Origin of the sequence: Gardnerella sp. DNF01141 (assembly GCF_049244255.1) — a bacterium.
Taxonomy (GTDB): Bacteria; Actinomycetota; Actinomycetes; order Actinomycetales; family Bifidobacteriaceae; genus Bifidobacterium; species Bifidobacterium vaginale_E.
Genome location: NZ_CP058391.1, coordinates 230,686 through 346,028 on the forward strand (window position 1 = coordinate 230,686; position 115,343 = coordinate 346,028).

Here is a 115,343-nt window from a genome sequence, read left to right on the forward strand (position 1 = left end):
AGAAGTAATGATGCTGTAATTCCGCTAGCCATCGCAACAGCGTGCCATTTTGCGTAATAGGTTGAGAAAATAGTAACAAGAGAGCAAAGCGACAAAGTTACAAACGGTATACGCAACCCAAGAGTTGCAAAATCAACGTGCAACTCCCACAACGCAAGAACCATAAAAACAGCCATTAATACAACGAAAACATCAATGCTAATAAGTAAGCATGCAACAATAGCCACAACCAAAACTGCTGCTGTTGCAATTGCTTGAGGCATATTGCGGCCAGTTCGGCGATTTATGTCTGTTAAAGTTTCATGGGTGCCGCGTTCTTCCTGATTAGTAGAAGTAGCATCTGCTTTTTTTGCAGCGCAGTCAGCTCGCTTTTGATTTAATTCGCTTACAAAATCATGCTGCTTTTGTTGACTCATACGACACCCATTCAGATTGATTACAAAAATCTAAGAAAAACTGTTGAAACTCAGACTTCCATAATTTCTTTTTGCTTACCATCAAGCAAAACATCCAAAGAATCAGTAATCTGCTTAGTTACTTTATCAAGTTCCTTAAGTAAACGATCGCCTTCATCTTCACCAAGATCACCATCTTTAACAGACTTATCAATAGATTCCTTGGCTTTACGACGAATATTTCGTACAGCTACTTTGCCTTCTTCTGCCTTGTTCTTAGCAAGTTTAACGTATTCCTTGCGACGTTCCTCAGTAAGTTCTGGCATAGTTACGCGAATAACATTGCCGTCGCGGTTAGGGCTAACTCCCAAATCTGAATCACGAATTGCTTTTTCAACAGCATTCGCTTGAGAAGCATCAAAAGGAGTAACAGAAAGAGTTCGTGGCTCTGGAACGCCAATAGAAGCTACAGCTTTAATCGGAGTTGGAGCACCATAATAGTCAACCATAATTCCATTTAATAAAGCAGGATTAGCACGACCAGTACGAATACCCATGAAATTTTCCTTAGTAGCTTCCACGGACTTATTCATCTGCTCTTTTGCTTGATCAATAATTGCTGACATGTGTTCTCCTTTGTAATATTTAAGCAAATGTTGGTTCTGCGTCAGACACTAATGTACCAATAGGTTCGCCAACAAGAGCACGAGTTACGTTACCTTCACCCTCTAAGCCGAACACTCGAATTTTTTGATTGTTATCTCTAGCCATAGAAAGTGCGGACGCATCCATGACAGCTAAACCATCAACAAGAGCACGCTGATAGTTCAATGTTACAAATTTTCGAGCAGAAGGATCTTTACGAGGATCCGCACTGTAAACTCCATCAACGCCATTTTTACCCATTAAAACTTCATCGCAATGGATTTCCAAAGAACGCTGAATAGAAACAGTATCTGTTGAGAAGTATGGCATACCGGCACCAGCACCAAAAATAACTACGCGACCCTTCTCAAGATGACGTATTGCTTTCAATGGAATATAAGGCTCTGCAACCTGTCCCATAGTAATAGCAGTTTGTACACGAGTTGCCTGCCCTGCCTGCTCAAGAAAATCTTGAAGAGCAAGACAATTCATAACCGTACCCAACATACCCATGTAATCACCACGGCTACGATCGATACCAGCCTGCTGCAACTCTGCTCCCCTAAAGAAATTACCTCCACCAACAACGATAGCCACTTGAACACCTTCAAGCACTGCAGTCATGATTTCCCCAGCAATCCTTCGAATAACATGAGTATCAATGCCAACAGCGCCGCCGCCAAATGCTTCGCCTGAAAGTTTCAATAAAACCCTACGGGACTTGCTTTCCTCCGCTTGTGCAATTGCCATACAGATTCCTCCAGTCATCACGGCGAATGCAAGTATATCTTTGCTATTTTATCTATAAAACGCGACACTTAACACACATTAAACTGTCAAATAAATAAAAAGGCTGCGCACAAAATGTACACAGCCCAATAGTTTAAGAATCAGAATAGATTCTTAGCATAAGCAATGCTTATTCAGCAGCGCCCTTACCAACCTCAAGACGAGCGAATGCCAAAGCGGTACCGCCGACTTCCTTGAACAAGTCGCCAACGCTCTTGGATGGATCCTTTACGTAAGCCTGCTCAAGAAGAACAGTTTCCTTGAAGAAGGCGTTCATACGACCTTCAACAATCTTTGGAACAATCTTCTCTGGCTTGCCTTCAGCCAAGGACTTCTCAGTTGCAACGCGACGCTCAGATTCCAAAACTTCTTCTGGAACGTCCTCGCGGCGAAGCCACTGAGCACCCATAGCAGAAATCTGCAAAGCTGCTTCGTGAGCAACCTTTGCGCCAGCTTCGTCAGTAGCAATCATGGAAACGATGCTTGGAGGCAATTCCACGGACTTCTTGTGAGCATAAATCTCAACGTGTGGACCGCTTACCTTAGCAACCTGACCAACCTTGACGTGCTCGCCAAACAAAGCTGCTGCTTCTTCAACAGATTCCTTAACAGTTGTGCCATCAGCTGGTGCTGCAAGTACTTCTTCAGCAGTAGAAGCATTAGCTTCAACAGCATGGTCAAGAACAGTGTTAGAGAATTCCACAAACTTAGGGGTCTTTGCCACGAAGTCAGTTTCGGAATTCAACTCAACTGCATAACCAGTTTCGCCTTCAGCAGACTTAACAACCTTAGAAGCGATGGTGCCTTCCTGAGCCTTACGGCCCTCGCGCTTACCAGCGGCCTGAATACCCTTTGCGCGGATGATTTCCTTAGCGCGGGCAACGTCGCCTTCAGCTTCAGTAAGAGCTTTTTTAACGTCCATCATGCCGGCGCCAGTTTCTTCACGCACCTGCTTAATCAACGCTGCAGTAATTGCTGCCATTTTGTTCTCCTCGTATCAATATGATTCTTAAAAGCTGCAAAAAGCAAATAATTAATTGGATTTTGCAGCTTTAATTTAAGAATCTGGTTGCAAATTAGCTTACTAGGCTTTTGCCTCAGTATTTTCTTCCTTAGCAGGCTTAGCTTCAGCTTCGCCTTCCTTGGTGAGCAATTCCTTTTCCCAAGCTGCCATTGGCTGAGCATCATTACCTTCGGACTTAGCGCCCTTACCAGCATGCTCAAGCAAACCTTCAGCTACAGCGTCAGCCATTAAGCTGGTCAACAACTCAACGCCACGAATAGCATCATCGTTAGCTGGAATTGGGTACTCAACAGCTTCAGGATCAGTGTTGGTATCAACGATTGCCACGACTGGAATACCAAGCTTATGAGCTTCTTCAACAGCCAAAGCTTCCTTGTTAATGTCAACAACGAACATGGCAGATGGAGTGCGGTTCATGTTGCGAATACCACCGAGCTGCTTGGAAAGCTTGTCCTTCTCGCGCTCGAGAAGCAAAAGTTCCTTCTTGGTCAAGCCGGATCCACGAACATCGCTGAAGTCCATTTCCTCAAGTTCCTTCAAACGCTTTACGCGAGTAGAAACGGTCTGGAAATTGGTCAACATACCGCCAAGCCAACGCTCGCAAACATAAGGCATGTTTACGCGAGTTGCCTGATTCTGTACAGCTTCCTGAGCCTGCTTCTTAGTGCCCACGAAGAGAACAGTGCCATTGTGGGCAACAGTCTGCTTGATGAAGTCATAAGCCTTGTCGATCATGTCGAGAGACTTGAACAAATTGATGATATGAATACCATTGCGCTGGGTAAGAATGAACTGCTTCATCTTTGGGTTCCAGCGACGAGTCTGATGACCGAAGTGCAAACCAGCCTTCAGCATTTCACTCATGGTAATCTGTGCCATATCTATATACCTTTCTTGTCGGTTCTTGCCTGGCCATGTCTGTTCGCATGCAACTTGGCTTAAACATACGTCTAAACACAAGCCGACCGACACGAACGGACGCGTACATGGCGCGTATTTGCGAGTCCTTGTAGACAATAAAAAGCGAGCATTCATATAACGCGACAATACTCATGCTCAAAATGGACGCGCAAAGCGAAATTATATCAGATACTAGATACGATATTTAATCAGCCAAAGTTAGGAACGCATATTGTTGCGAAGCTCACGCATAGCTTGCTTGCGAACGTCCTTTTCTAGCCTGTCTAAATAAATATGACCGTCCAAATGATCGCATTCATGCTGCAACATTCTGGCCATAAGACCATCGCCTTCAAGAACAACAGTTTTACCGTTTAAATCAATACCGCGAGCGCGAGCATGATTATATCGGCGAGTTTTATACCACAATCCTGGCACAGATAAGCAGCCTTCATCGTCGTATTGTTCTCCGCTTAAATCTTCAAGAACAGGATTTAGAATATAGCCAATACGTCCATCAATGTTGTAAGAGAACGCTCGTAAACTTACGCCAATTTGATTAGCTGACAATCCTGCACGACCTGGATCGTTCACAGTTTCCAACAAATCTTCAACCAAATGCTTAACAGCCGGCGTAATCTCACGAATCTCGTCACAAGGTGTTCTAAGAACAGGATCTGGAACAACACGAATTTTTCTAATTGCCACGCAAAAACTCCTTAATCAAGTGTAACTAATTACACATTATCTTCTATTGCAGATTAGTAATTAATTTCACTCGTTGTTGCGTACGTTATTATCGTTATTGTCTTGATCATCGCGAGACAAAACAGATGATTCCGAGGAAGCTTCTTCACCAAAATGCTTAAGATGAGTTGCAGCCTGATCAATTGCTTGACGGACTCGAGGAGTTACAACCTCTTGCGCTTGCTTAACTGTTTCTTGAGCCTGCTTAACAGTTTCGGTAGTTTTGTCGAGAATCTTAACAGTTGCAGGCAAAGGACGCGTGTTTGGCTTTGGAGCATACAATTGAGTTTCAATAATATCTGCGTAACGTGCAAGTATTTTTGGACGAACAATCTTCATACTTGGAGTCAAAGTTCCAGCATCCTGAGTGAACTCATCTTGCAAAATAACAAATTTACGAACAGATTCAGCCCTAGAAACAGTGCTATTTGCTTGATCAATAAACTGCTGAACAACAGAGCGAACAGCGTCATTGTTAGCAATTTCTTTCATAGATAAGTCAACATCCATGCTCTTATTCTTAAGCCATGAACGAACCATGTCTGGGTCAAGCTCAATCAATGCAGAAACGAATGGCTTTCCATCTCCAACCACTACTGCGTGAGAAACCAGTGGGCATTGCGCAATAATGCTTTCCATAGGAGCAGGACTTATATTCTTGCCTCCGGCAGTAATAATAATATCTTTCTTGCGACCAGTAATCGATAGGAAGCCTTCGTCATCAATTTCACCAAGATCGCCAGAATGAAGCCAGCCATCTTCGTCAATAACTTCTGCAGTAAGCTCAGGCTTATTGTAGTAACCCATGAAAACGTTAGGTCCTTTAATAAGCACTTCATCATCGTCAGCAAGTCGAATTGTGATTCCAGGACCTGGGCGACCAACTGAACCAACCTGATTTGCGTGTTCAAAATTAACTACGCAAGGAGCTGCAGTTTCAGTCATACCGTAACCTTGAATGAAGGTAATGCCGTCAAGACCGTTGAAGAAATGCGCTAAATCAGCATTAATTGGAGCACCACCGCAAGCAAGCCATGAAAGATTAGGGCCTAAAGCAGAGCGTATTGAAGAACCAACTGTGCGCATATACATAGCGTGATTCATGCGCGAAGCCAAAGAATGAGCTTTGCCATCAACGTTGTCACGAGACCACTGAATAAAATGTTTAACAGCTTTAGCAAAAATACGACCACGAATACCTGCACCAGCTTTTTGAGAAGCAGCATTGTAAACTTTCTCAAAAACTCGAGGAACACCTAATAAGTATGTTGGTTTAAAACTACGCAAGTCTGCAAGTAAATGTTTTGCGTTAGGAACATAACCAATTACACCATGCGCGCCAATAGCAACATATTGAATGTATCTAGCAAAGCAGTGCGCAAGAGGAAGGAACAGAAGTAAACGATTTGGTTTGCAAAGCATGTCGCTAAGAACATCGTATCCTGCAAAAACAATATGCGTAAAGTTACGGTGAGAAAGCATAGCTCCCTTTGGCTTTCCAGTAGAGCCAGAAGTGTAAACAATAGTAGACAAATCGTCTGCCTTAACAGCGCTAACACGCTGATTTAGCTCGTCTTCACTAATTGATTTACCAAAGTCAATAACTGCTTCCAAACCGCCTGCTTTGAAATTGAATACGGTTTTGAGAGTAATGCGCTTATAATCTTGGCGAACTCGCTCTAAGCATTGGGCATGAGAATCGTCACCAGCAAAAGCAATAACCGGCTTAACTTCGTTAATAATGTCTGCAGCTTGTAAAGCAGAATCCGTTTCGTAAATAGGGATGCTAACTGCACCAATGCAAGCGCATGCAAAGTCAACAACACCCCACTCGTAGCATGTAGCAGAATAAATAACAACTTTTGATCCATGCTGCACGCCAAGAGCAATTAAACCTTTAGCTACAGCCCTTACCTTGGAGAGCATTTCAGCAGCAGTAACATCATGCCACTGGCGAGTGTCGTCATCTTGCCACTGCGCAACAATACCTTGCGGATCGCGCATAGCACGGTTAGAAAGAAGCGAGTAAATGGTGTCACCGTCTTGAGTTGGGTGAATTACTTCTACAGAAAATTCTCGGAGCATATTATTAATTGTACTTGATTCCTATGCCGACACTACTGTAAGCCATACAAAAAATAGAGATTAATATTGTTATTAGCTAACAAAATATTTAAATAAACGAATTTTTACAAGCGCTTATACTAAAAACTTTCGCAATATGCTAAAAATACAGCGGTTTAGCACACAATTCGTGCACTAAACCGCATATTCTATATACAAAGTTATGCTGAAATAAACTTAACGAACATCCTGATGGAATGGGTTAAACGCAACATTGCAACGCTGGAAGCTCTTTACATCCACGTATCCGGTAGAAGACATTGTGCGACGCAAAGCACCAACAAAATTCGTTGTACCGTCAGCCTCGTGACTTGGACCAAATAGAATGTTTTCCAATGGAGCAACCGTTCCAACATTAGTGCGCATACCGCGTGGAAGTGTTAAATGACGAGCTTCAGCACCCCAATGAGTGCCACGGCCTGGAGCTTCCGTTGCGCGAGCTAATGGAGTTCCAAGCATAACGGCATCCGCTCCCATTGCAAGAGCTTTAATAAAGTTGCCAGAATTACCCATTCCGCCATCTGCAATAATTTGCACGTATCGACCACCGGACTCATCCATATAATCTCTACGAGCTTCAGCAACATCAGCAATAGCAGTAGCCATAGGTGCTTGTACTCCCAAAGTGTTCATAGTTGCAGACACAGCACCACCGCCGAATCCAACTAAAATACCTGCAGCTCCAGTGCGCATCAAATGCAAAGCAGAAGTGTAATCAGCGCAGCCTCCAACAATAACAGGCACATCAAGATCGTAAATAAACTTCTTTAAATCAAGAGGCTCGTGATCTGTGGAAACATGCTCAGCAGACACAGCAGTTCCGCGAATAACAAACAAGTCAACACCAGCTTCAAGAACAGTATTGTAAAGTTCCTGAGTTCGCTGAGGAGAAAGAGCGCCAGCAACAGTAACACCAGCGTCACGAATAGTATGCAAGCGCTTAGCAATTAATTCAGGCTTGATTGGTTCAGTGTAAATTTCCTGAATTCGACGCGTTGCAACCTCGCAAGGCAACTCGGATATTTCTTTTAACAAAGGCTCTGGATTCTCATAACGAGTCCATAATCCTTCCAAATCAAGAACTCCAAGACCGCCCATTTGACCAATAGCAATTGCAGTATCTGGGCTTGTAACTGAATCCATTGGAGCGGCAATAATTGGAATATCAAAGGTATAAGCATCTACCTGCCATGAAGTAGATACAGCCTTTGGGTCGCGCGAACGGCGCGAAGGAACAATAGCAATATCGTCAAGCGAATATGCAACTCTGGCGTTTTTGCCCAAACCAATTTCAATTTCCTGAGACATACTTATTAGGCTAGTGCCTTATGCTGACGAAGTTTTATCCGCAATGTTTTACAACTATTATCAGTAGCTTTTTGATGTTGAAAAATCTAATTTTTAATGGTTTTTATAAGCAAATTTGCATAACAATGCATACAAAATATTCATCCAAATCATACGACACACCGATAAAACCGTAATGTGTATAACTCAACACGCTTAAAATCGTTTATTTTCAAGGTAAATGACGAATATTTTGTAATTTATCCACATTTTTGCATTTTACACAGATAGACGAAAACTCGCGTTGTAAGCTTTTATCTAACTTGCTGATTTTGTAGGGATATGAGCTTAGCAAGTACTGAAATTTAAGGGCTCATAGAGCAGATGAGATACAGGAGAGAAAATGAAAATTAATATAGTTGATACATATGAAATGGATAACGATGACGAAAATGATGACGTGCTTAACAACAAGTCATCAAATAATAGCAACGATAACAATGAGCATCCGCCACATGTTGTTTTTAACGCTCGCACATCGTTACCAGTGTACGAAGGCGAACTGTCTATTGCCTTATCGCGCAAAAAACTGGAGTACCATATTGGCACATGCTATTTTGACGATCAAGATGAAAAAGATCTTGTTAAGATTGCATTAAGAACTTGCCAAATAGCTTGCATTGCTTCTGATATTTCCAGAGGAAGACCTACTTCTACAGCTATGAAACAATTGCTAACACCAAAGTGTGTTACAAAATTAAATAACATGTGGAAGCTAATGGATGATTACTTCCAATATAAGAATGATATGAAAACACGTTCAGCATTGTGTGCGATGCCGGCAGTGCCGAGTTTTGTTAATGGAATGCTAACGAATCCTCATCATTTTGAAGGCGTTGTTCATATTTCTGCAGGACCTGTAGAATACTGGGCTTCAATCGTTTTGGAGCACAAATACAATAAATGGATTTGTACATATGCAGATTTGGGCTAGCAAACGGTAATAAAGTTCACAAATGTTTCATAAGTATTTAATAAAAATTACAGAAAACTCCCCCTTGTAGATTAATATTTTGCGAATCAAGCGAGAATCTTCTACAAGGTGGAGTTTTTTGTTGATACAATTTATACACTATTTTCAACTATCACTATTGAAACCGCAATTTTTACGACAACTAGCTGCCAGCTGTTTCAGAATGTAAAGCGTCAAATATGGTTTTTGCTTTACTTTCACCAATGCCATTAACCTTTTGTAAATCTTCTAACGAAGCTTTCTTTAACTCTTTTAAAGATCCAAAGGAAGAAAGCAAACGTTTACGATACACTTCACCAATTCCAGGAATAGTGTCAAAAGCTGAATGCAAAGCACCTTTTCTTCTACGCTTACGATGGTAAGTAATAGCAAAACGATGAGATTCATCCCTTGCACGCTGCAACAAATACAATCCTTCTGAACTACGCTTCAAAATAATCGGATAATCTTCATCTGGAAGCCATACTTCTTCAAGTTTTTTAGCTAAACCACAAACAGTAATACCGCTAATACCCGCGTCCAGCATTGCGCGCTTAGCAGATTTAGCTTGCTCTTTTGCGCCATCAATAATAATAAGTTGCGGCTTGTAGGCAAAACGACGATTCTGATTAGAATCTGCAACAACAGTAGAGTTATTCAAATTTTCAGATTCAACATTCGAATCAGAATGCTTAAATCTTCTAAAAATTGTTTCATAAACTGCGCTTAAATCATCAAGTTTTCCAACACCATTTTCTCCGCGAATAACAAAATGACGATACTCGCTAGGACGCGCAATTCCATCTTCAAACACAACCATAGAAGCAACCTGATAACTACCGTCTACAGTATTTGAAATATCGTAGCATTCAATGCGCAAAGGAGATTCCTTCATGCCAAGAGCCTTAGAAATTTCGTTCATGGCTTCAGTTCTAATATCTATGCTGTTAATACGACTTGATTTTATGCGAGTTAACGCTTGAGAAGCGTTTTCGTTAGCACGCTCCATAAGAGCTCGCTTTTCTCCACGCTCCGCAACTCTAATACTTACTTTAGAGCCGCGCATATTACTAAGCCATGATTCAAGCTCTTCTTGACGATCTTCAGGAATTGAAATTGGAACTATTATTTCGCGCGGAACTGGAGATATAGGAGCTAGTAAATCTTCGCGCCCCGTAGTTTCTTGGCGCTCTCTACGCTCTCTAGTTGCTTGAGCTCGCAATATTACATCAGTTGCAGTAGCTTTTTGCGTATCACTAACAGCATCTCGAATCTTCTTAATACTTATAGAAGTATTCTTACCATTAAAAACATTATGTTCATATTCTGCATAAACATGCGTAATTAAATCCGCTAAAAGTTCACCATCAGTTATTTGCTCATTGCGCTCAACAGACCAATTGCGCTCGCCGCGAATCATTCCAGAACGAACAAAGAATGCGTGAATTGAAGCTTCAAGCTCATCGGTACAAAAACCGAATACGTCAGCTTCCACATCGTCGTCAAAAACAGCTGAATTTTGTTGTAAAACAGTGCTTAATACTGAAATTTCGTCACGCAATTTAGCAGCACGCTCAAATTCTAGCTCTTCGCTAGCTTGCTTCATTTCACGAGTTATTTGAGAAATATAAGATGAGCCTACGCTTCCAGTAAGAACCCCAACTAGGCGCTCAACTAAATAACGATGCTCATCCGGTTTAATATTTCCAACGCATGGAGCCGAACATTTACCAATCGAGGCGAGCAAACATGGTCTCCCTGTTCTATGAGCCTTATTAAAAACCGCAGACGAGCATGTTCTAACAGGAAAAGTTTTAATAAGCAAATCTAAGCTGTGACGCAATGGCCAAACTTTTGCATATGGTCCAAAATATCTAGCGTTTCTTGCGGAACGATTTCGAGTAATCCACACTCTAGGAAATGTTTCTCCTACAGATACCGCAACATAAGGGTAAGTTTTATCATCTCGAAAAACAACATTAAAACGCGGGTCGAAAGCTTTAATCCAAGTGTATTCAAGAGTAAGCGCCTCAAATTCTGTAGCAACAACAGTCCACTCCAAGCTCCTAGCTGCAAGTACCATTGATTGCGTGCGAGGATGCAATTGGTAAAGTGGCTGAAAATAATTTGCTAAACGATTTCGCAAATTTTTTGCTTTTCCAACATAAATTACTCGACCATCTGCATCACGCCACTTGTATACTCCAGGTTGCGCTGGAATATCTTTAGCCGCTGGACGGAACAAGTCTCGACTATCCCCCAATAATGGAGCTCCAAAAGCATTTACTTTTTCGCTAGCATTTTCTGAATTTTCTGAATTTTCTGAATTTTCGAGATAATGTTCATCTTCAAATGATTGCGTTTTTCGCCATTTTTCGTTCGCTTTCATTTGATCTAATTCTTGCAAGTTATCTGGTTTATGCAAATTCTTATTAAGATTATTATTCTGCATTTTCACCTCCTTTCAAGCACAAAATATGAACAATCATTTTAAGCTTTACGCACAATATGCGAATTTAATTTTACGAATTTAACATTGGTTTAAGGAATTTACCAGTCCAACTTGCCTCACATAGTGAAACAGTTTCAGGACTTCCTTCCGCAACAACTGTTCCGCCAGAATCTCCACCTTCAGGACCTAAATCAATAATCCAATCAGCAGACTTTACAACATCGAGATTATGCTCAATAACAATAACACTATTGCCTTTATCTACCAACGATTGCAAAACATTCAACAACTTTCTAACATCCTCAAAATGTAATCCAGTAGTAGGCTCGTCGAGAATATACACTGTTTTGCCAGTTGACCTTCGTTGCAATTCTGTAGCAAGTTTTACGCGCTGAGATTCTCCACCGGAAAGAGTCGGCGCGCTTTGGCCTAAACGAATATAACCTAATCCAACTTGAACCAAAGTATCCAAGTAGCGTGCAATAGACGGGTATGCTTTGAAAAATACTGCAGCTTCTGAAATTGGCATGTCAAGAACGTCAGAAACTGACTTTCCGTTATAAGTAACTTCCAATGTTTCACGATTGTAGCGTTTTCCGTGACAAACTTCGCATTCTACATACACATCTGGCAGGAAGTTCATCTCAATTTTTAAGGTGCCGTCACCATGGCAGGCTTCACAACGGCCACCTTTAACATTGAATGAGAATCTTCCAGGACCGTAGCCTCTAACTTTTGCTTCAGGAGTTTGAGCAAAAAGTGTGCGAATTTTATCCCACACGCCAGTGTAGGTTGCAGGATTAGAACGTGGGGTTCGACCAATAGGGTTTTGATCAACATGAACTACTTTATCGCAATATTCCAATCCTTCCACACGCTTGTGTTTTCCAGGAACTATGCGAGCGCCGTTTAGTTTGTTTGCAAGAACAGGGTACAAAATTGAGTTAATTAGTGTTGATTTTCCAGATCCCGATACTCCTGTGATGCAAGTAAATACTCCCAAAGGTATGTTAACGTCTATATTTTTAAGATTATGCTCCTGAGCTCCAATAACATGTAGCATTCGGTCTGGGTTAATTAAGCGACGATTTTTTGGCACTTCAATTATTCGTCTTCTTGAAATATAGTCGCCTGTAATCGAACGTTTTGCTTTCACAATATTTGCTGCAGGACCGGAGTACACTACTTCTCCGCCGTGTTCTCCTGCTTCTGGACCAATGTCAACTAACCAATCTGCTTCGCGAATTGTTTCTTCATCATGTTCTACAACAATAAGAGTGTTTCCTAGGTTTCTTAAATGATGCAATGTTGCAATCAGTCGCTCGTTATCTCGCTGATGAAGTCCAATAGATGGTTCGTCAAGCACGTACATAACTCCAACTAATCCTGAGCCTATTTGTGTAGCTAGGCGGATTCGTTGTGCTTCGCCGCCTGATAATGTTTTTGCAGCTCTTGAAAGAGTTAAGTAGTTTAATCCTACGTCGTTTAAGAAGCCAAGTCGTGCACGGATTTCTTTTAATACTTCTCCTGCAATAAGTGCTTTAGATCCTTCTAAATGCAGCTCATTAACCCATGCTAGGCTGCGCTCAACTGGCATATCACATATTTCAGATATTGAAGTATTTGCAACTGTAACTGCAAGAACTTCTGGACGTAAGCGTTTTCCATGGCATTTTTGGCATGGAACTTCGCGCATGTACGACTCGTAGTATTGGCGCATTTGATCCGAATCAGTTTCGTCATGCTTTCGCATAAGCGTTCGCACAACTCCTTCGAATCCTGTAGAATATTCGCGCTGCCTTCCCCACCTGTTTTTGTACGAGACTTTTACGCTAAAATCATGTCCGTACATTATTGCATGCTGTACGTCTTCTGGAAGATTTTTCCAAGGCGTATTCATACTAAAGCCCATGTCTTTAGAAAGACCTGAAAGTACGTGCTGATAATACATTCCTGCAGACTTATTCATTGCCCAAGGTTCAATAGCTCCTTGAGAAAGAGATTTGTCTGAATCTGGTATAACAAGCTCAGGGTCAATTTCAAGCTTGTAGCCAATTCCGGAACATTCTGAGCACGCTCCGTACGGTGCGTTAAACGAAAATGTTCTAGGTTCAATTTCTTCAAGATCTAGCTTGTGATTATTAGGGCAAGACCTGTGCTCGGAAAATGATTGGCGCCTGTTTGGAGAGTTTTCTGGCTCGTCAACAAAATCAGCAACCATAACACCTTTAGAAAGTTTTAATGCTGTTTCGATTGAGTCTGTTAAACGAACGCGAATGCCTTCTTTTATGACTATTCGATCAATTACTACTTCAATATTGTGTTTCTTTTGTTTTTCAAGAGTAATATCTTCAGAAAGTTCATGCATTTGACCGTCAATAATTGCTCGCGCGTAACCGTCTGAACGCAACAATTCAAGCGTATCTTTAAACTCTCCTTTTCTACCTCTAACAACAGGAGATAAAATTTGCAGACGCGTACGCTCTGGCTTAGAAAGCAAAGCGTCTGTCATTTGTTGAGGAGTTTGTGCACTTACCAACTCACCACACTCAGGGCAGTGAGGAACTCCAACCCTAGCAAACAGCAATCGTAAATAATCGTATATTTCAGTAATTGTTCCAACTGTAGAACGAGGGTTTCTATTAGTAGTTTTTTGGTCAATAGAAACCGCCGGACTTAACCCTTCAATAAAATCAACATCCGGCTTATCCATACGCCCCAAAAATTGGCGAGCGTATGCACTAAGCGACTCAACATAACGTCGTTGACCTTCTGCAAAAAGCGTGTCAAAAGCTAAAGAGGATTTACCAGATCCAGAAAGACCAGTAAAAACAACCATTCGATTTCGAGGAATAGACAAGCTCACGTTTTTAAGATTATGCTCGCGCGCTCCTTGAATAGTGATTTTCCATTCAGAAGGCACTTTAGACAAATCCGATATTATTTTTCCGTCATGCGAAGAAAACGTAGTGTTATCTAGTAATGCTTGCAAAGCATCAGACTGCTTACTTACTTGCTGATTCAAACGCATACCTCCACTTTTAACCCCATTAACACTCCCCAACTATTAACAAACCACTATACTATAAAATTACATTTAGAACAAGTGTTCGAAAAACTAAAGTATTTTGCTAACTTATAATCACATATTCGTTACTAGCACACGGTACAATAGTGAGTTTGGCAATACTTTACTTATTACACATAAAATAAAGCCTAATTTTTGGGGAACGGATTATAAACTATGCCTATTGACGCACAAGCATTAACCATTCAAATTGGTGCGCGCACGCTGTTAAACCCTACCGATTTTCACGTTACAAAGGGAGACAAAATCGGTTTAGTCGGTAGAAACGGCGCAGGCAAAACAACTCTTACTCGAGTAATTACTGGAGATATGCTTCCAGCAGGAGGATCCGTTAGAGTAAGCGGAGGCCTAGGATATTTGCCTCAGGATACTCACGCAGCAGACCCTGAGCAAAGCGTAATTGATCGCATTATGAGTGCTCGAGATATTTCTTCCATTGTGTCTAGGATTCGCAAAGCAGAAAAAGAAATGACCGATCCAGACCCGGACGTAATGACTAAAGCTATGAACCGCTACGACAAAGCTATGCAAGATTTTGAAAAAGCAGGCGGTTACGCAGTACAGTCTGAAGCAATTTCAATGGCAACAAGCTTGGGACTACCTCAAGAAGTTATGCAGCAGACTCTTGGCACTCTTTCCGGCGGACAGCGCAGACGCATCGAACTTGCGCGAATTCTGTTTTCTGACGCCGACACTCTTATTCTCGATGAGCCTACGAACCATTTGGACGCCGACTCAATTATTTGGTTGCGTAATTATTTGAAACGTTTCGAAGGCGGCTTCCTTGTTATTTCCCACTCAACGGAACTACTTGACGAAGTAGTAAACAAAGTTTGGCATTTGGATGCTCAACTCGCCCAAATAGACATGTATTCAATGGGTTGGAAAGCATACTTGCATCAGCGAGTAGTAGACGAGGAACGCCGCCGCCGCGAGCGCGAAGTCGCCGAAAAGAAGGCAGAACGCCTTATGAAGCAAGGTATTCGTCTGCACGCAAAAGCCACAAAAGCAGTAGCAGCTCAAAACATGATGCGCAGAGCAGAACGTTTACTTAGTGAAACCAGCGAAGCTCAAAGCCGCGAAAAAGTTGCAGACATTCGCTTCCCAGAACCATCCCCATGCGGTCGCACACCAATTATGGCAAAGGATATTTCTAAAGCATACGGTTCTAACATTGTTTTCGCTGGAATTAATCTTGCAATAGACAAAGGTTCTAGGGTTGTTATTTTGGGTTACAACGGTGCTGGAAAAACCACAACTTTGCGCATTCTAGCAGGAGAAGAAACGGCAGACACTGGAGAAGTTCAGTACGGTCACGGCTGCAAAATCGGCTATTTTGCCCAGGAACACGACACTTTGGATTTAGACGCTACAGTTCTTGAAAACCTTCAGCACGTTGCTCCAAACCTAGATGACACACAAGCACGTTCTATGCTTGGCAGCTTCCTGTTTTCTGGTGATGACGCAATGAAGCCGGCTAAAGTGCTTTCCGGCGGCGAAAAAACGCGTCTTGCGCTCGCAACACTTGTTACTTCGCAAGCTAACGTACTGCTTCTCGATGAGCCTACTAACAACTTGGATCCTGCGTCTCGTGACGAGATTTTAAAAGCTATATCTAAGTATGAGGGCGCAATTGTGCTAGTCACACACGACGAGGGTGCTGTTGAAGCTTTGCGCCCTGAGCGTGTTCTTCTTATGCCTGACGGCGACGAAGATTTGTGGAACGACGAATATCTTGACTTGGTTGCTGAAGAATAGTTAGAAAAATGCTCGAAACTTTGAAATAGAATGGTTATGTGGTGATTACAACGTCCATGCTTAAAAACTTGCCGCAAGATTCTAGCAATACTATTTCGCATACTAGCAGGCAAACTCACAGTCGCATTATGCGCTGCACATGGCGTTTTTTACACATTCCACTTCTTGTTTTGCTTATAATTACACTATTTGAATGTTCTATTGGAAACATTCCATTTTGGAGCAGTGTTACAGGAAGTACGGATAGCGCATCTGTTCACAATTCTTTAGGAAGCGGCGTTAAACGTCTTAAATCAGGCGGTCTTCTTATAACAGACCCTTCCGAAGCATACTTAGAGGTTATTTCAGATGGAAGCTCGCCTTATATTCGTCTTCAACCTTCTAGCATTAAAAATAAGCTTTATAAAAAGCAGCAAATTATAGACGATATTCACACGCGTGTTGAAGCTAATAAATATTTAAGCAAACCGCAAAGCACAAATCCTCGAGCGCTTAACGCTTCCCTACTTAGCATTCCTGAAGAAGTAGTTGATCAACCGTGCGTAGTTAGAGTATGGCTTCAACATCCAGCTGGAGCAATACTTGATGTTGAGGATGCTAGAGCTAATGTTAGAGCGCCTTTTAGCTGGTCTTGGGGACGCGTAAGCATACTAATTGTTTTTGCAATACTTATAGCTTTATGGAATCCTTGGTCTAAGCTTTGGAAAATTAAACTCAACACAAGTAGCATTTCTCAACGATTCTACTTATTCGCATCATGGATGCCTTTTATAATCATTGCACTTGCAACAATTATTTGGAATTTGCGCAATGCTACACCAATGCATTTTGATTCGCCTGGAAATTACGCTTACGATTTCGACCAGTATGCTCATACTGCTGACGCTCTTGCAAAAGGGCAGGTTCATCTTAATCTTCCTGTTCCTCACGAATTAACCACCTTGCCAAACCCGTATGATCCTATGGCTAGGAATAATCTTCTTAATCATTCAGTTCCTCACATGTACTGGGATTACGCATACTATAAGGGGCACTGGTATTCGTATTTTGGTATTCTTCCAGCAGTACTACTGTTTTTGCCTTACCGTCTTATTACAAGTATTTGGATTCCAGGCGGAGCAATGCTTCCAACTACTGTTGCAACATTCGTGTTTCTTATTGCTTTTCTTATTGCAGGATCTTTACTTGTTATTCGCATAATTGAGAATACTGTAAAAAATGCTTCTTTAGGAACCGTATCAATTTCTTTAGCACTGTTCTTTATTAGCGCAAACACGGTTTACTTGTGGTTTAGAACATCTTTCTATTCCGTTCCAATGGCAGCTTCACTATTTTTCACATCTTTAGGATTATGGTTTTATTTGGGCGCATTCGGTAATAGTAAAACTAATTCTTTTAGAAATATTGCTTTGGGATCGTTCTTTATAGCGCTTAACTTAGGTTGCAGACCTACTTTTGTGATAGCAGTCTTATTTGCAATTCCTGTGCTATACCCTATTTTGAAAAAATCGTTTAACGATTTTAGTAAAGATTGGAAGAAAGCTGAATATTGGAGAATTCCTTTGCTCTATGCTACAGCTTGGATTCTTCCAGCAGTAATTACTGCAATTCCATTTGGCGTGTATAATCTTTTGCGATTTGGTTCACCATTAAATTTTGGCAACGAGTATCAAATCACTATTACAGATATGACAACTATGCGTTTGCCATCGCAAAATATTCTGCCGTCTATTCTTAGCTATATTGCTCTACCTTTACGTTTAATTCCAACTTTCCCTTGGATTGGCATTCAGCCTGTTGCTTTTGACAGATGGCAGTATGCTGAGCCTATGATTGGCGGAATGTTCGTGCTTTCTCCTCTCGCATTAGTTTCGTCTTTTGCGGCTTTAGCTATGAGAAAACGCTGCTTGCACAAGATTTCGTGGAATATTTCTATAACTTCTTTAATAATTGGCGTATTTCTTATTGTTTTTGACAGTCTTAAAGCAGGAATTGGTTGGAGATATATTGCAGATTTCGCGTGGACTTTTGCAATTACTGCGGTAGTTGGCGTAACTTTACTTTTAGAGCATGCTGCTTCTGTTCAAAAAGACGATTGTTGGCAGAAAAAAACTATTTCATACAGCATACGTTTTGTTGTAATAACACTACTTTTTGTGTCGATTATTATTGCAGCACTCAGCTGGTTTGTTACGGGTCGTGAAGATAGCACACTTCGTTTTAACCCAGACTTATGGTATTTGGTTCGCTCCTGGCTTACGCTATTTTAATAAAAGTCTTTAGTAAAACTATTCTTCACAAAGAAGAGTATCAACAGTTTTTAAAAGTGATTTCAAACCTACAATAAACTGAGATTCTTCCGGAAGCAAAGAAAGAGCAAGATACCCATTTACTGGCATGTCAAAATAGTATCCGGGCTGCGAAACCAAATGATAATCTTGCATTAAGCGCAACGCTAACACATCGTCATCAATGCATGATGGCACGCGCAATAAAATATTCCAACCGCCTTCTGCACGCAAAGCACTAACACAACAATTAGGCCAGGATGCTAAAGTTTCACGAAGAGTTTTAAGATTTTTACTAACCCGGTTACGAACCTTTTGAGTCTGCGAAGAAGCATACTCTAACAACTCAGGTATACGCTTAGAAACCGTTGTTCCAATCGGCAAAAAGTCGTCTGCAATAACATCAAGCCTTTTTTGAGCTTCGTAAACATCATCTTTAGGACCTGAAACTTCAATCCACCCAACTTTTGCGTGAGGAGCTGCAAGCATTTTAGAAAAACCGTCCAAAGCAAACACGAGAGTAGATGATTCCCCAGCAAGCCTAGCGTTTGTTTCAAAAGGCTCAAGATAATAATCGTAAAAAACTTCGTCAGCAATTATTGCAACATCATTATCATGACATAATTGCAATAATTCTTTACGCTCCTCACTTTTTACATAAGAGCCGGTAGGATTATTCGGATTAATAAGCACAAGTGCTTTAATGCGCAAAGACTTATCTTCAAGCAGCTCTTTTACGCGAGGCAAATCAATAGTCCAAGAACCGTCGTAATGCAAAGGATACGGTATTGCGTTCACGCATTGCAAGCGCGCAATCGACTCAATAAGCGGGTACCCAGGAGTAGGACCAATAACAGCATCTCCCGCATCACAAAGAAGCATCATAAGCCATGCGTAAGCTTGAGATGTTGAAGAAAGTAAGTAAAGCTGATCCGGATTAAGCTTTGAAGGAGTAGAAGTATTAGTGCGATTATCGCGCTTATTAATAAAGTCTGCTAACAGTTTTCGAGATTCAATAGGTCCTCTAGGATTTGCAGCATAACTTTCAGATAAACATTTAGGTGCAAGAGAGTGAACAGTAGGATTAGAATCGTTTAATTTAGTAAGCTTTATGCCTCGAGCCACAGCTTTTCTCTGCGCTAAAATAATAGGATTTGGCTCGCTTACGTCTACTCTTGAAGAAAATCGCACGTAACAACCCTAACACCTGGTATAAAAAAGCTGGGCAACAGATTAAACCTGCACCCAGCTTAAAACAACAACAAATAAATTATTACTATTTATTAATATTTAGTCCTGTTGCTGATTCTTCTGCATTGCATAATAAGCTGCACCAATAATTCCAGCCTCATTATGCAAAGTTGCAACCACAATAGGAGTCTTAATATCAATATGTGGAAGGAATTTTTCACTTACGCGGCTAACTCCACCACCAACAACAAACAAATCAGGGTTGAAGTACTTTTCCATCAAACCATAGTACTTAGTTAAGCGCTTAGCCCACTTCTTGTAACCCATATCAAGCTTTTCACGAACGGAAGAAGCAGCATACTTTTCAGCATCTCCCTTACCTTTTTCAAGCTGAATATGACCAAGCTCAGTGTTTGGAATAAGTACGCCATTGTAAATCAAAGCTGTACCAATACCAGTTCCAAGCGTTGTAGCAATAACTAAGCCATCCTTATCTTTAGCGGCACCAAACTTCTGTTCAGCTAAACCAGCAGCGTCAGCATCGTTTACAACTGTTACTGGACGACCGCAAGCCTCACTAAAGACTTCAGTAACGTCAACACCAATCCAAGACTGGTCAAGATTTGCCATAAAATCAAGCTTCTTGCCTGGCTTAATCGGAGCAGGGAAAGCGATTCCAACAGGAACATCTGCAGGAACTTCAAAATGCTCAAGCTGCTGACGAACAATATCCGCAACCGCCTGAGGCGTAGAAACTGCAGGAGTGAGAATCTTATAACGAGGCTCTGCAAACTCGCCCTTTTCCAAATTCACTGGAGCAGCCTTAATTCCAGAACCACCAATATCGACGCCAAATGCTTGTGCAGTGTCAATCATCTCACTAACACTCCCCTCTGAATGTGTGCTGATAACAAGATATTCACAAATATTGTATCGTATATTTATTGCGACACGCTTGCTGATTGCTAACTTCTACTTCACTTCTGCTTTATTTTTACTTCAAAGAAGGCATAGGTTTCCACGTTCCGTCGTGCAAAATCTTCCTAGAAGCAAGCCAACCGGTAAATAATTTCCAAATACCAGAAAGAATATGCTCACGATCAACAGCCAACAGACGAATAATCTCTTTAGCAGCAGTTAAAGCAGTTCCAAGTGCAAACATAAACGGATGAAAATCACCATGAACCATAAAGTAGCGGGCCATAAACCCACGATTTCGCATAATATGGTAACGATTCATATCTGAAGTTGAGTTTAGCTGTCGAACTCCTGCAATATCCCAATTTGGAATATCGCGAGTGCGACGAAGAATAATATCCGGCACAACAATAGGATTCGTAACCTTACTAGCAAGATACCCGTAAGTAGTATCATCCCAGTAAATAAAGTAGCGAGAATCCGGAAAGCCTATCTTTTCAACAATATCTCGACGAATTAAACCACCCTCGAAACACATTGTGTTCATCACACGATAACCCGCATTACCAAAAGCTGAAGGCGCAATAGGATTCGGTATACCAAGAGGAACCAAAAAATCGTACTGCCAGTAGAAATTACCGCCGTCGTAATCTAAACGACTTCCTTGAACAACAGCATGACGCTTAGTCCAAGGAGCAAGACGCTCAATAGACTCAGGCACTGTTTCAACATCATCATCCATAACCCAGAACCACTTAGCACCAAGCTCATAAGCCTTCTTTACGCCAGCGCTAAAACCGCCGGCGCCACCAAGATTCTCATCCTGCGGAGCATAAACAACGTGAGAACAATTGCCCTCATCGTCTTTTTCTGCCTTACCCCAACGATTAGTTAAATCAGTTTCAAGACCAGAAACCATTTCGCGAGTTTTATCGCTGCACTCATTGTCAACAACAACAATTCGCCAAGGACACTCGTTCAAACATTCAAAAGAATGGAACAAATTATCCAAAAGTTCCTGACGCTTATAAGTGACCACAACAACAGCAAGCTTATCAATACTCTTACATACGCTATTGGCTTTGCTGTTAACAATTTTCTTTGTTCCCATATTGCTCATACTTGTATTCTCGCACCTACCCTCGCCACACAATTATTACAACAATGTTCTTAGCATGAGATACAAAAGAATAGTCAGTTTCAGGGAAGGTGAAAATCCTTACTGGCGGTAACAAAATACGTGTTTTATACCTTTTTGAAGCCCGCGAGCGGTGTAAAAGCTGCTGATTCGGTTAAATTCCGAAGCCAACGGTTACAGTCCGGATGAAAGAAACGGAGTCCCATCATGGGTATTTCTAATACAAATAATCATCAAACTTATGCAAAAAACTCTAGCTGGTCTAGCGAAAAAATCGCAAAATATGCTCTATTTGTGGCACTTTCAATGGCTGTGAGTTTCATAGAATTTCCACTAATTCCAGACTTTTCATTCCTAAAATACGATCCTTCAGGAATCGTGTGCCTCGTAGCAGGATTCGCATACGGGCCTTCAGCGGCAGCAATCGTAAGCATACTCGGCTTTGCACCACACTTATTTACCAATCCACTGGGCACAGTTATGGCAGTGCTAGTATCTTTAGGAGCTAGCGTTACAGCAGCAATCTTATACAAAAAAATGCATACCAAAAAAGGCGCAATCATTGCACTTTCGGCAGGCTCTATTGTTGCTATTGCGCTCGCAATAGCGGGAAATCTTGTTATTACTCCTCTTTACGCTCACATGACTGTTTCGCAAGTTGCGGCTCTTATTATTCCAGCACTGCTACCGTTTAATATTATTAAACTTGCGCTTCACGTTGTAGTAACAATGCTTGCTTATAAACCAGTTTCTAAACTACTTCACCACAGCAAGTAAATCTTCTAAACGGCATAAACTATGCAAAATACCAGCACAAGCAGTAGTATGAACAAAGCTCAAAATTGCGCAGTTGAAAACAATACTCTAGTAGAGTTGCGAAATATTTGCTTCAGCTACGATGATGGAAAAACTTGGACGCTTAATAATTTAAGTCTTACAATTAATCCTGGCGAGCGCGTAGCTATTGTGGGCAAAAACGGTTCTGGTAAATCAACTTTGGCAAAAATTATTGCAGGTTTAGCAGCTCCAGATAGAGGCTATGTTAAATTGTGCGGCGAAAAAGTTTTTGAAAATACTACTGCTTATGCTGACGCTTACAAAAATGCGCGAAAGCTTATTGGTGCTCTGTTCCAAAGTCCAGAAGATCAGATTGTTACTACTGTTACTGAAGATGATGTTGCTTTTGGACTAGAAAATTTAAACGTAGAACAGCATAAAATGCGAAAACTAGTTAACAATGCTTTAGAAGCTGTTCACATGCAAAATCATAGACTTTCTAACCCGAGTCTTATGAGTGGCGGACAAATGCAGAAAGTTGCTTTAGCAGGCTCTATTGCAATGCAGTCAAAGCTACTTGTGCTAGATGAGCCTACTTCTATGCTCGACTCTAAATCTCGAGAAAACGTTGACACATTATTTGATGATTTGCATAAAAGCGGCACGAGTATTGTGCAGATTACGCATAGAATTGACGAATGCAAGAATGCAGATCGCATACTTCTGCTAGAAAATGGAGTGCTTCACGAAATTTGTTTAGAAAAACTTGAATCATATTTAAACAATTCTAAATCTAGTCTTTCAAAAAAATCGCAGGAAAATATTAATAATTACCCGAAGCGAAACGAAAATATAAACGATAGCACGCATGCAAATAAAGCAATTTCAATATCACACTTAACCGTTAAATACGATAATAAATCTACAGCTGCAATTAACGACTATTCACTTGACGTAAATGAAGGTGAAATAGTTGCAATAATGGGCGAAAACGGCTGCGGAAAATCCACTCTAGCTAAAGCTTTGTGCGGACTGTTAAAAGCAGAATCTGGCTCTATAATCGTAGAAAAAATACCTGTTAGTGGAAAAACTTCTAAAGCGGATCGTCAAAACTTGCGCAAAACTATTGGCTACGTTATGCAGCTTCCAGAGCAGCAGCTTTTTGCTAATACTGTGCGCGAAGATGTTGCTTACGGTCCTAAAAATTTTGGTCTAAAAGGAGACGCTCTTAAAGAACGCGTAGATGAAACGTTGAGGCTGCTTAATCTTGAAGATTTGGCTGAAAAATCACCTTTTTCTCTTTCCGGAGGCCAACAGCGTCTTGTGGCAATAGCAGGAGTTCTTGCTTTTAAACCGCGAGTGCTTGTGCTTGATGAGCCAACAGCAGGATTAGATTTTGAAGCAGCATCGCGTTTATTACAAATTCTTTGCGAACTTAATAATCAAGGCGTAACAATTGTTGTTATTACGCATAATATTCATGAGGTAAAAGCTTTAGGCGCAAGATTAGTAACATTAAAAACAAAAAATAGTGAAAGTTTAGAAGATAAAAAGAAGTCATCACAAGAAAAAATTAAGCAAGAAACGATTACGCAAGAAAAATCAACCTCACTACTTAGCTCTTTTGATCCTAGAATAACGCTTCTATCCTGCTTTATGCTCATGCTAAGCGCTTTTAGCATTACTCATTACACGCAGTTAGCTGTTCTTGCTTTTGCCACACTGTGTCTAATCATTGCCGCAAAAATACCATTCATAAAACTAATTTCTTCACTACACATGCTTATTGCAGTATTTACTTTTTCGGGATTACTAAATATTCTTGCCGTTCGCACAGGCAAAATACTTTGCAAACTTGGGCCAATTATTGTAACGAACGACGGCATTCATTGCGCAATACTATTTGCCACACGATTCTCGCTTGTAATTATTATTGGCGCAATATTAGTTATTACAATAAGCCCAACAGTGCTAACCGAAGCCTGCACGTCTTTGCTTTCACCACTTAAAACTATTGGAATACCAACGCAGGAAATATCGCTTATTATGAGCCTAGCATTGCGATTTTTGCCAACGCTTTCTAACGAGGCAGTAGAAGTTGCGCACGCTCAAACCGCTAGAGGCGGAAGCATACGAGACGGCTCAATTTGCAAACGAATCCACGCAATTTCTTCGCTTATTGTTCCTGCTTTTGCAGGCGTTATTCGCCACTCAGAAACACTTTCTTTAGCGCTTGACACACGCTGCTACACGCCAAGCGCAACAAGGTCTCATTTGCACACGTTAAAAGTTAGCGCAAAAGATGTTCTGCTATTAGTTGTGGCCGTTGGTTTTGTTAGCGCAATTATTGCAATGAGTTTATAAATGTTATATAGAACAAAATACGCATGTTGCAATTTTTGTATGAAATAATTCGCAAGATACTGTATAATCCGTTAAGCACTTATGTAATTTATGCAATACTTTTGTTTGATTGAGCTTGATTAAACTTGCATTTGAAAGGACGCCTTATGGCATTGACAAAAAAGCAGACTAAGCAGCTTCGCGCGCTTGCTAATACGCTAAGCCCACTTTTGTACGTTGGCAAGAACGATATTACTGATGCAGCCGTAAAGCAAGCAGACGAAACCATGCAGTATCACGAACTTATGAAGTGCGCTGTGCAAGATGGTTCCGGCTTAAGCGCTAAAGAAGCAGCTGTTGCTCTTGCAGAAAAACTCGGTGCCGAAGTTGTGCAAGTAATCGGCAATCGCTTTGTATTGTTCCGCGTCTCTACACTAGACAGCGTTGAACACATTATGCTTGTGCGTGAATAAAACTCTCTCTTAATATTTTTATATTTTTGCGATAGTTCGTAAATAAAAAATGCTCCATGATTGAAAAACTGCTGAGGCGGTTCAACATTCATGGAGCTTAATTTTATAGTAGCTTGCTATTTGTCAATGATTTGTACGCCACTAACTGTTGACTGACCTGCTGGAAGATCTAGCCAATTTGATCCATCACCCCCATATTGAGCAGCAATAGTAATTTTTTTGTTATTATATTTTTCAAACCTATTGCTTTCATTTGATTTAGAAATCTTCATAGTAACCAAGATATTATTAAGAGAGTTGAACGTTTGTCTTACTCCACAATCCGTACCATTACAGTATCCTCCAACAGACATCTTCCTATCTAATACTAATACCGTATAAATATTATCTTTATTTTCTTCTAGAACATTGTCTTTCTTACCAGTATTATTTGGTGTAGTTCCAGGAAAATCATATGCTTCATCAACATTTAATATTTTTACAGTTCCAGTAAATACTTGATAACCTTTCTCGCGCCAAAATTGAACAAGCTTATTATGCTTACGCTGAGCTTGAGTCAAGTTTTTAGCATTAATCATCATATTAATATCAGTAAAATCATCAACTGACACAAAAGTTGGATGTAATAATTTACTTATCTCACCAGTGCCAGGAACTGGATCGTATGTATTATCTTTATCTAATGGGTGATAAACAATTGACCGAGTATTGGTAAAGTTGCCTTCATTTAGCTTATAGATTGTTTTACTCCATGGAAAAACATCAGGAGAATTTTTCTCAATAGCGCGCAGAATTACAATTCCTTTATGGTGCGGATCAAAATATATTGTTCCTGAATTCTCATTTTCATCATGCGCATTATCTATAATTTCTGGATATTTAACTAACTTGCCATTCTTAAATGAAAATACTTTAATATGCTTAGTAGTATTACTATTAAATTCATCTGCAGAAATAATAACCATTTCTGGGATAGTATCATTATCAATATCCCACAAGTCATAATAGTATTTTGAATCTTGTGGGATATTATTTGAAACATACGATGAATTTTCAAGCACCTTTTTGTATTCTTTACCAGCTTGAGAAAGAATATCGTCAGCACTGCGAGTATGCGGTTTTGTGATAGCACTTATGGTACTACTGGCAACATGATTCAGCGAAAAACCGCTGTTTTGTACAGTGTCGGCAACAAAGCGAACATACACAACCCATGTTGTGAGCATGCAAATAAGCACAATGGTTGATACGCAATAATACAAAAAAGCATTATTTTTCTTCATTGCAAACATCTCTACTTTCGCCAAGTTGTAGCACTATACTTGTTTTTACTAAAACGTAGGTTTTATATGTGTTATATGTTTTATGCGTAACTCATTCACCGTAATTGGAAGAAACATCTTTCATTAAACCTGCCATAAGCGAGTTGTTGTCAATGTGGGAAAGATTACTAGCATCTCCAACAATCATCACATCGCCAGCAGTAGTTGGGAAAATTATTACAGAACATGGGTCGCCAACAATAAAAATATGATTGTCATCACTCATATCGAAGGGGCTACCATTTTTGTAAAGTATATTCTCTAATTTTTTATGATTTTTTTCAGCGGACGGAAACTCGTTGAGAACGCATGACGCATCTTTTTCAAAATCATCGCCTGTTCCAACTTTTACAATCGCTTTAGCTCCACCAAGAGCATAGCTATGCTTTATTGGCAGATTGCACTTTTCGCTAATAGCGTTAAGATCTGGCTTTATATTAAGAGCATTTCGCACGCCACTAAAAGATCCATTGTGCTGAACGCAATAGAATAAACCGGCTATTATAACAAAAACAACAAATCCCCAAAAGTAACTTTTAGCTTTACTCATAATAAACCTCCATCTCAAATATGATACAAAATAAGCATCACTGACTTAGATTTCGAATTGATCAATCTCTCTTAAATGAAATTCTTACGTATGATTCTAGTTGCACGATTTGATAACGCGTAAACCTTCAGTTTACGTTTAGTCTGTAATGATTTTTAGAGAGTTGTAACTAGGGTCATCGTAACTTGGTTCTAAGCAAAAGCATATTGAAGTAGCCTTTTTAACTGCTATGGTTACGTTCTTTCCTACATAATCTTTCATTTCTCCGGCTTTAGGACTAACAAAGAAACGTTTGTAAACGTATGTGTCGGGAACTGGCGTACCTTTGCCATCAACTCCAACAGTTATGATGGTTTTGTATGGCATATTTACTGTGTAAACAATTTTTGAATCGTTGACGAAATAATAAGAATAATCATCTAAAATCGCATCCGGCGGTGCTGTTTGCTTTACTTCGTCAATATTCATCTCTTGAACATTGCCGGTAAGAATGGTGTATCCATCATCTCGTAAATCTTGAATATACTTATTGTGTTTCTTCTCTTTTTCACTAAGAGTCATATTATTAATTAGATTGTCTACAGGCTTAAGATTTTTAACATCAACAAACATTGCATCAAGATCGCCTACATTGCTAGGATCTGCCGAATTATCTTCAACACTTGAATCTAATTTAAACTTATAATCTTCAGTAAGCTTATAAGTATCACGACGAACTTTAAGCGCATCAAATACATAATACACAACTATGCCATTGTGATTATGATCGTACATTAATGTTTCTGAAAATTCGTCATCACGAGACGGTCCTAAATCTTCAATTAACTGCGATTCAACAATTTTTTTGCCATCAAAAGAAAATACTTTAGTAAAACGAGGCTTATTTTCATCGTAACATAATTTTTTTCTTGCAGTTACAATAAGTTCTGGAATCTTATCATTATTAAAATCCCATAAGTCATAGTAATATCCGAAGGAATCTGGAACATTTTTGAACTTGTATTTTCCGTGTAGATTTTCAAGCACGTTTTTATAAGCGCGACCTGCTAAAGAAAGAGCATTATTTGACTTATTTGGTTCAATTACAGCTGTTACAGCATTGTTGTTCATAACATTTTTCAGCGAAAAACCGCTGTTTTGCACTGTGTCTACAGTGAAGCGAACATACACAACCCATGTTGTGAGCATGCAAATAAGCACAATGGTTGATACGCAATAATACAAAAAAGCGTTATTTTTCTTCATTGCCAACTTCTCTACTTTCTTTAGATTCATGAAGAATTGTGCGGATTTGAGATAAGCGTTGAGTTAGCTCGTGCTCGTATCCACGATTCGTTGGATGGTAGTATTCGCGTCCAACAAGTTCGTCTGGCATGTACTGTTGGGATGCTACAGCTCCAGGGCAATCGTGCGCATACTGGTATCCTTCGTGATTCCCCCAACTTTTCATTAGTTTCGTTGGAGCGTTTCGCAAATGAAGAGGAACTTGACCAATATTTCCATCATCAACGTCTTTGAGAGCCTGATTAATAGCATTGTAGCTTGCGTTTGATTTAGGAGCGGTTGCTACAGCGATCACAGCTTCCGAAAGAATAATGCGCGCTTCTGGCATGCCAATTAGAGCAACAGCTTGAGCTGCAGAAACAGTTACTTGTAAAATTTGCGGAGCTGCCATACCAACTTCTTCGGCAGCAGCAATCATAATTCTCCTTGCAATAAAACGCGGGTCTTCCCCAGCTCGAAGCATTCTCGCTAAATAGTGCAATGAAGCGTCAACATCACTTCCGCGCATCGATTTAATAAAAGCAGAAATCACATCGTAATGATCGTCGCCATCTTTGTCGTAGCGAACTGTAGTAGTGTCCATTACGTTAGAAACGATATCGGCAGTAATAACAGGCTTATTTTTGCCGTGCTGCAATGCACAATCTCCTGTTATTGCTCCTGCTGCTGCTTCTAAAATAGTAAGAGTTTTGCGAGCGTCTCCACCGCTTAAGCGAATAATAGAATCTATTGCGTCTTCGTCAATTTTAAGCTGATTGTTGAGCCCATTTTCGCTAGTTACTGCGCGCTCTATAAGCGTGTGTAAATCTTCAACACTAAGCGACTCAAGTTTTACTACTACTGATCTGCTAAGAAGCGGTTTAATGATTGAAAAACTTGGGTTTTCGGTAGTAGCTCCAATAAAAGTTACGTCGCGATTTTCTACGCTTGGAAGCAGAGCATCTTGCTGCGATTTAGAAAAACGGTGAACTTCGTCAATAAAAAGTACTGTTTCTTGGCCTTTGCTAACTAAACGCTCGTGCGCACGATCAAGCACTGCACGAACGTCTTTAACACCAGAAGTTACAGCAGAAAGCTCTTCAAACACTCGCCCAGACTGGCGAGCAACAATATATGCAAGAGTAGTTTTACCGACTCCTGGAGGGCCAAATAGCACAACAGAACTTGGCGAGGTAAGAGAGCCTTTAGACTGCGGATTTGCAAGCCTTCGCAAAGGAGAGCCTTCTTTTAGCGCATGCGACTGCCCTAGCACGTCTTCAATGCGGCTCGGTCGCATACGCACTGCCAACGGACGAGTTACATCGCTAGGCGCGCTACTTGCTGCAAATAAATCCTGCTCCATAAATACCAGCTTACAATATGTATAGAACAAACGTTCGATTCTAATTGTTGGTTACAAACTAAGACAAGTTTACAACACTAGACGTGCGAAACTTGGTAATCGAAGAACACAACTTCGCCTTCATCTTGAGTTGTATCCAAATCAACAATGCCAGTAATAGCCCAATTATGATCCCCGTCAGAATCGTCGATAATCTGCCGAACTTTCCAAGAATGCTCACTTTTTTCAAGCGAATCGTCAAGAATAAATAAGTCTCCGCTTCGAGCTTTGGCATCTATTCCAACATACTCATGCTCGTCGTAATAGTCGTCAAGCACATCATTCCACTCGTGAACTCCGTAACCCCAAGCTTTATCAAGCTCTCCTAAAGTATCCGCATCTTCCAAATCCATAAGTTGCACGCGGCGGAACATTGCGTTTCGAATAAGGACAATAAGACCACGACGATCCTCAACTACAGACTCAGAAGTTCCAGGAGCTGCAAGAGTTACAGCACTAGCTTCAGCGTCAGATCCTCCTGCACTCTCCCACTCGTCAACAAGACTAGAATCAATAGAGCGAACAACAAGACGAAGCCAGGAAATAATGTCACGCAACTCTTCGTTAAGCATATCTTCCGGCACAGTGCGAGCAAGAGAACGGTAAGCATCCGAAAGGTAGCGAAGAAGCGTTCCTTCACTTCTAGCAATGCCATAGCGAGAAATATAGCCAGTAAAATCGGATGCTGTTTCAACCATGTCTCGGAGCACAGATTTAGGTTTAATCCAGTAGTCGTTTGCCCACGGAACATCCTTGCGATATTGTGCAAAAGCAGGCTCAAGCAAATCTTCAAGAGGCTTAGGGTAGCTAACTTCAGCTAAGCGTTCCATGCGCTCCTCGTAGTCAACGCCATCATCCTTCATGCCAGCCACAGCAGCATCACGAGCCTTACGCTCCTGCGCGCGAAGAACAGGCTTAGGATCATCTAAAGTTGCTTCAACCATAGAAATCACGTCAAGCGCGTAACTTTCAGATTCTGGATCTAGAAGTTCCAAAGCAGCAAGCAAGAACGGCGAAAGCGGCTGATCTAGCGCAAAACCTTCAGGCATTGCAACGTCAAGCTCATAATCACAAGAACCGTCCGCATGCTTTTTACATTCAATAACTTGAGTATCGAGTAAAGTTTGGAAAATATCGTCGCAACGTTCAAGCAGTTTCTCTTTATCTTGCGGCTTTTGCGCGCTATCTTCAATAAGTTTTTGCACGCGCGCTCTAGCATCTCCACCTTGCGTAACTTCGTTCAAAATCATTGAGTGCGTTACAACCATGTGTGGATTCAAAGTTTCTGGAGCACTTTCAATAAGCTTAGTAAATGTTGGCTCGCCCCAAACAACAAATCCTTCTGGAGCCTTCTTACGCTTAACTTTTTTAAGCTTTTTAGGGTCATTGCCGGCTTTTGCAACAGCGCGAGCGTTTTCAATCTCAAACTCTGGAGCCTCGCTAACCACTAAGCCTTCGGTATCAAATCCCATTCTGCCTGCGCGGCCTGCAATTTGATGAAACTCGCGAGCGCGAAGTTTTCGACTACGATTCCCATCAAATTTTGTGAGCGCTGTAAGCACAACAGAATGAATTGGCACGTTAATACCAACACCAAGAGTGTCCGTTCCGCAAATAACTGGTAGCAGCCCTTGTTGAGCCAGCTGTTCGACGAGCCTGCGGTAGCGTGGAAGCATGCCAGCGTGATGCACTCCAACGCCGGTTCTAAGTATTCTTTGCAAGATTTTGCCAAATCCTGTAGTAAACTTTGTGCCTTTAATTGCTTGAGCAATTTTGTCTCGCTGCTCTTTGCTTGAAACTCCCGTGCTTGCGAGCGCTTGCGCTGTTTCCAGAGCTGCGTCTTGCGAAAAATGAACTACGTAGATTGGCGTTAAACCCTTGTTGAATAAGAGTTCTACAGTTGTAGCAAGTGGCTTATCGGTGTACTCGTATTCAAGTGGTATTGGTCTTGGCGCGTTAGCAATAATATCAACGCTTCTTTTTGTTGATTTTTCTAAGCGCTCTGCAATATCCGATACGTCTCCAAGAGTTGCGCTCATAAGTAAGAATTGCGTGTTTGGAAGCGTAAGTAGCGGTACTTGCCAAGCCCACCCGCGCTCTGGGTCTCCGTAGTAGTGGAATTCGTCCATTGCAACGCAATCAACTTCTGCATTTGCGCCTTCGCGTAACGCTTGGTTTGCTAAGATTTCTGCAGTGCAGCAGATTATTGGAGCATCAGCGTTAATATGCGAGTCGCCAGTAATCATGCCAACGTTGTCACGCCCGAAAATCGCAACTAGGTCGAAGAATTTTTCGGACACAAGTGCTTTAATTGGCGCAGTATAGTAGGAGCGTCTGCCTGTGGCTAGCGCTGCAAAATGCATGCCGAGCGCGACTAGCGATTTTCCAGAACCTGTTGGAGTGTTTAAGATTACGTGGTCTCCTGCAAGCAAATCCATAACGGATTCTTCTTGATGCGGCCATAAATCTACATGTTTGTTATCTTTAACCCAATCAACAAATGCTTGAAAAATCTCGTCTTCGCTAGCATGATGCAAATCAAGAGCTAACTCGCCTAATCCAGCCATATACGCTCCTACTTTACTTACGCTTTAATCGTGACTTTACTTACGACCTAATTACGCTCTATTTGCGCTTCTTTTTATCTCGCACTTTTACGGAGATTTGAATAGGAGTTCCCTCGAATCCAAACTCTTCGCGAAGAGATCGCTCAATAAAGCGACGGTATCCGTGCTCTAAGAAGCCTGTTGCGAATATTACGAAACGCGGCGGGCGCGTAGAAGCTTGCGTTGCAAACAAGATTCGCGCTTGCTTGCCGCCTCGCAAAGGATGCGGATGAGCAGACTGAATACGACCTAAGAAAGCGTTAAGCTTACCCGTAGGAATACGCTTATCCCAGCTATCTAAAGCTGTTCGCATGGCGCGCGCAAGACGATTCGTATGCCAGCCTGTTTTTGCAGAAAGATTTACGCGCTCAGCCCAAGTAACGCGCTCAAACTCAGTCTTCCACAAGCGTTCCATGCGCTGCCTTGAAAACTCGTCCATCAAATCCCACTTGTTAAACACAAGTACGATTGCGCGACCTGCGTCAACAGCTTGGCTCATAACTTTTAGATCCTGCTCCGCAATAGGAACGGAAGAATCGAAAAGAATCAAAGCAAGCTCCGAACGTTCAATCGCAGCCTGCGTGCGTAGCGAAGAATAGTATTCTGCACCAGTAAGCTTATGAGGCCTGCGCTTAATACCAGCAGTATCAATAAACAGCCAGTCTTCGCCGTCAACTCGCACAACCTCATCAACAGGGTCACGAGTAGTTCCAGCCAAATCGTTTACAACAGCGCGCTCTTCGTGAGCTAAATGGTTCAAAAGCGAAGACTTACCAACATTTGGACGCCCAACTAAAGCAACCCTACGAAGACCTTGCGGAGTTAAGAATCCTGAAGTTTTATTCGCTTTTTTCAAAGAGCTAATTGCCGCGTCAAGCAAATCTCCAACGCCTCTGCCGTGCATTGCAGAAATTCCGTACGGCTCTCCCATTCCAAGCTTCCAAAACTCTGCAGTCAAGTACTCGCTTCTAGCATCGTCAACCTTGTTAACAGCCAATGTTATAGGCTTTCCTGCAGCGCGGAGCATTGAAACAATGCGCTCGTCTGTGGCTGTTAAACCAACTTGACCATCAACAAGGAAAATTACAGCGTCGCTTAAACGCACTGCTATTTGCGCCTGCTGAGCAATAGAAGAATCAATTCCTTCAACGTCTGCTTCCCAGCCGCCAGTGTCAACCAGCTTAAAATTGGTTCCAGCCCACTCAGCATCATAGCTTACGCGATCTCGAGTAACGCCCGGAGTATCTTCTACAACAGCAACTCTGTGACCTAGAATACGGTTTACAAGCGTTGATTTTCCAACGTTTGGTCTACCAATAACAGCGATTACACCAACTGCTTTTGTATCTTTCGATTCATCTTCGCCTGCTAAATCTCCGCTAAGCAGCGCGCGGTCTTCATCGTCAAGATCATAGCCTTCAAGATTAGCGGCATAACGGTCATACTCATCCTGCTCAATTGCAGCATCAACCATTTCAACAAGAGCATCAAGAGTCTGCTCAAAAGTCAAATCAGAATTATCGAGCGTTGTAACACCATCAGCAGCCTGAAGAAAACTCGTAACTTTAGCATCTTTAGCGTCGCGAGCACGAATATCGTCTTCCTCAGAAGATTGATTATTTTGCAAACTTTCTTGCGAAATTTCCTGCTTGTTTCTGCGAGCTTGACGAACTTCTTCCCTTGCAGTAAGAAGAACGCGAACTTGCGCATTAGGAGCCACAACAGTAGTAATATCGCGACCTTCTGCAACAATGCCCTCACCTTTAGAGAAAGAATCATCTGCAGATTCAGCAGAAATATACGCGCGTTGAGCAGCAATAAGCATGCGTCGGACTGCAGGAATTGAAGAGACAGTAGATACGTGCGACGAAACTTCACTGGAACGCAGTTCTTCGCTAATATCTTCACCTTCGACAGTCACCACAGGATTTTTAGGATCCACGCTAAAGTCAGCGTCACTTTCAGTAAATAATGCTCCAACAGCTTCAACAATCTGATTAAAGCGTTCGAAATCAGCTGGATTTGCAGGCTGACCTTCATTGTCTAATTCAATTTGCGTGCTTAAATCAATACCCTGATTTAAGCACCACCATGCAGCAGCTCGATACATTGCACCCGTATCTAAATACGCAAAACCGTAGTATTGCGCTAAAGCACGAGAAGTAGAAGATTTACCTACTCCTGCTGGTCCATCAATTGCTACACAAATCACAGGCCAACCTCCTTAGAAAGCGAGCGCACTTCTGTTTGAGAAAGAACGCGGTAAGATCCAGCTTTTAAGTCCCCTAATTTAATAGGGCCGATTTGCGTACGAACCAAGCGCTTTACAGGGAATCCAACAGCTCCAAAAATCCTACGCACAATACGATTCTTGCCAGAATGCAACACGACTTTTACCATGGTTGTGTCGTGATTCTGGTCGATTATTGCGCAGCGGTCGAACTTAATCCAACCATCTTCAAGATTTACGCCTTGAGAAACCAAGCGGCGGCAAACCATGCCGTTAATCTTGCCTTCAAGCGTTGCAATATAAGTTTTTTCAACCTCATACTTTGGGTGCATAACATGCTGGCTTAGCTCGCCATCGTTGGTCATTAGAATAAGACCTTCCGAATCGTAGTCCAAGCGACCCATGTGGAAGATTCGCTCGTACTTGTCTCCCACAATATCCCTTAAAGTAAAACGACCTTTAGGATCGTCCATAGCGCTCAAAACTCGCTTAGGCTTATGCAATGCGAGAGTTACAAGCTTCGTGTTGAACTTTACTCGAGACCCATCAACGCGCACTTTCTGACGCTTTGGATCTACGCGAGTACCAAGTGTTGTAACCAATTCGTCGTCTACTTCAACACGCCCATCGAGAATAATCTCCTCACATTTGCGTCTTGAACCAAATCCCGCTTCAGCAAGCAGCTTCTGCAGTCGAATGGCGTTTTTGTCATCTGAATGCGCCTGATTGGCGCGGGAATATGCGTTTGGCATCGTTCTCCCAACGTGACCTCATGAATTGTTTAACAAACATGCGCAAATAAGTTATTTTTAAGCACTAAATCAAACAATTCTCTATTACTATAATTTTTCTATTACTTTCGCAATTGTGATAAATAAGAAAATTACCACTTTTTCTATGCTACCGTATGGCATGGCCGTGATACTATAGCAGTTGTTTTAATAAGTTGCAAACTATACAGCAACACGTATTAAAGTAAGGAAAACTATGATTGAAGCACCGGAAACAACTTCTGAAGAAGCTAAAAGTGACTCTCCACTTGTTATTAAAATAGCAACCGAGTTTATTGCTACAGCGCTATTAATGTTCACAATTTACACTTTTTATTCACTATCAACAGCAATGTACGGCATTAATTTGCTTATGATTGCCGTAGGAACAGGCGTTGCGTATGCTGCAGCAATTTCTATTGCATCCAAAGTTTCTGGCGGACAACTTAATCCTGCTGTAACTATTGCATCTATGTTTACAGGACGCACATCGTATTTGGAAGGCCCTTGCTATATTATTGCGCAAGTTCTTGGATCCATTTTTGCAGCGAGCGCTTTTGTGTTCATTTTGCCTCAAACAAAAATGGTGAAAGATGCTAACTGGTTCGCTCCTGTTGTAAACGGTTTCGAACAAGGCTCTATTTCTGCAACGCAGCTAAAAAGCGTAAACTCTTCCTTCGGCGTTATTACAGCCTTATTGGTTGAAGTAATTGCAGTTGCAATAATTGTTGCTACAGCAATGAATTACACAAAAGATAACGGCAAGACCAATTGCGGCTATTCCACTCACATGGGTATTGCTTACGCAGCTGCAACGCTTATTACCTACCAGGTTACAGGTTCGGGTCTTAATCCTGCACGTTCTACAGGCATCGCAATTGTTGCAAACTTTAAAGAGCTTGAAGTTAAGCCATTAACTCAGTTGTGGGTTTTCTGGATTGCTCCAATTTTTGCGGCAGCACTTGTTGGTTTTGTTACTTTGCTTACTAAATTACTTACCACTTCTGCAAATCTTGAGAATAGAAAATCGGGTTACACTCATGCAAACAACGCTAATCAAGCTCCAGTAGCAATTCAAAATTATGATGAAAATTCAGCTAATTTTGGATTTAGTGAAGCAAATAGCGTTAACAATATGCAGAGCGATGCTACTAACATGAGCAATTTTCAAGAAAACTATAGATAGTAATAGAAAATAGTAAAAATAGTAATAAAAAAAAATAGTAATAAATGTAGCAAACAGTTGCAATAAAACTAGTAAAAGTAATAAATGCAATTGTTTGCTATATTTCTTTTACAACAAAAATGCGATTGAAGCGCACGTTACAAGTAAGCCAATTCCAAGAGCAATGCTTATAAAAGCATCAAAGCTCACGGAACGAACCTTCCATAAACTACGCTGACGCATTATCAATCGCATAATTCCAAGCAAGATGGCCGTCACAGAAACAATAGCTGCGGCGGCTGTTGCGTATCCAATAAAAGCTAGTATTGCGCTTATTGAAACAATAATTGCTACAATCCACTCAGCGTAAGGTTTTCCTTCAGACTTTTCCGACACGTACGGATGCTCTGTTTTACTACCCTTAGTCTGCTGCTCGCTATTTGTCATACTTGTATAATACATAACTTGCAATAATAAAACACAAGTTGTTTTACAAAAAAAAAACAAAAAATGCAGCGCTTGAAGTTATCGAACGCTGCATTTTTAGAATATGAATTTACTTATTTTACTTACTTACTAAATTACGAGAATTTAGTGGAAGAAGTGACGAGTGCCAGTTACATACATTGTTACTCCGGCAGAACGTGCAGCTTCGAACACTTCCTCGTCGCGAATAGAGCCGCCTGGCTGAACAATTGCACTAACGCCCGCTTCAATAAGAATCTGAGGGCCGTCAGCGAACGGGAAGAACGCATCAGAAGCTGCAACAGCTCCCTTAGCACGCTCAACACCATCTGCCAAAGTGTTAGCGCGTTCAACAGCCAGATGGCAAGAATCCACGCGATTAACCTGTCCCATACCAATGCCAACAGTAGCGTTGTCGTGCGCAAGCAAAATAGCGTTAGATTTTACGCAACGAAGCGAGCGCCACGCAAATTGCAAGTCACGCAATGTATCAACGTCTGCAGGATCGCCGGAAACCAAAGTCCAGTTTTCTGGATTATCTCCAAAAGCGTCAATCTTATCTGCCGACTGCACTAACGCACCGCCGTCAATAGGATGCACTTGCAAATCCAAAACAGGCGGAGTTGCAACCTTCAGAATGCGAAGATTCTTCTTCTTAGTGCGAAGCAATTCCAAAGCCTCTGGCTCATAGTCTGGAGCCACAATAACCTCTGTGAAAATTGGGCGAACACTTTCTGCCATTTCCAAAGTCACTGTAGTGTTTGCAGCGATTACGCCACCGTAAGCGCTTACAGGATCACAAGCGTGAGCTTTTTTATGAGCAACAGCAGCAGTTTCGCCAATTGCCAAGCCGCATGGATTATTATGCTTGCAAACAGCAACAGCAATTTGTGGAGCAAAATCCCAAACTGCACGCCAAGCAGCATCCGCATCAACATAATTGTTGTAGCTCATAGGTTTTCCGCCAAGAAGCTCAGCTTGAGCTAAACCGCCATTATGCAATGGATCAACATACAATCCAGCCTGCTGATGAGGATTCTCACCGTAGCGAAGCTCGTGTTCCAAATGCCAAGTACGCGTATATTCTGCAGGAAGCAACACGGATTCAGCGTTTTTAGACTCGTTTTCAACATCTTTTGCGTTAAGACTTTCTGGCTTTGGACACGCTTTTTGAGTCCACTGAGAGATTGCAGCATCATAAGAAGCAGTGTGCTCGAATGCTTTAGCAGCAAGATATTCGCGCTCTTCTAAGCTAAATCCTTTGCCGGAAGAAACACGGTCTGCCAAAAGCTGATAGTCTTTAGGATCCGTAATAACAGCAACAGACTTATGATTTTTTGCAGCAGCTCTAATCATAGAAGGTCCGCCAATATCAATTTTCTCAATAATGGCATCATTATCAGCACCACTCATAACCGTGTCAACAAATGGGTACAAATTAACAACCACAGCATCGAACGGCTTTATATTAAGGTTTTCAAGCTGCTTTACATGATCAGCATTATTCATATCCGCTAAAATTCCTGCATGAATATGCGGATCCAAAGTTTTTACCCTACCATCTAAGCTTTCTGGGAAACCAGTAACAGTAGAAACTTCAGTAACATTAACACCAAGCTCGGCTAATTTAGAAGCAGTAGAACCAGTTGACACTACTTCAGTACCAACTTTAATAAACGCGTTTGCTAGTATTTCAAGTCCTTCTTTATGAAAAACTGAAACTAACACACGGCGAATTGACCTTTCCCCTGTGGTTATCAGCACATTTGCATTTGATTCTTGGCTATGTGTCTGTTGCACGGCGGTCGTCCTTCCTTAAATAGTGGTGAGGAATTTATTCTCTTTTGGTCTTTGATGAAACCGTTCTAGGAGCGGCTTTTTTCAAAGACAAAGGTGATTTTCGTTGTATTAATTCGGTATCTGTTTTATTTGTATTATCTTCTGTAAGATTTTCAGAAGTAGTTTCAGCTTCAACATTAAAAGTTTTGTTTTGCGCAGAATTTTTATTAAGCAGCATAGAAAAAAGGTAACGAATTGCCCAAGATAGCAATATTCCAAGAACTGCAATAAGCCAAGCTGCACAAACAGCATAAAGAGTAAGATGGCCTACAGCCCTAGTGCTTTCAACAATGTCAACTCCAACAAAAGAAAGCCTGTACTCTCCTAAAGATCCATTGGCCAAAGCAAAAACAATAGTAAAAATAATTGTTATTAAAGAAGCGATGCAAATACTTACTGCAGCTGCTTGAGCTAGACCTATAGCAAAAGCTTTAAGCTCTTCTTTATCTTCAATATTTTTCAAACGCAATCCACAACCGCGTTTATGCAATATTACTAAAAGTATTACCGCAAAACAAATTATTGGAATAACACTCAATATTGCGTTTCGGTATAACGAATCGGATACTGATTCAGGAAATATTCCAAAAACTGGCACAGGTGGCAAAGATTTATGCATTGAGGAAGCCAAAGTAAAATGCGCAACTTTCCCAATACTAAATCCTGCTCCGCAAATCCAAGACAAAGCCCAAATAGCTATATTTGGCAACCACACAAGGCATGCAATTGACGTAAGAATACGCGAACCATTTTGCATACCGAGTTTTATAAAGAAAGAATTAACAGAGCCAATATTAGTGCAGCACCAAACTATTACAGTTACTAAAGCCACAGCCGAGTATATTGCAAATAAAATAACTGACAAGCGTTTAATTATGAGAATATTTTTTTGCGCAAATTCAGGGCACACTTGTTTATAACGCTTCTTAAAAGTTTTATAAACTAAGCTGCGCGGGAAAACAGCAATAAACAAAGATATTAAGTATATTAAAGCTGTTTTGAAAATAATAACAGGAACAGAATCAACCAAAGTTATATGCGTATTTTGCGAAAGAATTACGTTAACAGCAACCCAAAATACGGTACCTGTTACGTATGCTGTAGAGCCGCCTTCAACTTTTCTAATTAGGCTAGAAAGAGAAGCTATAAGCAAAATTGTTAAACCTAAAGGAGTTATTGTTAGCACACAATTGTCAAAAGTAAGACCAATTCCTTGAGCAAACATAAATACAGCCCAAGTCATAGACATTGCGGAATCAGAAAGATTACCGGTTCCTTCTTCAATAGAAACTATAAGTAAAGTAAGAGATAAGAAAAGTCCTATTGTAAGAGAAAAAACAAAAATTACAATAAACGGAGTAATTACACCTTTAGATACACTGATTAAGGATGACTTAAGTTTTTCAACCATAGCTTCTCCTTTCAGTACTATTTCAAACGTGTAAAACTAATCTTAGTAAAATAATCCTAGTGCTTTAAATTGTTTATATTTTGCTAAACTCTACGCAGGCATAGTCATTAAACTGCTGCAAGGATAATCCTCTAAATCGTTCATTCCACTAATGCCAGTAAGTTCAATCACGAAACTAAATCCTGCAACTTGCCCTTTAGCTTTTTTAACAATATTTGCAGCTGCTTTAGCAGTTCCTCCAGTTGCAATAAGATCATCTACAATAAGAACACGCTGGCCAGGTTTAATAGCATCACTTTCGATTTCAATACTAGCCTGACCATATTCGAGCATATAAGATTCGCTAATAACTGGAGGTGGAAGCTTACCAGCTTTACGAATAGCAAGAAAACCCTTACCTAAACGTTCTGCTAGCAGTGGGCCGAAAAGAAAACCGCGAGCTTCAAGACCTGCAATTAAGTCGATTGAATCAGGCTCAGTAGGCAAAGCGTCTACTAAAGAGTCAACAAGAATACGAGAAGCACGCGCGTTAGAAAATATTGGGAGAAAATCGCGGAATACAATACTCGGATTTGGAAATCCTGGAACGGTACGAATTAATGAAGCAAGATAATCTGAATCATCTTTACTTACTGTTCTCAACGATTTTGCTGTAATATCCGTTGTTGTCATAATCCTAACGTTCTTTTCTTCGCAAGATGTGATTCTGGAATATGGAAAAAATCTGCATATTAGCGTGATGCGCGAAGTAAAAACTTCACACATCACGACTTAAAAATTTTTAATTATAAATTTTACTAAAAGCTTTATTTTTTATTCTGCAGTATCTGCAGTATTTTCAGCTTCTACTGATTCTGAAGCTTGTGTAGCTTCTGCAGATTCTGCAGATTCTGCATTAGATTCAGCTTCATTATCTGCAGCTTCTTCGTCGCTAATAAATGCAGGACGTACATACAACCTGTTTACAGCTCTAAAGGACACGCGCATTAAGCTACCTTCAGAATCAATAACGATTTCTTCGTACTGCATATCTACGCTTACAATCTTGCCAATAATTCCGCCGATTGTAATAACCTCAGTACCTGGCTGCAAAGATTCATGGAATGAACGCATTTCATTCTGACGCTTTTTAGCATTGCGAGTTTGGAACCACATCATAACAACCATTACTACGATAAGCGCAATAAGAAGACCGTACTGCTGGAAAAATTGAGGCACAATAAACTCCTTAAGTGTCCAACCATAAGACGGCCGAAATGCCGTCCAAGACAATTATTTTAAGCCATCTAGCTGACATTACTAGGAGCTTTCAAACCCAAATGCTCCCAAGCTTTAACAGTCGCAACACGACCTTTAGGTGTACGAATTAAGAATCCTTCACGAACCAAATACGGCTCGCAAACAGTTTCAACAGTTTCCGCTTCTTCACCTACCATTGCAGCCAAATTATTAAGACCAACCGGTCCTCCATTAAATTGGCAAACCATTGCTTTTAGAACCGCAATATCGAGCCTATCTAAACCCTGAGTATCAATTTGATACAATGCTAAAGCTTCAACAACAGCATCTTGATTTACACAATCCAAGTCGTGAACAATCGCCCAGTCGCGCACTCTCCTAAGTAAACGATTTGCAATACGAGGAGTTCCACGAGATCGCAAAGATAATTCTTTAGCAGCCTGATCTTTAAGATTAATTCCAAGAACTTTAGCTGAACGTTCAATAAGCTTTTCTAGCTCTTCGTGAGGATAAAAATCAAGGTGAGCTGTAAAACCAAAGCGAGCGCGCAATGGAGAAGGAAGCATGCCTTCGCGAGTAGTAGCGCCAACTACTGTAAAACGTGGTAAAGTAAGCGGTATTGAAGATGCTCCAGGACCTTTACCAACCATAACGTCAACGCGAAAATCTTCCATCGCAATATAAAGCAACTCTTCGGCAGCACGCGGAAGACGGTGAATTTCGTCAATAAATAAAACTTCGCCAGTGTCCAAAGCGCTGAGAATAGAAGCTAAATCTCCAGCATGCTGAATAGCAGGACCGGAAGTAATACGAATAGGAACTTGAAGCTCGTTTGCAACAATCATTGCAAGAGTAGTTTTGCCCAAACCTGGAGGACCAGCCAAAAGCATGTGGTCAGGCGGAACGTCGCGCTTTTTGGCCGCATCCAAAAATAATTGCAACTGTGCTTTAAGTAAAGGCTGGCCAATAAAACCTTCTAAAGCGCGCGGACGAAGCTCCTCATCACTAAGCTGCTCATTAGCTAAAGGAGCAGAAGAAACCATGCGCAAAGAATCTTCCGAAACACCAGTATTTAGTGCAATTGCATATTCATCACTCATTTCAACTCCCCCAATGCTTTATTTTTAAACAACATAATCATCTACCCCTATCTAACAAAGTTAATGCCATGCGCAAAACATTAGGCATATCTGCTTCAGTTACAGGAGCAACAATATTATTTTCAGCGCAAACTTGTTCAACAGCTTTTTGAGCATCCGATTGACGCCAACCAAGAGAAACAAGACCATCAATTACGGCGCTAACGCCAGTATCAATAGTTTTGCTGCTTGAAGCGTCAGAGACGTCTGCAGATAAACTGTTAAGATTAATAGAACCTTTAAGCTCCAGAATAATCTTCTGAGCACCTTTTTTACCCAAGCCTGGCGCGGAAGAAAGAGCAGTAACATCTCCTTCGGAAATAGCTTTCAAAAGACGATCAACATTAAGAGTAGAAAGAATTGAAAGCGCAACTTTAGGACCAATACCACTTACTTTTTGAACCTGCAAAAACATGCGTTTAGCAGCTTGAGTTGTAAAAGCGTATAAAGTTATTGAATCCTGAGAAGCCTGCATAGAAGTATAAACACGAACTTCCTGCCCCTCGTGCAAAGAAGACAAATCTTGAGAAGGCATATAAGTTTCGTAACCAACGCCTGAAACAAGAATAAGAGCAGTGCGAGCATCAACAGACGCTACTTTACCAACAAGCATACCAATCATAAACGCTCACCTTCCAGCAATAAAAACTCACAGCACAAAGTAGCAGACAAGTCAAAAAACAAATAATAGAACATCTGTTCTATTATTATCCTACATGCCTCGAGAGACAGAAGCTACACCGCGAGCCGCACGCTGAGCTAAAGCCCACTGTTTTTGAGCTGGCGTTAAATGCTGCTCTCGCTCGCCGCCTTGCAAAGCACCTTCCGGACGAAGAGCGTGACAAATTGCCTGAGCTAAAGCATCAGCAGCATCAGCCGGAGTTGGAAGCATATTAAGACCAAGAAGACGAGCAACCATGCGCTCAACCTGAGGCTTTTGCGCCTTACCGTTGCCAGCAACAGCAAGCTTAACCTCAGTAGGAGTATGCAAAGCGACTGGAATATTGCGTTGAGCGGCAGCCAACATAGCAAGACCAGCGACTTGAGCAGTTCCTAGAACAGTATTTAGATTTTCCTGAGCAAAAACACGCTCAATAGAAACAGCATCCGGAGAAAAGCGCTCAATCTTTTCAACTAAACCATTGTAAATCTTAAGCAAACGCAAATCTTGAGAAAGATTCGGATCAGATCGCAGTACATCGACGTGAATAAAAGAAAGCCGACGCGAAACGCCGGCTTCAATCACGCCGACCCCGCAGCGTGTAAGCCCGGGGTCAACGCCCAAAATCAACATATGAAACTATTCTGCTTCCTCAAGCTGAGCCATAACTTCATCCGATGCAGTCCAGTTGCTGTAAATATTCTGAACATCATCAAGGTCGTCGAGATTATCAATCAAACGAGAAACCTTCTGAGCATCTTCAAAGCTTAACTCAACTTCGTTATTTGGATGCATAATAATATCTGCAGAATCGTAGTCGAAACCAGCATCCTGCAAAGCCTTACGAACGGTAACCAAATCGCTGGAATTAGTGTAAACGGAGTACACATCACCATCGTCAGCTACATCCTCAGCACCTGCTTCTGCAGCAACTTCGAAAAGCTTATCGTAATCAACGCCTTCGGATGGAACTTCAATCAAGCCCTTACGCTCAAAGTTGAAGCTCACAGAACCACTTGTTGCCAAAGAACCATTACCCTTAGTAAGAGTGGAACGAACATCAGCAGCAGCACGATTACGATTATCGGTAAGGCATTCAATAATCAAACCAACGCCTGCAGGAGCATAACCTTCGTAAACAATCTCCTCGTAGTTAGCGCCGCCAGCTTCTTCACCAGATCCACGCTTCACCGCGCGCTTGATGTTATCGGCAGGCATGGAAGCCTTCTTAGCTTTAACGATGGCATCGTACAACGTAGGGTTACCATCAGGATCTCCACCGCCCAAACGAGCAGCGATTTCAATGTTCTTAATAAGCTTGGCAAAAAGCTTGCCACGCTTTGCGTCGATAGCGGCCTTCTTATGCTTGGTAGTCGCCCACTTGGAATGACCTGACATGATACTCCTAAAATGTACAATTAATCAAACGAAACGATTTTATTGCGCTTTCGCGACAATTTTACTTATCTTTTTGTTGAAGACCGTGCTTTACTTCGAGAATACGCTGAATAACAGTTACAATACCGCCAATAGAAAGCAATATCATTGCGCAACTTAACCAGAAAAGTTGATTAGTTATACCAGATACTCCCATAGCAACAAGAATTAGAGCCACACGATCTGCTCTAGTAATCAATCCACTTTTAGGATCAACCGAAATTGACTGACCGCGAGCGCGAGTGTACGACGTTACAAAAGCAGCCATAAGCGCAATCAAACAAGTAAATAATCCAGCATATTTTAACGACATTCCAATAATGGACGGCATCCAAATGCACACATTTTTATTATTTGCCCGCCACAAGCAAATAAACACTGCCATAAATAAGGACCAGTCTGCAATGCGATCAAGAGTTGAGTCAAGAAATGCGCCGAAACGAGTGCCACCAGTAGTTAGTGCAGCAACTGAGCCGTCTAAACCGTCTGCAAGTACGAAAATCGTAAGAAATATTGCTCCTGCAAAAAGTTGTCCTGTAAAAGCCGTTACGAAAGATATAACAACTACTGCTAATGTGCCAACAACTGTTACAGCGTTAGCACTTACGCCTAGGCGAACCAACAATTTTGCAACAGGATCAATAACACGCTTAAAACTACTGCGTAACGATTCCAACATTGAATCAACCCTCCTAAGCATAATCGCAAGTAAAACTTGTGTTCAAACAACACTTTTATACTAACCATGCGGCTGTAAGAAGATACAAGCACCGTTACTAACTCAGCTAACAAACTGAAAAAGTAACGGTAATAAGCAAAAAACCGTTACTAACTCAGCTAACAAACTGAAAAAGTAACGGTAATACGCAAAACACCGTTACTAACTCAGCTAACAAACTGAAAAAGTAACGGTAATAAGCAAAACACCGTTACTAACGCAGTTAATCTGCGAGAGTAACAGTGTAGAGATTTAGATATAAAAGAAGCCCACACAACGTTAAGAAGTGTGGGCTTTTTCTAGTTAAGATTCAGCTTACACCGAAACTTACGTTAGAACCTAAGTTATAACTTAAATCACTTAGTGTAGCGCTCGAAATCTTCAGCAGTATTCACCTGAACGCGCTGCTTAATAATGGAAAGAATCCACTCTTTAGCTTGCTGGGCAGGAACGCCGTTCAATTGGCTGCCATCGCGGAAGCGGAAGCTCACAGCATTGTTGTTCACATCCTCTTCGCCAGCAATCAAAGTGAAAGGCACTTTAGACTTAGAAGCGTTACGAATCTTCTTGCCAAAGCGATCGTCGGAGCTGTCCATTTCGCAACGAACCATATTCTCTTCCAAATCGCTAATAAACTTTTGCAAGTGTGGAGCGAACTCGTCTGCAACAGGAACGCCAGTTACTTGAACTGGAGCTAACCATGCTGGGAACGCGCCCGCGTAATGCTCGAGCAAAATAGCAAAGAAGCGCTCAATAGATCCGAAGAGTGCGCGGTGAATCATCACCGGACGCTGGTGACTACCGTCAGCCGCAATGTACTCCAACTTAAAGCGCTCAGGCAAGTTGAAGTCAAGCTGAATAGTAGAAACCTGCCAAGTGCGGCCGATTGCGTCGCGAGCCTGCACAGAAATCTTCGGACCGTAGAATGCTGCTCCACCTGGATCGTCCACGAGCTCCAAACCAGACTCTTTAGCAACTTCTGCCAAAGTGTTTGTTGCTTCTTCCCAAATCTCGTCGGAACCAACAAACTTGTGCTCATCCTTAGTGGAAAGCTCCAAGTAGAAGTCGTTCAAACCGAAGTCTTTAAGAAGACCAAGCACAAAGTTAAGCAAGCTCTTCAATTCGTCGCGCATTTGCTCGCGAGTGCAGTAAATATGCGAATCATCCTGAGTCAAACCACGCACGCGAGTTAAGCCATGCACAACGCCAGACTTTTCGTAGCGATACACGGTACCAAACTCAAACAAGCGCAAAGGAAGCTCACGGTACGAACGCTGACGAGACTTAAAGATCAAATTATGCATTGGGCAGTTCATTGGCTTCAAATAGTAGTCAGCACCTTGGCGAGTTACGTTACCGTTTTCGTCACGCTCTTCGTCAAGCTTCATTGCAGGATACATGCCATCCTTGTACCACTGCAAGTGGCCGGAAGTCTCGTACAATCCACCCTTAGTAATGTGCGGAGTTTGCACAAAGCTGTAGTGATGCTTGCGATGCTGCTCGCGCGAATAATCTTCCATTGCGTTAATAATTGCAGCACCCTTTGGATGGAACACTGCTAAGCCTGGGCCAATCTCATCTGGGAAGGAGAACAAATCCATCTCTTGGCCGAGCTTACGATGGTCGCGCTTAGCGGCCTCTTCCATGCGAGTTGTGTAAGCTTTAAGCTCTTCCTTGCTAGGCCATGCAGTACCGTAAATGCGCTGAAGCATAGGATTCTGCTCCGAGCCACGCCAGTAGGCTGCAGCCACACGCTCAAGCTTAAAAGCCTTAATATAGCGAGTGTTTGGCAAGTGAGGTCCGCGGCACAGATCGCTCCAAACTTTATTGCCTTCGCGATCCAAATTGTCGTACATGCTAAGCTCGTGCTTGCTGATTTCGCCAGCAGCAGCTGGATCAAGAGCAGCTTCCTTATCTCCAATCAACTCCAACTTATAAGGTTGATTTGCTTCTTCAGCACGCGCTTCGTCTTCTGTTACAACGCGGCGGCTAAAGCTTTGAGATTCTTTAATAATGCGCTGCATATGCTTTTCGATTTGCTTCAAATCGTCTGGCGTAAATGGAGTATCAACATCGAAATCGTAGTAGAAGCCGTCTTTAATTACAGGACCTACGCCCAACTTTGCGTCTGGTCTAATTTCTTGAACAGCTTGAGCCATCACGTGTGTAGCGGAATGACGCATGATTGCGATGCCATCTTCACTATCAAGTGCTACTGATTCCACGTTATCGCCGTTATGAAGAGGCGTGTACAAATCACGCAACTCGCCATTTAAACGCACGGCAATAATATTCTTATCTTCCGCGAAAAGTTCAACGCCAGTGAAGCTTGCATCCACCTCCTTGCGTTCCTCGTTTACGGTGATGGAGATGGTATTTTCAGCCATAATTGTCCTTTTCTATCGGGGTCTTGCGTTACTAATGTGCAGACCTGGACTTGTGTGGCGTCGAATTTCATGCGGTTAAAATTTTATTAAATTAAACGCAAAAACGACGTCAATCGCACGCATTTTTCACGCGCAATCCACTGATACTTTAGGACACTCGTAAGACTTCAACTATGCTGTAACAGATTTGCACTTGCAAATGCCATAAACAATCCGCTCAACAAGTTTAGTTAGAAGGAAGAAAGCTCCAGCACAAATAGCAATAGTGCCTCCTGCTGAAAGCTTTAATATTACGGCAAGAGCTAAGCCTGTGAGCGCAATTAAAATAGACGAAAATACGCAAGATAGCACAAATTTATTAATAGAGGCGATTCTTGATTTTAAAGCTGCGGCAGGAGCAGCAATAAGAGATACTGAAACAACCGTTCCAACAGCTGGAATAATAACAGAAACTGTAATAATGATTAAAGCCAGAACCATACCTTGTATAAAACCAGATTTTCCGCCAGCAGCGCGGTAATTGATTGGGTCAAAAGAGCAGTGCACAAGATTAGCAGCGTTAAAAATCCACAATCCTAAAACAAGCAAAAAAGCTACAGAGGCTGAAATCACGTCTGCAGGAGTGCAATTAAGCAAAGATCCGGTTAAAAATCCTTCAATACGAAGCGGCAGAGGCGCAAACCACTTATTCAAAAAATATCCGCTAGCAAAACCAACAGTAAGAGTAATTCCTGCAGCAGCCTGAGAAGAAATACCTTTAATATGCGAAAGTGCGTGCATTACTAACGAAAGAAATACGCACGCAATTGCAGCCCCAATAAATAATCCTAATGAAAGCACATTCTGATCGATTGTATATATAGATGTGCAGACTACTCCAAGAACAGCTCCAGGAAAAGCTGCGTGCGTAATAGATTCAGTAAAGAATATGCGCTGATTTAGAAGAGCTAAAGACCCTACGAAACCACATAATGCGCCAACTACAATCGCTTCAACAATCGGGAGCGCAATAATTTGCCAAATACTTACCATTTAAGCTCCCTGCTTTTTTAAGATTGATTTATTTGATTCATGCGCCGGAATTATTGAGGAAACAAAGCGGAAAGCCCATCGCAATATAAGCACAACAACAAACATTGCGCACATACTTAAAGCAATTGCAGCCTGCGGAGAAACAGGGTGATCCAGCTCAAGATTCATAGCGTACATTCCAAGCAAAACGCCTGAAATACCAACACCAATGCCAACAGCTACCATGCCAGAAACAGTGCGCGAAACTAATCGAGCGCTAGCACCCGGAATAACAAGGTATCCAATAACAAGAAGAACACCAACCGCAGAAGACGCTGAAACAACAACTGCCGCGATTCCAACGTTTAGCACAATGTCAACAAGCAAAGTGTTAGCGCCCATAAGAGGAGCGCTTGCGCGATCAAAAGCAACTATAATTTGCTGCTTCCATGTGGCTAACATAACAATAATTGCAAAAATACAAATCAACATAGCTTGAGTCATGCGCTCGTCTGTTACGTCAAGAAGTCTGCCAAACATAAGCGATTCAAGTTGCCCAGACATATCGCCTTTTTTAAGCGAAATTACTACGCCGAGCGCAAAGAAAGTCGTAAGAACAGTAGCAATAACAGACTCGTTAATTCTAGCCGAGCGAGAAGCCCATACAAGAGCTGCAACTAAAAATATTGCGCAAATTGCAGCACCCGGAATAATACGATTAATGCCACCGTATAAAGCTCCGACCACAATTCCTGGGAAAATGCCGTGAACTATAGCTTCCGCATTAAATTCTGCACAACGCAAGTTTACAAATACTCCAACAATTCCACTAGCTACGGAAAGAACTATAAGAAGACAGAATGGGCGGAAAATGTAAGGAGCAGAAGCAATAAAATCAAAGCCTTGAATTGATTCCAACGATTGTCTTAATAACTCAACTAATTGGGCAAGCATTTAAATCAGCCTTCCGCAATTTCCGAAAAAGTAAGACCTGCAGAAGCAGCAGGCATGCTTCCGCCGTATGCGCAAGTAATATTTTCTTTCGTCATAACTTCTTTAAGCGGACCAAACGCAACTTGGCGACCAGCCAAAAGTAACGCTTTTTCGCAAATAGCATCCGCAATTACCAAGTCGTGAGTAGAAACAACAAAAGCTATTCCCTCTTGCTTAGCGGCTTTCATAATATTAAGAAGCTCACGACGATTTGGCTCATCTAAACCGTTAAATGGTTCGTCAAGAAGAATCAAAGTTGGCTTAGCAACAATAGCACGCGCAAGTAAAATGCGCTGGCGCTGACCGCCCGAAAGATCACCAAAACGAACATCCGCACGGTTAAGCAATCCAACGTGATTAAGAGCGTCCTCAACGGCTTGTTTTTGCTCTTTTTTAAGCAAACCGAGGAATCCAGTTTTTCTGCTCAATCCCATGGCAACAACCTGACGAGCAGTAATCGGGAAAGTCAAGTCCAAATCAACCTGCTGAGGCACGTATCCAATAGACAAATCTTTAGGCATGCTAAGTTCGCCGTGACTTACGCGCACAATCCCAATAATGGCTTGCAAAAACGTTGTTTTTCCAGAACCATTAGGCCCTATTAAAGCCAAAGCCTCTCCAGGTTCAACACTACCGTTAATACCTGTAACCACAGTTTTATAACCGTAAGCAAGGCTGCAATTCTTCATTGCAAGGACGCTCTTATTCACTATAATTCCAGTCTTTTCAGTATCTTTTTAGAATCTTTTGATTCTTAAAACTACTTCTTTAATGCCGACTTAACTGACTCTGGAAGGTCCGGAACCTTACCATTCCAAGCCTTCACCAATGTTTCAACATTGTGAACAATGGAGCCAATGTAGGTTTCACCTGCAGAACCAACTGGTCCCAAAGAGTCGCCATAAAGCGCATCGTCACCAATAATAGCCTTTACACCTGCAGCTGTAGCCACAGCCTTAATTGACTTGGAATTGTTGGAGTTTTCTGCAAAGATTGCCACAGCGCCAGACTTTTTAACATCTTCCGCAGCCTTCTTAATGTGGTCCGCTGTTGCATCCTGCTGGCTGTTGAAGTCAGAAAGTGCTGCACCAATAAACTTCACATTGTAGTCGCGAGAGAAGTAACCGAATGCGTCGTGAGAAGTAAAGAGAACGCGATGCTCTTGTGGCACGCTGTTCAAGGCTTTAGTTGCCCAAGCGTCCAAATCCGTCAAAGCCTTAACGAACTTTTCAACATGCTCGTCGAAAATCGACTTGCTTGCAGGAAGAGCCTTGCCTAAGAATGCACCAATATTCTTAACCTGAATCATAGTATTCTTGGTACTTGTCCAAATATGCGGATCGTACTGGAATTCAGGCTCCTTTTCGCCTTCTTCTGGAGGGAATGGCCACTTTTCGGCATGAACTTTAGCAATACCGCGGTCAACCTTGTAAGGAAGATTCTTTTCCTTAGCAGCCTCAGCCTTTGGATCTTTGATTTCGTCTGCGGTAAGAATACCGGAAGTGACGCCCATTGTTCCCTTAAAACCGGTTGCTTCTACAGCCTGATCCAAGAAGTGCTCAAGATCAACGCCGGAAACAAGCATCAAATCAGCCTTTGAAAGAGCTTTAGACTGCGCTGGAGTCATTTCGTGCTCGTGAGCAGAAGCGTTTGGCGCAAGCAAGCAAGTCAAGTTAATTGTTGACTTTGCTTTGTTTGCTGGAGCTCCGATTACAGACTTTTTGCCCTGGGAATCGGTTTTATTAAGGCTTAAACCAGAATTTGCGTCTGCAGTTGACGCGATTTGAGTTACGTAATCGCAAATTTGCGTTGTTGTTGCCACTACGTTTACCTGATTGCCTTTTGCATTGTTTTCGGCAGTTTTAGAAGAGCCGCAAGCGCTCATAGAAGTAGCTAAAAGTGCAACCGCAGCGGCAGTTGCGAAAATTCGTGAAGTTTTCACACTCGTTCCTTTCGGGAATCTTTACTGTTATTGCATGGGTTGATTGCGTAAAGTAGCCATGAAAAATTGTTCATGAAAAAAATAATCATTCGCAATAACGCTTATAGCTTAAATAAAATATGGACGAGGGTCAACAATATTTCAAAAATTTCTTTACATTTTTTATAAAAGCGCGTGTCGCAAAATTTTCGTCTGTTATAATCACGATTTTTCTTGCATTCTGACGGCAAATAGTGTATACGCAAACGAATATACAATCGATAAAACATAGCGCACCAATCGCAAATATTTACTACAATCATATATATGAGCCCACTTGTAAATTTAGCAACAAAAGATGCTAGTAAATGCCTAAAAATACCGAATCAGTCGAGCAATAAGTATTCCAGAGGAGTTTTAGGCGTAATCACTGGATCTAACGAGTATCCGGGAGCCGCCGTATTAAGCACTCGCGCAGCCGCATACGCAAATATTGGAATGGTTCGTTATTCAGGCCCTATTCGCGCACAAAACTTAGTATTACAAGCATCCCCCGAAGTAGTAGCATCGCAAAATTTGCAAGGAAAAGTTGACGCAATAACAGTCGGCTCTGGCATACCAGACGCAAGCCATTGCAACAGCGAAAGCGCACAAGAGCAAAGAGAACAAATTGCAAACATACTTAAAAACTATGAAAACGAAAGCCAATCAAGCAATATTCAATCACAATCACAATCACAATCACAATCACAAAACGCACTCCCCCCAATATGTGTAGACGCTGGAGCTTTAGATTTACTTCCTAAAAAAGTTTGCGCAAAAGTAGTTTTAACTCCTCACGCAGGCGAATTATGTTCACTTTTTAAAAGATACGATTTAGAAATAAGCGCTCAAGAAATATTGAAAAATCCTGTTGAGTACGCTCAAAAAGCAGCAGATCTTACTGGAGCAACCGTGCTTGTTAAAGGCGCTAAAACAGTCGTTGCCTCCCCAAACTACACTCATACGCCAATATACGTTGCTCAGTACGGCCCAACTTGGCTTGCAACTGCAGGATCTGGGGATGTGTTAGCAGGAATTTTAGGGGCTCTACTTGCACAGCGCGAAAAGCAAGACGAAAGCCGCACAAACTACGCATTTATTGCAGCAAGTGCAGCAGTAATTCACGGAATTTGCGCAGTATTTGCTTCTAGAAGCAGCGGAGGAAATAGCTACGCTCAGCTCGTGCAAGATATGTTAAAAGCAAAAAAGCCGTTGGCTTTAGAACACCCAATTGTGGCAAGCGACATAATTAGCGCACTTCCCCACGTACTTGGGATTCTTATAAACATGAAGTAACTTGCAAAGCAGAAACTACTAAAAGAAAGCGCACATCAGTATGAACACCACAAAACCGCTTAAAATTCACGACGTTATGTTTGATTATTGCCGAGTTCTACTCGAATGGAATTGCCGCAATTGCTTGCAAAAACAGTTCCCGAATTTAGTTGACACAATCTGCCCTAACGGAAGCTTTGGAAAAGATGATTTAGCAGGATTCTACGAGTTTGAAGACCGCATGGACGGTGGCGAGCTGTTGAAAGATCTTATGCCAGAATATGAACGCCGATTTGGAAACGAGCTTGCCGAAGCATTCCGTTGGTATTGCGCAAATTATGATCAGGTTTTAACGCGAATGATGCCAGGAATGATTGATTTGCTTCACGATTTGCAAAAAGCAGGCTACGGAGTGTGGGGACTTACGAATTGGTCGAGTGAAACTTTCCCGCTGGCCCTTCGAAAATTCCCAGAACTTTCAACTCTTTTACAGGGCACTATTATTTCTGGCGTTGAACATTTACACAAGCCACAGCCGGAAATTTTTGAGCTTGCAATGAGGAGATTTAATCTCGAAGCCGAACACACAGTATTCTTTGACGACAAGCCTGCAAATATTGACGGAGCTCACGCTGTTGGCATGCACGGTTTTGTTTTTACAACAGCCGAGCAGGCGCGTAAAGATTTAGCAGCAATTGGAGTTAAACTTTAATTTGGCAAATTCGCATGGCGACGCCTTTTGCTAAATTCGTTACCGGCTCTTATTTAACTCACCACTACTCAACTTACAAAAGTTTATAAAGGAAGCTCAATATGACTTTGCTACAGCTGAAATATATTGTGAAAATCGTCGACTGCGGTTCAATGAACGAAGCAGCGCGAGCACTTTATATTTCACAGCCTGCACTGAGCTCATCTGTAAAAGAGCTTGAACGTGAGCTAAATATTGAGATTTTTACAAGATCAACTCAAGGAATTGTTTTAACTTCCGACGGTGCAGAATTTTTAACATACGCACGACAAGTCATTGAGCAAGCTGATTTGCTTGAGGAACGCTACAAAAGCACAAAGCCACGCCCACAATTGTGCAGCGTTGCAACACAACACTACATGTTCGCTATTGAAGCATTTGTTGATATGATTCGTAGCATAAATTCCGACGAATACGAGTTTTCTATTCGCGAAACGCGCACAAAAAATATTATTAAGCAAGTAAGCGATATGCGCGCAGATCTTGGACTTTTGTACCTTTCGGACTACAACAAGGATGTAATTGGCAAACTGCTTCGCGAAAAACATTTGGAATTCCACCCTCTTTTCCGAGCAAAATTGCACGTTTTTCTTTCCAGAAACAATCCTCTTGCAGCTCACAAAAGCCTGAGCTTGGAAGACTTGAAACCATACCCGTTCATTCAGTACGAGCAGGGAGAAGAAGGAAGCTTCTTCTTTGCGGAGGAAGCAGTGTGGCCAACTCGTCCGCCGAAAAAAATCAACGTTTCCGACCGCGCAACAATCCTGAACTTTATTATTGGACTAAACGGCTACACAATTTGCACTGGAATTAACAACGGCGACTTGAACAACGAAAAAATCGTTACAATTCCGCTAGAATGCGACGACACTATGCTTGTTGGCTGGATTACCAACGAAAGAACTAAACTTTCTAAAGCCTCACTCGCCTACCTTACTCAGCTTAAGTCTGTAATAACAAGGCACGGCTACACGCTTATTGATTCACAAAATTAGACATAAACATACGCATTGCGCAATCAATTACATTTGCATTGCGCAATCAATGCAAAACAAAGAGAAGCAACTCAAAGTAGTGTTGTGTAGTGTAGTGTACGTAGCGCGAGGTTAAGACGCACAACACATAAATACGCTCGCAGCTAATACGTTATGCGTTAACTGCGCGCGATTAATTTTATAAATCAGAAATCAGCAATTAGCAATTAGACACTCAAAACTGGCGCACAAAAAACACTGAAAGTTATCCACATTTCTTTAATCGAATTGACGCCCACTTTTGCTATTCATAAAATCTCTATTAATTCGCCGCAAAGAAAAGGAGGTGCGCGATGAGCATTATTAACGTAGCGGCAAAAATATTGGAAATTATGGGGCCAATGACAACTATGAAACTGCAGAAGCTTGTATATTATTCTCAAGCGCACAGCTTAGCAACAACTGGATTGTCACTATTCCCGGAAGATTTTGAAGCTTGGACAAACGGTCCAGTTTCATTGGAATTATTCAACAGGCATCGAGGAAGATTTACAATTCGCAAAGAAGAACTACTGATTTCTCTTCCGGAAAGATGTGCAGATTTAGAAGATGAGCAGGTGAAAATCATAAAGGAAGTGTGTGCGAAGCTTGGAAATCTTACAGGAAATCAGCTCAGTGAAAGAACGCACAAAGAAGATCCATGGATTCGAGCGAGAATCGGAATACCTGCGAATCAAGGCAGCGAGGAAATAATTTCCAAGAAGTCTATTCACGACTATTACGTGAACCATCCTGTTGTGTAGGCGTGGTTTTGTGAGGAGCGGTTTGGTGAGGAGCGGTTTGGTGAGGAGCGCGGTTTAGTGCGATACACAAAGTTTTTAACGTAGAATTCAAAAACTTGTCAAAATATAAAAGTTTTTAACGTAGGATTCAAAAACTTTGAATTTTTGCAAGTTTTGACACTACAACTCTTACTACGGGATAAGGCGATTAATCTTACGGATTGGCTGCTTAAGTAGAGCGCACACATCGTCAGAAAGCGTATCTCGTAACAAGAGCAGCAAGAAGCAAATGTAATGCAATAGTAACACAACGTAAAACGTTTATAGCATATTGTAAAACAAAATAATACATTGTAGAATGTAATAAAAGTTGATAGCTGAATATCAAAAACTAGAAAAACTAGAGAAATAAGCAAATTTAACGCGTAAAATCTAACCCAATAATAGAAGCAAAGCATTATATACATAAAATCAAGGAGAATATTATGGCAATCAGCGCAACATCGACCCCAGCAAAGGCCTCAGCAAAAACCGCAAGCATTAACGTGCGCGTCACCAAGGATGTTAAAGCGCAAGCAGAAGAATTATTCGCCAGCTTCGGCATAACTCTAAGCGATGCAATCAACATGTTCTTACACAAGTCACTTATGGTAGAAGGACTCCCATTCGACTTAAAGCAGCCAAAATACAATAAAGAAACAATCGCCGCGTTTAAGGAAGCCGAAGATATTCTATCTGGAAAAATTCCAGCAAAACGCTATAACTCAGTGTCCAAGATGATGGACGACGTTTTTAAGGAAGATTAATCATGCTTACTTTAACATACACTTCACAGTTTAAAAGAGACATGAAGCGAATCAGAAAGCGCGGATACGATACACATCTTGTTGATATATTACTTGAAAAGTTACGCAACGAAGAGATTCTTGACGAATCGTATCAAGATCATCCGCTTAAAGGTAAATACCGAGGATTTCGCGAATGCCATGTAGGAGCAGATTGGCTGCTTATTTACATAATTAAGGAAAATGAGCTTGTTTTAACTGCTTCTCGCACGGGAACACACTCCGACGTATTCAACGAGTAGATTTTTAAGACTAGCTAAGGCGGTTATAGGCCAACGTGTGTAAGGAATCATGCCTTAGGCCTTGTAATACAAGCGTTTTGCGGTAATCAAATCTGTTTCCTGCGCATTCTCCACCTGACAAATGTTTCCCGAATCTGCAAAAACGACGATTCCTTTACAGCGTTGTAAATAAAATGTCGGAATTTTGTTGAAAAGTGATTAATACTTTACATGCGTGTAAAGGAGATAACGCTCGCGCATTTGGAAGGTTTTGAGTTGTGTGATTCTCGCAGTCTAAGCGCTCACTGCTGAGCTTGAAATCAATGGGATTACACGCTCCATGTCAAGAAAAAGGAAATGGTGGAGATAATGCTGCACGTGAAGGCTTTTTTGGACGAATGAAAACAGAAATGTATTATCCACCTAACTGAGATAGTACATAAGAATTATGTCAAACCATTAATACTTATATTGGTTTTTACAACAACCACAGAATTAAAATGGGGCTTAACGGAAAGACAATTATGGAACATTGTGCTATAATTGCACAAAATGTCTAAAAATTATCCTAAGACACTCTGATACTTAACCCAAAGCAGTATCGCTCTGGATGATACGCTACATAGTTTCGCTCAAAGGAAAATTAACACAAAAGCATAATCTTGTCTAATCATTGATGCGCATACTTATACTGTCGACAAAACTTATTAGGAGATGTTAACATGCTAACTAATCAGCCAACACAAATACAATTTTCAGAGTTATTTAAATATAAGCTTAATAGGCATGACGATATACATATTCTTGTTGGAGAACAACTGGTGGATATTATAGACTATTCGCCTGAAACATTTCAAACATTATTTCTACATACTATGAAAAATATAAACAGCAGCAAGCTGTACAACATTTGCATGTCTCTTCCTTTTGAAGATGATATTAATATAAAAATATACAATTTAGAGATTGAGGCTGAAAAGAAATATAGCATTGTAAATCGAGATGTTTTACCACTTGGTAATAGTATCATCCAAGCACCTCCGTATTTTACACGTGAAGAGATTTTTCAACTTTTTGCTCATCATTCTATTAAGTTCAGAGGTACAATTAACTTCAATGGATCTATTGAAAACAAAGCAAAACCTTTTGACGCATTTGCATTTGAAAAATACTATTTCGGTAATACTGTTGGAGAAATTAGATTTCTTCGCGAACTTGCAGCAAATGGCGGTAAGGAAAAAACAGAAGATGAAAAGTTTTTCTATAATCTAGGCGCATCAGTTATCGCACCAGTATATGCACTTTATACAGAATGGATTATTAAGTTTTGCAATAAAAATAACATAAAAATTCTTCTTCCATTGATGAGAGAGGCCACAGTACTGTCTACTTGTATAAGAAAATTAACTAAAATACAGTGCGAACCCATATTCTGCTCAAGAAGATTCCTATTTAATGCTAGCATAAACAGTAATAATTTTATTTACAAAATGGAACAAATACTAATCAAATCAAAAGCTACACCGTCAGTACTTTGCAAAGATATAGGTTTAAATGGAAGCGAATTTTCTCAATTCCAAACTATGCGTGACCTGAAAAATGCAAATTATTTAGAACAATTTTCCCAATTTTTATATTCAAACAAATACAAAATTACATCTTATAGTGAGCACCAGCGTAATTTATTTTGTCAAAATCTTCATAAAATAATTGCAAACAAATCAAACCAAAAAATGGCGACAGTCGACATCGGATTTTCAGGAACCTCTGAATCTCTAATTGACGATATACTTAAAATGCAGAGATGTATGCTAAACATCTCACATCTTATTGTGATGGGATCTGACACTGCACAAATAAGAAATATACAAAATGGGCTCCACATTTACAGTTGGCTAGGAATGGCGGGAGAAAATACTCATTTTACAAAGAGACTCATGTATCAAATTCAAACTCTTGAACCACTTATTAACGATATTTGCGGAACAACTCTAGCATACGATAGTAACGGTCCTATTCTAGATAGCATAGTACCAGCTGGCTTAGAAGAAAATTTTCCTCGTGCATTAGCATGCCAACGCGGAATCTACGCTTTCATAGATTTATGGTCGCAGTATCGTGAGTTCTTTGATGTTAACAAATTATTAAAAAATAAGATTGGATTCATCAATATATGGAGAAGGTTAATTGAAACACCAAATGTTGAAGAAGCACAGCATATTGGAACTCTTAAACTCTATGATAATTATACTATCAAAAAAACGGTATATACTGTTCTTGGCGAATCAAATACTCAAATAGTCAATTGCAATACATTTTTAAAAAATAAAAATCATACAAATTCAGACTACCCTCAAGCAAAAGTAGTTATTCAAAATCCAAACTTCTTTAAAAGAGAGCTGATAGAAAAACATTTAAACATACCCAGCAGTAAAAGTATGGTTGATATAATAGAAAAATTAGGAAATAAAAAAGTTGCTATTTTTGCTGCTGGACAACGAGGTAAGGATTTCTTAAAAGTAGCTAAGCTATTTAATATAAATATTTCTTATTTCGTGGATTCTGACAAAAATCTTCAAGGAAAATACATAGATGGTGTACCAGTTGTATCACTGTCAACAGCAAAAGATGTTGATGTCTTTGTCAATGCATCATACAATTATCCGGAAGAAATTTCTCAGATAATTATCAATTATTACAATAAAGACAAAACGATATATACAATAGATTGAGGCATATATGCATGCTGTATTACTTCAAGCTGGAGGAATAGGTATCCGCACCGGGTACAATATACCTAAGCAGTTTATCCCTGTGAAAGAAAAACCAATTATTGCTCACACTTTAGAATGCTTCCAAAATAATGACAGTGTAGATGAAATTTATATTTCTTGCTTAACTGATTGGATTACGACTCTAAGGATAATATGTAAAAATTACAATTTCACTAAAGTACAGCATATTTTTGACGGGGGAAAGAATATATTTGAATCTACAAGTAAATGTATAGATGGAATACAACAAAACATAAATACGAACCCTTTGATTCTAATTCACGAAGCGGTAAGACCACTTGTTACTTCGAAAATGATAGAGGATTCATTTTATGTTGCAGAAAAATTTGGAAATGCTGTAGCATGCTACGAGCAAATAGACGAAACTGCATCTATTGAAAACTGTAAAATAACTTCACTGAATTTTAGTCAAAATTTATTTGTAATACAAAACCCCCATACATTTAGACTAAAAAAATTACTTTGGGCATATCAACACAAGAACGAAAATTTCGGTTACCAAGGCACAGCCGTCCTTATGAATCGACTTGGCGAGACCCTACACTGTTCTAAGGGAGATCGTGACTGTTTCAAAATCACCTATGAGGAAGATATTAGACGATTTGAAATGCTGCTAAACCAACGAAATCACAATCAGTGACGTTTAAAATAACATCAATTAGTAATTTCAAAACGGCCCAAACTCTAGACCTAAAGCGCAGTTCCATGCTCGTCAAGATGAGGATTTTGCTTAGCATTGCTAAAACTAAAGAACAGCCCAAATACGCCCAAAGCAAACAACACAGCAATCGTTATAACAAGCACCATTGGCTGACTTGGGAACCACATAATCACCAAAAATGCGAATGCAGAAAGCAAAATCACAGCCCAAGAGCACACGCCAATAACCTTACGAACAGCGTTCCAAGTGTCGTCGCCTGATTCAGCTCGGCGAATATTTCGTGCAATTTTTTCTTCTTCAGCCGTCACGTTAGAAGTCGGCTTCCAAGGGCCAGCACCCTTTTCTTGAAGCTTTCGTGAACGCTCTTGCAAATTATACTCGTCAATCATGCCGCCGCGAGCGCGACCTTTTGTTTCATCATACTGCGAAGGAATACCCCTACGATTCTGCTTATCCCTTGCGCGACGCTCTTTGCGGTTTGCCATGATTAAGTTCCTTTCTACGCTGAAATTTTCGCATACAACGCATCTATTGCACAAAACTTACACAATACGCACTATTTTAGCACGGTAAGACCTTCTTCACACGCGTCAACAATTTTTTCGATTAATAAATCGTTTAATAAACGCCCTTTTTGAGTGGCAATAATACGATTTTTGTTCAACACTGCCAAATCTTCATTACAAACTTCACATATAACTTTTTGCAAATACGAATCGTCAAATACGCGATTATTTTTACGCATCTTTCCACACAACTCATCAACACTAAGCCCATCTCTAATGCGCAACCCAAGCATTACTTCTTCAATTAGCGCATCTTCGCTATTTATGCACTCGTAGTTTTGCCACGGCACATTTCCTGCGTTAATAGCCTGAGCCCAGCGTTTTGGGTGCAAAATATCCCATGCGCGCAAATTGTATTCTTGACTAGGATTCGCCTTTTTAGCATCCGAATCCACGCTTTGCTTGCTAAGAGCGCTCGCTGAATTGTAGTGAGAGTGCGCTCCAGGTCCTATTCCAGCCCAATCAATATTTCGCCAGTATCCAAGATTGTGTTGAGATTCAAAACCAGTTCGCGCCCAATTAGAAATCTCGTACCATTCTAAGCCAGCAGAACTAAAAAGACTATCTGCCAACTCGTATTTTTGAGCTTCATCATCGTCGTTTGGTGCTTGAATTGTTCCAGCAGCGATTTGACGACCCATTTTTGTGCGCGACTCAACGGTTAGCGCGTACGCAGAAATATGGTTTACTCCTAAGCTTAAAGCCATTTCTACTGACTTTCGCCAATCGTCTAAGCTTTCCCCTGGAGCTCCATAAATCAAGTCAACACTTGAACGCAAACCGCAAGCGTTCGCCGCTTTAACTCCGCGCTCTACGTTTTCTGGCGTATGCGTGCGGTCAAGCGTTTTTAGCACGTGCGGCACAGCTGATTGCATTCCGAAAGATATTCGCGTAAATCCGCCTTCTGCAAGCTCCTGAATATAAGACTCATCTGCAGTATCCGGATTTGCTTCGGTAGTAATTTCCGCACCAGTTTTCAATCCCCACAAGTTACGCACTTCTTGCAAAATTCGCACCAAGTCACGCGCTTTAAGAACGGTTGGGGTGCCTCCGCCGAAGAAAACAGATTGCGCTTCAGGCTCGAAAATTCCGTGAAATTCCTGCCACTTTTTTACAAGTTGCATTTCACGAATCGCAACATCAGCATAACCTTCGCGACTCGCACCTTCGCCTAAATCGCGAGCTGTATACGTGTTAAAATCGCAATAACCGCAGCGTCTCAAGCAAAACGGCACGTGCACGTACACTTCAAAAGGCATGCTTTTAGTTTGCATAGCTGATTTATTTAATTCAGCATCCAACTCTAAACTCATCCTTCAGACTTTTGCGCTGCGCGAATTTTATCTTTAGTGTCTCTGTCGTTCGCGCTCTCGTCTGTAGCCAATGCAGCAACGAATGCTTCTTGCGGAACTTCAACGTGCCCAAGCATTTTCATGCGCTTCTTACCAGCCTTCTGCTTCTCCAAAAGCTTACGTTTACGCGTAATATCGCCACCGTAGCATTTTGCGAGCACGTCTTTTCGAAGCGCGCTAATAGTTTCGCGAGCAATAATACGAGAGCTGATTGCCGCCTGAATTGGAATCTCAAACTGTTGACGAGGAATAAGGCCGCGAAGCTTCTTAGTCATCATAACACCGTAAGAATAAGCCTTATCTCGGTGCACAATCGCACTAAAAGCGTCAACCTTATCTCCCTGAATAAGAATATCAACCTTCACAAGGTCAGCAGCCTGCTCACCATCCTCGTGATAGTCAAGAGAAGCGTAGCCTTTTGTGCGGCTTTTAAGCTGATCGAAGAAGTCAAAAACGATTTCCGCAAGAGGAATCCTGTAGTGCATTTCCACACGGTCGTCACTAATGTATTCCATTGTGCCCATTTCTCCGCGATGCTCCTGACACAAATCCATTACAGCACCAATAAATTCTTTAGGCGTAATAATATCTGCCGCAACCATCGGCTCAATAATGCGCTTGATCTTGCCTTCTGGAAACTCACTAGGATTCGTTACGTGATGCTCACTGCCGTCTTCGCTAGTAACGTCGTAAGTTACGTTTGGAGCAGTTGAAATAAGGTCCAAGCCAAACTCTCGACTTAAGCGCTCGGAAACAATCTCCATGTGCAAAAGTCCTAAGAATCCGCAGCGAAAACCAAATCCCAGCGCAACCGACGTTTCTGGCTCGTAAATAAGAGCAGCGTCGTTAAGTTTTAGCTTGTCAAGAGCGTCTCGAAGTTCAGGGAACTGCGCGTTGTCGATTGGGAACAAGCCAGCGTAAACCATAGGCTTAGGGTCTCTATATCCCTCCAAAGGCTCAGATGCAGGGTGCGCAGCACTGGTAATAGTGTCGCCAACTTTAGATTGACTCACATCTTTTGCGCCTGTAATTACGTAGCCGACTTCCCCAGCTCCAAGCGCTTTTGTTGGAGTCATATCTGGGCTAATAACGCCGATTTCAATAGGATCGTGCGTCATGCCGATTCCCATCATATGCAATTTTTCGCGAGACTTAAGTTCGCCATCAACCATACGAATATAGGTGACGATTCCGCGATACGAATCGTAGACGGAGTCAAAAATAAGCGCGCGAGCAGGAGAATCAGGATTACCGGTTGGAGCTGGAACTTCCAGCACGATTTGGTCAAGTAAGTCTTTAACACCTTCGCCGGTTTTTCCAGAAACGCGCAGAACATCCTCTGGTTTGCATCCGATTAAGCCAGCAATTTCTTCAGCATGCTTGTCTGGTTCTGCGCTTGGCAAGTCGATTTTGTTTAGCACAGGAATAATCGTCAAATTGTGGTCGATTGCCATATAAAGATTGGAAAGCGTTTGCGCTTCAATGCCCTGAGTTGCGTCAACAAGCAAAACCGCACCTTCGCATGCTGCTAGCGCGCGCGAAACTTCGTAAGTAAAATCAACGTGACCAGGAGTATCAATCATTCCAAGCGAATACTCTTTGCCTTCAAAGGTCCACGGCACTCGAACAGCCTGCGATTTAATAGTAATTCCGCGCTCTTGCTCAATATCCATGCGATCAAGGAAGCGGTCGCGCATTTCGCGCTCTGGCACGATTCCGGAAAGCTGCAAAATGCGGTCAGCTACAGTAGACTTGCCGTGATCAATATGCGCAATAATGCAGAAATTGCGTATCAACGACTGATCCGTAAATCCTGGCTGGTTATGCGGTGTAATCAAAGCAAGCATCTCCTTATTAAATACGCGGATAGTATTAAATTGCGTAAGCTACGCAAGTAATTAATCTTACCAACTCTACTACCCTATTCTACTAAAACAAACGCCGGGAAATTATACGGCAAATGTGGTCACACACAGCCAAAACGACAACAAACGCCGGCTAAATTTCCTGCAAATGTTTACAAAAAAACATAAACACAACGACAAACAATAGAGGCTAGTAAAGTTATCCAATAATCATGATACACTTACGCTTTGTATGTCCTTATATAGCAAACGTCGTTTGGAGTAACAGTGGCAAACATTAAGTCGCAGAAGAAGCGCGTGCTCACCAACGAGAAAGCACACAAGCGTAACGTAGCAGTAAAGTCTGCTTTGAAGACCGCTATTCGTGCAACTCGCGAAGCCATCACCGCTGGTGATAAGGCTGCAGCACAGGCCGCTTTCGCAGTAGCCGCTCAGAAGCTTGACAAGGCTGCAGGCCGTGGCGTGATTCACAAGAATCAGGCTGCAAACCGCAAGTCCGGTCTTGCTGTAGCGATTAACGCTCTGTGAAGTTTGTGCAGGTAACTGCATAACACAGCATGTAAGGAAAATCCCCAGTACCAACAGGCGCTGGGGATTATTTTTATTTACGATTAAAACTCATTTAGATTATTTGCGCTTAATATATTCAAGACTATCTAAAACTATCTGCGTTTGCGATTGTTTAAGTTTAAGCGGCGAATGCGCGGACGTCGCACTTTAATCGGCTCAGTGCGATTCATTGCTCCGAATAAAGTCAAGTCAAATTTTACAGATAGCAAACGCATTGCAACTACCAGCGCAACAATAAGCACATCCAAAATAATCTCAACAGTTACACCAAAGCAGCCAGCGTGTTTTGCTTTAACTACAAAAACCGTAAGAACGCAACCAACTGCAGCCGGAACAGCATACCAATGTTTATCTCGAACAATAACCGGAACCTGATTCAAAATCATGTCGCGAATCAAACCGCCTCCCAAAGCGGTTGCCATTCCTAAAAATACTGAAGTCGTGCCAGACATGTGAAAATCTAAGCCTTTTGCTGTGCCGTTTACAGCAAACAACCCCAATGCGAGCGCGTCAAGCGTAAGCATAAACCAACGCCACTTATCAATCTCTGGATGCGCAATCGCAACAATTATGCCGGAAAGTAGGCCAGCAATCACAAAACCATGATCCGCAATTCCAACTGGCGGTAACGCTCCAAGTAAAACATCGCGCACAATTCCGCCGCCCAACGCAGTAATCCAAGAAGTGGTAATAATGGCAAAAACATCGTACTTTTTACGAATAGCCCACAGGCCGCCAACCATTCCGCAACAGCCAACAGCAACATATTCAACAATTAGAAAGAATATGTTATCCCCTAATGCGCCTTCCACAAAATATCCCTTCAAAAAATAATTATTACGATTACGCAAAACACATTACGCAAATAAGTAGCGCGCCGCACTTTATATGAATCTACATACATATAGCACGACGCGCCACCCGAAATTATTTATATTAAATTATTTGCAACTTACGTAAACGTTTGCAAACTATTTATTAGCTTATTATTAGCTAATAAACAGCTAATTAGTCGCAAACTTTCCACATCCAGTTGTGCTTGTCTTCAACATCGCCAAGCTGAATTCCAAGTAACTCGTCGCGCAAAGCCTGAGTCAACTCACCAACACCACCGTCAGAAACCTTAAGATCGAAGTCGTCTGACTTAAAGCGACCAATTGGCGTGATGATTGCAGCAGTACCGCAAGCAAATACTTCCGTTACCTCGCCAGAACGAATGTCGTCAAGCAAGCCTTGAAGCGGAATCATAGTTTCAACAACCTCGTGACCAGCCTCTTTAGCAAGCTGAATCAAAGAACGACGCGTAACGCCTGGAAGAATGCTGCCGGTAAGAGATGGCGTTTCCAAATGACCATCCTTGTGGAGCGCGAACATGTTCATGCCGCCAAGCTCTTCCAAATAAGTCTTAGTTGCAGCATCCACGAAGCAAACCTGCTCGCAACCATGCTCAATACCCTTGTATTCGCCAAGCAAAGAAGCAGCATAATTTCCGCCGCACTTAGCAAAACCGGTGCCACCAGGGCCTGTACGGAACCACTGATCTTCAACCCAAATGCTCACAGGCTTCAAGCCACCCTTGAAGTATGGGCCTGATGGAGAAGCAATAACACAATATTCAACCTCATGAGCTTCACGAACGCCAAGGAACGGCTCGGAAGCAAACATGAACGGACGCATGTAAAGCGTATACTCGCGGCGGCTTGGAACCCACTCTCTATCTCGCTTTACCAAAGCTGCAACAGAACCAATAAAGTCGTCAATAGAAAGATCTGGCAAATACAAACGCTTAGCAGAATTTTGGAAGCGAGCAGCGTTAATATCTGGACGGAACAGCCAAACTGAACCGTCGGCGCGCTTGTACGCCTTCAAACCTTCGAAGCATTCCTGAGCGTAATGCAAAACGGATGCGCCTGGATCCATTTTCAATGGTCCGTAAGGCTCCACGCGACGATCCGACCAGCCTTCTCCTTTAGTCCAAGACATATGAACCATATTGTCGGAGAAAATCTGACCGAAAGCAGGCTTATCAATAAGTTCGTTGCGCTTTGCGTCCGAAACAGGATTATCGTTAGGCAGAACTTCAAAGTTGCCAGCCAATTTGTTCAACAGAGCAGGATTGCTATGATCATCAGATTCATAGGCGTCCGAAAACTCTGGAGCGATTTCTAAATCAGCCATTATGTCTCTTTTCTATCTGTAATATTTTTGATTGCCTTTTAACGCAATTAACGTATAGAATAATACGATTCTTGCGTTTAGCAAAACTTACACGCCAAAATATTTTAAGAAATATTTCAAAAAATACGGTTTAAAATAAAAATTATTTAGCAAATTTATTGATTTTATGCAAAAAAGCCGCATAAGTCAGTTCTTATGCGGCTTAAAATTTTAAACTATTTATAAGTTATAAGTTAACTAGTAATTAAATACAATAGCTTACTTTATAACTTACTTTTCTTCTGCAGCAGGAGCAGCAGCTGGAGCGGCAGCAGCATCTGCAGCAGGAGCAGCAGCTTCGGATGGAGCAGCATCTTCAGGAACGGTGACGCTAACAACAGACTCTTCTCCATCCATGTCGAGCACAACGCCCTTAGGAAGCTTAACGTCCTTAGCAAACACCTTGGTACCATCGGTCAAGCCATCAACGTTAACAACAACACGCTCTGGCAAGTTGGCAACGTCTGCGCGAACCTTGAGCTCCTGAACGTCAACGAATGCAACAGCAGCACCCTTTGGAGTACCTTCAACGAAGACTGGAACTTCAACATCAATCTTTTCGCCAGCCTTAACCTCGTAGAAGTCAATGTGCTCAACAATGCGCTTAACAGGATTGCGCTGAACATCCTTAACAACTGCAATGCGAGATTCCTTGCCAAACTTAATAGTGAACAAAGCATTTGCGTGACGCAAAGCCAAAGTGGTTTCCCTCATTGGAAGAGTGACGTGCACTGGTTCAGCACCGCCAGCGTAAAGGCTTGCTGGAATCAAATTTGCAACACGCAAGCGGCGAGCAACGCCCTTACCAAACTCAGTGCGAGCTTCGCCCTCAAGAGTAATCTTTGTAGCCATATCGGTCTCCTTATGGTCTGGATAGTTTTGTTTGTTAATCCAGCTTCAGGCGCACCGACGCGCCGAAAACCATAAGTGGCATCAGCCCAGTCGATAACGGAACTTTGCCAACAAGACATCGGCATATTCCCTCGCCAAAGCAACTTCTCTATTGTAACCACAGAGCAAGACTAATTTTCAATCTCATATTTAATAAATAAAATAAAATATGCAAACACTTACACAACTTGAGCACACAAACGATTATTATAGATAACAGCACTAAGCGCACTTTGAAACTATGCGCTTTTAAGAGCCGCTAAGGCATGATTAAGGAGCAGATGTGTCCGTCTTTAATGCACTCCAACAGCAAGCGTTTAATCTTGCACGTAAAGCATTGCGTATTGGCAGCAATTTCGCACACCCAGTCAGCGACGATCGCGCAGGCGAACCAGGCTACCAGAATGAAGAACAAGAATCTTCTACAAATACTCTACTTTCGCAAAATAAACGTCTTCCACGCGTAGAAGAGTGGGGCGCAGGAATGCCAACAACCACGTTTATTGACCCAGAAACAGGTTTGCTTACCACAAAAACGGAAAGTGCTGCACCGCTGGACGAAGGAACAAGTATTTACGACTTGTATGCAGACCGTGCTGCACGCATGGGAGACGACCCGCTTTACACTTACAAAGAAAACGATCAGTGGGTTACTAAAACAGCAAATCAGTTCCTTAAAGAAGTTAGAGATGCAGCAAAAGGCTTAATTCACTACGGCTTGCACAAGGGGGACGCTATTGCTCTTATGTGCAAAACGTCGTACGAGTGGGATGTTACAGATGCTGCTGTTATGGCTTGCGGCGGCGTGCTCGCCACTATTTACGACACGGATTCTGCAGAGCAGATTCGCAACATTGTTAATAATTCCGACTCGCGTTTTCTTATTGTTGGAACTACAGAAATGCGAGATAAAGCAGACGGCACTATTGAAGAATGCCCAAGCTTGGAACGTATTATTTGCTTAGAAACAGGCGGATTGGAAGAGCTTAAGGCTTTTGGCTCTACCGTTAGCGACGAAGAATTGGACGAGCGTATTGATTCCGTAAAGAAAACAGACTTGTGCTCAATTGTTTACACTTCCGGCTCAACAGCCGCGCCTAAAGGCGTTGAAATGACACACGAACACTACTGCACAACCGCACTAAACCTGCCAATCTACCTGCCAGATTTGTTAAGCGAAAAAGACGGTTCTGTGCTTTTGTTCCTTCCGCAAGCACACTCTTTTGCAAGGGCGATTAACTACATTGTTGTTGCAAGTACATTGCGAATTTACATTGCGCAAGGAATTTCTACTTTAATTTCTGATTTGCAGGTTGCAAAACCTACGGTTATGATTGTTGTTCCTCGAGTTCTTGAAAAAGTGTATAACGCTGCTTCACAGAAGGCTGGTCACGGCGCTAAAGGCTTGGCTTTCCAGGGTGCTGTTGTGACGGCTCAGCAGTATATGAAGGAAGTTCAAGAGTTTGGTGATGCTAAAGCGCTTACCAAGGCTCGCCGCACTGCTTACGATCCACTTGTTTACCGTCCACTTCGCCAGGCTCTTGGCGGACGCGCGCACTGGATTGTTGCCGGCGGCGCTCCACTCGACCCTGAGCTGCTTTCCTTCTTCCGAGGAGCAGGAGTTCCTGTGTACGAAGGCTACGGTCTTACTGAAACCACTGCACCATGCGCGTTTACTCCAATCGGAGTTCCTTTCCGAGAAGGCTCGGTTGGAATTGCGTTCCCAGCCTTTACTTTGCGCATTGCAGAAGATGGCGAAGTACAAATTAAAGGCACATGCGTGTTCCACAAGTACCATAAGAACGACGAAGCAACTGAAACTTCGTTCACCGAAGACGGATGGTATGCAACAGGCGATTTGGGAAGAATTGACGACGAAGGCATGCTTTATATTACCGGCCGCAAAAAGGATTTGATTATTACAGCCGGCGGTAAAAACGTGGCTCCTGGACCTATTGAAGAGATGATTAAGAGATGCGAACTTGTATCTCAAGCATTAGTGCTTGGAGATAAGCGTCCGTTTATTTCCGCACTTGTTACTTTAGACGAGGAGATTTTGCGCAACTGGCTTAAGCTTAAGGGATTAGATGAAACTATGAGCATGAGCGAAGCTGCAAATAACGCTGTTGTGCGCGCCGAAGTACAAAAATTTATAGATCTTGCCAATGAAGGCGTGTCGCGCGCGGAATCTGTGCGAAAGTTCATTATTTTGCCAGAAGAGTTTACGCAAGAAAATGGCTTAATGACAGCATCTATGAAGATTATTCGCCCACGCGTTATTAAGTATTACGCAAATCTGCTTAATACGCAGATGTACACTTCGCGAAAGAAGTAAGAGTAGGCAAGCATATGCTTTCTTGCAAGAAGTAAAAGTAGGCTTCTTGCAAGAAAGAGTAAGATTCGCGCGGGAAGTAAGCGTAGGCTTCTTATGAGAAGTAAGCGTAAGCTTTCGCATGCGACTTGCGCGAATCCATAAAGTTTCCTTAATAATCCATGGGTATTTGATAATATTGGCGTGAAAAAACTTGATACCCCCCCCCCGTTGAAGAATACAATATTTTCTGAACGCAAGTTAAAAGAAAAGCTACATTCATAGCAATACTGCTTTTCTAAAAACTTGGCAAGAGATATGAAAATCTTCTGATTTCCATTAACAATTAAGAGGAGAGGTTAATATGAACGCCAAACTCGCAGTAGCAATCTCATTAGGCGCAAGTTCCCTTGCATTATTCGGAATGGCAAATGTGGCCAACGCCGCTACTCCTGACACTACTACTCCGCCAGATTCTAATACTCCTGCAGTTCAGACTGGAGAAAGTGCTACAGATAAAGCTCAAAAAGAAGCTAAGCAGGCTGTGGCTGAAGCTAATGAGCAGAAAAACAAAGTTGATGAGGAAGTTAATAAGGCTGAAAGCGAAGCAAGTGATGCTAATACAGCAGCCGCTGATGCTAACAATGAAGTAACTAAAGCTCAGAAAGACTTAGAAAACAAGAAAAAAGAAGCTCAAACAGCTGAGGAAGAAAAAGGTAAAGCCGATAAGGAATTATCTGATAAGCAAACTGAAGTAGATAACGCAAACGAAGAGGTTGCAGATAAGCAAGCTGCATTTGATAAAGAAAAAGAAAATCAGAAGACTGCTGAAGATAAGCTGAAGGAAACTCAAGGCGAAAAAACTGCAGCTGAAGGCGAGCTTGAAACTGCAAACAAAGACGTTACTAATAAAACTCAACAGCAGGCTCAAGCTGCAGAAAAAGTAAACACTGAAAAAGGCAAGCTAGATTCTGCCAATACTGAGCTTCAAACTGCTAAGGATAATAAAAAGAAAGCTCAGGGAGAAGCAGATAGGCTTTCTGGCGAGGCTGATCAAAAAGAAGCAAAACAACAAGAAGCAGAGCAAGCTGTAAAAGATAATACAAAACAGCAGGAAGAAAAGCAAACTGCTATAAATAATTTGCAAAGAGCTGACTCTGGAACAACAAGTGCTGAGATGCAAAAGCTTAAAGAAAAAGCTCAAGAAGCTAAAGAAGCTTCTGACCAAGCTCAAAGGGAAGCAGCTGCTAAAGCTCAGGAAGCTACCGATGCGAATAATGCAATCCCTGCTAAAGCAGGCGAACTCACCAACGCAGAAAAGGCGCTGAAAGATAAGAATTCAGACTACGCAGCATTAGTAGAGAAAGTAACTTCTGCAGAAGGTGAAGCTGCTAAGAAAGCAGCAGCTTATGATGCAGCAGATAATAACGCTCCTAAGGATGATATTCCTGTGGAGCAGAAGTCTGACTTCTACAAGTTCTTGCAGTATGTGATTGATACTGAAAGCAAGAAGGAAAACAAGAACGCTGATCTTATTGAGGATGCAAAACGTGCTCAAAAAGTTCTTAAGGGCGAATCTTATGAAGTTCCTAATATGCCTGTGCCTGGAAAAGAAGGATATTATTGGCCAGGATACACTGCTTATGCTCCAACATGGTATAACGACTTGGTGAAGCCTGGTTTGGGTCGCGTTGGTAGCGCTGACTCTTTGGAAAACATGAAGCAGGCAGCAACATATTACAAAGCTCTTGATGATTATCGCAAAGATGACGTTTCTGGCATGAAAACTGTTAAAGTGCGTCTAACTCTTATTGCAGAAAGCATCGTGCACTCCTTCTATTCTGCAGCAACTGAAGCTCACGCTGCATGCCACGATACCACGGGATCAAAAACTCCAGACGAGTTGAAAACTCATGCATATGCTACTAATGTTGCAGAAAATCTCGCTTGGGATGGAGATTATAATAACTACGATCCTAAGAGGCCAAAGCAGAATCTTAAACAATGCAATACCGGTAATGGTCATCTTTCATGCCAATACACTGCCAACGAGAAGCACAACGCTGTTGACGGATGGTATGGCTTGGAAAAGGAAATATATGATAACGCTCTTAAAGATGGAAAGTGGAATGGTCACGAGTTTACAGAAGATGGCTTAGATGCACTCAAAAACCATCGCACAGATTTTGGAGCATATCTAAGGGAAAATCCTACTCTAGCTCTATTTAAGGATGATTCAAACGGACAAGCGAAGAATCTGTTTAAGAATGTGGTCGGCCACTACACTAACTTCTCCGCAAACAATAACTTTGCTTCAGGATTTGCTAAAGCAGATAATTCACATACAAACAGATTGGGATACCAAGATATTGCAGTATGGCACGGAGGCAATGAAGAAAGCTCAATTAGCATAGAAGAGTACAATAAACTTCTTAATGGCTATGAAAGCACAGTTACAAGCAGCACTCCTTCGCTAAGCGACGAAGAAGCTAAGAAACTGAATAAGCTGAATGCTGATGCAAACTCGGCTAATATGGCAGTGTTTAACGCTAAGTATGAAGCTTTGAAAGCAAAGCATAATATGTCTACTGATGAGCGCTCTGCTGTTGAGGATCTAGAAAAGAAGATTGAAACAGCAAAGAAGAACTTCGAGCAGGCTAGGAAGGATGCTGAAGCAGCAAATAAAGCTAAGGATGATACTGCTAAGAAGGCTGAGGAGCTGAAGAGCGCTTGGGAAACTGCTAAGAATGCGTATGATGAGGCTTCTAAGAAGGCTAAAGAAGCTGCTCAGCTAAACGAAAATGAGCGAAAGCAGAAGATTCAGAAGCTTCAAGACGAACTTAGTACCTTGCAAACAGCCGCAACAGGGTTGAAGTCAAAGGCCCAAACAGCCGAGGCTGACGCTGTAGCAGCACGCAGAAATGCCAATGAAAAGCAAACTGAAGTTAATGGCGCACTTACTAAGGATGTTGAAACTGCTGAAGCTAATGTAGAATCAGCCAAACAGGCTGTTACAACTGCTGAAGAAGCCAAAAATAAGGCTGATCAAGAGCTTCAAGTAGCTAAAGATAAGGTAACTACACTGACTAAGAAGATTGAAGAGCTTACAACTCAGATTCAAACTGAAACTCAGGAAGTTACTGAAGCTAACGGTAACGTTCAAGCTGCTCAGACCGCTCTTCAAGGTGCTAAAGACACTCAGAGTACAGCAACAGGCCAGCTTGAAGCATTGAAAACAAAAGCTAAAAATGCTGCTGAAAAGGTTGAGACAGAAAAAACAGCTGTTGAAACCGCAAAGAAAACTGTTGTTGAGAAGATAAAGACTGCACAAGAGAAGGTTAAAGCCGCTCAAGCCAAGGTTCAGTATGCTCAGAAAGTTGTTGAAGAAGCTAAAACCAAGATTCAAACTATACAGAAGAATCTTAAAGCTGCAGAAACAAAATTTAAGGCTGTTGTTACTGACAAAACGACTCAGCAATCCTTCATGCAGTCAACATTCTTGGCAGCTTACCCATCGTTTAACACCTTCATGCAAACTCTGACAACAAAGAGTACTGGCCTGCAAACTACTGCTACATCTCTTACAAAGTCTGCAGAAACACTCGCGAAACAGATGAAAGAAGTTGCACCAGAGTCTGTTACACCATCCGTTCCTCCAGCACCTACACCAGAACCTAAAGTACCTGAACCTGGTAATACTGGCAAGACTGGCAACACAGGTAGCACAGGAAACACAAACAATACCGGAAATACCGGTAACACAGGTAACACTGGTAACACAGGAAACAGTAATGTTCCATTCATTCCACAAACACCACATGTCAGCGTTCCTGCTGTTGGCGTAGAACAGCAATCTAACGAATTTGCTTCAGCTACAGCAGAAAATCACGCTACACAGGCTGTTTCCAAGAGTGAAACTGGAAAGTCTACTAAGGAAGAGCATGCGAATGCAAAGAACACGAAGCACGCCAACCGCACCGCTTCTGCAAATGCGGCCGCAACTCCTAACGCTGGCGTAGCACAAAGTAAGAACGCTAAGGATTCTAAGAATTCTGAATCGAAGGAATCTGCAAAGCAAGACTCCGCAAAGCAAGAAACTCAGGATTCTAATAGCAATAGCAGCGCTCAAAACAGCACGCCAAACAGCTCTCCAAACAAAGAGTCCAAGAATTCTCAAGCAAACGGCGATTCTGCAAAGGCACAAAACGGCTCCAACAACACTCTTACAATTGGCGCGGTTGCGGCAGTTGTGATTGCTGGAATTGTTGCAATCGGCGGAGGTGTGACTTTCGCACGTCACCGTCGCATGTAGTTGAAAATGTGGTTTACTCCATAAAAATAGAGCGACTACATAAAAACTAAAACAAAAAAACTAAAACAAAAACCGCAGTCGAACGTGTATCGGCTGCGGTTTTTTATAAGCGCAAGGTTTAAAACACTAATAAAAACACACTAAGCAGAATATGCTCGTCAAAACGCGCTTGTCAAAAAACGCTAATCAAAATATGCTTACTAGAACCCCAAACGCTCAAGCTTCTTAGGGTCGCTCTGCCAGCCCTTTGCAACTTTCACATGCAACTCAAGCACAGCTTTCGTGCCAGTAATGCGATTTACAGCAGTTCTCAAACGCTTCTTTACGCGCACTAAATGCTCTGCACGATGCCCAATAATAATCGGCTTTTGAGAATCTCGCTCAACATAAACAGACACAAGCACATGCGCTTTGTTGTCGTCGTATTGAGTATCCTCGCCATCACTCGGGTAGCAAATATCGTCAACTACAACAGCTAAAGAATGAGGCAACTCGTCGTCCAATTCTTCCAAAAATGCGCCGCGAATAAGCTCCGAAATCATGCTTTCTGGACTTTCCTCGCTAAGCTGATCCGCCGGATACATTTGCGGGCCTTCAGGCAAGTTTTGAATCAAAACATTCTTAACTTCGTCAATATTGTCTCGCTCCAACGCACTCACAGGCACAATATCAGTAAAATCGGCAAACTGCTGAATTTGAAGCAAATGCGCAACTAACTCACTGCGGCTAAGCGTATCGATTTTCGTAACAATACCAATAAGCGGAACTTTCCAAGTCCAATTGCCTTGCTCATCTTTTTTAGCAAAATCGGAGCGAAGACGGCTTAGTATTCGCTTATCTCCTGGTCCTATCTCCTGGTCTGCTGGAAGCAAGAATGCAATCGCGTCAACATCTGAAAGCGACTCGTCAACAATATCGTTCAAACGCTGACCAAGAAGCGTACGCGGACGGTGAATACCCGGAGTATCAACCAAAACCATTTGCGCATTATCGGTTGTAACAATTCCGCGAATAGCTTTACGCGTAGTTTCCGGACGAGACGAGGCAATAGCAATTTGCGTGCCAATAAGAGCATTCATAAGCGTAGATTTGCCAACGTTTGGCCTACCAACTACAGCTACGAATCCGGAACGGTAACCGTTAAAATCCGGAGTAGAAATCGTTGCGCGAGTTGAGGAGTCAAGATTTGCAAACATTTCGTCGTCAAAGTCGCTTTTATCATCAAAGTCGCTGTTATCGTCGAAGTTGTTAATATTATTCACGTTATTCTTACCGTCCAGTTCTTTATTTCAGCATATTCGTTTACTTCAGTAAATTCGTTTGCTTCATATTACTTGCTTGCTTAAGCGCGTTAGTTTGCTTACTTTCCAGCGCTTGTGGGGAAATCTTTTCCGAAAGTTTTTCCGAAATCTTTTCAGATATTTTTTCCGAAAGTTTTACCGCGCTGCTATTTTCAGACTGCTCGTCTTTAGGCTCTTCTAAGCCCTTAACATCGCGCTCAACCAAAATAGTTGAGACTTTCTTTCGTCTACCAGCAGAATCCACAGCAGTTAATTTTAAGCCTCTTGTAACCGCACTAGATCCCACAATCGGCACGTTACCAAGCAGCTTCGTAAGCAAACCAAACACGGTGTCCACATCGTCTTCGTCAATATGAACTTCAAAAATATCCTCCAAATCCGCAATCGGCGTTCTAGCAGGCATCTTCCACACGCCATCGCTTACTTCTTCCGGATCCGCATGCTGCGTGCGATCATGCTCATCTTCCAGCTCGCCCACAATCTGCTCAATAGCATCCTCAATAGTAACCAAGCCTGCAATACCGCCATATTCGTCAACAACTACAGCAACATGCTGACGAATTCGCTGCATTTCGTGGAATAAATCGTCAACCGGCTTGGACTCCGGCACAAGCATAGGGTCTCGGCTAATAGTGTCAACAGCTCTAGAAGAAGCTGCAGGATTAAACACGGTAGCTCTTACTGCATCCTTCAAATAAGCAACGCCAACTAAATCGTCAACCGAATCTCCAATAACAGGAACTCTAGAAAATCCGGATCTTGAGCATAATTTCAGGAAATTTTCCAGCGTTTCGTCGCTTTTTACGCAAATCATATCGGTTCGAGGAACCATGATTTCGCGAGTCAAAGTGTCTGAAAGCGTAAGCACATTGCGCATCATTTCCGAAACTTCAGGGTCAAAATCATTCGCTTCAACAAGGCGATCAATACTCGCCTTTGCTTGATCCAGCTGAATATCTTCCAAAGCCTCATCGTCTGAAAGATCAACATTCTTTTTTCTAGAAGTTACGTCAGCATCGCTAGCAATATGCACCAGAGGATTAATCGCCATAGCAATAGAAACAATGCGAGAAAGTCTCATCAACTTTGCCACAGGCTGAGCAGCTCCCACAGAACGCGGGCGAACAAGCATAGAAATAACAGCAACAATCACCGAAACCACAACGCCAACAACCAAAGTAAGCCACATTGGAGCGCCGAAAAACGCCGAAACCGCAGCAATAATAACGCCGTCAAACACATTGCACAGAACGCGCACAAAAGCGCATGCGCTAGAAGTTGCGTAACGGTCTGAAATAAGCTTTTTTACCCGATGAATTCTTGCAATTCTACGCATACGCACTATTGCGCTTGTGTCGTCATCGTGAGTTTGAGCTTCAATCATAAGATTGTTTAAGCTCGCTCGCGTAACTTTAGGCACTGCCCCTTCTGCAGCTGCCATTGCAAGAGACAGCCACACAAGAAGAATTGCAAGCAAAAGCAAAACGGCTAATCCTAGCCACACGTGCAACGGAAGTTCCGGTAACGATATATTTGTAAAAAATGCTTTAATATCTTCCATAATTATGCTCTTAAATCTTACGACTGCTTACTTGTGCTTACTCGTGCTTACTTGCTTTTGTTATTTCTGCCTCCGCTTGCATCATGCTCAGCATCGTAACGTTCAAGCTCGTTCACAGCTCCTTCCGGAAGAGTAGCGTCATACAATTCCCCAGAACGTGCAGCGAAGAAAGTAAGCAAAAGCTGACGCTGCAAACCAAACATTTGCTTTTCTTCTTCGCGAGTTGTGTGATCGTAACCAAGCAAATGCAATATGCCGTGAATGGTTAAAAGCATCATCTCTTCCATTGTGCTATGCCCCGCCGCGAGCGCCTGCTGCTGAGCCACCCAAGGACAAATCACCAAGTCTCCAAGCATGCCCTCGGAAACTTTGTCATCGCTTCCAGGAGTAAGTTCGTCCATTGGAAAACTCATAACATCTGTTGGACCTTCAAGGTTCATCCAGCGCTCGTGAAGGCAGGCAATTGGCTCCGGATCAACGAAAGTAATTGATAAATCTGACTGCGTGCTGACTTTCATCTGCTGCAACACCCACATTCCAAGATCGGAGAAGATTTTAGCGTCGATTCGCCACACGGTTTCGTTCATGACTTCAATGCTCATGATTATTTGTTATTCCTCTCGAAGTTTATTTTTCAAGTGTTGCTAGTTTAGATTTTGCACGAGCGCGCTATTTTGTAAAAGTGCGCTATTTTGTAAGCTTTACAAGCTGCCTTCCACAAGCTTTTCGCCAGTAAGCACATGTGCATGAACATGGAATACTGTTTGACCAGCTGCAAGACCAGTGTTAAAAACAAGCCTGTAGTCTCCATTAAACGCGTCGTTAGCAATATTTTGCGCAACACCAGCAATATGAGCTAAAGTTTCAGGAGCTTTACTAGCAAGCTCAGCAACATTCTTATAGTGATTGCGCGGCACAATTAGCACATGCACTTTTGCCTGCGGATTAATATCCTTAAAAGCGACTACCGAATCATCTTCGTAAACGCGCGTGCTTGGAATTTCGCCGGCAATAATCTTGCAAAAAATGCAGTCTGGATCAGTATGGCTCGCAGCATTGCTCATAGTTGCATCGCTCATGGTTTCTCCCCTATTTTTTATTACGAAATAAAATTCATGCCAAAAGCCAAAAGCAATCGGCACACTACATACTATTTTACACAAACTTGCGCATTTTATTTATGATTTTTTCACTATTCGTACCGGCCTAAAGCGCGCGAAAGAAGCGAAAGTGCCACAGGTCCTGCAGTGGATGCGCGAAGAATATTGCTGCCCAAAACGCAGCTTTTAGCACCAGCGTCAACAAACATCGAAACCTCGTCGTCACTAATTCCGCCTTCTGGACCAACAAGCACGTAAACAGTGCGCTCCTTGCCATCATCCAGGCAGCGCTCTGTAAGAGTGTTTACAGCTTGCTCGATTTGACTCCAGCAGTCGGTTGCATCCTGATGCAATACCACTACTAGGTTTCCGTAAACGCACGCACGTCTACATATTGCAACAATCTGCTTACTGGACACGCATTCTTGAAGCTCCGGCATAAAAGCTCTTCGAGACTGCTCTGTAGCAGCCTGCAACACCTGATTCCAACGCTTATCCGTGCGACCAGGCTTCCACTTTGCGATTGAGCGGTCAGCGCACCAAGGAATCACTTCATCTACGCCAATTTGCGTAGCCATATCGATTGCTTGCTCATCGTGGCCGGTTTTTGCTAAAGCCTGCACAAGCGCAAGACGCGTAGTGCAACGCGCTTCTCGAGTGAACGCATCGACGCGAACTAAACCATTTTCCGCATCCGTAACAGTTGCGTGAATTCGCAAGCCTTTGCCGTCAGAAAGTTGCAAAGAGTCACCCTCTAACAAGCGCATAGCGGATATTGCGTGGCGTTTTACGCTGGAAGGAAGCGTAAGTGTCCATCCTTCCTCAATCCCATCTGCAAGCACAGGAGCATTATCGTGGTCAGTATCTAGCAAAAATAAAGCGTCAGTCATAATCTAAAGCCTAACGTGAGGATGCGCCAAGTACTAAAAATATTTCTGTGCAAGTATTGTGGCAAACTAGAACAGTACGTACTGGAGGTTGCAATGAGTAATGAGCTTGGTGATAACACTGCGCTTGTTACTTTGCGTATTTCGCGCTTTGCGCCGTGCGAAGAAACGCAAAATCCGCAAGACGCTACTAAACTCGTGCGAAAACGTCACGAAAGTCCATTTGCTCGAAAAAAGCGTAGCAATCCTTTTGCAAAAGTAGATTCTGCACAAAAAGAAGATAGCGATGCTGAATCTTCCATTCCTTCTATGAAACGCATTCAAGGCAAGCATTGGGTTCAAGATTACGTTTTGCGAGTTCGTTCAACGGATACTATTCTTAGCTGCTTGCTAACTATTAAGCGCACAATCGACCCGACTTTGGCTTTTCGCTACTCTTGTGGCCACGGAGTTTGCGGATCGGATGCTGCAAACGTAAACGGCATGCCAACTTTACTTTGCAGCGCAACAATAGGCGCGAACGCTCGTCCAGAAATCACAAATAACGTGCAATCTCGCGGATTTAGAAAAACCGGAACTTCAAGTAGCGGCGAAAGCTCAGCAAAATCGCCAATTCTACAAAAAGAATCTACGCAGACTGTAGCTCAAAAAAATGGAAGTTTCGGTATTATCGAACTTGCACCTCTTGCTGGATTTGCAGTTCAGCGCGATCTTATTTGCGACCTTTCACCTATGGTTTCGCAAATAAAACGTTTAGAACCTTATTTACAAGCAGCAGACGTTTCTGTGCGAAATAATGAAGGAAAACTTAAGCTTATTGAGTTTTTGCAGCATCCTGAAGAGTTGCAAAAGTTTGAGCTTTTAAGTAACTGCATTATGTGCGGTGCGTGCGAAGGAATATGCCCAATCTACGCCGGCGGCGAGGCTTTTATTGGGCCTGCTGCTTTGATTAACGCGGCTCGTTTTATTTACGACTCTAGAGACAATGCAACAGAGCGTCGATTAGATTTGATTGACGGCAGCGACGGAATTAGTGCATGCCAGTCGGTTCGTGCGTGCTCAAGGCAGTGTCCGCGCGGAATTGACGTCGGCGAAGAAATTTGGCAACTTACAACACTAGTGAATGAGCGCAAAAACTTGTAGGTTGATTTACATATTAATTGCGTCGTCATTCATTCATGTGGATGTTCGTATAGTGAGATTTGAGATTTTTTGCACTGAGCGAGGCGAACGTCAGAGCCGTAGGCTGCTGATTCGTCGAGCGAAGAAGAAAAATCGAAAAATCTCTGCGATTAGCACGGTTATTAACGAATTAGCATGCAGAGTTTGGGGGATTTCTTTACGAGCACTAAAAGAGGACTGAGAAGCTACATTCTTTAAGAAAGGCGAACACACTAAACGCCTTTAACAGCCAGAGCGCCCGAAGGACGGGACGTGCGAGGAAAGAAATCCCCAAAAACTCACGCCACATTAAACGAATTGTAATATAAACTTATACGTAACTGTAAAGAAAATGTCGTTTTCGCTTAAAAATGCGACTCGATTAATCTTAATTAGTACCAGACGCTATGCGCACTGCTTCTAGCGGATCGTCCGTAACAGCAAACAAGTGCGGGTCAAGAGACGAAATTAATCCACGAGAAGTAACAGTCGACTGCAACCAGTTAATCAAGCCCTTCCAATACTCAGTTCCAAACAGCACAACCGGCACTCGCGCAACCTTATGCGTTTGTACAAGAGTTAGAGCTTCGAACATTTCGTCCATTGTGCCAAATCCGCCAGGACACACAATAATTCCGGAAGAATACTTCATAAACATTGTTTTTCTAACGAAGAAGTATCTAAACTGCATTCCAAGATTAATCCACTGATTCAAACCCTGCTCGTGCGGAAGCTCAATACCCAAACCAACCGAAGTGCCGCCCGCTTCTGCAGCACCGCGATTCGCAGCCTCCATAATGCCAGGGCCACCGCCTGTAATAACCGCAAAACCGCGTTTTACAAGCTCCTTGCCCATAGTTAGCGCGGCCATATATTCCGGCTCGCCATCTTTTATGCGCGCAGAACCAAAAACACTAACAGCAGGTCCTAATCCAGCAAGAGTGTCAAAACCGTCAACAAACTCAGCCTGAATTCGAAGCGCGCGCCAAGGGTCTGCACTTCGCCAATCCCACTTGTTATCTCGGTCTGCACCAACGCCTGCCGCAATCTGCTGACTTCTATCTTTACGAAGAAGCGTTTCGGTTGTGCTTTCTTTAGGAATCATAGACCCGCGCATAAGCACAGAACCGCGATGATATGTATTAGACCAAGGTGGAACTTCTGAAGAATAATTTTCCTGACTATTATTCATAACTACTCCCTAAAAATAATCCTAAAAATAATCCTAAAAAATAATCACAAAAGCTAATACAAAAAAGCTAATCTTCAATATCATCTAATTCTTCTTCCATATGCTTTGATTGCATAGAAAGCAAGAATCCCGCAACACCAGCTGCAACAATAGAAGCAACAAGAACACCAAAACGTGCCTCTGCAGACAAATCTGCGTCCGAATATGCAAGAGAAGCAATAAGTAGCGAGACTGTGAAACCAATACCGCACGCACAAGCAGTCGGAAGCAAATCAACTACACGCAAAGAGTCCGGAACTTTTAAGCCAAGTAAATGCTTTGAAAGCCAAGCAGTTACCATAATTCCCAATGGTTTTCCAACAACCAGAGCAATAGTAATAGCAATAAGAATTGGAGATAAGAACAGCTCCCAAGTTAGCGTTTCAAAATGCACGCCGGTTGAAAAAAGCGCAAAAATAGGTAACGCTACTAAAGCAGATACAGGCTGAATTTTTTCGCGATAACGCTCCGCGCGCAAAGTTTTTTCTCCGTGAACTAGATGCGCAGGAGTGAGTAATCCTACCATTACACCAGCTAAAGTTGGGTGCACTCCAGCTTCATACATCATTACCCACGCCACAATACCAACTAGCGCCACAAGAGGCCACGGAACATGTTTAAGACGCACTAAAGTGGTCCAAATAAGACCACACACAACAACGCCAACAAACCAGTACCACGCGTTTAGAGAAGAGAAGAACACTGCAATAAGCGCAATTCCAAGCAAATCGTCAACAGTTGCAAGAGTCATCAAAAACGCACGCAAAGAATGAGGCAAAGTTTTAGCAAATAAAGCTAATACTGCAAGCGAAAAAGCAATATCCGTTGCAGTTGGAATCGCCCAACCAGCACGAACCATACCTAACGAAGGTAAAGCGCCGGAAGTAAGACGCATAATCTCCTGACCGGCGTGAAGATCGGAAAAGACTGTTACTGTGGCAACAAAAAGCAACGGCGGGGCAATCATGCCACCAACTGCGCAAATCATTGGCATTGCAGCAGCACGAGGATCAGAAAGAGATCCTGCAATAAGCTCGTGTTTTAAGTCTAAACCAACAGAAAGGAAGAAAATAGTAAGCACGCCGTCTTGAACCCAATGGCTAATCGACATGTGAATATTAGTAAACGGAATACCAATATGAGTATGCGAAACAGCTTCAAATACTGGCGCGGTTAAAGGAATGTTTGCAAGCAATAAGCCAGTAAGAGCAAAACCAAGCATAATTAAGCCAGAAATTCGCTCATTGTTTGCTATATTGCGTACTATTATCCAGCTGCGTCGTATCATGTTGTAAATATTTCCTCCCAATGTTATGCAAAACATATTAATTTTGCAGCACTTTTTAGTATAGCGGAGAGGGATAAACCAAACAGATGAGATAAAAAAAAACGCGAGGCAAATGCTTCGCGTTTTGTTCGTGCGCCAGACAGGATTCGAACCTGCAACCTTCTGATCCGTAGTCAGATGCTCTAATCCGTTGGGCTACTGGCGCATGTTTTCCGTCCACAAGAAGAACTCTCTCGTTTTCGGCAACTTGACTAATATACAACCATCACAAACAAAACACAAACTCCGGCGTGTCGACCGGAGTTTGCTTAGCTTCTACAAAAACTACTCTCGATGCTCAAGAACTTTATCTACAATACCGTAGGATTTAGCTTCTGGAGCAGTTAAGATTGTATCCACCTCAATATCTTTGCGAATACGCTCAACATCTTGACCGGTATGCTTAGCAAGAGTGTTTTCTAACCATTCTCGCAATCGAAGCATTTCCTTAGCCTGAATTTCAATTTCAGTAGCCTTACCAAAATCTTGACCCATTGCAGGCTGATGAATAAGCACGCGCGCATTCGGTAAAATCATACGCTTACCATGAGCTCCCGCAGCAAGCAAAATCGCAGCAGCAGATGCAGCCTGACCCAAGCATACGGTTTGAACATCTGGACCAATATACTGCATTGTGTCGTAAATAGCAGTCATTGCAGTCATAGAGCCACCGGGAGAATTGATATACATCATAATGTCGCGTTCACTATTCATGCTTTCCAACACCAAAAGCTGAGCCATAATATCGTCAGCAGAAGTGTCGTCAACCTGAACGCCCATAAAAATAATACGATCTTCAAAAAGCTTCGTGTACGGATCATGCGTTTTTAAGCCGTACGGGGTTTGCTCACCAAACTGCGGCAAAACGTAGCGGTTAGTAATTTGCTGTGCACAAGAAACGCCGCCAAAACCAGCCAAACGCTCAGCACGTGCAACAAACTTTGCTTCTTCACTTGCCATAAGTTACTCCTCACCTCGCATTGAAGCAGGAGTTGTTACGATTTTATCTACAAAACCATACTCCAACGCCTGTTTAGCAGTAAACCAGTGATCATACTCGTTGTCTCGGTAGATTTCTTCTACGGTATGACCAGTCTGCTTAGCTGTTAATTCAGAAAGAGTTTTCTTCATATCCATAATCAGCTCTGCATTAATACGCACATCCGTAGCAGTGCCGCCAACTCCGCCAGAAGGCTGATGCATAAGCACGCGCGCATGAGACGTAATATAACGCTTACCAGGAGTGCCAGAACTAAGCAAGAACTGACCCATAGAAGCTGCCATGCCGACTGCAATAGTTGCAACATCTGGTTCGATTAGCTGCATAGTGTCGTAAATTGCCATACCCGCGGTAATAGAACCACCAGGAGAATTAATATACAACCAAATATCCTTCTTAGGATCTTGCGCAGCAAGCATTAACATTTGAGCGCAGATGATATTAGCATTCTCGTCTTTTACTTCAGATCCCAACCAAATAATGCGATCTTTTAGCAACCGATTAAAAATAGAATCGGTTGGCGAAGACGCTTCCGCCTGTTCCATAACAGGAGAAGCTGTAAAAAGCTCAGTCACCTTATCTCCTTACCATAAACTTAAGTATTCCTAGATTATCGTGTGCGTGTGACCGTATAGAAAATATTGTATGCATAAAATCAGCGAAATATTCTACACTGAATTTCTACAAATCAATTCAGATAATTATTCAACTATTATATAGATTTGATATAAAATATTTAGTATATCTTTTTTTGAATGTAAATTCGCTCACAGAGGAGAGAACATGGATTCCAACAACTTACCAAACAACAATCATTCTCAAAATACAGAAGAAAACAATGAGAATCAGATCAACGATTACACAAATAATGCGAATCTAGAAAACACTTACACAAATAATGCGAATCAAACGGACACTTATCAAAACAATTCATACATGAATTCTGGTTACCAAAATAATGCAAATCCAGCAAATACTTATCAGAACAATACTTACCAGAATAATGGATACCAGAACGACTACCAGAACGACTACCAGAATAACTACCAGAATGACTACCAGAACAATTGGTACCAGAATGACTACCAGAATGACTACCAGAACAATACTTACCAGAATAATGGCTATCAGAATAACAATAATCCAATAAACACTTACATAAACAGCGATAATTTAATAAAAACATATAAAAATGTTCAGCAGCAAGTAATAAGCTTCGTAAATACGACACTAGCAGATGAGCATAAGAAAAGAATTGCTGTAATTGTTGCTATTGTACTAGCAGTAATACTTTTCGGCGGATTAATCTCAGGCACTTTTAAAAAACATTCCGATTGTTCTGCAGAAAAAAGCGCCAATATTGAAGAATACGCAGATTGCCATCCATCAGACTTTGAAGAAAGAGGCGATGATGACGTATCCGCAACGTTTGATGCTCAGGGAGATAGCCTCAATATAACTATTAAATTCAAAGATCGTGTACCTGACAATGCAATTTCAAAGGCTGAAGCTACTTTCTCTGACAGGCTTTTCCTTTCAAATCTGTTCCCAGCAGTTGAAGAAGCTAAGAATAAGGTCAGTTCCCCAATACACTTGTATTACACTGTTTTAAATAACGACGACAGTGTTATTTATAAAGATGACTTCATCGATGAGTAAATAATATACAAATATACTATATGCAAGTATGCGCTTTTGTTACTCATTGAATAGGCAAAGGCGCATACTTTATTTGCGTCTAAAAATTCTTAGCGGCAGCGTTACACTTCGTGCAGCAATGCAGGAAACAGCCATCGGCACAATCATAATAAGCGGAACGTCCACTAATTGCGCCACAAGTACAAGCGCAAACCATAATGATTTTCGACTTGCAGTCAATAGACTTGCAGCGCCAAAAATAGCAGACAGTAGTAATACTTCAGGCTGATTCAATAGCATGCTACCGATAAATGGAAGTTTCATACTTATAACGCCTACAACAAGACCAATGCAAGCGCCAGTTGAAATGCTCGGCTGCAGCACGCCACCGGAAGCACCAGCTCGCAAAACAATCAAAGTAGCAAACATTTTCATCATTGCAAGAAGTAGCAAAATAATCATAATATTCGAGACAACTTCAACATGCGAAGAAGTAGATACAGAAAAAGCAAGTTGAGAAAGCGACCTACCATTGCCCATAATATGCGGAAAACCGCAAGCTGAAACACCAATAACTAAGCCAGCTACAGGCATAAAACACAACATTTTTACGCCACGCAAAGCATGAGTGCGACACCAAACAATACCCAAACGAAAAACGTAGCCAACTAAACCGCACACTGCACCAACAGCAACAGCTAAAACGCAGATTTGCCAAGAAATCGCGCAAGAAAATTGCGGAATATTGTAATAACTAGAATGATGCAATAACAATTCAACAACAAACGCAGCAACATAATTCATAACAAGCGCAAAAGGAAAGCAATACATGCGCTCTGATTGCGCAATATTTTTAACTACATTAACCAATGCAGGACCATTTTCACGATTTAGCCACGCATAAAAACCAAGACCTTGAGTTTTACTAAGCAGACCTAATGCAAGTATAGTGCCAGCTAAAGGCGCGTGATACACTGCAGCCAAGCCAGCACCAGCAGCAGAGGCAATCAGCACGCGCTGAGTTTTAGCAGGCACATGAAAAATACGGCTGTAATGCTGAGCAATCATTGCGGCCAATTCTCGCGGGGCTACTTCCCTGCCGATTGAAATTCCAGAGCCAACAATGCCGATTTGCAGCAAAATGTGTGCGACAGTAGAAAAAATTGGCATATTGCTTCCGAAAACAGCTTGCGGAATTGTAACAATACGAGGAGGATTCTCTCTTTTGCGCAAAAAATACCAAGCTAGGCCGGCAATAGTCATAGAAATGGTTGTAGATAGCACGTAGCGATACCACGGAAGCGCTGAAAATACAGCGTTTTTAGCAGATTCAATTGAGCCAAAAGCAAGGTATTGTACTGCGTAAAAAATAAGCGTAAGAACTGTTGCACCTAAGCCTGTAAGAATACCGAGAAAAACAGAAGTTGCAGCAAATCGCGCTACTCGAATTGCGAGATTAACTAAACCGCCAAATCTTGAGCAAGATTCAGACTTTGTTCCAGAGCTACTATCCATAACTTCTCGCAATCCTTATATAAATAAGACCCGACAGAAAAATAATTCCGTCAGGTCTTACTTAAAGCCTTTACAAAGTAACTTAGAATTTAGTTAATTCTACTCTACTTCTACTTAGAAAGCTCGTCAGCAACAGCAGCAGCCTTAGTTGCAGCTTCTACGCTTTCGTTTTCTTCATCTTCTTCAGACAAGAATGCGCTCAAATCAAGAGCCTCGCCTTCAGAAACAAACTTTACAGCGCGCATACCAGCAAGCAAGCCCTTAGAACGAGCAACTTCCTGAACAGCAGAACCAAGCTGACCATTGTTCACGATTGCATTAATGAACTGGTTTGGATCCATGCCGTACTGCTGAGCAACAGAAATCAAGAAGTTAGTGACATCTGCCTGAGAAACGGATACATCCATCTGCTCAGCCAAAGCATCGAGAACCATCTGGTCGCGAATTTCCTTTTCTGCAGCCTTCTGAGCCTCATCCTTCTGCTTCTTAGTAGCCTTTTCAGGATCTGGAGTCATACCCTTCAAATGCTCAGCAACAGCCTTGTCCAAAACACCCTTTGGCACAGGAATTTCAACTTCTTCCTGAAGCTTAACGAGGAATGCGTCACGAGCGTTAGTGGCCTGACGACCTTCAGCAGCCTGTTCACAAGACTTGCGAATTTCTGCCTTCAATTCCTTCAAAGTGTCAAACTCAGAAGCTTCCTGAGCGAAATCATCATCAAGCTTTGGCAATTCCTGAGTCTTTACGGAATTAACCTTAACCTTAATCTGAGCCTTTTCGCCCTTATGCTTACCGGACTCAAGCTTGCCTTCAAAGGTGGTTTCTTCACCAGCAGAAAGGCTATCCAAAGCCTCATCCAAGCCGTCAAGCAAAACGCCAGAACCGATTTCGTAGCTAACGCCTTCCTGAGCGTCAACAACTTCATCGTTAATGCGAGCTTCCAAATCAATATTGGTGTAATCACCCTTAGTAGCTGGACGATCAACGCCAACCAAAGTTGCGAAACGCTGACGAAGAGCTTCCAAACGAGCCTTAACATCCTTGTCGGAAACCTTTGGCTTCTCAACTTCAATCTCAACGCCCTTGAACTTGTTCAGCTTGAACTCTGGACGACGCTCAACGGTTGCAACAAACTTAAGAGTTGTATCAGCCTCAGTAGACGTTGGAACTTCCTGAACGTCAAACTCTGGCTGATCCATTGGGCGAATCTTCTTTTCTTCCAAAGCATTGGAATAAAGCTCTGGTACAGCGGAATTAACGGCTTCACCAGCAACGGCTGCAAAACCGACACGCTGATCTACAATCTTGCCCGGCACATGACCCTTACGGAAACCTGGCACGTTAATTTGCTTTGCAATCTCCTTACGAGCCTCATCCAAGAATGGCTTGAAGTCTTCGAGATCTGCGGTGATAGTGAGCTTAACCTTAGTTGGCTCAAGATTCCTGACGCTGATTTTCACGCTTGCGCTCCTGAAATTACGTTTTCTACCTTCTGCCGTATGGCACAACCGTTACATGATAGCGCGAGTTACGGACTCAGCAATAAGTGCAACTTGCCATGGCCTAGCGCCTTGTTCCAAAAAGAAGGAATAAACGTCAACATCCGTAATATTTTCGCACCAACATAAGTTACGAATAATTTGCGGTTTAATAATGACTTCTACTGGAGTATGCGTGTCTTGCGAAATACTTGTAAGAACTGCTCGAATTCGTTGCAAACGCTCATATCTAGCGGGATGATGCTCTTTCCAATAGCGCATTGAGCGAGGTGCGGATTGCGAATCTTGAGACTGTTGCAAACTTTTAGAATCTTTAAAATCGTCAGAATCATTATGCGCAATTTCCGAAAAATCATCCATGGCTGTTTCGCCAGATTTTGCACGATTAAGCGCTTTTTCAATAATATTCTTCCAAAGAGATGGCTTAATTTTGCGCTGAATTGGCGCGTAACGTTCAAACATTTTGTCTTGTTCGCTGCCTGTGTGAATGCGCACACGCTCGTTTAGTGAACGAATAGAACGAAAATCGCGAGCATTACGCGGCTTACGCTTTCCGGCTTCAATAATTGCTGAGTCAGAAAGCAAAAGATTAGGCGCAATATCGTATTTTTGAGCTAAAGCATCACGCTCTTGCCACAAGTCTTTTGCAATTATTAAGCCAACACGATCGTGCATAAGAACATTTATATGCGAAATTTTAAGCCACGGACGAGGATGAGGCGCTTTCTTTTGCGCGCCCTTTATAAGCAAGTGCTTAAATTCTTCTTTAGCCCAATCCAATTTTCCTTGCTTTTTAAGTTCGCCGCGCATCACTTCTTCTAGTTCGATTAACAGCTCAACGTCTAAAGCCGCGTAATTTCGCCAATCTCTAGGAAGAGGGCGGTAAGACCAGTCCGCTGCAGAATGTTCTTTTGCGAGCGTCAAACCCAAATAATATTCGGTTACAGAACTTAAGCCGAAGCGCTTTCTGCCAAGTAATTTAGCCGCGATTTCCGTATCAAATAAGTCACGCGGACGCAAACCAATGTCGAAAAATCCTGGCAAATCTTGCATAGAGTCGTGAATAATCCAAGGCGAATCCCCTATTGCCTCGTTAAACTCATGCCAATCAACACCGAGCTTCTTAAGAGAGACAGGATCAAGCAAACCAATTCCTGCACCCTTGCGTTTAAATTGAATCAACCAATCTTCATGATTGTAGCGAAAACCGGAAGCTCGCTCAGCGTCCGCAGCCAAAGGGCCAGAGCCCGCTGCCAATAAACTGCAATATTCTTTATATGCTTCAAGCGTATCAATGACTTCTGGAACACCGTCTCTAGGCTCTTTTAAGAGCTTTGGTTCCTCGTTCAAGTACGCCTCCCGATTGCATGCTTTACCCAAATTCTTACGTTTTTTGCAAAATATTCTGTACTTTTTGCAAAATATCCGTAAAAAAATATTTAAGCCGTGTTGAAAGATTATGCATCTTTTAACACGGCTTCAACTTTCGCACACAACTACGACTATTCAAAAATAAATAATCAAATAAATAATCAAATAAATAATCAATCTGTTTTATTGTTTGCTATTTCGTCATTTATGTGCTTAACAAGCTTAGTTTTAAGGAATCTAGTAAGAGTAAATGCGACTGCCGAAACTAAAACTGTTGGGATAACATAGAGAGAATGTAAACCTAAATCTCTTATTGGGAAAGTGGCAAGTTCTGTAGCAATGGTTATAGCAATAGATATTATTGGCACTTCAATAAGAAGTTTCTTATCGAAAGATGCAACAATATTTATCGGCAACAAAATTATCGGCAAAACAATTAAAATAACAAGCGCTGTGCCAAAGCCAAACTGATCGTTACACCGTGCAAAAATAGCTAACGCTAATGCAAAAGCTAATGCAATCCAACAACCTATTCTGCGCTTCATTGCGTATCCTTTCTCTAAAAAGGGTGTTTGTGTAATTATACAAAATCCTTTAAAAAAAAAAACAATACTATACGCAAAGATTGCCTAAATTACAGTTACATTTTTGACGCAATTTAAATGCAGTCTAAACGCAGTCTAGTAAACAACAAAACCGTGGTCTTTGAACTGGTTTACAACTCGCTCTTTAAGCGCCCTAGAAGGACCTTTTTGATTCTCAAGAGGGTACGGAATCCTAAGCTCATGCCACTTTGGGCGGCCTAGTTGATGGAAGCCAAGCACGTCGATATGCTCAACAGCATCCCCAAACGAATCGCAAATTTCGGCAACTTTTTCAACGTTTTCTTCGCTGTCGGTCAAACCTGGAACTAGCACAAAACGCACCCAAATCTTCTTACCAGCCTTCGCCAAGCGCTGACCAAAATCAATAGTTGGCTGAAGCAAGCCGCCGGTAACTTTTTTATATGTTTCTTCAGTTCCGGATTTAACGTCAAGAAGGCAAAGATCAATGTCTTCAATCATTTCGTCCGTGTAATTGCGATTCAAAAAGCCGGAAGTATCCAAGCAAGTGTGAACGCCCATTTCTTTTGCAGCACGAAAGACTCTAGATACAAAAGCTGGTTGCATCATGGATTCGCCGCCAGAAAAAGTGATTCCGCCGCCTGTTGCCTTAAAAAGACTTTGATAACGGTCAACTTTTTTAATCATCGCATCTAAGTAGACAGGCTTGCCGTCGCGCATTTTCCAAGTATCAGGATTTTGGCAATACTGGCAGCGAAGCGGGCAACCGCTCATAAACACTGTCATACGAGTTCCAGGGCCGTCAACAGAAGTGTTAATATCCCACGAATGCACGAACCCAATATCGCCTGTTTTAAGAGCTACTAAGCGATCTTTACGATCCAAACCAATTGGCGACTCAAAGCCGGAAAGTCCACCCATTAAAGTTTGACGAGCATACTCTTTTGACTCTTTGAGCATATGCTGAGTAGTAGTACGAAACGCTGTATTTTCAACCACTTTTCTGCCCTCCAAACTTATTTAGCTGTGTGTAACTATTGCAATGTGTAACTGTTGCAACAGTAAACTTGCGTCTAACCGTTGTGCAAATAAGTAAACCGGGAGCGAAGCTAAGCTCGCTCCCGGCGCTCATAGATTAGATGAGTCAGTCAGAGACTGATCCTTGATGGAACGTACGAGAAATAACGTCGAGCTGCTGTTCCTTAGTGAGCTTCACGAAGTTCACTGCGTAGCCAGAAACTCGCACCGTCAAATGCGGGTACTTTTCTGGATGTTCAACTGCATCCTCGAGCTGTTCCTTACGCAACACGTTAATGTTTGCGTGATACAGTCCGTGACCGTTGCCAGCATCCAGAATGCCGACCAAGTTATCAATCCTCTCACTTTCATCTCGACCTAAACCATCAGGAGTAATGGTGTTGGTCAGTGAGATGCCATCGAGGGCATCGTCATAATCAATCTTACCAACAGAAAACATAGATGGAAGCATTCCGTGAGAATCCATTCCATTTTCTGGGTTTGCTCCTGGTGCGTACGGCGTGCCTTTTTTGTGTCCAGATGGGAAAGAACCGGTGTTTTTGCCGTATTCAACGTTAGAAGTAATTGTCAAAATTGATTGTGTCGGCACGGCGTTTCTATACACAGGCAAACGCTTCACCTGGCCCATAACTGTGCTTACAACCCACTTTGCCAAGTCGTCGGCGCGATCATCGTCGTTACCGTAGATTGGGAATTCGCCAACCGTCTTGTAGCCGACCACCAAATCGTCGTCTGCGCCTTCGATGTACTCGTACTCGTGGCCTTCAGTATTCTTAGCATCCTTGTTGTAGATTGGGTAAACCTTTGCATACTTCAAGGCAGCCAAAGAATCCGCTGCAATAGACAAGCCGGACATACCGCAGCCAAGCGTACGGTAGACTTCCCTATCATGCAAAGCCATTTCAATGGACTCGTAAGCGTACTTATCGTGCATGTAGTGGATTATGTTCAAAGCCTCAATATAAGTCTCGGAAAGCCATTCCAAAGCCTTCTCGTAGTTGGCCTTGACTTTCTCATAGTCGAGAGTGCCGTCAGCTTCTGGACGAATTGGTTCAATAACGCCCTTGTCAATAACCTGCATGCCGGTCATTTCATCGCGGCCACCGTTAATAGCGTAAAGCAAAGCTTTAGCGGAGTTCACGCGGGCTGCAAAGAACTGCATTTGCTTACCAACGCGCATTGGCGAAACGCAGCAAGCAATAGCAGCATCGTCACCCCAGTGCTCACGAATGTCTTTATCTGACTCGTACTGGATTGCAGAAGTGTCAATAGAGATTCGTGCGCAGAAACGCTTGTAGGCTTCTGGAAGCTTTGGATCCCAGAAAATGGTGATGTTTGGTTCTGGCCCTGGTCCAAGATGCTCAAGAGTCAAAGTGTTGAGCAGACGGAAGGAAGTCTTGGTTACGAAAGTGCGACCATCCTCGCTAAAGCCTGCATCGGACCAAGTTGCCCAGTAAGGATCTCCCGAGAAGATTGCGTCGTAATCCTTAGTACGCAAGAAGCGCACAATACGAAGCTTCATAACAAGAGCATCAATAATTTCCTGAGCATCGGTTTCGTTAATTAAACCGGCCTTCAAATCGCGCTCAAAGTAGCAATCGAAGAATGCGGAAACGCGGCCGAAGCTCATTGCAGCGCCATCCTGGCTCTTAACAGAAGCAAGGTAGCCCATGTAAGTCCACTGAACAGCTTCCTTAGCGGTTTGAGCTGGACGAGTCAAATCCAAACCGTACTCGTTACCCAAGTTAATAAGCTGCTTCAAAGCCTTAATCTGCTCGTCATGCTCTTCGCGGAAGCGAATCCAATGCTCAATTTCAGTCTCGGTAAAATCGTTGCGGTATGGAATCGAATCCTTATCACGCTTCTTGAACTCAATAAGCATGTTCACGCCGTACAAAGCCACGCGACGATAATCGCCAATAATACGGCCACGGCCGTAAGCATCTGGCAAACCGGTTAGAATCTTGTTGTGGCGAGCAATCTTAATATTCTTGGTGTAAACACCAAACACGCCATCGTTATGCGTCTTGCGGTAAACGGTAAAGATCTTCTTAATTTGAGGATCTACTTCCTTACCAGCTTCCTTAATAGCCTGCTCAACCATTCGCCAACCACCGTTTGGCATCATAGCGCGCTTGCAAGGCTCATCAGTTTGAAGACCTACGATTACGTTATCTACTTCTGGGCTTTCAATGTAGCCTGCTGGCATTGCGTCAATTCCTGCAGGAATATGAGTTTCAACATCGTATACGCGACGCTCACGCTCAACAGCCAAGTAATTGTCGTCAAGATACTTCCACATGTGCTTCGTTTTTTCTGTGGCATTAGCCAAGAAGCTTTCGTCGCCTTCATATGGCGTATAGTTCTTCAAAATGAAGTCACGAACGTCAATATCTTTCTGCCAGTTGCCACTTTCAAAACCGTCCCAAGCTTTGGTGCGAAGATCCTCTTCGTTGAGAACGGAAGCATCAACCGATGTCATTTTTAAGCTCCTTTTGTAATGCAGCGCACCTTCACGCTGTCTTAATAACAATATTAAGGCATGCGTAGAAGAGTGCGCGAGGAGTTTTGCAAGAAATCTAGTGAGATATGTCACATTTTATTCGCGAAAAGCGGTTGTAACAGGCATTCTGCGATCCCTACCAAAAGCAATAGCGCTTACTTTTGGACCCAACGGATACTGCCTGCGCTTCCACTCTGCGCGATCTACCAAACGCATAACCGTATCTACCGTATGAGAGTCAAAACCGTCGGCAAGCAAATCAGCTCTTCCGTGAGCATGCTCAATATGGGCTTGTAAAACACGGTCAAGAAGCTCGTATTCTGGCAAAGAATCGGAATCTTTTTGCCCCGGACGAAGCTCCGCGCTAGGCGGCTTAACAATAGAGTTTACTGGAATCAAAATGCCGTCTTTAGGAGTATCTTTCTTTTTAGCATCCTCAAAACCAACAATTTTTAGCATGCCAACGCCTACTCCGGCTTTAGCTGCACGATTTCGCCAGCGAGAAAGAGCCCAAACACGCGTTTTTAGCAAATCTTTAATAGGAGCATACCCGCCTACCGCATCTCCGTAAATTGTTGAGTATCCGCAAGCAAGCTCTGATTTATTGCCAGTTGCGAGCGCCAACACGCCGAGAGAATTTGAGTAAGCCATTACGATTACTCCACGAACGCGAGCCTGCAAGTTTTCTGCAGCAACACCTTGCAAGGAAAGTTGCGATTGGAAAGCTTTAAAAAGCGGCTCAATCGGCTGCACGTCGTAGTGCGCTCCAATGCGCTCAGCTAAATCGCAAGCATCATCTTTAGAACCGTCAGAAGAATACATGCTCGGCATGGAAATTCCGTGAACGTTTTCGCCGCCACACGCGTCCGCAGCCATAGTTGCAACTAAAGCTGAATCAATACCGCCAGAAAGACCTAAACACACGCCTTTAAAACCATTCTTACGCATGTAGTCGCGAAGACCAAGAACGCAAGCGCTGTAAACTTCTTCGTCTGAATCCAGTTTTGGAGCAATACTAGAAGATTTTTGAGAAGAAAGCGAAGTGTCAAAATCAATAAAAGACAAGTCTTCGGCAAACATTGGCGATCGCTCGAGCAAAGTTCCGTCTAGATCAACAACAAAACTTCCGCCGTCAAATACTAAATCGTCTTGGCCACCAACCTGATTCACGTACACAACCGGAGCATGAACTTCCGCAGCCCGCTTTTTAGCCAAGTTCAAGCGCACATGAGTTTTACCTTCCTCGTAAGGAGAGCCGTTCATTGTTACAAGCGCATCAATACCAAGTTCCGCCAAGCGCGCAACAGGTCCGCCATCTTGCCAAATGTCTTCACAAATAGCAAAACCAAGGCGCATATTATTAATCTGCAAAATTTCGCACTTATTTCCGGAAGAGAAAATACGAAACTCGTCAAAAACGCCGTAATTGGGCAAAAAATGCTTATCGTACTTAAGCACTGACTCGCCTTCGTGCAGCACAAGCAGACGGTTACGAGGCTTTCCGGCAGACTCGTCGAAACCAACAGTGCCAACTACTACGTAAAGCTCCCCCAAGCCTTCTTCCGCAAGTTTTTTAGCAAGCGAATCTGCAGCTTTTTGCGCGGCAGCACGGAAAGTTCCTCTTAAAGCAAGATCTTCAATCGGATATCCGGTTAATGTCATTTCTGGAAACACAACCATATTCGCACCATTATTTGCGGCGCAAGTTGCGTATTTCACTACTTTTTCAACATTGCTATCAATGTTTCCAACGCAGGTATCTATCTGCGCTAATGCCAATCGCAAAAAACTCATATTTCCTAGTTTAATAGCATGCGTTACGCAAGTAAGCGACGTGTTGAAAAACTTATTTTTTCCCCGCACATGCCGTAAGCATGCGGATTAGTAACACGTCATAAATATTACTAATAAGCAAATTGTAGAATTCTTGATTTTTCTGGCCTATATTGAGAACTCGTTACTCGCGAAGGGGAGAAACGTAAAAACAAAATAAAAGAAAAATAAAAACAAACAACAACAAAAACAACAAACAAACAGGTAAACAAAACCACAACCAAGGAGAAGGAAATATGCGCAGGATTAAGGTTATTGCATCGCTCACAGCACTCGCAGCGCTCGCAACTTTTGCTTTAAGCGGATGCGGAAGCGCTAAAGGCGCAAACGGCAACGACAAAACCATTACCGTAGCAGCAACGCCAACACCACATGCTGAAATTCTTAACAATGTTGTGAAACCAATTTTGAAAAAAGAAGGTTACAAGCTTGTTGTTAAGGAATTCACCGACTACGTTCAGCCAAATGCTGCAACCGAAGAAGGCGAAGTTGACGCAAACTACTATCAGCATCTTCCATACTTGGACAACTACAATAAGGAAAAGGGCTCGCATCTGATTTCAATTGCAGGAATCCATTTTGAGCCATTTGGACTTTACCCGGGAAAGACAAAAACCATTAAGGATTTAGCTAACGGCGCTACTATTGCAGTTCCAAACGATCCTTCTAATGAGGCCCGCGCACTTCTGCTTCTTCAGGATGCCGGCTTGCTTAAGTTGAAGAATCCAAAGGATGTAAAATCAACAGTTAACGACATTACGAGCAATCCTAAGAATTTGAAGTTCAAAGAGCTTGACCCGTCTGCAGTTCCAACAGCTATTAAGGATGTTGATCTTGCTGCAATGAACGGAAACTACGCTATTCAGGCTGGTTTTAACCCAACTAAGGATCCTCTTACTTCCGAAAAAGTTGGTGGCATTGCCGCTAAAACTTACGAAAACATTATTGTTGTAAAGAAGGGTTCAGAAAAGCTGGCTAAGATTAAAGCCTTGATTAAAGCTTTGAAAACAAGTGCGGTTCGCGATTATATTACCAAGAATTATAAGGGCGCTGTGCTTCCAGTTTTCTAAAGAATAACAAGTAGCCACATACTGCCGCAAGGTGTGTGCTTTGCGGCAGTATTTTTAGTATTTTTTAGTTTGTAATATACGTAGTGTAGATATTTTAGTTAAGTATTGAACTTACCTAAAGTATCCTAAGAATAATAAGCTGTTAGGGAATAAGCATGATTCAGATTGAACATCTTCATAAAAGCTACGGAAAAGGTAGCGAAGCGCATGAAGCATTGCACGATATTAATCTCACCATTGAATCTGGCGAAGTATTCGGAATACTTGGCTCTTCTGGTGCCGGTAAATCTTCATTAGTGCGCTGCATGAATCTGCTTGAAAGACCAACTTCCGGAAAAGTTATAATTGACGGCAACGATATTAGCGAAGTAAAAGATAAAGAGCTTGCTAAAGTTCGCGCGAATATTGGAATGATTTTCCAAAACTTTAGTCTTTTCCAGCAGCGAACAGTATTGCGAAACGTAACTTTTCCGCTTGAACTAAATCACACTCCAAAAAAAGAACGTGAAGAGCGCGCACACTATTTGCTTGACTTAGTTGGCTTGCAAAATCTTGCAGACCGCTACCCTAGCCAGCTTTCCGGCGGGCAACAGCAGCGCGTAGCAATCGCTCGAGCCTTGGCAAATAATCCTTCGATTATGCTTTGCGACGAAGCTACAAGCGCACTCGACTCCACTACAACAGCTCAAATACTTGACTTATTGCGCCGAATTAACCGCGAGCTTAACGTAACACTCGTTATTATTACGCACTCGTTGGCAGTTGCTAGAAATATTTGCGACCGTGTGGCAATGATTGACGGCGGAAATATTGTGGAATTAGGAGATACTGCAGAACTTTTCGCAAATCCACAAAGCGATATTTTGCGCACGCTTATTGCAGACGACAAAGTAGAAAATCATAGAAATAAGAAGAGTTTTACCGAAAACTACACACTTGCAGGCGAGGTGAAGTAAAATGCTAGAAACTGCTACACAATTTATTGATAACTATGGCGATTTACTAATTGAAGGCGTGCAAGATACTTTAGTAATGACTTCTGTTGCAACACTTTTAGCTTATGCAATTGGCCTTCCAATTGGTGTGCTGCTTATTATTTCGGACAAAAAGGGCATTTGCCCAAACGCAACTTTAAGCGCTGTTATTGGCTGGATTGTTAATATTGTGCGCTCAGTGCCGTTTATTATTCTTCTTGTTGCTTTAATTCCGTTCACTCGCCTACTTGTTGGCACATCTCTTGGAGTTCCAGGCGCTATTGTGCCGCTTGTTATTACAGCAGCTCCGTTTGTGGCGCGAATTGTTGAACAGTCTTTGGCAGAAGTTGACGGAAGCTTAATTGAGGCTGCACAAAGCTTTGGAGCAAGCAAACTTCAAATTGTGTGCAAAGTGCTGCTTTGGGAAGCTTTGCCTTCGCTTATTCGCGGCGCTGCTCTTACATTCATAACGCTTTTTGGTTTTAGTGCAATGGCTGGAACAGTTGGAGCTGGCGGACTTGGAGATATTGCAATACGTTACGGCTACCAGCGCTACCAGTACGATGTTATGACGGTTGCCGTGGTGCTCTGCATTATTCTTGTGCAGATTGTGCAAAGCTTGGGAGATTTTATTTCACGCACTATAAATCACCACGAGCGCTAAAACTTACAAACTATAACTTTGTAAAACTAAGGCATGTTGTGAAAACTTTACAAAAACAAAGTCTTCGCAACATGCCTTTAATAAAAAGTGCATGTAATCGTGTAAAATGGCTGATAATTCGACATTTGCAGGGGTGCTTTCTTTTAGAAGGCTGAGATAGGCAAAACCTAACCCTTCGAACCTGTTTAGTTAATACAACGTAGGGAGCAACGATTTTAGTATGACCTCGAATTATCCATACGCCTCAATGCGTGATCAGTTCAATCTCACCGCCTGCTTTATTGCAGACCCAAAAGCTTGTAATAATCGTCCGCTTACCGATATTGTTGATGATGCTTTGCGCGCAGGAGCAACGTTGATTCGTTTGCACGCAAACGATGAAAGCGCAAAAGAAATCACAACTATTGCTCGAGATATTGCGCAAATTATTGAAGACAATAACAAGTGTGATTCAGTAACTTTTGTTATTGACGAGCGAGTTGATGTTGCTTGGCAGGCTAGAAATCAAAGCATTAAAGTTGACGGCGTTCACTTAGCTCAAAGCGACATGGAACCTAGAGAGGCGCGCGCTTTGCTTGGCGAGGATGCTGTTATTGGTTTAACAGTTGAAACAGAAAGCTTAGTTAAGGTTATTAACGAGCTTCCAGATGGTTGCATTGACTACATTTGCGTAAAAGCAATGCGAAACCCAGAAGAGGGGCAAGAAAACTCTACTGCCTCTTACGAACTGGAAGCAAATCACACAACGCTGGACGAAGCAAAAATTAATACGATTTGCTCCGCAAGCGATTTCCCAGTTTTGGTTGGCGGAAGAACTCAGCTTGAAGACGTATCTATGATTGCTCGCACAAAAGCTGCAGGCTTCTTCGTTACAGAACCGATTTATGCTTCGCAAACTCCAGAATCAACAATGCATGATTTTGTTGAAAGCTGGAAGTCGGTGCGCCAAGAAAGCAAGCACGGCTACGCTAAGCGCGTAGTTGTTGACGAAAAAGCTTCAAACTCCGAATCTAACGAAACTGCAGAAAAGAAACCAACTTTTATTAACGCTAAAGAAGCAAAAGAAGCAGCAAAGTTAGCTAAGCAGCAGCGCGTAGATATTGCATCACGCGGATGCACTCAGCGAGACAAGGCTCATATTCGCAAAACTACTCCAGTTCATTTTGAATACGAGTACGGTTCTTACGATTTGGAAGTTCCATACACTGAGATTAAGCTTTCGGACACTCCTGGCGTTGGCCCTAATCCGCCTTTTAAGGATTACAATACTGAAGGTCCAAAGTGCGATCCTAAGGAAGGCTTGGCTCCGCTTCGCCTTGACTGGATTCGTGACCGTGGTGACGTTGTGGAATATGAGGGTCGCAGGCGTAATCTTCAAGACGACGGAAAGCGCGCAATTAAACGCGGTAAGGCTTCTAAAGAATGGCGTGGTCGCACTCATAAGCCAATGAAGGGCGCGGATCATCCGATTACGCAAATGTGGTACGCTCGCCACGGAATCATAACCCCAGAAATGCAGTACGTTGCAACACGCGAAAATTGCGACGTAGAGCTTGTTCGCTCCGAACTTGCAGCAGGACGCGCTGTAATTCCTTGCAATATTAACCATCCTGAGGCAGAGCCTATGATTATTGGCTCACGCTTCTTAACTAAGCTCAACGCAAACATGGGCAATTCTGCCGTAACTTCTTCTATTGACGAAGAAGTTGAAAAGCTTACGTGGGCAACGAAGTGGGGTGCGGATACCGTTATGGATCTTTCCACCGGTAACGATATTCACACGACGCGCGAATGGATTTTGCGCAACTCCCCTGTGCCGATCGGCACTGTGCCAATGTACCAGGCTTTGGAAAAGGTTGAGGATGACGCTTCTAAGCTAAGCTGGGAGCTTTTCCGCGACACTGTTATTGAGCAGTGCGAGCAGGGCGTTGACTACATGACTATTCACGCTGGCGTGCTTCTTCGCTACGTGCCGCTTACTGCAAACCGCGTAACCGGCATTGTTTCTCGAGGCGGCTCGATTATGGCTGAATGGTGCTTACAGCATCATCAAGAAAGCTTCTTGTACACGCACTTTGAAGAATTGTGTGAGATTTTTGCAAAGTACGATGTTGCATTCTCTTTGGGCGACGGTTTGCGTCCAGGTAGCTTGGCTGACGCTAACGATGCGGCTCAGCTTTCCGAACTTATGACACTTGGCGAGCTTACTAAGATTGCTTGGCAGCATGATGTGCAAGTGATGATTGAAGGCCCTGGCCACGTACCATTCGACACTGTGCGCATGAATATTGAAATGGAGAAGGCGATTTGCCAGAATGCTCCATTCTATACGCTTGGTCCTTTGACTACCGACACTGCCCCAGGCTACGATCACATTACTTCAGCAATTGGTGGCGTAGAAATTGCGCGCTACGGCACGGCAATGCTTTGCTACGTAACCCCTAAGGAACATTTGGGATTGCCTAACAAGGATGACGTGAAGCAGGGCGTAATTGCGTACAAGATTGCTTGCCATGCGGCTGATCTTGCTAAGCATCATCCACATGCTATGGATCGCGACAACGCTATTAGTAAGGCTCGTTTTGAGTTCCGCTGGTTGGATCAGTTCAACTTAAGCTACGATCCAGATACCGCAATCGCCTTCCACGACGATACGCTTCCTGCAGAACCAGCAAAAATGGCGCATTTCTGCTCGATGTGCGGACCAAAGTTCTGCTCGATGGCTATTTCGCAAAATATTCGTAAGCGCTTTGGTGGAGCTGCACAGCAGGAGCAGCTTGTTGAAGAAGCTCGAAACCAGGCTATTGCTGACGGCATGAAAGAGATGAGCAAGAAGTTCCAGGAATCTGGCTCGTCGCTTTACCAAAGTGTTAAAGAATAAGCGATAATAAGCGCGAACTTAAGCGCTGTAGGCAAGCTTATGTGAGCTTACAGCGCACGAATTACTTTTTAAAGTAATGAATAAAATACCTACAATGGATAATGCATAACAGAAGAAGGTTGAACAACCGAAGCGAGTTTTATAGCTAGGTTTTGCAAGGAATCTTGCATGGCTTAACTATAAAGCTCGCTTTTTTATTGCTGATTTATTTACCAGCTTAAACTTCACAAAACTTCAATAGAAATAATGCCAACAGGCTCAAGAGGAGCATCAGAGCGATCGGTTGCCACCGACTCGAGCTTATTAACAACGGCCTTCGATTCATCGTCAGCGACTTCGCCGAAAATTGTATGATGACCGTCAAGCCATGGAGTTGGAACGGTTGTGATGAAGAACTGCGAGCCGTTAGTGCCATGCAAACGACCGTCACGACCGCGACGCTTTCCAGCATTTGCCATAGCGAGTAAATAAGGCTTGTTGAACTTCAAGGATGCGTCAATTTCATCGTCAAACTCGTAGCCAGGTCCACCGGTTCCGTTACCAAGTGGGCATCCACCCTGAATCATAAATTCCTTAATAATGCGGTGGAAAGTTAAACCATCGTAAAATGGCTCATGCGAAGGTTTTCCACTGAATGGGTCAAGCCACTCGCGCTCACCGGTAGCTAAGCCAACGAAATTTTTGACGGTTTCAGGCGCTTTGGTATCAAACAGGTTGATTTTAATATCGCCTTCAGAAGTATGCATAATAACTGTAGTCATGTGGCAATTCTCCCATATTTTCGTGACTGTTTCAATTCGTGTTAAATAAAAATATTCGCATACGAAAATGCCCCACCTCGCGGAGTGAAGAAAGATGCGAAGTGGGGCAAGTATTTATTTATTTATTGTCTAGCAAAGCAGCAGGCTTTGCAGGCTTTACATGCTTTGCAGGCTTTGCAGCCTCTCGCCTAGTTGTTGCTATGGCGAGAGATTCCGCGGCGCTTGCTCACGAAGAACGCAGCACCAGCAGCAGCAACAGTAGCAAGCAAGCCAATCACAGACACGTTGCTACCAGTCTTACTAAGCTGAGACACGCCACTCTTCAACACCTGAGCGCGCACAGAAGCACGCACCTGAGCCGCATGAGCCTTAGCAGCGGCCAAAGCCTTACGAGCAGCAGAAAGCTTCTGAGCTGCAGCATCAACCTGATCTTGAGTTGCATTTGGATCATTATTAACTTCGTTAGCATGATCCAAAGCGTGATCATAAGCCTGCTTCTTATCCGAAGGAGCATTATTGTACTCATCCGAATTATGAACATCGCTACCATCGTTAATGCCCTGCTGCAAGTGAGACTTATCAACAGAAGGCGTTGGAGTTGGGGTTGGCTCGACTGGTTTCTTACCATCGAGAGCCTTAGCCGCGTCTTGCAACTTCTTCAAAGCCGCATCCAAAGCTGTCTGCTTATTCTCCTTGGTGTCAAGATGATCGTCTGCGCTAGCCTGCTTCTTACCGGTCAGCTTATCGATAAGCTCCTTAGCATCCTTAAGAGCAGTGTCATAATCAGACTTATTCGTTGCAAACTTATAAGCATCAGATTCTTCAACAGTAGGAGCATTACCAATCTCAGTTTGCAACTTGGTTGTGTCAACACCGTCAAGAGCTAAGCGAGCCTTCACAAGCTTGTCAAGAGCAGCGTCAATCTCCTTTTGCTCTGTTGCTTCTTTATCTGCAGTAGAAATATCAGCATTACCAGCACCATTCAAAACCGTTTTAGCTTCACCTAACGCCTTGTCAAACTCATCCTTCTTAGCCTTAGAAGAAGTGTTGTAAACAGGATTGCCTGGCTTTGCAGGATTTGCTGTAGTATCTGGCTTGAAAGTCTCATCAGAGGCAATCTCAGCTTTAAGTGCATCGGTCTTAAGACCAGCGCTCTGGGCATTAGGGTCGATAGCGCGCATTGCTTTCAGAAGGTCATCATACAAAGTATTGACTTCATCAGCACCCTTAGCATCGCCCTTAACTTTATCGAGTACAGCACCTGAAGCAGTAGAAGCATCATCAAATGCTTTCTTTTGCTCATTTCCGTCTTGCAAGGCCTTGTACTTTTCACCTTTGGCAAACTCATCCGCCTTAGTCTTCAACTCTTCAAGACGAGCCATAGCATTATCGGTGTTTGCAGCATTGGCGAGCGCATCGTCAATGTCGTCAGAAGTTGTACCGTCAGCATTCTTGTGATCAGAAGCGTCAGTGTCTTCAATAATCTTCTTGAAGGCTTCCTTCTGCGCATTATTAAGATGCTTGAAGTCGTCAATCTTCTTCAAAGCTTTCTTAATCTTATCGTTTTTCTTAGCACGATTTACGATTGCTTCAGGATCGCCAGTGTGAGTAGACTGATCAATCTGCTTCTTGTACTCAGTCTTCTCTTCTTCGGTCAATCCAGGAATGTTATCAATCTCTTTCTTGGCTTTATCCTTCTCGGATTGGAAAGTAGTAGCATCAGGATCGTTGGTGTTACCCTTCTTGTTTTCCTTCTGAGCATTGTTAACAGCATCATTGACCTTGCCATTAGCGGTATTGAACTTATCCTTAACGTCGGTAAAATGAGTCAACATTTCAGAAGGCTTGGTAGCGTTATCTATCCGAGTCTTGGCAGTTGTGATAGCAGCTTTTGCCTCATTAATAGCGTTAGTAGCAGCAGTCTTATCGTCAGCTTTGATTGTTGTGTTATCGGTAAGAACCTTTTCAGCAGCTGTAAGCTTATTCTCAAACTCAGCAATCTTGGCATTAGCAGCCTGCCTTGCAGCTTGCTCATTAATTCCATTTTGGCGTGTTGCAGCGTCAATAGCAGCGCGGATTGCGGAGGTTTGAGCGCTGGAAATGTCCTTAATAGCATTTTCCAAAGCAGTGAGTGTGCTATCTTTCTGAGTTGGGTCAGCACCGATTAGCTCCTTAAGAGCCTTATCGTCGTTGTCGCTTTCTCCCTTGCCGTGGCTTAAGAATGGAAGCGCGCCTTCCTTCAAAGCACCTCGAGCGTCGTTAATCGCCTTGGCTTTTTCGATAATATTCTTAACTTCCTCAGAAGTTTGAGCATTATCAATTTCACCTGATAACTTCTTCTTATCGCCAGAATCGCCATCAGTCAGATTGGTCAGGCCTTCGATAGTTTCCTTGGCTTTGGTTTTGTCTTCACCAAGTTGCTTTTTCTGTTCTTTTTCGCGCTGTTCTTTTTCGCGCTTTTCCTTTTCCCTTTTTTCCTTCTGCTTTAGCTGTTCAGGAGTGACAGTACTCGCAGCAGACTGATTATTAGCTTCCTTGAGGATATTCTGGATTTGCTCCTTGGTAGTAGCATCCTCAATCTTCTTCTTGTAATCTTTCTTCTGTGCATCAGTAAGCTTTGGATTGCGGTCAATAAGCTCCTTAGCCTGCTCCTTGAGCTTCTTGAGGTCTTCAGCGGATGGAGCTGGCTTAGACGCTTCCTTCTTCTTGTACAGCTCAGTTGCAGGAACATTGAACAGAACAGTATCGCCATTCTTAAAGTTGACACTCTTAGCATCATCATAGTTGAGAGTAAATGAATCAATACCAGCAGGATTAGAGGTAGACTTAAGCTCAAGGTTCTTAGTGCCAGATTTAGGCGTCCACGTTATGTTATCAAAGTTACCACTATTGCCAGTGATAGTATAACTATCAATTCCTTCACCAGTGTAGTTAGCCTTTAAGAATGCTTTAACAGCTGCTTGAACCTCGTCATCTGTTGCTGCAAAGTCGGAAGCATTTGGATCGCGATCAATTTCAATTGGGCTTGCAGTGTAGATGTACTCAGCCTTTGTAGCATTAGTAAGCTTGGCAATAAGCTCACGAAGCTGCTTCTCATTCATGCCGTTGATAGTGTTGTCACTAGCATCATCAATACCAGCTCGCTTGAAATCGATGTCTGTTACACCACTGGCTTTCTTTGCATCGCGAATCTTTTTAGCAAGATCCTTCAAATCCGAAACAGTGTGATCAACGCCACTAGCATTCTTCTTAACATACAACTCGCTTGCTGGAACAGTGAATAGAGTCTTCAGATTATTATCTCCATTTTCGTAACCTTGTACTTCTAAGACTCCATCATTACCAACATGAATAGTAGTTACACCATTATCGCCATTCTTACCTTTAACGAAACGTTGTAATCCTTTAGTACCTTCTACAGGTGTTATACCTTCAGGCAATACATATGTTTCAACAACTGCAGAATCACTCGTTAAATCTTTACCGTAGTTAGACTTAACAAACTGCTTTAAAGCCTTCATCCAGTCTTGAGGGGTAACGGAATTACCTTCGTATTCTACAGGCTGAACTTTGTACTTATATTGGTCCTTTCCTTGTGGATTATGTTCAGTTTCCTTAGGAGTCTGCTTATCCGGCCTCTGCTTAAAGAACATACCCATTGGATACTTTGCATCTTTGTATCCATTTGCCTTAAATGTGATGTATCCTATACCGTTTTCAACACTATATTCAACGCTATCAATATTTACTTGCGTATTTGGATTCTTAGAATCCTTACCTTTCTTGGCTTTCAATACGTCTTTAATAGGGTCAATCTGCGCAGAATTAGTTGTTAAATCACTTTCAGCCATACTGAATGGGTTGAAGTTGACTTGTATTTGCGAAGCCTGTGCATCAACTGTAAAGGTCTTTTCTTCAGCAACAGGCGTTGAAGGTTCTGGAGCAGGTGCAGTCTTTTCCTTTTCCTTCAAGAATTGCCAAGAAGCAATTTCTGTCGTAGAACCGTCTTCCCACTTGATTGTGGCATTGCCGGTCTTTTTATCAATTGTTAAGTAACCAGTAGAGTCCTTAGTCTTCGCATTCGTGTAGACATCCAAGCCACTATTGGCATCGTCGAATGCTTTCTTAATGGTAGTTACCTCAGTATCGGTAATATTCGTGAGGTTATCAACCGTAATCATATCCGGCACAGAATATGGCGCCCAATCAGCGATTTTTGGTCCTTGATACACCAGTTGATCGTAAGGAATGGTCAGCGAAGAGCCGTCCTTGTAATTAATAGTCAATTCCTGCTTATTGTTATCAAACGTATAAGCATCAGCGTCTTGATCCTTAACTTTATTAAGGAATTCTTTGCCTGTATTAGCTTTCTTAAAGCCTTCAATAATCGCCTTCTGATCCGCATCGCTCAAACTCTTAGGATTCACAACGCCAATCGGAGCAGGATACGCAGGTGGGAACTTAACGTTATCTTTTTTATCTTCTACTACAAGCAACTTTCCAGGCATAACAAGAGTTGTATTATCCTTGAACTTAAGCGTTGCAGTACCATCTGCATCAACTTTTATGCCAGCAGTTCCGTCAAGCAAATCCTTGAAGTGTGGAGTTTTGTTGTTGGCATCATTGATTGCTGTCTTAACTTTGTTCTGTTCTTCAGTAGTCAGTGAATTAACATTCGCAACTGGAGTCTGCGTTGGATACTTAACCTTCAAACTGTCTGCAATCTTTGGAGCGCGATGAATCTGACCAGTAGCAATATGCCAGTTACCAGCAAAACGATACACACCAGCACCAAAACGCAAAGGATGCTCATCACGCTGTTGCCATGCTTGTTCGGTAAGTTCTGCAACGTAGGTCATTTGATAATAACGCTTACCTGCAGACTCCCAGTCGACAAACATTCCCTGCATACCTTTTGTAGCATCGTAAAACTCTGTCCAGTTACCAGCGGTATCGCCTTTATTATCGTAGCCTTTGTTATTACCACCATCGATACCAAGCAGCGTTTTCAAACCGTTCATAGAAGTAAGCTTGCTTGGATCGGTAATATAGAAGTTAGAAATACCCTTCCAATCCTTTGAATTAGCATAATGTTTGGTAACGTTATCGCTATCTTTACGAATGCCAGGAGTTGAAGGAGCAGACGCGCTCGTATCAGTGTATTTTTCAAAACGACTATAATTAATATCGTGTACGTCAGTTAAACCAGCTGGAACACCGTACCACCACATAGGACGGAATGCCCACCTATCAAAAGTGTTTCCATCTTTATTAAGATTTGCAATGTACTTTACATGTACATATTTGCCTAAAGGATCTTGTTTAGCAATATTGTCTTCTTCGGCATCTTTCATATTGCTATAGTAATGAACCTCGATCTTAATTCGATCTTTACTGTAATCTGCGTCAGACTTGTAACCGTAGTAAATATTATTACCGTCAGGGCTCACATAACCGTCAGCATAGGCAGGAGCAGGAGAAACGAATACCCCCCCCCCCAAGCACCATAGCACCTGCGAGCATTGCAGCGCACACGCTCTTAGAAAGTGGCGCATAAGACGTACTCTTAGCAGACTTAAGTAAATCAGCAAAACTATTTGCGTTAATATTATTCTTCTTCATTATTTCTTTTACTCCGTTTATTCAACCGAGAGATTTTGCGTATTAAATCAAACTCGGCAAATTAGCGTTTTTCCTACCAATTAGTGTCATCATACTGCCTAAATCACAGTGCCAACGTTTTAATATGTGTTCAGCACATCAGATTTTTAGCAATCTGAAACCAGCACAGCCAGTATTTTACTCAAAAATTCATACATTTCAAGCACTTTTATATGTGATTTTCGCTACTTTTAGAGCAAAACTAATAGTTACGTTATTTGTGCAAAAATTAGTTTACGCTTACTTAAGATACGGCTTTAACTCGTTAATAAGCAAACCGTTAGAAGCAACTACATCATTTTCGCGTCGCCAATGAATAGGGCTTCCATCCCACTGGCAAAACTGCCCCTGCGCCTCTTCCACAACCACAGCTCCAGCAGAAACAGCTGGAATATCCCACTGGTGCAAATGCGGCTCAAAGTAAGCGTCGTACGTGCCGTCAGCCACCTTGCACAAGTCGAGCGAAGCCGGACCAATGCGCTTAATATCAGCCGGACAGCCTTCCTCAAGCAAAGAAACTACGTCAAGCGAACGCTTAGATTCGCCCGGTATATAAGACATTCCGTAGCAAACCACAGAACCGCGCAAAGTCGACGTAGTGGAAGGCGTAATCTTCTCACGCTTCTCTCCTTGCGGAGTCCTACGAATGCGAATAGCACCTTGGCCTTTCGCAGCAAGATAAGTCAACCCTAAAGCCGGCGCATGAACCACGCCAAGCACAGGGCGAGCTGAACCTTCATCGTTAAATTCAAACAACGAAACAGTGATAGTCCACTCAGCCATATCACGATTAAAATTAATAGCGCCGTCAACGTTTCCAACGCACCAAAAACGGTCTCCAGGATTGCAATGTTCCGGCCTAGTGCGCCAAAAACCTTGGAAAGGATTCACGTAGGTTAAACGGTTTTGAATAAAGCGCACGAGCTTGTCGGCAAAACCAGATTCAGATTGCGTAGAACCACCCAAAGCAAGCGACGTCATATCTTGAGGACTTAACTGATCCTGATACGCATGTTTACCAACGTCTTCCAAAATACGCGCAACTTCAAGCGCAACTTCTCGTAAATTCAACTTACACTCCCTACCCTTCGTACGCAAATTTCAACGTAAACTATTGAATCTCCTGCGTTTACGCACACTTTTCTCTCAAAAACTAACTGTTATTTTACTAATCAATAGAAAGATTTACCAACACATTCATGCTCTGTGGATAAAAGCTACAGAACTTTCACAAAAAATTTAATCATTAATCTTTAGTCATTGCTTCATTATTTTACATTGCTTATGTACATTCATCAACTTTTCGTTTTATAAATGCAAGATTTATTTTGCATCTCAATATGTTTCGTAATTCATTCGAGGAATATTCGTGTGGTGAGATTCGAGATTTTTCGCACTGAACGAGACGAACGTCAGAGCCGTAGGCTGCTGATTCGTCGAGCGAAGAAGAAAAATCGAAAAATCTCTGCGATAAAACGAGGTTATTAATGGTTAGCACGCAGAGTTTGGGGGATTTCTTTACGAGCACTAAAAGAGGACTGAGAAGCTACATTCTTTAAAGAAAGGCGAACACAATAAACGCCTTTAACAGCCAGAGCGCCCGAAGGACGGGACGTGCGAGGAGAGAAATCCCCCAAACTCGCGCCACAGTAAACAAGAGACATTCAAAAACTGATTAATTCGCATTCAAAAAACGCAATACAGCACTTAAATCGCGAGTAAGAATATGGTAAGGAGTAGCCGCTTGAACTGCTGGTTTTGCGCAAAAAGCCACGCCTAATCCGGCGAATTTAATCATTGAAATATCATTCGCCCCATCCCCCACGGCAACAGTTTGCTCGCGCTCAACGCCAAAATCACTCGCCCAAGCTCTAAGGGATTCAACTTTTGCATTAGCGTTAATAATATTTCCTAGCACGTTTCCTGTAAGCTTGCCGTCAATAGACTCTAAATGGTGAGCAACCCAAAAATCAATATTCAAACTCGGTAGAAATTCGTCCAAAATATCGTGAAAACCACCAGAAACTGCGCCAACTTTCCAACCGCGCGCATGAAGAGCGTCAATTAAAACATTCGCGCCTTTAGTTGCGTGAATTTTAGAAATAATACGCTTTTTGCACTCGTCAATATTTAAGCCGCGAAGCATACTTACGCGCGAACGCAAAGAGTCGTCGAAAGTGATTTCTCCACGCATTGCGCGCGCTGTAATCGCAGAAAGATCCTTGCCACAGCAAGCTTCCTCACCGAGTAAATCAATAACTTCTTCTTCAATAAGCGTTGCATCAACATCCATAACCAAAAGCCCCGGCTTGGCTAAAGTTGGCAATAGAGAAGAAAAGTTCGTGCTCATAATTTTATGCGCAATAATTATGCGCAGTAGGCTTCGGCAGAAAGCCTTGCTCCGCGCGCCCAATCTGCCGCTTTCATAGCTTTCTTACCTTGCGCTTTTACTTCCAAAAGCTCAAGCGCGCCGCTTAAAGTACCAATCCAAACTTGCTTTTTGCCGGCAAGCAATTTTCCAGGATTAAGCTTCATCAATTCTTCAGAATGCGGATCGTTAGAGTCTGCAGGCTTTGCGCGCAAAACATGCAAAGTAATCGGCTCTGCGTTATTCTCGTCGTCCGCATGAAGCTCGCACCACGCGCCCGGATTTGGCGTACATGCGCGAATTTGACGATCAACCGCAAAATCCGGCGCATGAAAATCAATGTGAGCATCTTCAACCGTGATTTTTTGCGCAACTTCTTGAGGAGACTGATCCTGCTCAACCGGCACGATTTCGCCAGTTTCCATGCCACGAAGAGATGCTGCAAGAAGAGGCGCACCGTCGATTGCAAGCCTAGAAAGAAGATCGCCAGAATTTTCGCGAGTATCAATTTTTGTAGTAAACTGCGCCAAAATAGGGCCGCAATCCATGCCGCGCGTAATGCGAAAAACAGTAGCACCTGTAATATCATCCCCAGCCCAAATTGCGCGCTGAACAGGAGCTGCACCTCGCCACTGCGGAAGAAGCGAAAAATGAAGATTATACCAGCCGAGCGGCAACGCGTCTAAAACGTTTTGGCGCAAAATCTTGCCGTATGCCACAACCGCTGCAGCTTTCGCGCCAGTTTCGGCAAGCTTATTAAGGAAGTTAGCTTCGTCTTTATTAGGGTCAATTTCGATTACTGGCAAGCCGAGCTCAAGAGCAGCTTGTTTTACTGGGCTTGGCACAAGCTTTCTGCCGCGACCGGTTGGAGCGTCCGGACGCGTAAGAACGGCACGAACATCAAAATGCTCACTATCTTTAGCTAGCTCACGAAGAGATGGAACAGCAACTTCCGGAGTGCCTGCAAACAAAATTGGTAATGCCATATTTCCTCTATTTTTAATAGACGTAAAAATTCGACTGCAAAATCAGACTGCAAAAATTATCCAGCAAAAAATTATCCAGCAAAAGCTTCCTTTAATTTACTAAAGAAACCTTTTCGCTCACCCGACTGCTCGTCAAGCGAATTTTGCTTAACATGCTTTACGTCACCGTCATGCAAATTAGCAAACTTACTAATAAGCGAACGCTCTTCTGCACTAAGTTTCGTTGGAATCTGAACCAAAACATGAACAATAATATTGCCGCGATCTTTAGAACGAAGCTTCGTAACTCCAAGATTTTCAAGAGTTACAGTGTCGTCACTCTGACATCCAGCAGGAATTTCAAGCTTTTGAGATCCGTCAAAAGTTTCGATTTCAACATCGTGACCAAGCACAGCCCAGCTCATAGGAACAGTAATCCAGCAATGCAAATCGTCGCCGTTTCGCGTAAACTGCTTGTCGGCGCGAATGTGAATATCAACATACAAGTCTCCAGCAGGGCCGCCACACTCTCCAACGCTACCTTGAGAAGCAAGACGCAAACGGCTGCCATCTCGAATACCTGCAGGAACGTTCACACCAACTTCGCGAACCGCGCGAACTCGTCCGCGACCACGGCAGTTTTGGCACGGATTTTTAATAATCGTGCCGTGACCTTCGCACTTGTCGCAAGGCATTGAAGAAACCATTTGACCGAGCATTGTGCGCACAACCTTCTGACAGAAGCCAGTTCCATGACACTGCGAGCACTGCTCCGGAGCAGAATTTGCGGAATCTGCAGAACCAGAACCACTGCAATCTTGGCACACTCCAAAAGCAGTTATACGAACACTCACATTTCCGCCAAAAATAGCCGTTTTCAAATCAATCTTAGCTTCAGCTAAAGAGTCCTCACCAGGCTGAACCCTAGAAATTGGGCCTTGCGAAGTTCCAAAAGAGCCACCAAAGAACTGGCTAAAAATATCACCCATGCCCATGTCTGCAAATCCAGCGCCTGAAGCTCCAGCACTTCCTGCAGAAGGATCGTTAGGGTCGACGCCCATATCTACCATTCGACGCTTTTCTGGATTAGAAAGCACGTCGTAAGCTGCGTTTACTTCCTTAAACTTTTCTTCAAACTCAGCGCCTGCAATATCCGGATGATACTTGCGGCTCATCTTACGGTAGGCTTTGCGAATTTCGTCGTCGCTAGCGTTATGATCAACACCTAAAATCTTGTAGTAATCAGTCAATTAATTCCCCTTTTACCTTTTCATAAATCATTTTTGCATAAGGCACAGCCAGCTATAAAACAGCTAATTTTAAGAATTTTCGGATATAAACGAATTAAGGTAGCGCGCAACAGCCTTAACAGCTGTCATAGTTGCCGCATAATCCATGTGAGTAGGGCCAATTGAGCCAATAAACGCGGAATCAGAATCAGCATTGTAGCCGTAAACGCTTGTTACAACAGACGCATTAAGCAAACCAGGAGTGTGTGTTTCCGAGCCGATTGCAACACTAACTCCGCTTTCGCAATCACTCGCTTCCTCACTTAAAGAAGTCATAAGTCGCATAATAACAGCCTGCTCTTCAAGTGCGTCAAAAAGGGAAGCAAAATCGCCAATACTTTGCCTATGCGCAAGTTGGGAAGCCCCCGCCATATACAAGTCATGAGTGTGTTCTCCGTCGTGCATGTCTTCTAAAGCGTTAGCAAGTTGACTAATAATTTGCAAAGCTGACGCTAAATCCTTGCGATTTGCAAGCAAATAAACGCGCTTAGAAGCATCTAAAATGGATGCTCCAACGCAGCTCTCATTAACCATATTAACTAAATGCAATAAGTCGTCTGGATTTATGTTAGAGGCTTGAATCATGTGCTGGGCTACGCCTCCAGCGTCTGTAATTACAACAACCAGAAGCGTAGAAGACGATACTTGAACAATCTCAATTCTTTTTACTTTCGATTTAGATAATGCTGGAGACGCGACTAGCGCGACTTGACCGGTAATACTTGCAAGAAGACGCGCAGAACGTTGCAAAGTATCTTGCAAACTAACAGATCCGCTTAAAAAGTTACGTATAGCGCGACGTTGAGGTTCAGAAAGCGGAATAACTGCAGCCATGCCGTCAACAAAATAGCGATACCCCTTTTGGGTAGGAATGCGTCCTGCAGAAGTGTGCGGCTGCACAAGGTAACCTTCTTCTTCCAAGGCAGACATATCGTTACGAATAGTCGCAGAACTTACTCCAAGCTGATGATGCTTTGCAAGAGCTGCAGAACCAACAGGCTCTTGAGAACGAATATAATCCTCCACAACTGCGCGCAAAATCATCATGCGTCGTGACTGCATTACCGCTCCTTAATAAATAACAAATACGTCTAAATACTATATTTCTAATATTCTTAGTATTTCTAATATTCTTATAATAGTCTATTTCTTAGCACTCAACAGAACATAAAAGCAAACTATTAGCAGAACTCAAAAGCAAACTCACAACAGAACATAAAAGCAAACTTTTGACACACTTTGTAACATATTCGTCGCGCGCGAAAGATAGGATTGAAGGGCAATGAGAGGGTAAAAAGCCAGCGTAAGCTGTGCTTAAAAACCCGAATTATTGGAAGGAAAGTAGATCACATGACCGATTTCAACTGGTCTGCATTAGACGAGCGCGCCGTAAAGATGGCGAAGGTTCTCTCGGCTGATGCTGTTGAGCGAGCAGGACACGGACATCCTGGCTCCCCTGTTTCATTGGCACCAATTGCGTACACCCTGTACCAGCATTTCATTAAGCACGATCCTGCTGACCCAAAGTGGGCCGGCCGCGATCGTTTTATTCTTTCTGGCGGTCACGCTTCGCTTACGCAATACGTGCAGTTGTTCTTCTCTGGTTACGGCTTGACTCTTGACGATCTCAAGTATTTCCGTGGCGGCGCTGACACGCGTACTCCAGGCCACCCAGAGTATGGCTTAACCCCAGGCATCGAAATGACCACCGGCCCACTCGGCCAGGGTCTTGCCTCCGCTGTTGGTTTCGCTTACGGCCAGCGTTTTGAGCGCGGGCTTCTTGACCCAGAAGCTCCAGCCGGCACTTCCCCATTCGATCACAAGGTATGGGTTATCTGCGGCGAAGGCGACGTTGAGGAAGGCGTTTCTTCTGAAGCTGCTTCCTTGGCTGGAAACCAGAAGCTCGGCAATTTGACCGTAATCTTCGATGCAAACCACATTCAGATTGAAGGCGACACCAAGCTCACCTTCTCTGAAGATATTCTTGCTCGTTACCGTGCATACGGTTGGTACACCGATGAAGTTAGCTTCATCCAGCCAGACGGCTCCTACAAGGAAGACGTTCAGGCTTTGGCTGCTGCTATTGAAAAGGCTCAGGAAGTTACCGACAAGCCTCACTTCATTAAGGTTAATACTTTGATTGCTTGGCCAACCCCAGGCAAGACCGACAACGAAGCTTCCCACGGCTCCAAGCTTGGCGAGGAAGCTGTGAAGGGCTTGAAGGAACTTTGCGGTTTCGACCCAGAAGTTTCGTTCCCAATCGACGAAGAAGCTTTGGCTCACGCTCGCAAGGTTGCAGAGCGCGGCTTGGCTGCTCACAAGGCTTGGGATGAAGCTCTTGCAAAGTGGGCTGCTGCCAACCCAGATAAGGCTGCTCTTTACGAGCGTCTTAAGGCCGGCAAGCTTCCTGAAGGCTTCGACAAGGCTATTGACGACTTGGTTGCTGGCTTCGAAGTTGGCTCTAAGGTTGCTACTCGTAAGGCTTCCGGCGCAGTTCTTAACGCAATTGCTGCTGTTATGCCAGAACTTTGGGGCGGTTCCGCTGATTTGGGCGGCTCCAACAACACCAACATTAAGGGCGCTGACTCCTTCGGTCCATCCGAAGACGCAACCCGCACTTGGCCAAACGTTTCCGAGCACGGCCGTCAGCTTCACTTCGGCGTGCGCGAGTTCGCAATGGGTGCTATTACCAACGGTATTTTGCTTGGTTCTGACACTCGCCCATTCAACGGCACCTTCTTCCAGTTCTCTGACTACGAGCGCCCAGCAGTTCGCTTGGCTGCTTTGATGGAGATTCCAAACCTCTACGTTTGGACTCACGATTCCGTAGCTTTGGGCGAAGATGGTCCAACTCACCAGCCAATCGAACACTTG

At 42.6% G+C, this 115,343-nt stretch carries 89 protein-coding genes, 1 tRNA gene, 2 pseudogenes and 2 riboswitches (2 of these 94 only partly in view); of the genes and pseudogenes, 26 read left to right on the top strand and 66 right to left on the bottom strand.

The window, feature by feature from the left end:
- The 8 genes from HXT35_RS00845 to HXT35_RS00880 form a co-directional block, all read right to left on the bottom strand.
- A protein-coding gene (locus HXT35_RS00845; RefSeq protein ID WP_004126819.1) for a phosphatidate cytidylyltransferase crosses the window boundary here: on the bottom strand, positions 1–416 show its start. The gene continues 610 nt to the left of window position 1, outside the view; only the first 416 of its 1,026 coding nucleotides appear in the window; the start codon lies at positions 414–416; the stop codon falls past the left edge of the window.
- A 50-nt stretch (positions 417–466) separates the two neighbouring features.
- Complete coding sequence (frr, locus tag HXT35_RS00850; protein WP_004126816.1) at positions 467–1,021, bottom strand: ribosome recycling factor; 555 nt, start codon at positions 1,019–1,021, stop codon at positions 467–469.
- Positions 1,022–1,040: 19 nt separating this feature from the next.
- The gene (pyrH, locus tag HXT35_RS00855; protein ID WP_004126813.1) at positions 1,041–1,790 is read right to left on the bottom strand and encodes a UMP kinase; all 750 of its coding nucleotides are present in this window, start codon (positions 1,788–1,790) and stop codon (positions 1,041–1,043) included.
- Positions 1,791–1,959: 169 nt separating this feature from the next.
- A complete protein-coding gene (gene tsf, locus HXT35_RS00860; RefSeq protein ID WP_004126801.1) occupies positions 1,960–2,811 on the bottom strand; it encodes a translation elongation factor Ts in 852 nt (283 codons plus the stop codon).
- 102 nt (positions 2,812–2,913) lie between these two features.
- A complete protein-coding gene (gene rpsB, locus HXT35_RS00865; RefSeq protein WP_004126798.1) occupies positions 2,914–3,732 on the bottom strand; it encodes a 30S ribosomal protein S2 in 819 nt (272 codons plus the stop codon).
- Positions 3,733–3,972: 240 nt separating this feature from the next.
- A complete protein-coding gene (locus tag HXT35_RS00870; protein WP_004126795.1) occupies positions 3,973–4,461 on the bottom strand; it encodes a peptide deformylase in 489 nt (162 codons plus the stop codon).
- A gap of 66 nt (positions 4,462–4,527) precedes the next feature.
- Positions 4,528–6,585, bottom strand: coding sequence for an AMP-dependent synthetase/ligase (locus HXT35_RS00875; protein WP_004126792.1), 2,058 nt, complete (start codon positions 6,583–6,585; stop codon positions 4,528–4,530).
- Between the two features lie 216 nt (positions 6,586–6,801).
- Entirely contained in the window at positions 6,802–7,932 is a 1,131-nt protein-coding gene (locus HXT35_RS00880; protein WP_421788141.1) for a GuaB3 family IMP dehydrogenase-related protein, read from the bottom strand.
- 382 nt (positions 7,933–8,314) lie between these two features.
- Here HXT35_RS00880 and HXT35_RS00885 point away from each other — a divergent pair, with 382 nt between their 5' ends.
- The gene (locus HXT35_RS00885) at positions 8,315–8,905 is read left to right on the top strand and encodes a hypothetical protein (RefSeq protein WP_004137250.1); all 591 of its coding nucleotides are present in this window, start codon (positions 8,315–8,317) and stop codon (positions 8,903–8,905) included.
- A gap of 181 nt (positions 8,906–9,086) precedes the next feature.
- Here the strand turns inward: HXT35_RS00885 and uvrC are convergent, their stop codons facing one another.
- Positions 9,087–11,375, bottom strand: a complete 2,289-nt coding sequence (gene uvrC / locus HXT35_RS00890; RefSeq protein ID WP_421788143.1) for an excinuclease ABC subunit UvrC — start codon at positions 11,373–11,375, stop codon at positions 9,087–9,089.
- A 70-nt stretch (positions 11,376–11,445) separates the two neighbouring features.
- Complete coding sequence (gene uvrA / locus HXT35_RS00895; RefSeq protein ID WP_004127930.1) at positions 11,446–14,406, bottom strand: excinuclease ABC subunit UvrA; 2,961 nt, start codon at positions 14,404–14,406, stop codon at positions 11,446–11,448.
- A 213-nt stretch (positions 14,407–14,619) separates the two neighbouring features.
- On the opposite strand from uvrA, the gene HXT35_RS00900 reads away from it, so the two are divergent.
- Both HXT35_RS00900 and HXT35_RS00905 read left to right on the top strand, forming a co-directional pair.
- Positions 14,620–16,221, top strand: coding sequence for an ABC-F family ATP-binding cassette domain-containing protein (locus HXT35_RS00900; RefSeq protein ID WP_004127928.1), 1,602 nt, complete (start codon positions 14,620–14,622; stop codon positions 16,219–16,221).
- 56 nt (positions 16,222–16,277) lie between these two features.
- Positions 16,278–18,491, top strand: coding sequence for a hypothetical protein (locus HXT35_RS00905; protein ID WP_004127925.1), 2,214 nt, complete (start codon positions 16,278–16,280; stop codon positions 18,489–18,491).
- A gap of 18 nt (positions 18,492–18,509) precedes the next feature.
- Here HXT35_RS00905 and HXT35_RS00910 read toward each other — a convergent pair whose 3' ends face one another.
- The 3 genes from HXT35_RS00910 to HXT35_RS00920 all read right to left on the bottom strand — a co-directional run bounded on the left by HXT35_RS00910 (position 18,510) and on the right by HXT35_RS00920 (position 21,738).
- Positions 18,510–19,700: a pyridoxal phosphate-dependent aminotransferase gene (locus HXT35_RS00910; protein ID WP_421777383.1), complete on the bottom strand. Its 1,191-nt coding sequence runs from the start codon at positions 19,698–19,700 to the stop codon at positions 18,510–18,512.
- 99 nt (positions 19,701–19,799) lie between these two features.
- Positions 19,800–20,576 carry a polyphosphate--glucose phosphotransferase gene (gene ppgK, locus HXT35_RS00915; RefSeq protein ID WP_004127919.1) on the bottom strand — a complete coding sequence of 259 codons (777 nt, stop codon included), beginning with the start codon at positions 20,574–20,576 and terminating at the stop codon, positions 19,800–19,802.
- A gap of 118 nt (positions 20,577–20,694) precedes the next feature.
- A complete protein-coding gene (locus tag HXT35_RS00920) occupies positions 20,695–21,738 on the bottom strand; it encodes a glycosyltransferase (RefSeq protein ID WP_004127916.1) in 1,044 nt (347 codons plus the stop codon).
- 72 nt (positions 21,739–21,810) lie between these two features.
- Positions 21,811–21,957, top strand: a riboswitch (FMN riboswitch).
- 6 nt (positions 21,958–21,963) lie between these two features.
- Here HXT35_RS00920 and HXT35_RS00925 point away from each other — a divergent pair.
- From HXT35_RS00925 to HXT35_RS00935, 3 genes are all read left to right on the top strand, one after another.
- Positions 21,964–22,533, top strand: coding sequence for an ECF transporter S component (locus HXT35_RS00925; protein WP_004127913.1), 570 nt, complete (start codon positions 21,964–21,966; stop codon positions 22,531–22,533).
- 48 nt (positions 22,534–22,581) lie between these two features.
- Positions 22,582–24,897 (top strand): energy-coupling factor transporter ATPase, encoded by a 2,316-nt coding sequence (locus HXT35_RS00930; protein ID WP_421788146.1) that lies wholly within the window; start codon positions 22,582–22,584, stop codon positions 24,895–24,897.
- 146 nt (positions 24,898–25,043) lie between these two features.
- Positions 25,044–25,349: a YhbY family RNA-binding protein gene (locus tag HXT35_RS00935; RefSeq protein ID WP_004127908.1), complete on the top strand. Its 306-nt coding sequence runs from the start codon at positions 25,044–25,046 to the stop codon at positions 25,347–25,349.
- Positions 25,350–25,465: 116 nt separating this feature from the next.
- Here HXT35_RS00935 and HXT35_RS00940 read toward each other — a convergent pair whose 3' ends face one another.
- From HXT35_RS00940 to HXT35_RS00970, 7 genes are all read right to left on the bottom strand, one after another.
- Complete coding sequence (locus HXT35_RS00940) at positions 25,466–26,632, bottom strand: hypothetical protein (RefSeq protein WP_032843478.1); 1,167 nt, start codon at positions 26,630–26,632, stop codon at positions 25,466–25,468.
- Positions 26,633–26,723: 91 nt separating this feature from the next.
- Positions 26,724–27,221: a hypothetical protein gene (locus tag HXT35_RS00945; RefSeq protein ID WP_004127902.1), complete on the bottom strand. Its 498-nt coding sequence runs from the start codon at positions 27,219–27,221 to the stop codon at positions 26,724–26,726.
- A 138-nt stretch (positions 27,222–27,359) separates the two neighbouring features.
- On the bottom strand, positions 27,360–28,466 hold the full coding sequence (locus HXT35_RS00950) for a hypothetical protein (protein WP_004127898.1): 1,107 nt from the start codon (positions 28,464–28,466) through the stop codon (positions 27,360–27,362).
- Entirely contained in the window at positions 28,453–29,847 is a 1,395-nt protein-coding gene (locus HXT35_RS00955) for a replication-associated recombination protein A (RefSeq protein ID WP_421788148.1), read from the bottom strand. The genes HXT35_RS00950 and HXT35_RS00955 overlap by 14 nt, the downstream gene beginning before the upstream one ends.
- 77 nt (positions 29,848–29,924) lie before the next feature.
- A complete protein-coding gene (locus tag HXT35_RS00960; protein ID WP_421788150.1) occupies positions 29,925–32,453 on the bottom strand; it encodes a DEAD/DEAH box helicase in 2,529 nt (842 codons plus the stop codon).
- A gap of 58 nt (positions 32,454–32,511) precedes the next feature.
- Positions 32,512–34,704, bottom strand: a complete 2,193-nt coding sequence (gene der, locus HXT35_RS00965; protein WP_421788152.1) for a bifunctional cytidylate kinase/GTPase Der — start codon at positions 34,702–34,704, stop codon at positions 32,512–32,514.
- Positions 34,701–35,474 carry a pseudouridine synthase gene (locus tag HXT35_RS00970; protein ID WP_004127892.1) on the bottom strand — a complete coding sequence of 258 codons (774 nt, stop codon included), beginning with the start codon at positions 35,472–35,474 and terminating at the stop codon, positions 34,701–34,703. Before HXT35_RS00970 ends, der begins: the two co-directional genes overlap by 4 nt.
- 235 nt (positions 35,475–35,709) lie before the next feature.
- On the opposite strand from HXT35_RS00970, the gene HXT35_RS00975 reads away from it, so the two are divergent.
- Positions 35,710–36,678, top strand: a complete 969-nt coding sequence (locus tag HXT35_RS00975) for an MIP/aquaporin family protein (protein ID WP_421788154.1) — start codon at positions 35,710–35,712, stop codon at positions 36,676–36,678.
- 108 nt (positions 36,679–36,786) lie between these two features.
- On the opposite strand, the gene HXT35_RS00980 is transcribed toward HXT35_RS00975, so the two are convergent.
- The 15 genes from HXT35_RS00980 to HXT35_RS01050 all read right to left on the bottom strand — a co-directional run bounded on the left by HXT35_RS00980 (position 36,787) and on the right by HXT35_RS01050 (position 51,899).
- The gene (locus tag HXT35_RS00980) at positions 36,787–37,104 is read right to left on the bottom strand and encodes a DUF3017 domain-containing protein (protein ID WP_421788156.1); all 318 of its coding nucleotides are present in this window, start codon (positions 37,102–37,104) and stop codon (positions 36,787–36,789) included.
- A gap of 144 nt (positions 37,105–37,248) precedes the next feature.
- A complete protein-coding gene (gene purH, locus HXT35_RS00985) occupies positions 37,249–38,922 on the bottom strand; it encodes a bifunctional phosphoribosylaminoimidazolecarboxamide formyltransferase/IMP cyclohydrolase (protein WP_421788158.1) in 1,674 nt (557 codons plus the stop codon).
- 34 nt (positions 38,923–38,956) lie between these two features.
- Positions 38,957–40,372 (bottom strand): DUF6350 family protein, encoded by a 1,416-nt coding sequence (locus HXT35_RS00990; protein ID WP_004129206.1) that lies wholly within the window; start codon positions 40,370–40,372, stop codon positions 38,957–38,959.
- Between the two features lie 90 nt (positions 40,373–40,462).
- On the bottom strand, positions 40,463–41,044 hold the full coding sequence (locus tag HXT35_RS00995) for an adenine phosphoribosyltransferase (protein ID WP_004129204.1): 582 nt from the start codon (positions 41,042–41,044) through the stop codon (positions 40,463–40,465).
- A 141-nt stretch (positions 41,045–41,185) separates the two neighbouring features.
- A complete protein-coding gene (yajC, locus tag HXT35_RS01000; RefSeq protein ID WP_004129201.1) occupies positions 41,186–41,590 on the bottom strand; it encodes a preprotein translocase subunit YajC in 405 nt (134 codons plus the stop codon).
- Positions 41,591–41,658: 68 nt separating this feature from the next.
- Positions 41,659–42,711 carry a Holliday junction branch migration DNA helicase RuvB gene (gene ruvB / locus HXT35_RS01005; RefSeq protein WP_004129199.1) on the bottom strand — a complete coding sequence of 351 codons (1,053 nt, stop codon included), beginning with the start codon at positions 42,709–42,711 and terminating at the stop codon, positions 41,659–41,661.
- A 37-nt stretch (positions 42,712–42,748) separates the two neighbouring features.
- Positions 42,749–43,372, bottom strand: coding sequence for a Holliday junction branch migration protein RuvA (ruvA, locus tag HXT35_RS01010; RefSeq protein WP_421788161.1), 624 nt, complete (start codon positions 43,370–43,372; stop codon positions 42,749–42,751).
- A gap of 90 nt (positions 43,373–43,462) precedes the next feature.
- Positions 43,463–44,044: a crossover junction endodeoxyribonuclease RuvC gene (gene ruvC, locus HXT35_RS01015; RefSeq protein ID WP_004129195.1), complete on the bottom strand. Its 582-nt coding sequence runs from the start codon at positions 44,042–44,044 to the stop codon at positions 43,463–43,465.
- Positions 44,045–44,050: 6 nt separating this feature from the next.
- Positions 44,051–44,809 carry a YebC/PmpR family DNA-binding transcriptional regulator gene (locus tag HXT35_RS01020; RefSeq protein ID WP_004129193.1) on the bottom strand — a complete coding sequence of 253 codons (759 nt, stop codon included), beginning with the start codon at positions 44,807–44,809 and terminating at the stop codon, positions 44,051–44,053.
- A gap of 61 nt (positions 44,810–44,870) precedes the next feature.
- Positions 44,871–45,527, bottom strand: a complete 657-nt coding sequence (locus tag HXT35_RS01025; protein WP_004129191.1) for a CDP-alcohol phosphatidyltransferase family protein — start codon at positions 45,525–45,527, stop codon at positions 44,871–44,873.
- Between the two features lie 395 nt (positions 45,528–45,922).
- On the bottom strand, positions 45,923–47,953 hold the full coding sequence (gene thrS / locus HXT35_RS01030; protein ID WP_421788164.1) for a threonine--tRNA ligase: 2,031 nt from the start codon (positions 47,951–47,953) through the stop codon (positions 45,923–45,925).
- Positions 47,954–48,124: 171 nt separating this feature from the next.
- The gene (locus HXT35_RS01035) at positions 48,125–48,985 is read right to left on the bottom strand and encodes a metal ABC transporter permease (RefSeq protein ID WP_421788166.1); all 861 of its coding nucleotides are present in this window, start codon (positions 48,983–48,985) and stop codon (positions 48,125–48,127) included.
- The gene (locus tag HXT35_RS01040) at positions 48,986–49,918 is read right to left on the bottom strand and encodes a metal ABC transporter permease (RefSeq protein ID WP_421788168.1); all 933 of its coding nucleotides are present in this window, start codon (positions 49,916–49,918) and stop codon (positions 48,986–48,988) included.
- A 5-nt stretch (positions 49,919–49,923) separates the two neighbouring features.
- The gene (locus HXT35_RS01045) at positions 49,924–50,646 is read right to left on the bottom strand and encodes a metal ABC transporter ATP-binding protein (RefSeq protein ID WP_421777398.1); all 723 of its coding nucleotides are present in this window, start codon (positions 50,644–50,646) and stop codon (positions 49,924–49,926) included.
- A gap of 71 nt (positions 50,647–50,717) precedes the next feature.
- Positions 50,718–51,899, bottom strand: coding sequence for a metal ABC transporter substrate-binding protein (locus HXT35_RS01050; RefSeq protein ID WP_421776130.1), 1,182 nt, complete (start codon positions 51,897–51,899; stop codon positions 50,718–50,720).
- A 306-nt stretch (positions 51,900–52,205) separates the two neighbouring features.
- Between HXT35_RS01050 and HXT35_RS01055 the strand changes: the two genes are divergently transcribed.
- The 9 genes and pseudogenes from HXT35_RS01055 to HXT35_RS01095 all read left to right on the top strand — a co-directional run bounded on the left by HXT35_RS01055 (position 52,206) and on the right by HXT35_RS01095 (position 60,203).
- Positions 52,206–53,216 carry an ADP-dependent NAD(P)H-hydrate dehydratase gene (locus HXT35_RS01055; protein ID WP_004129180.1) on the top strand — a complete coding sequence of 337 codons (1,011 nt, stop codon included), beginning with the start codon at positions 52,206–52,208 and terminating at the stop codon, positions 53,214–53,216.
- 40 nt (positions 53,217–53,256) lie between these two features.
- Positions 53,257–53,907 (top strand): HAD family hydrolase, encoded by a 651-nt coding sequence (locus HXT35_RS01060; RefSeq protein WP_004129179.1) that lies wholly within the window; start codon positions 53,257–53,259, stop codon positions 53,905–53,907.
- A gap of 101 nt (positions 53,908–54,008) precedes the next feature.
- Positions 54,009–54,941: a LysR family transcriptional regulator gene (locus tag HXT35_RS01065; protein WP_004129177.1), complete on the top strand. Its 933-nt coding sequence runs from the start codon at positions 54,009–54,011 to the stop codon at positions 54,939–54,941.
- A 332-nt stretch (positions 54,942–55,273) separates the two neighbouring features.
- Positions 55,274–55,723 carry a Panacea domain-containing protein gene (locus tag HXT35_RS01070; RefSeq protein WP_004129176.1) on the top strand — a complete coding sequence of 150 codons (450 nt, stop codon included), beginning with the start codon at positions 55,274–55,276 and terminating at the stop codon, positions 55,721–55,723.
- 464 nt (positions 55,724–56,187) lie between these two features.
- Positions 56,188–56,508 carry a type II toxin-antitoxin system RelB/DinJ family antitoxin gene (locus HXT35_RS01075; RefSeq protein ID WP_004129174.1) on the top strand — a complete coding sequence of 107 codons (321 nt, stop codon included), beginning with the start codon at positions 56,188–56,190 and terminating at the stop codon, positions 56,506–56,508.
- A gap of 2 nt (positions 56,509–56,510) precedes the next feature.
- Positions 56,511–56,789: a type II toxin-antitoxin system YafQ family toxin gene (locus tag HXT35_RS01080; protein WP_004129172.1), complete on the top strand. Its 279-nt coding sequence runs from the start codon at positions 56,511–56,513 to the stop codon at positions 56,787–56,789.
- Between the two features lie 307 nt (positions 56,790–57,096).
- Positions 57,097–57,190, top strand: a pseudogene (locus tag HXT35_RS01085) (IS3 family transposase); the annotation flags it as partial.
- A 300-nt stretch (positions 57,191–57,490) separates the two neighbouring features.
- Positions 57,491–59,500 (top strand): nucleoside-diphosphate sugar epimerase/dehydratase, encoded by a 2,010-nt coding sequence (locus tag HXT35_RS01090; RefSeq protein ID WP_004129168.1) that lies wholly within the window; start codon positions 57,491–57,493, stop codon positions 59,498–59,500.
- A gap of 7 nt (positions 59,501–59,507) precedes the next feature.
- Positions 59,508–60,203 carry an IspD/TarI family cytidylyltransferase gene (locus HXT35_RS01095; protein WP_004129166.1) on the top strand — a complete coding sequence of 232 codons (696 nt, stop codon included), beginning with the start codon at positions 59,508–59,510 and terminating at the stop codon, positions 60,201–60,203.
- Positions 60,204–60,253: 50 nt separating this feature from the next.
- Here HXT35_RS01095 and HXT35_RS01100 read toward each other — a convergent pair whose 3' ends face one another.
- The 3 genes from HXT35_RS01100 to lepA all read right to left on the bottom strand — a co-directional run bounded on the left by HXT35_RS01100 (position 60,254) and on the right by lepA (position 63,980).
- Positions 60,254–60,709, bottom strand: a complete 456-nt coding sequence (locus tag HXT35_RS01100; protein WP_421788172.1) for a tripartite tricarboxylate transporter TctB family protein — start codon at positions 60,707–60,709, stop codon at positions 60,254–60,256.
- Positions 60,710–60,780: 71 nt separating this feature from the next.
- Positions 60,781–62,103 carry a radical SAM family heme chaperone HemW gene (hemW, locus tag HXT35_RS01105; protein WP_421788174.1) on the bottom strand — a complete coding sequence of 441 codons (1,323 nt, stop codon included), beginning with the start codon at positions 62,101–62,103 and terminating at the stop codon, positions 60,781–60,783.
- Positions 62,100–63,980, bottom strand: coding sequence for a translation elongation factor 4 (lepA, locus tag HXT35_RS01110; protein ID WP_421788176.1), 1,881 nt, complete (start codon positions 63,978–63,980; stop codon positions 62,100–62,102). The genes hemW and lepA overlap by 4 nt, the downstream gene beginning before the upstream one ends.
- Positions 63,981–64,274: 294 nt before the next feature.
- On the opposite strand from lepA, the gene rpsT reads away from it, so the two are divergent.
- Positions 64,275–64,535, top strand: a complete 261-nt coding sequence (gene rpsT / locus HXT35_RS01115) for a 30S ribosomal protein S20 (protein WP_004127335.1) — start codon at positions 64,275–64,277, stop codon at positions 64,533–64,535.
- Between the two features lie 134 nt (positions 64,536–64,669).
- Here rpsT and HXT35_RS01120 read toward each other — a convergent pair whose 3' ends face one another.
- The 3 genes from HXT35_RS01120 to HXT35_RS01130 form a co-directional block, all read right to left on the bottom strand.
- A complete protein-coding gene (locus HXT35_RS01120; protein WP_019261052.1) occupies positions 64,670–65,389 on the bottom strand; it encodes a trimeric intracellular cation channel family protein in 720 nt (239 codons plus the stop codon).
- Positions 65,390–65,585: 196 nt separating this feature from the next.
- Positions 65,586–66,755 carry a branched-chain amino acid aminotransferase gene (locus HXT35_RS01125; RefSeq protein WP_004127327.1) on the bottom strand — a complete coding sequence of 390 codons (1,170 nt, stop codon included), beginning with the start codon at positions 66,753–66,755 and terminating at the stop codon, positions 65,586–65,588.
- A gap of 270 nt (positions 66,756–67,025) precedes the next feature.
- On the bottom strand, positions 67,026–67,646 hold the full coding sequence (locus tag HXT35_RS01130; protein ID WP_421788178.1) for a 50S ribosomal protein L25/general stress protein Ctc: 621 nt from the start codon (positions 67,644–67,646) through the stop codon (positions 67,026–67,028).
- A 322-nt stretch (positions 67,647–67,968) separates the two neighbouring features.
- On the opposite strand from HXT35_RS01130, the gene HXT35_RS01135 reads away from it, so the two are divergent.
- Positions 67,969–70,020 carry an AMP-dependent synthetase/ligase gene (locus tag HXT35_RS01135; RefSeq protein ID WP_421788180.1) on the top strand — a complete coding sequence of 684 codons (2,052 nt, stop codon included), beginning with the start codon at positions 67,969–67,971 and terminating at the stop codon, positions 70,018–70,020.
- 340 nt (positions 70,021–70,360) lie between these two features.
- Positions 70,361–74,308, top strand: coding sequence for a hypothetical protein (locus HXT35_RS01140; RefSeq protein WP_421788182.1), 3,948 nt, complete (start codon positions 70,361–70,363; stop codon positions 74,306–74,308).
- A gap of 200 nt (positions 74,309–74,508) precedes the next feature.
- Here the strand turns inward: HXT35_RS01140 and era are convergent, their stop codons facing one another.
- From era to HXT35_RS01165, 5 genes are all read right to left on the bottom strand, one after another.
- Positions 74,509–75,570: a GTPase Era gene (era, locus tag HXT35_RS01145; RefSeq protein WP_004127313.1), complete on the bottom strand. Its 1,062-nt coding sequence runs from the start codon at positions 75,568–75,570 to the stop codon at positions 74,509–74,511.
- 40 nt (positions 75,571–75,610) lie between these two features.
- Positions 75,611–77,170 (bottom strand): hemolysin family protein, encoded by a 1,560-nt coding sequence (locus HXT35_RS01150; protein WP_004127310.1) that lies wholly within the window; start codon positions 77,168–77,170, stop codon positions 75,611–75,613.
- A 47-nt stretch (positions 77,171–77,217) separates the two neighbouring features.
- The gene (ybeY, locus tag HXT35_RS01155; RefSeq protein WP_004127307.1) at positions 77,218–77,772 is read right to left on the bottom strand and encodes an rRNA maturation RNase YbeY; all 555 of its coding nucleotides are present in this window, start codon (positions 77,770–77,772) and stop codon (positions 77,218–77,220) included.
- A gap of 99 nt (positions 77,773–77,871) precedes the next feature.
- Positions 77,872–78,249 carry a histidine triad nucleotide-binding protein gene (locus HXT35_RS01160; protein WP_004127303.1) on the bottom strand — a complete coding sequence of 126 codons (378 nt, stop codon included), beginning with the start codon at positions 78,247–78,249 and terminating at the stop codon, positions 77,872–77,874.
- 113 nt (positions 78,250–78,362) lie between these two features.
- Positions 78,363–79,160 (bottom strand): 16S rRNA (uracil(1498)-N(3))-methyltransferase, encoded by a 798-nt coding sequence (locus HXT35_RS01165; RefSeq protein ID WP_004127300.1) that lies wholly within the window; start codon positions 79,158–79,160, stop codon positions 78,363–78,365.
- Between the two features lie 93 nt (positions 79,161–79,253).
- Here HXT35_RS01165 and HXT35_RS01170 point away from each other — a divergent pair, with 93 nt between their 5' ends.
- The gene (locus HXT35_RS01170; RefSeq protein ID WP_004127297.1) at positions 79,254–80,300 is read left to right on the top strand and encodes a succinate dehydrogenase/fumarate reductase iron-sulfur subunit; all 1,047 of its coding nucleotides are present in this window, start codon (positions 79,254–79,256) and stop codon (positions 80,298–80,300) included.
- Between the two features lie 406 nt (positions 80,301–80,706).
- On the opposite strand, the gene HXT35_RS01175 is transcribed toward HXT35_RS01170, so the two are convergent.
- From HXT35_RS01175 to HXT35_RS01195, 5 genes and pseudogenes are all read right to left on the bottom strand, one after another.
- Positions 80,707–81,510: a TIGR00730 family Rossman fold protein gene (locus HXT35_RS01175; RefSeq protein ID WP_004127294.1), complete on the bottom strand. Its 804-nt coding sequence runs from the start codon at positions 81,508–81,510 to the stop codon at positions 80,707–80,709.
- A gap of 88 nt (positions 81,511–81,598) precedes the next feature.
- A pseudogene (locus tag HXT35_RS01180) lies at positions 81,599–82,837 on the bottom strand (Na+/H+ antiporter NhaA); the annotation flags it as partial.
- Positions 82,838–82,968: 131 nt separating this feature from the next.
- Positions 82,969–83,042 (bottom strand) — tRNA-Arg (locus HXT35_RS01185).
- A 119-nt stretch (positions 83,043–83,161) separates the two neighbouring features.
- Entirely contained in the window at positions 83,162–83,836 is a 675-nt protein-coding gene (locus tag HXT35_RS01190) for an ATP-dependent Clp protease proteolytic subunit (protein ID WP_019261061.1), read from the bottom strand.
- A gap of 3 nt (positions 83,837–83,839) precedes the next feature.
- Positions 83,840–84,451, bottom strand: a complete 612-nt coding sequence (locus tag HXT35_RS01195; protein ID WP_019261062.1) for an ATP-dependent Clp protease proteolytic subunit — start codon at positions 84,449–84,451, stop codon at positions 83,840–83,842.
- A 208-nt stretch (positions 84,452–84,659) separates the two neighbouring features.
- On the opposite strand from HXT35_RS01195, the gene HXT35_RS01200 reads away from it, so the two are divergent.
- Complete coding sequence (locus HXT35_RS01200; protein ID WP_004127274.1) at positions 84,660–85,535, top strand: hypothetical protein; 876 nt, start codon at positions 84,660–84,662, stop codon at positions 85,533–85,535.
- A 69-nt stretch (positions 85,536–85,604) separates the two neighbouring features.
- Here HXT35_RS01200 and HXT35_RS01205 read toward each other — a convergent pair whose 3' ends face one another.
- The 7 genes from HXT35_RS01205 to HXT35_RS01235 all read right to left on the bottom strand — a co-directional run bounded on the left by HXT35_RS01205 (position 85,605) and on the right by HXT35_RS01235 (position 95,797).
- A complete protein-coding gene (locus tag HXT35_RS01205) occupies positions 85,605–87,029 on the bottom strand; it encodes a chloride channel protein (RefSeq protein WP_004127271.1) in 1,425 nt (474 codons plus the stop codon).
- 110 nt (positions 87,030–87,139) lie between these two features.
- Positions 87,140–88,489, bottom strand: coding sequence for a trigger factor (gene tig, locus HXT35_RS01210; RefSeq protein WP_421788187.1), 1,350 nt, complete (start codon positions 88,487–88,489; stop codon positions 87,140–87,142).
- 51 nt (positions 88,490–88,540) lie between these two features.
- On the bottom strand, positions 88,541–89,878 hold the full coding sequence (locus tag HXT35_RS01215; protein WP_421788189.1) for an HRDC domain-containing protein: 1,338 nt from the start codon (positions 89,876–89,878) through the stop codon (positions 88,541–88,543).
- Between the two features lie 194 nt (positions 89,879–90,072).
- The gene (locus tag HXT35_RS01220) at positions 90,073–90,444 is read right to left on the bottom strand and encodes a hypothetical protein (protein WP_004127264.1); all 372 of its coding nucleotides are present in this window, start codon (positions 90,442–90,444) and stop codon (positions 90,073–90,075) included.
- Positions 90,445–90,579: 135 nt separating this feature from the next.
- The gene (gene pflA / locus HXT35_RS01225) at positions 90,580–91,461 is read right to left on the bottom strand and encodes a pyruvate formate-lyase-activating protein (RefSeq protein ID WP_004127262.1); all 882 of its coding nucleotides are present in this window, start codon (positions 91,459–91,461) and stop codon (positions 90,580–90,582) included.
- Between the two features lie 145 nt (positions 91,462–91,606).
- Positions 91,607–93,982, bottom strand: coding sequence for a formate C-acetyltransferase (gene pflB / locus HXT35_RS01230; protein ID WP_004137380.1), 2,376 nt, complete (start codon positions 93,980–93,982; stop codon positions 91,607–91,609).
- A gap of 117 nt (positions 93,983–94,099) precedes the next feature.
- The gene (locus HXT35_RS01235) at positions 94,100–95,797 is read right to left on the bottom strand and encodes an NAD+ synthase (RefSeq protein ID WP_421788191.1); all 1,698 of its coding nucleotides are present in this window, start codon (positions 95,795–95,797) and stop codon (positions 94,100–94,102) included.
- A gap of 275 nt (positions 95,798–96,072) precedes the next feature.
- Here HXT35_RS01235 and HXT35_RS01240 point away from each other — a divergent pair, with 275 nt between their 5' ends.
- The 4 genes from HXT35_RS01240 (at position 96,073) to thiC (ending at position 101,425) form a co-directional block, all read left to right on the top strand.
- The gene (locus HXT35_RS01240; protein ID WP_019261068.1) at positions 96,073–96,906 is read left to right on the top strand and encodes a MetQ/NlpA family ABC transporter substrate-binding protein; all 834 of its coding nucleotides are present in this window, start codon (positions 96,073–96,075) and stop codon (positions 96,904–96,906) included.
- Between the two features lie 155 nt (positions 96,907–97,061).
- A complete protein-coding gene (locus tag HXT35_RS01245) occupies positions 97,062–97,862 on the top strand; it encodes a methionine ABC transporter ATP-binding protein (protein WP_004137385.1) in 801 nt (266 codons plus the stop codon).
- A 1-nt stretch (position 97,863) separates the two neighbouring features.
- Positions 97,864–98,544 (top strand): methionine ABC transporter permease, encoded by a 681-nt coding sequence (locus HXT35_RS01250; RefSeq protein WP_004127249.1) that lies wholly within the window; start codon positions 97,864–97,866, stop codon positions 98,542–98,544.
- A 119-nt stretch (positions 98,545–98,663) separates the two neighbouring features.
- Positions 98,664–98,767, top strand: a riboswitch (TPP riboswitch).
- On the top strand, positions 98,765–101,425 hold the full coding sequence (thiC, locus tag HXT35_RS01255; RefSeq protein ID WP_004127246.1) for a phosphomethylpyrimidine synthase ThiC: 2,661 nt from the start codon (positions 98,765–98,767) through the stop codon (positions 101,423–101,425). (Overlaps the previous riboswitch by 3 nt.)
- A gap of 224 nt (positions 101,426–101,649) precedes the next feature.
- Here the strand turns inward: thiC and HXT35_RS01260 are convergent, their stop codons facing one another.
- The 8 genes from HXT35_RS01260 to hrcA all read right to left on the bottom strand — a co-directional run bounded on the left by HXT35_RS01260 (position 101,650) and on the right by hrcA (position 113,516).
- On the bottom strand, positions 101,650–102,186 hold the full coding sequence (locus HXT35_RS01260; protein ID WP_004127243.1) for a peptidylprolyl isomerase: 537 nt from the start codon (positions 102,184–102,186) through the stop codon (positions 101,650–101,652).
- Positions 102,187–102,374: 188 nt separating this feature from the next.
- Entirely contained in the window at positions 102,375–107,636 is a 5,262-nt protein-coding gene (locus tag HXT35_RS01265) for a sugar-binding protein (protein ID WP_421788195.1), read from the bottom strand.
- A gap of 7 nt (positions 107,637–107,643) precedes the next feature.
- Positions 107,644–107,808 (bottom strand): hypothetical protein, encoded by a 165-nt coding sequence (locus HXT35_RS01270; RefSeq protein ID WP_421788197.1) that lies wholly within the window; start codon positions 107,806–107,808, stop codon positions 107,644–107,646.
- 279 nt (positions 107,809–108,087) lie between these two features.
- Positions 108,088–108,918, bottom strand: a complete 831-nt coding sequence (locus tag HXT35_RS01275; protein ID WP_004127234.1) for an inositol monophosphatase family protein — start codon at positions 108,916–108,918, stop codon at positions 108,088–108,090.
- 604 nt (positions 108,919–109,522) lie between these two features.
- A complete protein-coding gene (serB, locus tag HXT35_RS01280) occupies positions 109,523–110,197 on the bottom strand; it encodes a phosphoserine phosphatase SerB (RefSeq protein ID WP_032843405.1) in 675 nt (224 codons plus the stop codon).
- A gap of 17 nt (positions 110,198–110,214) precedes the next feature.
- A complete protein-coding gene (gene fmt / locus HXT35_RS01285; RefSeq protein ID WP_004127229.1) occupies positions 110,215–111,201 on the bottom strand; it encodes a methionyl-tRNA formyltransferase in 987 nt (328 codons plus the stop codon).
- A gap of 71 nt (positions 111,202–111,272) precedes the next feature.
- The gene (dnaJ, locus tag HXT35_RS01290) at positions 111,273–112,430 is read right to left on the bottom strand and encodes a molecular chaperone DnaJ (protein WP_004127226.1); all 1,158 of its coding nucleotides are present in this window, start codon (positions 112,428–112,430) and stop codon (positions 111,273–111,275) included.
- A 69-nt stretch (positions 112,431–112,499) separates the two neighbouring features.
- On the bottom strand, positions 112,500–113,516 hold the full coding sequence (hrcA, locus tag HXT35_RS01295; RefSeq protein ID WP_004127223.1) for a heat-inducible transcriptional repressor HrcA: 1,017 nt from the start codon (positions 113,514–113,516) through the stop codon (positions 112,500–112,502).
- A gap of 303 nt (positions 113,517–113,819) precedes the next feature.
- Here hrcA and tkt point away from each other — a divergent pair, with 303 nt between their 5' ends.
- Positions 113,820–115,343, top strand: the 5' portion of a protein-coding gene (gene tkt / locus HXT35_RS01300; protein ID WP_019261077.1) for a transketolase. It continues 576 nt past the right edge of the window; the window shows 1,524 of its 2,100 coding nt (coding positions 1–1,524); the start codon lies at positions 113,820–113,822; its stop codon lies beyond the right edge, outside the window.

Bases quoted from the DNA above. Each gene is read 5' to 3' on its own strand.
- HXT35_RS01095 (WP_004129166.1), top strand. From the start codon at position 59,508: ATGCATGCTGTATTACTTCAAGCTGGAGGAATAGGTATCCGCACCGGG.
- HXT35_RS01160 (WP_004127303.1), bottom strand. From the start codon at position 78,249: ATGAGCGATGCAACTATGAGCAATGCTGCGAGCCATACTGATCCAGAC.
- HXT35_RS01055 (WP_004129180.1), top strand. From the start codon at position 52,206: ATGAGCCCACTTGTAAATTTAGCAACAAAAGATGCTAGTAAATGCCTA.
- serB (WP_032843405.1), bottom strand. From the start codon at position 110,197: ATGAGCACGAACTTTTCTTCTCTATTGCCAACTTTAGCCAAGCCGGGG.
- thiC (WP_004127246.1), top strand. From the start codon at position 98,765: ATGACCTCGAATTATCCATACGCCTCAATGCGTGATCAGTTCAATCTC.
- HXT35_RS01250 (WP_004127249.1), top strand. From the start codon at position 97,864: ATGCTAGAAACTGCTACACAATTTATTGATAACTATGGCGATTTACTA.
- HXT35_RS00925 (WP_004127913.1), top strand. From the start codon at position 21,964: ATGGGTATTTCTAATACAAATAATCATCAAACTTATGCAAAAAACTCT.
- uvrC (WP_421788143.1), bottom strand. From the start codon at position 11,375: ATGCAGAATAATAATCTTAATAAGAATTTGCATAAACCAGATAACTTG.
- HXT35_RS00940 (WP_032843478.1), bottom strand. From the start codon at position 26,632: ATGAAGAAAAATAATGCTTTTTTGTATTATTGCGTATCAACCATTGTG.
- HXT35_RS00880 (WP_421788141.1), bottom strand. From the start codon at position 7,932: ATGTCTCAGGAAATTGAAATTGGTTTGGGCAAAAACGCCAGAGTTGCA.
- ruvC (WP_004129195.1), bottom strand. From the start codon at position 44,044: ATGTTGATTTTGGGCGTTGACCCCGGGCTTACACGCTGCGGGGTCGGC.
- HXT35_RS01240 (WP_019261068.1), top strand. From the start codon at position 96,073: ATGCGCAGGATTAAGGTTATTGCATCGCTCACAGCACTCGCAGCGCTC.
- HXT35_RS01020 (WP_004129193.1), bottom strand. From the start codon at position 44,809: ATGTCAGGTCATTCCAAGTGGGCGACTACCAAGCATAAGAAGGCCGCT.
- HXT35_RS01235 (WP_421788191.1), bottom strand. From the start codon at position 95,797: ATGAGTTTTTTGCGATTGGCATTAGCGCAGATAGATACCTGCGTTGGA.
- HXT35_RS00970 (WP_004127892.1), bottom strand. From the start codon at position 35,474: ATGCCAAACGCATATTCCCGCGCCAATCAGGCGCATTCAGATGACAAA.
- HXT35_RS01075 (WP_004129174.1), top strand. From the start codon at position 56,188: ATGGCAATCAGCGCAACATCGACCCCAGCAAAGGCCTCAGCAAAAACC.
- HXT35_RS01140 (WP_421788182.1), top strand. From the start codon at position 70,361: ATGAACGCCAAACTCGCAGTAGCAATCTCATTAGGCGCAAGTTCCCTT.
- ppgK (WP_004127919.1), bottom strand. From the start codon at position 20,576: ATGATTGACACTGCACAAGCATTTGGCGTCGATATTGGTGGTTCTGGA.
- HXT35_RS00885 (WP_004137250.1), top strand. From the start codon at position 8,315: ATGAAAATTAATATAGTTGATACATATGAAATGGATAACGATGACGAA.
- HXT35_RS01080 (WP_004129172.1), top strand. From the start codon at position 56,511: ATGCTTACTTTAACATACACTTCACAGTTTAAAAGAGACATGAAGCGA.
- HXT35_RS01035 (WP_421788166.1), bottom strand. From the start codon at position 48,985: ATGGTAAGTATTTGGCAAATTATTGCGCTCCCGATTGTTGAAGCGATT.
- HXT35_RS01090 (WP_004129168.1), top strand. From the start codon at position 57,491: ATGCTAACTAATCAGCCAACACAAATACAATTTTCAGAGTTATTTAAA.
- HXT35_RS01045 (WP_421777398.1), bottom strand. From the start codon at position 50,646: ATGAAGAATTGCAGCCTTGCTTACGGTTATAAAACTGTGGTTACAGGT.
- HXT35_RS01025 (WP_004129191.1), bottom strand. From the start codon at position 45,527: ATGTTGGAATCGTTACGCAGTAGTTTTAAGCGTGTTATTGATCCTGTT.
- HXT35_RS00980 (WP_421788156.1), bottom strand. From the start codon at position 37,104: ATGACAAATAGCGAGCAGCAGACTAAGGGTAGTAAAACAGAGCATCCG.
- thrS (WP_421788164.1), bottom strand. From the start codon at position 47,953: ATGGCTGAAAATACCATCTCCATCACCGTAAACGAGGAACGCAAGGAG.
- ruvB (WP_004129199.1), bottom strand. From the start codon at position 42,711: ATGAGTGATGAATATGCAATTGCACTAAATACTGGTGTTTCGGAAGAT.
- HXT35_RS00905 (WP_004127925.1), top strand. From the start codon at position 16,278: ATGCTTAAAAACTTGCCGCAAGATTCTAGCAATACTATTTCGCATACT.
- HXT35_RS00990 (WP_004129206.1), bottom strand. From the start codon at position 40,372: ATGGTTGAAAAACTTAAGTCATCCTTAATCAGTGTATCTAAAGGTGTA.
- fmt (WP_004127229.1), bottom strand. From the start codon at position 111,201: ATGGCATTACCAATTTTGTTTGCAGGCACTCCGGAAGTTGCTGTTCCA.
- HXT35_RS00975 (WP_421788154.1), top strand. From the start codon at position 35,710: ATGATTGAAGCACCGGAAACAACTTCTGAAGAAGCTAAAAGTGACTCT.
- HXT35_RS00900 (WP_004127928.1), top strand. From the start codon at position 14,620: ATGCCTATTGACGCACAAGCATTAACCATTCAAATTGGTGCGCGCACG.
- HXT35_RS01205 (WP_004127271.1), bottom strand. From the start codon at position 87,029: ATGGATAGTAGCTCTGGAACAAAGTCTGAATCTTGCTCAAGATTTGGC.
- HXT35_RS01245 (WP_004137385.1), top strand. From the start codon at position 97,062: ATGATTCAGATTGAACATCTTCATAAAAGCTACGGAAAAGGTAGCGAA.
- HXT35_RS01070 (WP_004129176.1), top strand. From the start codon at position 55,274: ATGAGCATTATTAACGTAGCGGCAAAAATATTGGAAATTATGGGGCCA.
- HXT35_RS01170 (WP_004127297.1), top strand. From the start codon at position 79,254: ATGAGTAATGAGCTTGGTGATAACACTGCGCTTGTTACTTTGCGTATT.
- HXT35_RS00955 (WP_421788148.1), bottom strand. From the start codon at position 29,847: ATGGAGCAGGATTTATTTGCAGCAAGTAGCGCGCCTAGCGATGTAACT.
- HXT35_RS01200 (WP_004127274.1), top strand. From the start codon at position 84,660: ATGGATTCCAACAACTTACCAAACAACAATCATTCTCAAAATACAGAA.
- HXT35_RS00995 (WP_004129204.1), bottom strand. From the start codon at position 41,044: ATGACAACAACGGATATTACAGCAAAATCGTTGAGAACAGTAAGTAAA.
- HXT35_RS00920 (WP_004127916.1), bottom strand. From the start codon at position 21,738: ATGAGCAATATGGGAACAAAGAAAATTGTTAACAGCAAAGCCAATAGC.
- HXT35_RS01165 (WP_004127300.1), bottom strand. From the start codon at position 79,160: ATGACTGACGCTTTATTTTTGCTAGATACTGACCACGATAATGCTCCT.
- ybeY (WP_004127307.1), bottom strand. From the start codon at position 77,772: ATGAGCATTGAAGTCATGAACGAAACCGTGTGGCGAATCGACGCTAAA.
- pflB (WP_004137380.1), bottom strand. From the start codon at position 93,982: ATGACATCGGTTGATGCTTCCGTTCTCAACGAAGAGGATCTTCGCACC.
- hemW (WP_421788174.1), bottom strand. From the start codon at position 62,103: ATGAGTTTAGAGTTGGATGCTGAATTAAATAAATCAGCTATGCAAACT.
- HXT35_RS00945 (WP_004127902.1), bottom strand. From the start codon at position 27,221: ATGAGTAAAGCTAAAAGTTACTTTTGGGGATTTGTTGTTTTTGTTATA.
- HXT35_RS01065 (WP_004129177.1), top strand. From the start codon at position 54,009: ATGACTTTGCTACAGCTGAAATATATTGTGAAAATCGTCGACTGCGGT.
- ruvA (WP_421788161.1), bottom strand. From the start codon at position 43,372: ATGATTGGTATGCTTGTTGGTAAAGTAGCGTCTGTTGATGCTCGCACT.
- HXT35_RS01040 (WP_421788168.1), bottom strand. From the start codon at position 49,918: ATGCTTGCCCAATTAGTTGAGTTATTAAGACAATCGTTGGAATCAATT.
- HXT35_RS01100 (WP_421788172.1), bottom strand. From the start codon at position 60,709: ATGGCAAACCGCAAAGAGCGTCGCGCAAGGGATAAGCAGAATCGTAGG.
- HXT35_RS01190 (WP_019261061.1), bottom strand. From the start codon at position 83,836: ATGGCAAGTGAAGAAGCAAAGTTTGTTGCACGTGCTGAGCGTTTGGCT.
- HXT35_RS00935 (WP_004127908.1), top strand. From the start codon at position 25,044: ATGGCATTGACAAAAAAGCAGACTAAGCAGCTTCGCGCGCTTGCTAAT.
- frr (WP_004126816.1), bottom strand. From the start codon at position 1,021: ATGTCAGCAATTATTGATCAAGCAAAAGAGCAGATGAATAAGTCCGTG.
- uvrA (WP_004127930.1), bottom strand. From the start codon at position 14,406: ATGCGTTTGAATCAGCAAGTAAGTAAGCAGTCTGATGCTTTGCAAGCA.
- tsf (WP_004126801.1), bottom strand. From the start codon at position 2,811: ATGGCAGCAATTACTGCAGCGTTGATTAAGCAGGTGCGTGAAGAAACT.
- HXT35_RS00930 (WP_421788146.1), top strand. From the start codon at position 22,582: ATGAACAAAGCTCAAAATTGCGCAGTTGAAAACAATACTCTAGTAGAG.
- HXT35_RS00875 (WP_004126792.1), bottom strand. From the start codon at position 6,585: ATGCTCCGAGAATTTTCTGTAGAAGTAATTCACCCAACTCAAGACGGT.
- HXT35_RS01175 (WP_004127294.1), bottom strand. From the start codon at position 81,510: ATGAATAATAGTCAGGAAAATTATTCTTCAGAAGTTCCACCTTGGTCT.
- HXT35_RS01150 (WP_004127310.1), bottom strand. From the start codon at position 77,170: ATGGAAGATATTAAAGCATTTTTTACAAATATATCGTTACCGGAACTT.
- HXT35_RS00950 (WP_004127898.1), bottom strand. From the start codon at position 28,466: ATGAAGAAAAATAACGCTTTTTTGTATTATTGCGTATCAACCATTGTG.
- HXT35_RS01270 (WP_421788197.1), bottom strand. From the start codon at position 107,808: ATGAAGAAGAATAATATTAACGCAAATAGTTTTGCTGATTTACTTAAG.
- rpsB (WP_004126798.1), bottom strand. From the start codon at position 3,732: ATGGCACAGATTACCATGAGTGAAATGCTGAAGGCTGGTTTGCACTTC.
- HXT35_RS01130 (WP_421788178.1), bottom strand. From the start codon at position 67,646: ATGGCTACAAAGATTACTCTTGAGGGCGAAGCTCGCACTGAGTTTGGT.
- HXT35_RS01260 (WP_004127243.1), bottom strand. From the start codon at position 102,186: ATGACTACAGTTATTATGCATACTTCTGAAGGCGATATTAAAATCAAC.
- HXT35_RS01125 (WP_004127327.1), bottom strand. From the start codon at position 66,755: ATGGCTGATTTAGAAATCGCTCCAGAGTTTTCGGACGCCTATGAATCT.
- hrcA (WP_004127223.1), bottom strand. From the start codon at position 113,516: ATGATGATTTTGCGCGCAGTTGTGGAGGATTATATTCGTTCTCAAGAG.
- HXT35_RS01060 (WP_004129179.1), top strand. From the start codon at position 53,257: ATGAACACCACAAAACCGCTTAAAATTCACGACGTTATGTTTGATTAT.
- HXT35_RS01220 (WP_004127264.1), bottom strand. From the start codon at position 90,444: ATGAAGCGCAGAATAGGTTGTTGGATTGCATTAGCTTTTGCATTAGCG.
- pyrH (WP_004126813.1), bottom strand. From the start codon at position 1,790: ATGGCAATTGCACAAGCGGAGGAAAGCAAGTCCCGTAGGGTTTTATTG.
- HXT35_RS00960 (WP_421788150.1), bottom strand. From the start codon at position 32,453: ATGGCTGGATTAGGCGAGTTAGCTCTTGATTTGCATCATGCTAGCGAA.